Genomic DNA, 115,343 nt, shown 5'->3' with positions numbered 1-115,343 from the left:
CATCATCGCCCCCGATGAGTCCCCACGCGACCGCGGCGCCCGCCGCGACCCGTCCCCGCCCGCGCCGGACGCCCCGGCCCGGCGGCCGGGTGCTCGCGGCCGTGACGGTGCTGACGGCGGCCGTCCTGGCGGCCGGGTGCGGCGTGCGGCTGGAGACCCCGCCCCCCACCGAGCCCTCGCCCGACGCCGTCGAGGTGCTGCGGGCGGGCGCGGTGGACGACGCCCTCGCGGTGGCCGACCTCGTGGCGGACGTCACGCCGAGCGTGACCGATCCGGCCACGCTCGCGGCCCTCGCGGAGGTCGCGGCGTTCGCCGAGCAGCACGCGGACGCCCTCGGCGGCGTCTACGACTCGGGACTGGGCGACCTCGACCTCCCCGGGGACGACCCCGCGGCGAGCGCTCCCGCGGACGATGCTGGCGGCGAGCGGGCCGAGGACGACCCGGCCGGCGTGCAGGCCGAGAGCGGCGCGACGGACGCCCCGGCCGCGGGTGCTCCCACGACCGACGACGTCGTCGTCGCCCTCGTGGAGGCCGCGCAGCGCACGGGCGCCTCGGCCGACGCGTCGACGGACGCCGGGCTCGCCCGGCTCCTCGCGTCCGTCGCCACGTCGGAGCACGTCTCGGCGCGGCGCCTCGCCGCGCTCACCGGGTCGACCGCTGCCGACGGGCTCGTGACGACGGCCGCGCCCGTCGAGGAGGCCCCGGCCGGGGTCGGTGCCGCCGACCTCGCGACGCTCGTCGAGTCCGAGGACGCCGCGGGGTACGCGTTCGAGGTGCGCGCGGCGCAGTCCGAGGGCGACGCGCGCACGGCGGCGGTCGCACGCGCGGCCGAGCACCGGGCGCGCGGCCAGGCGTGGGCCCTCGCGGCCGGGACGGACGGCACCACCCAGGACCCGCGCCGCGTCGCCTACGTGCTGCCGGACGACGCCGACCTCGCCGCCCTGGCGCGCCAGGTCGAGTCCGGCCTCGCGCAGACGTACGCGAGCCTCGTCGCCACCGCCGCGCCCACGTCCCGGGCCGAGCCGACGGCCCTCCTCGTCGACTCCTGGGCGAGCGCCGTCGCGTGGGGCGAGGCGCCCGTCGCCTTCCCCGGCCTCCCGGAGCAGGCCGCGGGCTGAGCGGAGCCTGTCCGCGCCCCACCGTCGGACGGGCACCACCCGGCTGCCGTCCCGGGGCCGGCACGCGACCCGTGCCGGACCGTCGCTCCCCCGGCCGCTCCCCTGGGACGACGGAGGCGCCCCCGGCCCGTGAAACCAGGCCGGGGGCGCCTCCGGCGCTGCGACGTGTCAGCCGAGGAGCTCGGCCACCTGCGCCGTAACGTGCTCGACGGCGTCCGCGACGGGCACCTGCACGGCCTCGCCCACGCGCGGGCGGACCTCGACGACGCCGTCGGCCAGGCCACGGCCCACGACGAGCAGCAGCGGCACGCCGAGGAGCTCGGCGTCCTTGAACTTCACGCCGGGCGAGACCTTGGGGCGGTCGTCGTAGACGACCTCGACGCCCCGGGCGGCGAGCTCGGTCGCGAGGCGCTCGGCCTCGTCGAACACGCTCGCGTCCTTGCCCGTCGCGACGACGTGCACGTGCGCGGGGGCGACGTGCGCCGGCCACGCGAGCCCGGCGTCGTCGTGGTTGGCCTCCGCGAGCGCCGCGAGCACGCGCGTCACGCCGATGCCGTACGACCCCATGGTCACGACGACCTGCTTGCCGTTCTCGTCGAGCACGGTGAGCCCGAGCGCCTGGGCGTACTTGCGGCCGAGCGCGAAGATGTGGCCGATCTCGATGCCGCGCGCGAGCTCGAGGGGGCCGGACCCGTCGGGCGCGAGGTCGCCCGCGCGCACCTCGGCGGCCTCGACCGTGCCGTCGGCGGCGAAGTCCCGCTCGGCGACGAGGTCGAACACGTGCCGCCCCGGCGCGTTCGCGCCCGTGATCCAGCGCGTGCCGGCGACGACGCGCGGGTCGAGCAGGTAGCGCACGGAGTGCCGCTCGGGCACCTCGCCCTCGGCGACGTCCGTCGGCACGTCACGGCGGACGTTCGGGCCGAGCGCCTGCGGGCCGATGTAGCCCTTGACGAGCTCGGGGTGCGCGGCGAAGTCCGCGTCCGTCGCCGGCTCGACCTCGGCCGGCTCGAACGCCGCGCCGACGCGCTTGAGGTCGACCTCGCGGTCGCCGGGCAGCCCGACGACGACGACCTCGCGACGGCCGTCGGGGTGCGTGACGGCGAGCACGACGTTCTTCAGCGTGTCCGCCGCCGTCCACGCGCGGTCGGGGCGCGGGAAGCGGGCGTTGGAGAGGGCGACGAGGGAGTCGATCGTCGGGGTGTCCGGGGTGTCCTCGACGTGCGCCGCGGGTGCGTCGGCGTAGTCGACGTCCGCGGGGACGGGCGTGACGACCGCCTCGACGTTCGCCGCGTACCCGCCGGGCGAGCGCACGAACGTGTCCTCGCCGATCGGCGTGGGGGTGAGGAACTCCTCCGAGCGCGAGCCGCCCATGGCGCCCGACGTCGCGGCGACGATGACGTACTCGAGCCCGAGCCGGTCGAAGATGCGCCGGTACGCCGCACGCTGCGCCTCGTACGAGCGCTCGAGACCCTCGTCCGTGGTGTCGAACGAGTAGGCGTCCTTCATGACGAACTCGCGGCCGCGGATGAGGCCCGCTCGCGGGCGCGCCTCGTCGCGGTACTTGGTCTGGATCTGGTAGATCGTCAGCGGCAGGTCCTTGTACGACGAGTACAGGTCCTTGACGAGGAGCGTGAACATCTCCTCGTGCGTCGGCGCGAGGAGGTAGTCCCCCTCCTTGCGGTCCTTGAGCCGGAAGATGTTCGGCCCGTACTCCGACCAGCGGCCCGTCGCCTCGTACGGCTCCTTGGGCAGCAGCGCCGGGAAGTGCACCTCCTGCGCGCCCGCCGCGGCCATCTCCTCGCGGACCACGTCCTCGACCTTGCGCAGCACGCGCAGCCCGAGCGGGAGCCAGGTGTAGATGCCGGGGGCGGCACGACGGATGTAGCCCGCTCGCACGAGGAGCTTGTGGCTCGCGACCTCGGCGTCGGCCGGGTCCTCGCGCAGCGTCCGGACGAACAGGGTGGACAGGCGCAGGAGGTCGGCGCCCCGGACGCGGGTGGAGGCCGCGGCGGGCGCGCCGGACGTGACGGAAGACATGCGCCCCACCCTACCGGCGGGGAGGATGTCCCCATGCCCGAGCTGCCCGAGGTCGAGGCCCTGGTCCGGTTCCTCGACGACCGCGCGACCGGCCGCACCGTCGTCGCCGCCGACGTCGCGCAGATCGCCGCGCTCAAGACGTTCGACCCGCCCGTCGGCGCGCTCGTCGGGCGCGTCGTGACGGGTGCCCGGCGGCACGGCAAGTGGCTCGACCTGGTCCTCGCGCAGCCCACGGGCGGCCGGCCCGCGCCCGGGCCCGACGACGAGGTCCACCTCGTCTTCCACCTCGCCCGGGCCGGGTGGCTGCGGTGGTCGGAGAAGGCGCCGACGACGCCCGTGCGGCCCCGGCTCGGCGGCAGCGGCGGCGGGAAGGCCGCGGTGCTCGCGCTGCGCGTGCGGTTCGACGACGGCTCGGGGTTCGACCTCACCGAGGCCGGGACGCGCAAGCGGCTCGCGGTGCACGTCGTCCGGCATCCCGAGGAGGTCCGTGCGGTCGAGACGCTCGGGATCGAGCCGTTCGACCCGGGCTTCACCCCCGAGGCCCTCGGTGCGCTCATGGCCGCGCGCAACCAGCAGGTCAAGGGGCTGCTGCGCGACCAGTCGTCGATCGCCGGGATCGGCAACGCCTACTCCGACGACATCCTCCACGCTGCCCGCACGAGCCCGTTCAAGCTCACGCGCTCGTTCACGCCGGACGAGGTCGCCCGGGTGCACGCCGCCGTGGGCGAGGTCCTCGCCGAGGCCGTCGCGGCGTCGTCGGGCAAGCCGGCCGCCGAGCTCAAGGACGCCAAGCGCGCGGGGATGCGCGTGCACGGGCGCACCGGGCTGCCGTGTCCCGTGTGCGGGGACACCGTGCGCGAGGTGAGCTTCGCCGACCGGAGCCTGCAGTACTGCGCGACGTGCCAGACGGGCGGTCAGGTGCTCGCCGACCGCCGCATGTCGCGGCTGCTCAAGTAGGGCCGTGCCCGCGGGTCGTCAGAAGAGGACGGTGGCGTACGTGCCGACCTGCTCGAACCCGACGCGACGGTACGTCGCGAGGGCGCGCGCGTTGTAGTCGTTGACGTACAGCGACACGACCGGCGGGGCGACGCGGCGGGCGGCCTCGGCCGGGGTGCCCTGGCGCGCGAGGCGCACGACGGCGGCCATCCCCGGCGCGGCGAGGCCCCGCCCGCGGTACCGCGGGTCGACCCACACGCCCTGGACCTGCGCGACGAGCGGCGTGACCGCCCCGAGCTCCGCCTTGAAGACGACGTGCGGCGCGCCGTCGCTCGCCGCGAGCCGGACGAACGACCGTCCCGCGAGCACGAGCGACCGCACCCGCTCCTCGTAGGCGCGCCCACCGCCTTCGACCGGCGAGTAACCCACCTCCTCGGTGAACATGCGCACGCAGGCGGGCAGGACGACGGGCACCTCCGCCGGGACGGAGCGGCGCACGCCCGGGTCCGGCTCGACGTCGGGCTCGCGGTCGATCGCGAGCGACGGCTGGTTCGCCCGGATCTCGCGCGGCGACGGCCAGTGGGGCGCGAGCAGCTCCCACAGCGCCAGGACCGCGTCGCGCTCGCCCACGACCGACGACGACCGCCGCCCCGCGTGCCGCGCGAGCACCGCGAACGCCGCGACCGCCTCCCGCGCACGCGACGGGTCGAGCGACACGGGCACCACCGGCACGAGGTTCGCCCCCGCCCAGCACACCGCCTCGAGCGGCCCGACGGCCGGGAACCCCCACGCCTGACCGCCCGCCGCGTGCAGGCTCGCGTGCTGGGCGACCGCGAGCCGCGCCGCCGCGAGCGTCGACGCGACCGGGTCGCCCGCGCAGACCGCGAGCGCCTCCGGGACGTCCGCGTCGACCAGGACGCGCGCCCGGGCGTGCTCACCGTCACCGGCCTCCCCGCGCGACCGCGGCCTCAGGGACGGGACGGACGGACGCCAGCGGGCCACCGGACCGTCAGCCGACCGTGACGACCGGCGGGCCGGCCTGCGCGTCGTTCTCCGGCGTCATGGTCTCCGCGATGCGCAGCGCCTCCTCGATGAGCGTCTCGACGATGAGCGACTCGGGCACCGTCTTGACGACCTCGCCCTTGACGAAGATCTGGCCCTTGCCGTTGCCCGACGCGACGCCGAGGTCCGCCTCGCGCGCCTCGCCCGGACCGTTGACGACGCAGCCCATCACCGCGACGCGCAGCGGCACCTCCATGCCCTCGAGCCCGGCCGTGACCTTCTCCGCGAGCGTGTACACGTCCACCTGGGCGCGACCGCACGAGGGGCAGGACACGATCTCGAGCTTGCGCGGGCGCAGGTTGAGCGCCTGGAGGATCTGGTTGCCGACCTTGACCTCCTCGACCGGAGGCGCCGACAACGAGACGCGGATCGTGTCGCCGATGCCCTTGCTCAGCAGCGCGCCGAACGCCGTGGCCGACTTGATCGTGCCCTGGAACGCCGGGCCGGCCTCGGTCACGCCGAGGTGCAGCGGCCAGTCCCCCGCCTCCGCGAGCAGCTCGTACGCCCGCACCATGACGACGGGGTCGTTGTGCTTCACGGAGATCTTGAAGTCGTGGAAGCCGTGCTCCTCGAACAGCGACGCCTCCCACACGGCCGACTCGACCAGCGCCTCGGGCGTCGCCTTGCCGTACTTGGCGAGCAGGCGCGGGTCCAGCGAGCCCGCGTTGACGCCGATGCGCAGCGACACGCCCGCGCCCGACGCCGCCTTCGCGATCTCCTTGACCTGGTCGTCGAACTTGCGGATGTTCCCCGGGTTCACGCGCACCGCGGCGCAGCCCGCGTCGATCGCGGCGAACACGTACTTGGGCTGGAAGTGGATGTCCGCGATCACGGGGATCTGCGATTTCTTCGCGATCGCCGGCAGCGCGAGCGCGTCGTCCGCGCTCGGCACCGCGACGCGCACGATGTCGCAGCCCGACGCCGTGAGCTCCGCGATCTGCTGGAGCGTCGCGTTGATGTCCGTCGTCGGCGTCGTCGTCATCGACTGGACGCTGATCGGGGCGTCGCCGCCGACGTCCACCTTGCCGACCTTGATCTTGCGGCTCGTGCGTCGCGGCGCGAGGACCGGCGGCGGGGCGGCAGGCATTCCGAGACTGATGGGTACGCTCACGCCCCTAGTATCCCCCGCCCGCCGTCCCACGCCGCACGTCGGACCTGTCCGGGTCGTCACCTTCCCGCTCGGTCCAGCACATCTTCGCGCCCCCTCCACGCAGACCTGCCTGACGGGCGGCGCGGCGGGCTACGTGAGCCGGACGGGGTCGATGATGTCGGCGAGGATGAGGAGGGCGCCGACGCCGACGAGGACGACGAACATGACGTACGCGACGGGCATCATGCGGGCGAGGTCCGCGGGGCCGGGGCGCGGGAGGCCGCGGACCCGTGCGACCGTGCGCTTGGCACCCTCGTAGAGGGCGTTGACGACGTGCCCGCCGTCGAGCGGCAGCAGCGGGATGAGGTTGAAGACGAACAGGGCCACGTTGAGCGCGGCGAGCAGCATGAGCATCGTCACGACGCGGTCGAGGACCGGGCTCTCGGCACCTGCCACGTCGACGGCGACACGGCCGACGCCGACGACGCTCATCACCGAGTCCTGGCCCCGCGGCGCGTCGGTGAACGCGGCCTGGGCGGCCTCGTAGACCTTGACGGGCAGGGTGACGATGATCCCCGCCGTGCCGCTCACCTGCTGCCACGTGGCCTCGGCGGCCACGCCGATCCCCGTGGGCTGCCGCTCCACCGTCGGGGTGAAGCCGACGAAGCCGGCCGGCTCGGTCACCGGGTCGCCGGAGTCGTCCACGACGGGCGTCCCGTCCTCGGCGACGACCTGGCGCTCGACGTCGACCGGCGTGATGGTGAGGTCGACCTGCTCGCCGTCGCGCTCGACGACGACGGGCGTCGCCTGGCCGGCCGAGCCGCGGATCATGCCGGAGAGCTGGTCCCAGGAGGTGACCTCCTCGCCGTCGAACGACACGACCGTGTCGCCCGGCTCCAGCCCCGCGGCGGCCGCGGGCGACGGGTCGGCGGTGGCGGCGCAGTCCTCCTGCTCGGTCGCGACGACCGACGGGACGCACGCGGACACGGAGCCCACCGTCGTCGTGACGGCGGGCAGGCCGATGCCGACGCACACGATCGCCATGAGCACGAACGCGATGAGGAGGTTCATGAAGGGGCCGCCGAGCATGACGACGACCTTCTTGGGCGCGGAGAGGTTGTAGAAGGCCCGGTGCTCCTCGCCGGGACGGATCTCCTCGGTGCTCGCGTCGCGGGCGTCGGCGACGACCTGCGAGAAGAAGCCGCTCCCACGCGGCCGCGCACCGGCGGGCGCGGGCGGGTACATGCCGACGAGGCGGACGTAGCCGCCGAGCGGGATCGCCTTGAACCCGTACTCGGTCTCGCCCTTCGTGCGCGACCACAGGGTCGGGCCGAACCCGACCATGTACTGGCTCACCCGGACGCCGAACTTCTTCGCGGGCACCATGTGCCCGACCTCGTGCAGCGCGATCGAGACGACGATCCCGACCACGATCACGAGGATGCCGATCAGCGTCGCCATCTGTCCCTCTGCTCCTTCTCGGTCCGGGCGCTCGACGCACCCGAGCGGTTGCTCGTCACCGGCGGTCCAGGATCTCGCGCGCGCGGGCGCGCGCCCAGGCCTCGGCCCCTGCCACGTCGTCCAACGTCACGGCGTCCGCGGGGGTTCCGTCGTGCGCCGCGAGCACGCGCTCGACCGTCGCCACGATGTCACCGAAACCTGCGCGTCCGCTGAGGAAGGCCGCGACAGCCTCCTCGTTGGCCGCGTTGTACACGGCCGGGTGGGTCGCGCTCGCCGCGACGGCGGCGCGCGCGAGGCTCACCGCGGGGAACGCGGCGTCGTCGAGCGGCTCGAACGTCCACGACGTCGCGGTCGTCCAGTCGCACGGCGGCGTCACGGGGTCGAGCCGCTCCGGCCACGACAGCCCGAGCGCGATGGGCAGCCGCATGTCCGGGGGCGACGCCTGGGCGATCGTCGAGCCGTCGACGAACTCGACCATCGAGTGCACCACGGACTGCGGGTGCACGACGACCGTGATGTCGTCAGCCGGGACGTCGAACAGCAGGTGCGCCTCGATGAGCTCGAGCCCCTTGTTCATGAGGCTCGCGGAGTTCACCGTGACGACCGGGCCCATCGCCCAGGTGGGGTGCGCGAGCGCCTGCTCGACCGTCGCGGCCTTGACCGCGTCGGCCTCCCAGCCGCGGAAGGGACCGCCCGACGCGGTGAGGATCAGGCGACGCACCTCGGCGCGCGACCCGGAGCGCAGGCACTGCGCGATCGCCGAGTGCTCGGAGTCGACGGGCACGATCTGATCGGGGCGCTGCTGAGCAGCGCGCACGAGCGCACCCCCGGCGACGAGCGACTCCTTGTTCGCGAGCGCGAGCGTGGACCCCGCGCGCAGCGCGGCGAGCGTCGGTCCGAGGCCGACCGAACCCGTGACGCCGTTGAGGACGACGTCGCTCCCCCGGCCGGCGAGCTCGGCCGCGGCGTCGGGGCCCGCGAGCACCTCGGGGACGTCCCCCCGACGAGCGAACGTCCCCGCCAGCGCCTCGCTCAGCGCGGCCGCGCGGGACGCGTCCGCGACGCCGACCGCGCGCACGCGCAGCGCGGCGGCCTGGCGCGCGAGCAGCTCCACGTCGTTGCCGCCCGCCGAGAGCGCGTCGACGCGGAACCGGTCCGGGTGGGCCTGGACGACGTCGATCGCCTGCGTGCCGATCGACCCGGTCGAGCCCAGGATCGTCACGGTGCGGGGGGCAGGAGCGGGTCCGTCGAGCATGGGACCCATCCTCCCAGGCCGCGCGCCGTGCGTGGGCACGGCGTGTCGCCGCCCGGTCAGCGCGGCGCCGTCCACTCGAGCGTGTACCGGAAGAAGAGCCGACGGCGCACGCGCGCCCCGGGCAGGCACGCCCGGGCCCTGCTCGCGATCTCGCCGAACGTGTGCCGCGGGTCGCGGACGGGCATGCCCGGCGCGTCGGGCCCGGCCTCGCCGGGCCGCGCACGTCGCGGGTGCTTGACCATGCCCACGAGCGGGTTGAGGAGCGCGGACGCGACGTCGACCGCGAGGTCGCGCGCCGACCCCACGCGCGCGAGGCCGACGACGAGCAGGCGCCCGCCCGGTGCGAGGAGGCTCCGGGCGTGCCGGAGCGCCGCGTCGAGGTCCAGGTGGTGGAGAACCGCGACCATCGTCACCGCGTCGTAGCCGTCAGGTCGAGGTGCGTTCCGGCCCGCCGGACGACCTGGTCGACCGGACCCCTCGGGCGAGCGGACGTCGTCGGGCGAGCGGACGTCGTCGAACCCGAGCCGCCGCACGGTCACCGCAGGATCCGCGGCGTGGCGCGCGAGCGCCTGGCCGACCATGCCCGAGTCGGTGTCGATCCCGTGCACCTCCGCGACGCGCCCGCGCAGCCTCGTGAGCAGCACGCCGGACCCGCAGCCGACGTCGAGCACGACCTGGGCGCCGCGCGGGACCCGACGCACGACCCAGCCGTGGAGGTGCTCGTTGTGGCTCCACGGGTGCCGGGCGTTGACCGCCTCCAGCCACGACGCCGCACCCCGCACCAGCGGGCTCGACGACGTCCGGGGGTCGAGGCTCACGCGCGTCGTGAAGTCCGGGACGCCGTCACTCGACGCCGAGCAGGACCTCGATGGCACGGGCGAAGAACGCGTCGACCGGGCCCTCCGCGTAGCCGTCGCGCCCGCGCGCGCGGCCGAAGGTCGCGGAGCGGATCTCCGCCGCGGTGATCGGCACCTGACGGTCGAAGTAGGCGACGAGGCGGTCGCACAGGTCGTCCACGTCGTCGACGTCGTACCCGGGCTTGCCGCGCTCCGCCAGCGCGAACTTCTCGCCGTCCGGTCGACCCAGGCGGCCGTAGAGCGACCGGGCGCGCTCCGCGAGCGCGTTCATCCAGGCCTGCTGGCCGTGCGCCGCGACGTACTCCGCGCGCTGGCGCGCGATGAAGGCGCCCTCGAGGCGGTCCAGCGCGGCGTCGACCTCGTGCGTGTCGTACCCACCACGGACCAGGTCGAAGACCGAGGCCTGGATCTCGGTGCTGGTCAGCCGCTCCTGCACCCGGCCCTCGTACACGTCGCGGGCGTGCTCGAAGAAGTCGTCGACCTCCTCGGGGTCGTACCCGTTCCGGGTCTTGCCGACCGTGGTGAACAGCGAACTCACTCGTCCTCCTCTGCAGCGAGCTGCCCGCAGGCACCGTCGATGTCGCTGCCGCGGGTGTCACGGATCGTCGTCGGGATCCCGTGCCCGCGCAATCGTGCCACGAACTCCGCCTCGACGGCAGGGTCGCTGGCCGTCCAGATCGAGCCGGGCGTCGGGTTGAGCGGGATCGGGTTGACGTGCACCCAGCCGCGGCCGCGTGCGTTGAGCTTCTCGCCCAGCAGGTCGGCGCGCCACGCGTGGTCGTTCATGTCCTTGATGAGCGCGTACTCGATGCTCACGCGCCGGCCGGTGACCTCGAAGTAGTGCCGCGCCGCGTCGAGCGTCTCGTCGACGCTCCACCGCGTGTTGATCGGCACGAGCTCGCTGCGCAGGTCGTCGTCGGGGGCGTGCAGCGACAGCGCGAGCGTCACCGGGATCCCCTCGTCGGCGAGCTTGCGCATCGCCGGGACGAGGCCGACCGTCGACACCGTGATGTTGCGGGCCGACATGCCGAGCCCGTCAGGTGCCTGCGCCACGAGCCGGCGGACGGTGCCCATGACCGCCTTGTAGTTGGCCAGCGGCTCCCCCATGCCCATGAACACGAGGTTGTTGAGCCGGGTCGGGCCGCCGGGGATCTCCCCGTCGGCGAGCGACCGGGCCGCGGAGCGGACCTGCTCGACGATCTCCGCGACGGACAGGTTGCGCGTGAGGCCGAGCTGCCCCGTCGCGCAGAACGGGCACGCCATGCCGCAGCCCGCCTGGCTCGACACGCACAGCGTCGAGCGCTGCGGGTACCGCATGAGGACCGACTCGACCTTGGCGCCGTCGAAGAGGTGCCAGAGCGTCTTGACGGTCGTCCCGCCGTCGGCCTCCATCCGGCGCGCCGCGGTGAGCAGCGGCGGGAACAGCGCGTCCGTGAGCACGTCGCGCGTCGCCTTCGGCAGGTCCGTCATCGCCTCGGGGTCGCGCGTGAGGTGCGCGTAGTAGTGCGTCGCGAGCTGCTTGGCCCGGAACGGCTTCTCCCCCAGCTCGACGACGACGTCGCGCACCTCCTCGGGCGCGAGGTCGGCGAAGTGGCGCGGCGGCTTGCCGCGCCGCGGCGCGGTCATGACGAGCGGGAGCGGCTTCGACTCCGCGGAGGGGCGGACGGAACGGACGGTCATGAGGAGGTCCAAGCGTGGGGGGTCGTGCGGACGGTTCGCACCGCGGTGCGAGCGGGCTGTCGGACGGCTGTCAGACGGCCAGCGCGAGGAGCACGTACACGAACGGGGCGGTGAGGAGCATGGAGTCGAGCCGGTCCAGGATGCCTCCGTGACCGGGCAGCAGCGACCCCATGTCCTTCAATTCTAGGTCGCGCTTGATCATCGACTCGGCGAGGTCGCCGATCGTGGCCGTGAGCGGGGCGAGGACGCCCAGCGCGACGCCCACGAGCGGGCTCGCTCCGAGGCCCACCACGGCCCCGACCACGCCGATCGCCGTCGCGAGCACGAACGAGCCCGCGAGCCCCTCCCAGGACTTCTTGGGGCTCACGGAGGGAGCCAGCGGGTGGCGCCCGAACAGGACACCTGCGACGTACCCGCCCACGTCGTTCGCGACGGCGAGCAGGATGAAGATCAGGACCCGGATGCGCCCGTCAGGGGCGGCGAGCATGAGCATGACGAAGCCCGCCATGAACGGCAGGTAGGCCGCCGCGAACGTCGCCGCCGCGGCGTCGCGCACCGCCGCGGTCCCGGACCCGTCGATGACCCGCCACACGACCGCGCCCGCGACCGTGAGCATGAAGGAGACGAGCAGCGCCTCGGGACCCGAGTAGTACGAGGACACGAGGATGCCCACCGTGCCCACGAGGAGCGGGAGGAGCGGGAGGTGCAGCTCGCGGCGCTTGAACGCCTGGGCGAGCTCCCACAGCGCGGCGCCCACCGCGACGGTCGCGAGCAGCACGAAGAACTCGGGCCGGAAGGCGAGGCTCGCCGCGACGAGCGCGAGCAGGCCGAGGCCCACCGCGATCGCCGCGGGGAGGTTGCGGCCCGCCTTGGGGGCGCGCGCCGCAGAGGTGCTGTCGCCGGCGGCCGTCGAGGAGGTGTCGGTCATCGGTGCGTGGCGGAGCTCGCCGGACGAGGTGCTCAGACCTCGAGCAGCTCGCTCTCCTTGCCCGCGAGGAGAGCGTCGACCTGGTCCACGTGCGCCTTGGTGAGGGCCTCGAGCTCCTTCTCGGCGCGCCCGACCTCGTCCTCGCCGGCCTCGCCGTCACGCGCGATGCGGTCCAGCTCCTCCTTGGCACGACGACGCACGTTGCGGATCGAGACGCGCGAGTCCTCGGCCTTCGACTTCGCGAGCTTCACGAAGTCACGGCGGCGCTCCTCCGTGAGGGCGGGCAGCACGACGCGGACGACGTTGCCGTCGTTCGAGGGGTTCACGCCGAGGTCGGAGTCGCGCAGCGACTTCTCGACCGCGGTGATCGAGCTCTTGTCGAACGGGGAGACGAGGATCGTGCGCGCCTCGGTCACCGTGAACGACGCGAGCTGCTGCAGCGGCGTCGGCGCACCGTAGTAGTCGACCGTGATCTTGTTGAACATCGCGGCGTTCGCACGGCCCGTGCGGATCGCGGCGAAGTCCTCCTTGGCCACCTCGACGGCCTTGTCCATCTTCTCCTCGGCCTCGAGGAGGGTCTCGTCGATCACCAGTGCTCCTTCGTCGTTCGTCGGTGGGGTCGTACGTGTCCGGCACGAGCCGTCGTGAACCGCCGGTGTGACGGCGCCGGCGTCAGTCGGTCGTGACCAGTGTGCCAATATTCTCGCCGACCAGGGCACGCGTGACGTTCCCCGGCTCGCTCATGCCGAACACGCGCATCCGCACGTCGTTGTCCCGGCACAGGCTCAGCGCCGTCGCGTCCATGACCCCGAGGTCGTTGACGAGCGCGTCGGTGTACGTGAGGTGGTCGAGCTTCGTCGCCGACGGGTCCTTGCGCGGGTCCGCCGTGTAGACGCCGTCCACGCCGTTCTTGCCCATGAGGACCTCCTGGCAGTGCGTCTCCAGGGCGCGCTGCACGGAGACCGTGTCGGTGGAGAAGTACGGCATGCCCGCGCCGGCGCCGAAGATGACGACGCGGCCCTTCTCGAGATGGCGGATCGCCCGCAGCGGGATGTACGGCTCGGCGACCTGACCCATGGTGATGGCGGTCTGCACGCGCGTCTTCACCCCCGCCTGCTCGAGGAAGTCCTGGAGCGCGAGGCAGTTCATGACGGTCCCGAGCATGCCCATGTAGTCGGCGCGCGCACGGTCGAGCCCGCGCTGCGAGAGCTCGGCGCCGCGGAAGAAGTTCCCCCCGCCGACGACGATGGCGACCTGCACGCCCTGGGCGACCGCGTCCGCGATCTCCTGGGCGACACGCTGGACGACGTCGGGCGCCAGACCGATCTGCCCGCCGCCGAACGTCTCGCCCGACAGCTTGAGGAGCACCCGCCGGTGCTCGGTCCCCTCGCGGGGCGTGGTCTGCTCGCCTGCCGTCACTGTCGACACCTGTCCTTCGTCCTGGCCCGGTGGGGCGGGGTGTTCCTGCTCCGCCGTCGTCCCACCCGATGGTGCGGCACGACGCCGGTCGTCGCGCGCCCGGAGCCGGGTGCGCGGTCGGCCCGGTCCCGTCGCCTCGGGGGCGACGGGACCGGGCCGACGGGGGCGTCAGGCGCCGACGCGGTACCGCACGAACTCGGTGACGGTGCCACCGGCCTCGGAGACGACCTGGCCGACCGTCTTCTTCGGGTCCTTCGCGAGCGGCTGGTCGACGAGGACGACGTCCTTGAAGAAGCCGTTCAGGCGACCCTCGATGATCTTCGGCAGAGCGGCCTCGGGCTTGCCCTCGTTGCGCGAGGTCTCCTCGGCGATGCGGCGCTCGTTCTCGACCGTGTCGGCCGGGACCTCGTCGCGCGACAGGTACGTCGGGGACATCGCGGCGACGTGCTGCGCGACGTCCTTCGCCACGGCCTCGCCCGCGGCGTCCGTGGCGACGACGACGCCGATCGACGGCGGCAGGTCGCGCGCGGTGCGGTGCAGGTACGCGGTGACGCGCTCGCCGGCGACGCGGGTCACGCGGCGCAGGACGATCTTCTCGCCGAGCGTCGCGGCCTGGTTGTCGATGACCTGCTGGACGGTCTCGCCGTCGGCGTCCGCGGCGAGCGCCGCGTCGGCGTCGCGCGCGCCGGCCTCGGCCACTGCCTTGAGGACGCGGTCCGCGAGGGAGATGAACGTGTCGTTCTTCGCGACGAAGTCCGTCTCGGAGTTGAGCTCGATGAGCGTCGCGACCTGGCCACCCTCGGTGTCGCGGATGTCGACGGCGATGAGGCCCTCGGAGGTCGAGCGGCCCTCGCGCTTCGCGACGCCCTTCAGACCCTTGACGCGGATGATCTCGAGCGCCTTCTCCGCGTCGCCGTCCGCCTCGTCCAGAGCCTTCTTGACGTCGAGCATGCCGGCGCCGGTGCGCTCGCGCAGCGCCTTGATGTCAGCGGCGGTGTAGTTCGCCATGGTGGTTCCTCACTCGTGGTTCGTCACGGGTTCTTCGTCACGGGTACGTGCTGGTGGCACCGTGCCGGTGCGCGGTGCGCCGGTGGGACGGGACGGGGTGCGCGGCGGTCGCCCGCCGCGCACCCCGGGACGTCACTTGGTCTCGTCGGCCTCGGCGTCGGCGACCACGGCCTCCGCGTCGGCGACGACGGCGACCTCGGCAGCGGCCTCGGCCACGACCTCGGCGGCGGCGTCGCCCGGCTCCTCGGCGGCGACCTCGGCTGCAGCCTCGGCGACCTCCTCGGCCGCGGCCGCCTCGACGTTCGCCTCGGCGGCGGTCTCGTCAGCCTCGAGCTGCTTCTCGGCACCGGCGAGGAGCTCGCGCTCCCACTCGGCCAGCGGCTCGGCCTCGGCGCCCGCCTCGGCCTCGGCGCCCGAGCGGCCGGAGTGGCGCTGGAGCAGACCCTCGGCGACGGCGTCCGCGATGACCCGCGTGAGCAGCGTCACGGAGCGGATCGCGTCGTCGTTGCCCGGGATCTTGTAGTCCACGACGTCGGGGTCGCAGTTGGTGTCCAGGATCGCGACGATCGGGATGTGGAGCTTGCGCGCCTCGTCGACCGCGAGGTGCTCCTTGTTCGTGTCGACGATCCACACGGCGGAGGGGACCTTCGCCATGTCGCGGATGCCGCCGAGCGTGCGGGCGAGCTTGTCCTTCTCGCGACGCAGGACGAGGAGCTCCTTCTTGGTGAGCGACGAGCCGGCGACGTCGTCGAAGTCGATCTCCTCGAGCTCCTTGAGGCGCTGGAGACGCTTGTGCACCGTGGTGAAGTTGGTGAGCATGCCGCCGAGCCAGCGGTGGTTCACGTAGGGCATCCCGACGCGCGCGGCCTGCTCGGCCACGGGCTCCTGGGCCTGCTTCTTGGTGCCGACGAAGAGGATGGAGCCGCCGTGCGCGACGGTCTCCTTGACGAACTCGTAGGCGCGGTCGATGTACGACAGCGACTGCTGGAGGTCGACGATGTAGATGCCGTTGCGCTCCGTGAAGATGAAACGCTTCATCTTCGGGTTCCAACGGCGGGTCTGGTGCCCGAAGTGGACACCGCTCTCGAGGAGCTGGCGCATGGTCACGACGGCCATGACACGTCCTTTCGCCGTGCGGCCCGGGATCCACCCGGTGCGCGCACGCTTCTGGCGGCCCCTCCCGTGGGACGGACCGCGGTGCGGTTGTCGGTGACGACCCTGGTGGTCGCACCCCTGGCGTCACCCGTGCCGACGCCTGCGACGCACCGTTCGAGCAGTGCGAGCAGGACCGACGTCGGACGCGGCCCCGCCCGTCCGGCGGAGCCGGGAAGATGGGCGAGGACGTGACGCGCGAAGTCGACCGGCTCCGTCCTCGGCCGAGATGAGCACCTCGGGCCGGGCACGGCGAACGCGCCGGTCGCAGCGGCAAGTCTACCCGACGGCAGGGCCGACCACAGCCGCCGGTCCCCGGTGCGGCCGAGACCCGTCGTCCACAGGCCACCGACTCCCGCCGCCCGGCCGCGGACCGCGTCGGGCACCCTGGCGCGATGGCTCTCGACCGTACTCCTGTGACCGCCCGGCGCCGTGCGGTCGCCCTCGCGCTGTCCGCGCTCCTGCTCGTCCTGGCCCCGGCGGCGACTGCCGCGCCGGGCGGGCGCCTGGTCGCCGCCTCGGCCGCGTCCCCCGGCTGGGTTCCGCCGCTCGACCGCGCGCCCGACGCGCTCGGCGTGCTCGCGCCGTTCGACCCGCCGCTGCACGACTGGCTGCCCGGCCACCGGGGCGTCGACCTCGCCGCGGGCACCGGGGAGAACGTCCTGGCCCCGGCACCGGGGGTCGTCACGTTCGCCGGACCCGTCGCGGGCCGCGACGTGGTGGTCGTCACGCACGACGACGGCCTGCGCACGTCGCTCGAGCCGGTCACCGCCGTGGCGCCGCGGGGGACGCGCGTCGCCGCGGGGAGCGTCGTCGGGACCGTGCAAGGACCCGCGGACGGCGGGGCGGTCGCGGGCCACTGCGCGGGCACCTGCGTGCACTGGGGCGAGCGGCGGGGCGAGCGGTACGTCGACCCGCTCGCGCTGCTCGGCGAGCGACCGCCGATCGTGCTCCTCCCGCTCGGGGAGCCGTGACCGGAGGACCCGCGCCCGGAGCCTCAGGCCCGCGGGAAGGCCTGCTCGAACGAGCTGCGCAGCCGCTCGGCCGTCACGTGGGTGTAGCGCTGCGTCGTCGCGAGCGAGGAGTGCCCCAGGATCTCCTGCACACTGCGCAGGTCGGAGCCGCCGGCGAGGAGGTGCGTCGCGGCGCTGTGCCGCAGGTCGTGCGGGGCGACGTCGTCGACCCCGGCCGCGAGCGCGAGCCGGTGCACGACGTCGCGCACCTGCCGCTGCCCCCACCGACCGCCCCGGTCCCCGACGAGGAGCGCCGCGCCCGACCGCTCCGTCACGAGCGCCGGCCGCCCCGAGTCCAGCCAGCGCGTCACTGCTCGTGCCGCCGGGACGCCGAACGGCACGACGCGCTCCTTGTCCCCCTTGCCGAGCACCCGGACGACCCGCTGCGACAGGTCGACGTCGTCCACGTCGATCCCCGCGAGCTCGCCCACGCGGATCCCGGCCCCGTACAGCAGCTCGGCGGCGGCCCACTCGCGCAACCGGGCAGGGTCGCCCGCGGCCGCCGCCTCCCGCGCGGCGTCGAGCAACCTGCCCGCCGCGTCGGCCGTGAGCACGGTCGGCAGGGTGCGCGGGACGCGCGGGCTCGCGAGCCGGGCCGCCGGGTCCGCAACCACGCGCCCGGTCCGCCGCGCCCAGTCGAAGAACGCCCGCGCGGCCGCACCCCGGCGCGCGAGCGTCGCCCGGGCGAGCCCGCGCTCGGACTGCTCGGTCAGCCACGCGCGCAGGGCCGCGAGGTCGACGTCCTCCGGCGACGACGCCCCGTTCCGCACGGCGTGGCCCAGGAGCGACTCGACGTCGCCCGTGTACGCGCGCACCGTGTGGGCGGACGAGCCCTGAGCGACCTCGAGATACGTCCCGAAGTCCGCGAGCGCCGCGTCGAGCGCGGGCGGCAGGGCGTCGGCCTGGCGCTCGTCGGGTGCGTCGGCGTCGTCGGGACGGGTCGAGCGGGTCACTCCCCCAGTCTCGCGCGCGGCACCGCACGGCCGCGGGAGGCGCTCCGCGTCTCTGCCCGGAGGCCGGGGCGACCCGTCCTCCGCGCCGACTCGCCGCCACCCCTGCTCCACGCGCCGCGCCGGCTCCTCGCGCGCTCCTCCGGGCTCCCTCCCCGGCGGGTCCTCGTCGTCTCCGCCCGGCGGGCCTCCTCACCCCGCGCGCACGCGCCGCCAGCCGCCCGGCACCCGCTCGGCCAGGCCCCGGATCTCGAGCCGACCGAGGGCACCGACGGCCTCCGGGACCGCGAGCCCCGCCGACCGGGCGACCGCGTCCGTCGGGGCACCCGACCGCAGCGGTAGCGCGTCCCACGCCCGGGTCTCGACGGCGTCGAGACCGTCGTACACGGCGTCGCGAGGCGCCCTGCGCGTCCCCGCGGCCGGGGCCGCCGGTGCCGCGTCCCGCGCCAGCGCTCCGGCCAGCTCCGCCACCTCGTCGGCGTCGGTCACGCACACGGCGGCGCCGTCGCGCAGGAGCCGGTGACAGCCGGTCGACGCCATCGACGTCACGGGTCCGGGGACGGCGCCGACCGGTCGCGAGAGCTCGGCGGCGCGGACCGCCGTGCTCAGCGACCCGGAGCGCCAGGCCGCCTCCACGACCACGGTCGCGCCCGCGAACGCCGCGATGAGCCGGTTGCGCAGCAGGAACCGGACCCGGCTGGGCACGGAGCCCGGCGGCACCTCCGACACCACCGCGCCCCCGGTTCCCACGACGGCCCGGAGGAGCTCCGTGTTGCCGACCGGGTAGAGCCGGTCCACCCCGCCCGCGAGGAACGCGACGGTCGGACCGCCCGAGACGAGCGCCGCACGGTGCGCCGCGGCGTCGATGCCGTACGCGCCGCCCGAGACGACCGTGAACCCGCGCGTCACGAGTCCCGACGCGATCTCGCCCGTCACGTGGCGCCCGTAGTCCGTGCAGGCGCGCGCCCCCACCACCGCGACGGACCGCGCGGCCAGCGCCGCCAGACTGTCCGACCCGCGGACCCACAGCGCGAGCGGACGGACCGCCCCGAGGTCGTCGAGGGCCGTCGGCCACCCCGGGTCGCCCGGGACGACGAGGGAGCCGTCGAGGCGGTCCAGCACGTGGAGCTCGCGGCGCGGGTCGAGCCCGTCGAGCCGCGGCGCCCACCGCGCGACAGCGCGCAGGAGCCGCGCGACGGGCCCGCTCCGCGGGTCGCGACCGCGCGCGCACGGATCGTCGGTCGGCGCCCCGGCGCCAGCCCCGGCGACCCCGAGCAGCCCGTTCAGCCTCTCCCGGTCTTCGCCGTCTCCCGCCGCGAGCCCGACGAGCTCGCGGCGGGCCCCGGCCGGGTCGTTCACCGCCTCGACGAGCCAGGCGAGCGCGGCCGAGGCCCCGAGCTGCTCGACGAGCGCGACCGCGACCTCGTCCCCCGGCTCGGCCAGACGCGACCACGCCGCCCGGGCGAGCCGGTCGTCAGTGACGTCGAACACCGGGCGCACGGGCGTCGACGGGCCCGCCCGGCGCTCAGCCACGGTAGCCCCGCGTCCGGAGCGCGAGCCCCGCGCCGACGTCGGCGCGCGTGGGTGCGGCGTGCCCGGCGAGGTCGGCGACCGTCCAGGCGAGGCGCAGCACGCGGTCCGCGCCGCGCAGGCTCAGCGTGCCGCGGTCGAGCGCGGTGTCGACGTCGTTCAGCAGGCCCGGGTCGGGCCCCAGCCGGTCGCGCAACCAGGTACCGGGCACCTCGGCGTTCGTCCGCCATGGCGTCCCCGCCAGGCGCGCGGACGCCGTCTCCCGGGCGGCGGCCACCCGTCGGGCGACCGCCGCGCTCGACTCCGGCCGCACGGTGCCCGCGCGCTCGACCCGGGTGACGGGGCGGACCTCGACCTGGACGTCGACCCGGTCCAGGAGCGGCCCGGACAGCCGGCCGAAGTAGCGACGCTGCGCGACGGGCGAGCACGTGCACTCGAGCCCCTTGCCGACGCCCTTGCCGCACGGGCACGGGTTCGCCGCGAGGACGAGCTGGAAGCGCGCGGGATAGCGTGCGGTCCCGCCGGCTCGGTGGATCACGAGCTCACCGTGCTCGAGCGGCTGGCGCAGGGTCTGCAGCACGCGCGCCCCGAACTCGGGGGCCTCGTCCAGGAAGAGGACCCCGCGATGGGCGCGCGACGCGGCACCCGGCCGCGGCAGGCCGCTGCCGCCCCCGACGATCGCCGCCGGCGTCGCCGTGTGGTGGGGATCCTCGTACGGCGGACGACGCACGAGCCCGGCTCCCGGGTCGAACACCCCGGCCACCGAGTGGACCGCCGTCACCTCGACGGCCTCGCCCTCGGTGAGGTCGGGCAGGATCCCGGGCAGGCGGGAGGCGAGCATCGTCTTGCCCGCTCCCGGCGCGCCGACGAGCAGCAGGTGATGCCCTCCCGCGGCAGCGACCTCGAGCGCGTGCCGGGCCTCCTCCTGCCCGACGACGTCGGCGAGGTCGCCCGGCCGCGGACGCTCTGCGGCGGCCCGGGGCACCACGACCGGCGACACGTCACCGCCCCCGTCGTCGAGCGACGCCCCGTGGAGCCGCGCGACGTCGGCGAGCGTCGTCGCCCCCACGACGCGCGCGCCGGGGACCAGGCGGGCCTCGTCGGCGTCGGCCGCGGGCACGACGACGTCGAGGAACCCGGCGGCGACGGCCGCGGCCACCGCGGGCAGGACGCCGCGCACGGGCTGGAGGCGGCCGTCGAGGCCGAGCTCGCCGAGGTGCACCACGTCCTCCACGGCGCGCACGGGGACGACCTGGGCGCCGGCGAGGAGCGCGACCGCGATCGCGAGGTCGAAGCCCGTGCCGGACTTGGGGAGCGCCGCCGGCGAGAGGTTGATCGTGACCTTGCGCTGGGGCCACGGGATGCCCGACGAGGTGACGGCCGCGCGCACGCGGTCCCGCGACTCGCTGAGCGCCGCGTCAGGGAGCCCGACGAGCACGAAGCCGGGCACCGAGGCCGCGAGGTGCGCCTGCACCTCGACGACGTGGCCCGACAGCCCGACGAGCGCGACGGCCCGGGTCGTCCCGAGGCCCATCAGGCGCTCACCCCGACGAGGTGCTCCACCTGCGCCGCGCCCGCACGGGCCACGAGCACCGCGACGACGTCGATGCGGACCGACCGCGCGCGCACGTCGTGCGTCGCGAGCCACTCCCCCGTGAGCCGGCGCAGACGGCCGAGCTTGGCGGGCGTCACGGCCTGGGCGGGGTGCCCGAAGCCGGTGCCGCGCCGCGTCTTCACCTCGACGGCGACCAGCACGTCGCCGTCCATGGCGACGACGTCGAGCTCGCCGCGCGTCCCGCGCCAGTTGCGGTCGAGCAGGGTCCAGCCCGCCTCGACCAGGTGGGCCGCGGCCACCCTCTCCCCGTACCGCCCGACGGCGTCCTTCGCTCCCATGGGATCACCTCCGCCGCCCACCGTGGGCGATGGGGGCGACGCGGCGCCAAGCGGCCCGCGCCGATCTGTGGAAGGGACCCTCAGATACGGGGCCTGTGGACGGCCAGGACCGTGGTCAGAGCTGGAGCTCCGCCTTCGCGAGCTCCTCGACGTTGACGTCCTTGAAGGTCACCACGCGGACCGACTTCACGAACCGCGCCGACCGGTACACGTCCCACACCCACGCGTCGGCGAGCCGCAGCTCGAAGTACACCTCGCCCGCGGCGGAACGCACCTGGAGGTCCACCTGGTTCGCCAGGTAGAAGCGACGTTCGGTCTCCACCACGTACGAGAACAGGCCCACCACGTCGCGGTACTCGCGGTACAGCGCGAGCTCCATCTCGGTCTCGTAGTTCTCGAGGTCTTCGGCGCTCACGCCACCATCATGGACCATCGAGCGCTCCGCGCCCGCCTCAGCTCGTGGGCAGGCCCGCGTCGGGGTCGAGCTCGAGGACGTCCACGGGCGCCCCGTACGCCGGGGCGTCGAGGCCCTCGTCGCCCCGCTCGGGCAGCCGCCAGGACCGGCGGTGCTGCGGCGTCGGGCCGTGCTCGCGCAGAGCCTCGACGTGCGCCGCCGCGCCGTAGCCCTTGTTCTGGTCCCACCCGAAGCCGGGGTACTGCCGCGCGAGGCTGGTCATGAGGCCGTCGCGCTCGGTCTTGGCGAGGACGCTCGCCGCGGCGACCGAGGCGCACTGGAGGTCGGCCTTGACCAGCGTGCGCACGCGCGGGTCGACGAGCTGCTCGTCGTCGTGCGGGTCGAGGTCGAACGCCTCGAAGAGGTCGACCGCGGAAGGGCGGCTGAGCCAGTCGTGCTTGCCGTCCAGGAGGACGGCGTCGACGTCGCCGACCGTGCGGCGCACCTGGGCGAGCGCCCGGCGGCCCGCGAGGCGCAGCGCACCGACGATCCCGTGCGCGTCGATCTCGGCAGGACCGGCGTGGCCCACGGCCCAGGCGACGCACCACGAGCGTGCGGGCGCCACGAGGGCCTCGCGGGCGGCCGCGGTGAGGAGCTTGGAGTCGGTGAGCCCGGGCGGGCACGGCTTCGTCGCGAGGTCGACGACGACGACGCCCACGGAGACCGGACCCGCGAGCGCGCCACGACCGACCTCGTCCATGCCGGCGACGAGCCGCGCGCCGTCGCGCAGCATCGCGCGCTCCTGGCGCAGGTCCGGACGGCGGCGCGCAGGAGCACGGCGCACGCGCGCAGGTGTCGTGTCCACCGGGGCGACTGGCGCATCGGCAGGCGCCGGGACGGCGGGAGGGGCGACCGCGTCGAGCGTCACGGCTCCACCGCGGGGACGTCGGCGAACACGTCGCCGGGGTTGCGCAGCAGACCGAGGTGGGAGAGCGGCCAGACCTTGACGAACGCCGTGCCCACGACGTTGCCCATCGGCACGAACCCGCCGCCGGGCTTGCCCGTGTTGTAGCGCGAGTCCGCCGAGTTCTGCCGGTTGTCGCCCATGACGAACAGCATGTCGGCGGGGACGGTCCGGTCGAACGGGTCCTGGCTGGGGATCGAGCCGGGCTTGATGTACGTCTCGTCGATCGACACCCCGTTGACGCTCACCCGACCCTCCGCGTCGCAGCACACCACGTGGTCGCCCGGCGTGCCGATCACCCGCTTGATGAGGTGCTCGCCGGTGTCCTGCGGCAGCAGACCGATGAACGTCAGCGCCGCACGCACCGCCTCCGACACCGGGCTCTCGGCCTGCGGCACGGGTGGCGGCAGCCACCCGCCCGGGTCCTTGAACACCACGATGTCGCCCCGGTGCACGTCGAACGCCCCGGGCACGAGCCGGGACACCATCACGCGGTCACCCTCGACCAGCGTGTTCTCCATCGACGCGCTCGGGATGAAGAACGCCTGCACCAGGAACGTCTTGATGAGCAGCGAGAGCACCAGCGCGCTGACCACGATGATCGCCGTCTCGCGCAGCAGCGACGACTTCCGCACCGGGCGCTCCCCGGACCCGCGGCCCGACCGGTGCGCACCCGGCTCCGCGAGGTGCTCCCCGTGCTGCGGGGTCTCCTCGTCGTCGCGAGGACCGAGCGCCGCGCGCTCGGTGCCGGCGTCGGGCTGCGGGCCGCGGGGCGGGGCGCTGTCGGTCACGCGTTCACAATGCCACCTTCTGCCGTCTTCCGAGAAACGGACCGGCCCTCGGACCGCGTGTCCTGGGGGACGACGACGGCGGCCGTCCCCCGGGGGGACGACCGCCGTCGTTCGAGCGGAGCGGCAGGAGCTGCCGACAGCCGATCAGCGAGCGGGCGCGGTGTCGCGCTTCTCCTTGATCTTCGCCTTCTTGCCGCGCAGCGCGCGCAGGTAGTACAGCTTGGCGCGACGCACGTCACCGCGCGTCACGACCTCGACCGACTCGATGGACGGCGAGTGCACGGGGAACGTGCGCTCGACACCCACGCCGAAGCTGATCTTGCGGACCGTGAACGTCTCACGGATCCCGCTGCCCTGACGGGCGATGACGACGCCCTGGAACGCCTGGACGCGGGAGCGGGTGCCCTCGACGACCTTGACGTTGACCTTGAGCGTGTCGCCGGGACGGAAGTCCGGGACGTCGCTGCGCAGCGATGCTGCGTCGACGCTGTCCAGCGTGTGCATGGTGCTTCTCCTCGTCCGCCACAGGTCGGACGCGTGCTCGTGGCCCGGGCGCGCCGGGCCGTCGTCGTCTGTCGGTGGGGTGTGCCGTGCTGCGCGCGGGCGGTCGACCACCTCGCGGTCGTCGACGCGTCGTGCCAGTCCGCCCGAAGATCCGGGCGCGGGCTCCCCTGTGGCAGAGGTTCCGGGGCGGCACACACCGATCGACCATTCTGCCACACCCCGAGGGTCGAGCGGCAGCCGGCCCGTGGCGGACCTGGCCCACGCGGCGGCGGTGGAGTCAGGTGGAGTCAGGACGCGTCGCGTCCGGAGAGGACGAGGCGGCCGTCGGCGACGGCCCACCCCGCCTCGGCGAGGACCTCCAGGTCGTGCCGGTCGAGCGTGTCGACGTCGAGCGCGTGCACCATGTCCGGGCGCCGTGCGGCGGTCCGGCGCAGGGCCTGGTCGCGACGCCAGCGGTGGATCCGCGCGTGGTGGCCCGAGAGCAGCACCTCCGGCACCTCGAGGTCGTCCCAGGCCGGCGGCTTCGTGTACACGGGGTACTCGAGCAGGCCCGCGGCGCCGTGCGACTCCTCGACCAGCGACTCGGGGTTGCCGACGACCCCCGGCAGCAGCCTCCCGACGGCCTCGACCATGACGAGCGCCGCGACCTCTCCCCCGTTGAGGACGTAGTCGCCGATCGACAGCTCGCTGACCCGCATCCCGGCCGCCCGGTAGTGCTCGGCGACGCGCGCGTCGATCCCCTCGTAGCGTCCGCAGGCGACGACGAGGTGCTCCTCGGTCGCGAGCGCCTCCGCCGTGCGCTGCGTGAAGGTCTCGCCCGACGGCGTCGGCACGACCAGGTGCACCGCGCTCGCCCCGGCCCCGTCCGCCGTCCCGGTCGAGAGGCCCGCCACGTCGTCGATCGCGCGGCCCCACACGTCGGGACGCATGACCATGCCTGCCCCGCCGCCGAAGGGCGTGTCGTCCACGGTGCGGTGCCGGTCCGTCGTCCAGTCCCGCAGGTCGTGGACGCGCAGGTCGAGGATCCCCGCGGCGCGCGCCTTGCCGACGAGCGACAGGTCGAGTGCGGCGAGGTAGTCGGGGAAGATCGTGACGACGTCGATACGCACGGTCAGGCCTCGCCGTCGCGCTGGTCGTCCTGCCCGCGCGCGACAGAGCCGGCCGCGTCGCCGCCGTCCGGGGTCGCCACCTCGAGCCGGTCCGCGTCCGACGCGAGCAGCCCGCCCGGCGGGTCGAGCACGACCCGCCCACCGGCCACGTCGACGACCGGGACGATCTGCCGGACGAACGGGACGAGCGTGCGGGCGCCGCCCGTCTCGCGCAGGACGAGGACGTCGTGCGCGGGCAGGTGCTCGAGTCCGTCGATGCGCCCGAGCACGCGGCCGTCCTCGTCCTCCGCGCGGAGGCCTGCGAGCTCGTGCGGGTACCAGGCGTCCTCCTCGTCGGACGCGTCGACCTCGACCACGAGCTCGACGCCGCGCAGGGCCTCCGCGGCAGTGCGGTCGCGAACGCCCTCGAACCCGACGAGCCAGCGCCCCTGGTGCACGCGCACGGTCCCCACGGTCAGCGGGCCGGCGGTCGCGGGGCGCGTCTCCAGGCGCGCGCCCACCCCGAGGCGCTCCTCGGGCTCGTCGGTGCGCAGGTCGAGCGCGACCTCGCCACGCAGTCCGTGCGCCTTGCCGACGCGCGCGACGGTCAGCTCCATGGTCGTCACTCCTCTGGTGATCCTGGTCCGGGCGGCGCCGGGTGGGCGTCCGATCGGTCTGTGGGTACAGGAAGGCCCGGCCTGCCGGTCGGCGGGCCGGGCCATGCCCGTGGCCCCTCGCGGGGCACGATGGTGCGGGCCTCAGCGGCGGTCGACGTCCACGACGTCGACGCGGACCGGCCCGTCGGTCGCGAGCGCGCCGATCACCGTGCGCAGGGCACGAGCGGTGCGCCCGCCACGACCGATCACGCGACCGAGGTCGTCCGGGTGCACCCGGACCTCGAGCAGGTCACCGCGACGCAGCGTCTTCGCGCTCACCCGGACGTCGTCCGGGTTGTCCACGATGCCGCGCACGAGGTGCTCGAGCGCGTCGGCGATCATCAGGCCTGCTCGTCGGCAGCGGCCTCGTCGGCCGCGTCGGCGGGCTCCTCGGCCGGAGCCTCGGTCTTCTTCTCCGCGGCCTTGGCCTTGACCTTCTCGGCGTCGGCGGCGGCAGCCTCGATCGCGGCGGTCGGGTCGACCTTCTCGCCCTTGACCTTGAGCGTGCCCTCGGCGCCGGGGAGGCCCTTGAACTTCTGCCAGTCGCCCGTGATCTTGAGGAGCGCGAGCACCTGCTCGGACGGCTGCGCGCCGACACCGAGCCAGTACTGGGCGCGGTCCGAGGTGATCTCGATGAACGAGGGCTCCTCGGTCGGGTGGTACTTGCCGATCTCCTCGATCACGCGACCGTCACGCTTGGTGCGCGAGTCCGCGACGACGACACGGTAGTACGGCGCACGGATCTTGCCGAGACGCTTCAGACGAATCTTGACGGCCACAGTGGTGGTCTCTCCTGGTTCTGGTTCGGGCGAACCCGGACCCGCCCCGTGGGGACAGGACGAGGAAGGGGTTCAGGACACGGCACGCGCCGGAGAGAGGGGCCGGGGCACGCCGAGTACCGGGACATTGTGCCAGACCGGACCCGCCGGGACCAACCCGCGCGCGACCGTTCAGCCGGCGTGCGGGGCGACGATCTCGCCGCGGAGCACCACCGCGGTCGGGGCGCGCAGGACTCCGACGTCCTGGCGCGGGTCCTGCGGGTACACGACGAAGTCCGCGGACGCGCCCTCGACGAGGGACGTGTACCCGAGGTACTCCCGGCCCTGCCAGCTCGCCGCCGCGACCACCGCCGCGTCGGGGATGCCGGCGGCCACGAGCTCGGCGCACTCGTCCGCGAGGCGGCCGTGCCCGATCGTCCCGCCCGCGTCCGTCCCGACGAGGATCTGGATGCCCGCCTCGTACAGCGCCCGCGCCTGCTCGTACCGGCGCTCGTGGAGCCGTCGCATGCGCGCTGCGAAGACCGGGTACTTCCCGTCGGCCTGCCGGGCGATGGCCTCGAACTGACCGACCTGCAGCAGGGTCGGCGTGACGGCGACCCCGCGCTCGGAGATCTCGTACATGAGGTCCGGGTCGATCCCCGTGCCGTGCTCGATCCCGTCCACGCCCGCGGCGAGCAGGGACGGGATCACCTCCTCGGAGAAGGCGTGCACGGTGACGCGCGCGGCCTCGGCGTGCGCCGCGGCGACGGCCTCGGCGAGCACCTCGTCGGGCCACAGCGGTCGCAGGTCGCCGTCGGCCCCGAGGTCGCGGTCGATCCAGTCGCCCACGATCTTCACCCAGCCGTCGCCCTGGCGCGCCTCGCGCCGCACGGCCTCGGGGAGCTGTGCGACGTCGTCGAGCTCGAGCCCGTAGCTGCGCAGGTAGCGCTTGGGGCGCGCGAGGTGGTGACCGGCCCGCACGAGGCGCGGCAGGTCGCGCCGGCCGTGCACCCACCGCGTGTCGAGCGGCGAGCCGGCGTCGCGCACGAGGAGGACGCCGCTGTCGCGGTCCGAGACGGCCTGGTCCTGCGCCGTCGCCGCGTCGACCGCGCCCTGAGCCCCCAGGCCGACGTGGCAGTGCACGTCGACGAGGCCGGGCAGGACCCAGCCCTCCAGCTCGACCATGTTGGTGCCCTGGGCGGACGGTCGCGTGAGGCTGATCCGCCCGTCCTTGACCCACAGGTCGCCCACCTCGCGGTCGTCGCCGACGATGACGTGGCCGCGGACGTGCAGCGTGGGGCCTTCCAGCGCGGACATGCGGCTCCTGGGTGAGGACGGTCAGGACGGACGGCCCGGTTCGCGGGCACGGGGAGGCACCGGGCGGGTGCCACGGACATAACCTAGCGCTCGGGCGACCGCGGGACGCACCCGAGGCGCGCCCGGGTGGCGCCCCGGGTGCTCAGCGAGGTGTCGCGCCCGGGCGGCAGGCGGTCAGCGACCCAGCAGCTTCTCGAACCCGGGCGGGAGCTGGAGGTCGTCCGGAGCGGGCTGGGCGGGCTCGTCGGTCCGGCCCATGCCGAACGCCGAGCCTGCGGGTGCCGACGGGCCCGTGACCTCGCCTGCCGCGCGGGCCGCGGCGGCGCGCTCCTGCTCCGCGCGCTTGGCCGGGTTGCCGGAACGGCCCTTGACCTTGCGCTGCGGCGCCTGGCGGCCCCGCGCCTTCTTGCCACCCATGCCCGGCAGGTTGCCCATGCCCGGCATGCCCGGCATCCCGCCACCGCGGCTCATCTGCCGCATCATCTTCTGCGCTCCGGCGAACCGCTCGAGGAGCTGGTTGACGTCGCTCGTCGTCACGCCGGAGCCGCGCGCGATGCGGGCGCGGCGCGAGCCGTTGATGATCTTCGGGTTGTCGCGCTCCGCGGGGGTCATCGAGCGGATGATCGCCTCGATGCGGTCGACCTCGCGCTCGTCGAAGTTGTCGAGCGCCTCACGCATCTGGCCCATGCCCGGGAGCATCCCGAGCATCTTCTTCATCGAGCCCATGTTCTTCATCTGCTGCATCTGCACCAGGAAGTCCGCGAGCGTGAAGTCCTGCCCCGAGGCGACCTTCTCCGCCATCTTCGCGGCCTGCTCGGCGTCGAACGCCTTCTCGGCCTGCTCGATGAGCGTGAGGACGTCGCCCATGTCGAGGATGCGTGACGCCATCCGGTCCGGGTGGAACGCCTCGAAGTCGGTGAGCTTCTCGCCCGTGGAGGCGAAGAGGATCGGGCGCCCCGTGACGCCGCGCACCGACAGCGCGGCACCACCGCGCGCGTCGCCGTCGAGCTTCGTGAGCACGACGCCCGTGAAGTCGACGCCCTCCTCGAACGCCTTCGCGGTCGCGACGGCGTCCTGGCCGATCATCGCGTCGATGACGAAGAGGACCTCGTCCGGCTGGACGGCGTCGCGGATGTCCGAGGCCTGCTGCATGAGCACCGCGTCGAGACCGAGGCGGCCGGCGGTGTCGACGATGACGACGTCGTGCTGGCGCTGGCGGGCGGTCTCGACGCCGTCGCGCGCGACGGCGACGGGGTCGCCGATGACGTCGTCGACCTCGACCCCGCTCTGGTTGCCCGGGTGCGGGGCGAACACCGGGACCCCGGCGCGCTCGCCGACCACGCTGAGTTGGGTGACGGCGTTCGGACGCTGGAGGTCCGCGGCGACGAGGAGCGGCGTGTGCCCCTGCTCGCGCAGGTGCAGCGCCAGCTTTCCGGCCAGCGTCGTCTTGCCCGCGCCCTGGAGGCCCGCGAGCATGATGACCGTCGGCGGCGTCTTGGAGAACCGCAGCCCCCGGCTCTCGCCGCCGAGGATGCCGACGAGCTCCTCGTTGACGATCTTCACGACCTGCTGCGCCGGGTTGAGCGCGCCCGACACCTCGGACGAGAGCGCCCGCTCGCGCACGGTCGCGCTGAACTCGCGCACGACGGGCACCGCCACGTCGGCGTCGAGCAGCGCGCGCCGGATCTCCCGGATCGTCGCGTCGATGTCCGCCTCGGACAGCCGGCCCTTGGAACGCAGGTTCTTGAAGGTCGATGTCAGTCGGTCCGACAGCGTGTTGAACACCGCGTCATCCTCACCAGTCGTCGGAAGTCTCGTCCGCGGCGGCGCTCCCACCTGCCGTCGCCCGAGACCGGGCGCGGGCTGGAAGAGGACGGGCCGTCCGCGAGGGACCAGCCTACCCGGCGGCGTCCGGGTCTCCCGGCACGTCCTTCCGCACAGCGCCCAGCGCGCGCAGCGTCTCCCCCACGAGGTCGTCGACGAGCCGCGCCCGCCACGCGGTCCACGCGCTCGGCCCGAGGGACGACGCGTCCGCCTCCGTGAGCGCGCGCAGCACCCCGAGGAGGTCCGCCCGGTGGTCGACGGCGTCCGCGAGCTCGGCGACCGTCGCCGGGTCGTCCGGGTCCGCGCTCACCGCGAGCCGGGACAGCGTCAGGTGGTGCCGCACGAGGCGCTCCACGTCGGCCACGACCTCGGGCTCGAAGCCCATGCGGCCGAGGATCGCGGGCACCAGGCGCGCTCCCTCGACGGAGTGGTCCTCCGCGCCCGCCCGCTTGCCGATGTCGTGCAGCACCGCGGACAGCAGGAGCAGGTCCGGTCGCTCGACGTCCTTGCGGTCCCGGGCCGCCCTGGCCACGACCTCCACGAGGTGCCGGTCGACGGTGTGCCGGTGCACGGCGGCGCGCTGCGGGCGGTTCCGCACGCCCGCCCACTCGGGGATCCACGTGGTCACCACGCCGGCGAGGTCGAGCGCCTCCCACACGGCGACCTGAGCCTGCCCCGAGCCCAGCAGCGAGAGGAACGCCGCCCGCGCGGCGCGCGGCCACGGCTCGGGCAGGGGCGGGCACTGGGCGAGACTGGCGACGGACACGGGCGAGAGGGTGAGTCCGGTCCGCGCGGCGGTGGCGGCGGCGCGCAGCGACAGGAGCGGGTCGGACGCGGGGTGGGCGTCCACCGCGAGCACGAGCTCGCCGTCGTGCTCGACGAGCCCGTCACCGACGGAGCGCAGCCGAGGTGCCGCGCGGCGGCCCCGGACCAGGACGGGACGGCGGGCGATCGACGGCCGCTGGAGCGCCTGGCGCGCACGACGGACCGTGGTGTCGAGCGCGTAGGAGACCTCGCGCCCCGCTGCGGCGAGGCTCGCGAGCAACTCGTCGGGGTCGTCGAACCCGGACAGCGCGGCGACCTCGTCGAGGTCGGCGAGCAGGAGCCGGCTCGTGTGCCGGCCGGTGACGACCTGCAGGGTGTCGCGCACGTCCAGCAGGTGCGCGTGCGCCCGGTCGACCGACCCGTGCGGGCGGTCGGTGAGCCACGTCGCCGCGAGCGCCGAGAGCACGACTGCGTCCCGGATGCCGCCGCGCGACTCCTTGAGGTCGGGCTCGATGAGGTACGCGAGCTCGCCGGACCGCTCCGCGCGCTCGCGCGTCGAGGAGAGCAGGTCGGGCAGGCGGCGGCGCGACGCGGACCGCCAGTCGGTGAGGACCGCGGACGACGCCCGGTGCACGACTACCGCGTCGCCGGCCACCGCGCGCACGTCGAGCCAGCCCACGGCCGCAGGGACGTCCTTGGAGGCCACCTGGCGGCACTGGGAGAGCGAGCGCACCGAGTGGTCGAGGTCGACCCCGGCGTCCCAGAGCGGGTACCACAGGCGCTCGGCGACGCGCGCGACGTCGTCGGCCCCGTGGCTGCGGCCGTCGTGGACGAGGACGAGGTCGAGGTCGCTCGCGGGCCCCATGTCGCCCCGGCCAAGGCTGCCCACGGCGGCGAGCGCGATGCCGTCGGGCGCGACCCCGTCCGTCGCCTCGCGCCACAGGCCCTGCAGCGACGACGTCACGAGGTCGACGACGGCGGCCCGGCGCGCGACGCCGCTGCGGCCGGGTCCGCTCCTGGACCGCGCGACGTCGAGCATCCGCGCGCGGAGGTCCCGCACCCCCTCGGGGTGCGGGACCTCCGCGCTCTGCTCGCCCGGCTGCTGCTCGAGGCGCCCCGCCGATCCCCCCGCGACCCCGCCCGTGGTCGGGGTGTCGGCGTGGTCGGTCATCCGATGGTCCGTCGCCTCACAGGGCGCCGGGGCCGTGCTCGCCCGTGCGCACGCGGGCGACGTCGTCCACCGGGACCGTCCAGACCTTGCCGTCGCCGATCTTGCCGGTCTGCGCCGCCTTGACGATCACCTCGGTGACCACGGTCGCGTCGGCGTCGTCGACGAGGACCTCGACGCGGACCTTGGGCACCAGGTCGACCGTGTACTCCGCACCGCGGTAGACCTCGGTGTGGCCCTTCTGGCGCCCGTAGCCGCTGGCCTCGCTGACCGTCATGCCCCGCACGCCCGCGGCCTCGAGCGCCGACTTCACGTCGTCGAGCCGGTGCGGCTGGATGATTCCCGTGACGAGCTTCATGCCCGCACCTCCTTGATGACGCTGCCCTGCTGGATGGACTCGTACGCCGTCTCGCCGTGGACCGCGAGGTCGATGCCGCCGACCTCGGCGTCCTCGCTGACCCGCCAGCCCATCGTCGCCTTGAGGATCAGGCCGATGACCAGCGTGGTGGCCGCCGAGAACACGATGGCGACGAGGGCGATGAGGATCTGCACGACGAGCTGCTGCGCGCCGCCGCCGAAGAACAGGCCCGTGTCGGTGGCGAGGAAGCCGATCGCGACGGTACCCCAGAGGCCGGAGACCAGGTGGACGCCGACGACGTCGAGCGAGTCGTCGTAGCCGAAGCGGTACTTGAGGCCGACCGCGAGCGCGGAGAGCGCACCGGCGACGAGGCCCAGGACGATCGACGTCACCGGGTTGAGCGCGCCCGCGGCCGGGGTGATCGCGACGAGACCCGCCACGACGCCGGACGCCGCACCGAGCGACGTCGCGTGGCCGTCGCGGATCTTCTCCGTGAGGAGCCAGCCGATGATGCCCGCCGCGGTGGCGCTCGTCGTGTTGACCCAGGCGAGCCCGGCGGTCTCGTTGGCCCCGAAGGCCGAGCCCGCGTTGAAGCCGAACCAGCCGAACCACAGGAGGGCCGCACCGAGCATGACGAACGGCAGGTTGTGCGGGCGCATCGGCTCCTTGCCGAAGCCCTTGCGCTTGCCGATGAGGATCGCGAGCACGAGGGCCGCGACACCGGCGTTGATGTGGACGACCGTGCCGCCCGCGAAGTCGATCGGCGCGACCGTGGCGGCGCCGTCGGTCACCCCGAAGATGCGTGCCGCGAGGCCGTTCTCGTTGCTCGAGAGGAAGCCGCCGCCCCAGACCATGTGGGCGAGCGGGAAGTACGTCACGGTGACCCAGATCGCCGTGAAGGTGAGCCAGGTGCCGAACTTGACGCGGTCGGCCAGCGCACCCGAGATGAGCGCGACCGTGATGATCGCGAACGTCACCTGGAACGCGATGTCCACCACGTTCGGGTAGTTGCCGAGCGTGCTCGCCACGGCGCTGCCGTCGGCGTCCGTGATCGCCCCCGAGAGGCCAAACTGCGCGAACGGGCTGGCGACGAGGCCACCCGTCCCGGCCTCGCCGTAGGACATCGACCAGCCCCACAGCACGTAGACGACGCCCACGACGGCCATCGCGCCGAACGACATCATCATCATGTTCAGCACGGACTTGGCGCGGACCATGCCGCCATAGAAGAACGCCAGTCCGGGCGTCATCAGGAGCACGAGGGATGCTGAGGTCAGCATCCACGCGGTTGCCCCGGTGTCCCACTCCATCGGATCATCTCCCCTCGCCAGCCGGGCGGCCGGTCGGGGACTACGGTGGTGGGAGCGGGTTTCCCCCGCGGTGTCGCCGTGTTACGCGGGTGTGACAAGCGTTCCTCGGACGTAAACGTTCCGTTTCACCCGGGTGGAGGCGCCGCGCGGCGTCCGGATCGCGACACGCTCGTGATCGCACCGTGACACGACCGTGACCCGCCGCGGGGCATCCGGTCAGTCGCCGAGGAGGCCGTCCACGAACTGCTCCGGGTCGAACGGGGCCAGGTCGTCGGGGCCCTCCCCCAGCCCGACGAGCTTCACGGGGACGCCCAGCTCGCGCTGCACCGCGACGACGATTCCTCCGCGTGCCGTCCCGTCGAGCTTCGTCAGGACGATGCCCGTCACGCCGGCGACCTCGCCGAACACGCGCGCCTGGTTGAGCCCGTTCTGGCCCGTCGTGGCGTCGAGCACGAGGAGCACCTCCGACAGCGGCGCCTCCTTGGTGATGACGCGCCGGATCTTGCCCAGCTCGTCCATGAGGCCCTGCTTGTTCTGGAGCCGCCCGGCAGTGTCGACGAGCACGACGTCGACGCCCTCGCTGCGACCGCGGCGCACGGCGTCGAACGCGACGGCGGCGGGGTCCGCGCCGTCGCGGTCGGACCGCACGGTCGGGACCCCCACGCGCGAGCCCCAGGTCTCGAGCTGGTCCGCCGCCGCGGCGCGGAACGTGTCCGCCGCGCCGAGCACCACGCTGCGGTCCTCCGCGACCAGCACGCGCGCGAGCTTGCCCACCGTCGTCGTCTTGCCGGTGCCGTTCACGCCGACGACGAGCACCACCGCCGGGACCGGGCTCCCGTCCTCGCCGGCACGGGGAGACGTCGCGAGCGACCGGTCGAGCGACGGGTCCACGAGCGCGACGAGCTCCGTGCGGAGCAGGTCGCGCACGCTCGCGGCGTCCCGGACGCCGAGGACGCGGACCTTCGTGCGCAGCGCGTCGATGAGCTCGCCGGCCGGCCCGGCGCCCACGTCTGCCAGCAGGAGCGTCTCCTCGAGCTCGTCCCAGTCGTCCTCCGTGAGGTGGTCGCGCGAGAGCACGGAGAGGAGCCGGGCACCGAGCGGCGAGCCGGAGCGCGCGAGCCGCTCGCGGAGCCGGACGAGGCGACCGCCGACAGGCTCGGGACGCTCGACCGTCGGTGCGGGCGCGAGGGTCTCCTCCGCCGCGGGCGGGGCCCCGGCCACCGCGGCACCCGGAGAGCCCGACGCCGGCTCGCGGGTCGCGGGGGGTGCGGTCGGTGCGGCGGGAGGAGGCTCGACGACGTCGCGACGGCGTCGGCGGACCGACACGGTCCCGAAGGTGACGAGGCCGACGACGAGCAGGACGCCGAGGGCGATCCAGAGCGGGAGGAGGTCGTTCACCCCGGAAGTCTCTCAGACGCGGGCGAGGGCCACGCGGTGGTCACGTGGCGGTCCCACGACGAGTCGCACCCGGCATCGCACCCGGCATCGCGCTGGTCACGCCGGGTCACGCCTGGGGAGGACGCTCGCCCGTGTGCAGCGGCCGCACGCGCTCGCGTGCGCGGTGCAGCACGTCGGTCAGCTCCTCGGCGTCGACGTACGCGCGCGACGTCACCTCGGTCGCGGTGAAGAAGTCGTCGATGCTCGTGTCGACCGGACGGGGCATGCGCACGGTCCCGACGTGGTGCGCGTCGAGGTTCCCGCGCCGTCGTCGCCGACGCAGCCCCGAACGGAAGTCGCGCCAGAAGCCGCGCATGCCCTGCTCACCGGGCCGGTCACCCTGCGCAGAGGACTGGGCCTCCGAGCGCGCGACGACGCTCGCGAACAGGAACACGACGGCGGCGACGCCGAGCGTGAGCCCCAGCCACACGAACATCCAGACCATGAGGTCCAGTATCCGGGTCGACGCACGCCGCGCGACCTCTGCCACGCCGGGCCGTCCGATCGGCACCACATCTTCACAAGGCCCGGAATTCCAACGATTCTGCAGCGTCCGCCCAGGTCCCGGGCGTGCCCTGCCCCGGCGTGAGGCCCCTCACACCGAGACGTCCTCGCGGGCTTCGTCCATCCGCTGGCTGATGACCGTCGTCACGCCGTCGCCGCGCATCGTCACGCCGTAGAGCGCGTCGGCGATCTCCATCGTGCGCTTCTGGTGGGTGATGACGATGAGCTGCGAGTCCTCCTGGAGCTCGCGGAAGATCTCGAGGAGTCGGCCCAGGTTGACGTCGTCCAGGGCGGCCTCGACCTCGTCCATGACGTAGAACGGCGACGGCCGGGCCTTGAAGATCGCCACGAGCAGCGCGACCGCCGTGAGGGAGCGCTCGCCGCCGGACAGCAGCGAGAGCCGCTTGACCTTCTTGCCCGCCGGTCGGGCCTCGACCTCGATCCCGGTCGTGAGCATGTCGTCGGGGTCCGTCAGCACGAGCCGTCCCTCGCCGCCCGGGAACATGCGCGCGAAGACCCGCTCGAACTGCTCGGCGGTGTCACGGTAGGCGTCCGTGAACACCCGCTCGACCCGCTCGTCGATCTCCTTGACGATCTCCAGGAGGTCGGTGCGCGACTTCTTGAGGTCGGCGAGCTGGTCCGCGAGGAACTTGTGCCGCTCCTCGAGCGCCGCGAACTCCTCGAGCGCGAGCGGGTTCACCTTGCCCAGCCGGCCCAGATCCCGCTCGGCGGCGCGCAGCCGCTTCTCCTGGGTCGCGCGGTCGTAGGGCACGGTGCGCGGCTCGTCGTCGTCGGACGGGACCGGGACGTCGCGGTGCGGCCCGAGCTCCTCGACGAGGACGGCCGGGTCGAGGCCGAGCTCGTCGACGCTGCGCGCCTGGAGCTGCTCGATGCGCAGCTGCTGCTGCGCGCGCGCCACCTCGTCCCGGTGCGCGACGTCGGTCAGCTCGCGCAGGCGTGCCGCGAGGTCGTCGACCTCGCGGCGGGCCCCCGTCACGGCAACGTCGCGCTCGGCGCGCGCCGCCTCGGCGGCCTCACGCTCGGCACCCGCACGGGCGAGGGACCGGTCGACGGCGCCCAGGGCCCGGGCCGCCCCGTCGCGCACGGCCGACGCGCGCTCGGACTGACGCAGCCGGGCGGCCTCGCGCCGGGCGGCCCGCTCGCGCGCCTCGCGCTCCGCCGCCGCGGCGCGCGCGAGCGACTGCGCCCGGCCCGCCACGGCACGCGCGCGCTCCTCGCTCGTGCGCAGGGCCAGGCGCGCCTCGGTCTCCGTGGTCCGGGCGGCCGACGCGAGCGCGAGGAGACGGTCGCGCTCCGCGATCGCCTCGGCGACGGCCTCCTCGGACTGCTCCGGCGCCGCCTCCGCGACGTCGAGCCGCTCCACGAGGCCGGCGAGCGCCTCGCGCGCGTCGTCGAGCCCCTGCGACGCGCGCTCGAGCGAGGCACGCACCCGCTCCGCCTCGGCGGCGGCCGAGCGCGCCGTCGCACCGAGATGGCCGAGCTGCTCCGCGACCGCCGCGAGCTGGGCGTCCGACTGGTTGAGCCGGTCGAGGGTGTCGTCGTAGCGGGCGCGCGCCTCCTGCGCGGCGTCGCGCGCGCCCACGAGGGCGAACCGCGCGCGCTCGCCGCGGGCCGCCGCGTCGTCGTGCGCGGAGCGCGCCTCGTCGAGCGCGGACTGCAGGTGCAGCACGCTCGGCGCCGAAGCCGACCCGCCCCACCCGCGCGTCGCCGCCAGGAGGTCGCCGCCGCGCGTCACGACCGCGACGCCGGGGTGACGCGCCACGAGCGCGCGCGCCTGCGCGAGGTCCTCGACGACCGCGACGTCCGCGAGCAGGGCGCGCACGGCGTGGCCGACGCCCCCGCCCGCCGTCACGACGTCGACGGCCCAGCGCGCGCCGTCGGGCAGGGCGACCGCGTCGCGCCCCTCCCCGTGCGCCGCGTCGACCGCGACGACGAGCCCCGCCCGCCCGGCGTCCTCGGCGCGCAGGTAGCGCAACGCGTCGACGGCGGCGTCGACCGACTCGACGGCGACGGCGTCCGCCGCGGGGCCGAGCGCCGCCGCCACGGCGTCCTCGTACCCGGCCTCGACGCCGAGCAGCGCCGCGAGCGAGCCCACGACCCCGACGCCGTCGGCAGCGAGCAGCGCACCGGCGCCGTCCTTGCGGTCCAGGCTCAGCTCGAGCGCCTCGATCCGCGCGCTCCACGTGGCGCGCTCCTGGTCCGCGGCGGAGGCCGCGTCCTCCAGCCCGCGCACGGCGGTCGTCGTCCGCTCGACCTCGTCGGCGGCGGCCTCGTGCTCCGCGTCGAGACCCTCCTCGCCCTCCTCGGCGCCGACCACCTGGGTCTCCAGCACCGCGAAGTCCGTGCGTGCCTGGGTGCCCCGGTGCTCGGCCTCCGCCAGCGACTCGCGGAGCCGCCCGATCTCCGCCTCCGCGGCCTCGACCCGGGTGCGCTGCGCGGCGACCTGGCCCGCGAGGCGCGCGAGGCCCTCCCGGCGGTCGGCGGCACCGCGGAGCAGGGTCGCGACCGCGCGCTCGGCCTCGCCCGCCGACCGCTCACCGTCCTCGCGGTCCGCGACGGCCGCCGCGAGCGCGTCCCGTGCGCGCGCGACCTCGGCCTCGAGCTCGGCCTCGGCCGCGCGCACGCGCTCCGCCTGGGCCTCGAGCTCGTCGGGGTCCTGGCCCCGCTGGGCAGGCTCCGGGCGACCGAGCAGACGGACACGCTCCTCCGCGAGCGTCTGCGTGCCGCGCAGGCGCTCGCGCAGGGACGAGAGCCGGAACCACACGTCGGTCGCCGCGCCGAGCGCGGGCGAAGCCGCGGCCGCCTCGCGCTCGAGCCGGCCGAGCCCGTCGCGGGCCGTGGCGAGCGCCCGCTCGACCTCCGCCTGCTGCGTCCGCAGCGCCGCCTCGTCCGCGATCTCCTGCTCCAGGGTCGCGGTGAGCTGCGCGAGGTCGTCCGCGAGCAGACGGGCCTTGGCGTCGCGCAGGTCCGCCTGGATCGTCGCGGCCTTGCGGGCGATCTCGGCCTGGCGTCCCAGCGGGCCGAGCTGGCGGCGGATCTCCGTCGTGAGGTCGGCGAGGCGGGTGAGGTTGGCCTGCATCGCGTCGAGCTTGCGGAGCGCCTTCTCCTTGCGCTTGCGGTGCTTGAGGACGCCCGCGGCCTCCTCGATGAAGCCACGGCGGTCCTCGGGCGTCGCGCGCAGGACCGCGTCGAGCTGACCCTGCCCGACGATCACGTGCATCTCCCGACCGAGGCCGGAGTCGGAGAGGAGGTCCTGGATGTCGAGCAGGCGGCACGCGGAGCCGTTGATCGCGTACTCGGAGCCGCCGCTGCGGAACAGCGTGCGAGAGATCGTCACCTCGGTGTAGTCGATCGGCAGCGCGCCGTCGGTGTTGTCGATCGTCAGGGAGACCTCGGCGCGCCCGAGCGGCGGACGCCCGGACGTCCCGGCGAAGATGACGTCCTCCATCTTGCCGCCGCGCAGCGTCTTGGCGCCCTGCTCCCCCATGACCCACGCGAGCGCGTCGACGACGTTGGACTTGCCCGAGCCGTTCGGCCCGACGACGCACGTGACCCCGGGCTCGAAGCTCAGCGTCGTCGCGGACGCGAACGACTTGAAGCCGCGCAGCGTCAGGGTCTTGAGGTGCACGGACCCGAGCCTAGTGGCGGCCGCTGACGAACCGGCGGATCTGCGCCCCGCGCGGCCGGACGCCGTCGGCGGGGGTGCTGGGACGCGAGACGCGGTGCTGCGTGGCGGTGCGTCAGCCGAGCTCGGGGAACCAGAGCGCGATCTCGCGCGCGGCGGACTCGGGCGAGTCGGAGCCGTGGACGAGGTTCTGCTGGACCTTGAGGCCCCAGTCGCGACCGAGGTCGCCGCGGATGGTCCCCGGCAGCGCCTCGGTCGGGTTCGTCGCGCCCGCGAGCGAGCGGAAGCCGGGGATGACGCCCTGGCCCTCGGCGACGACCGCGAGCACCTTGCCCGACAGCATGAAGTCGACGAGCGGCTGGTAGAAGGGCTTGCCCTCGTGCTCGGCGTAGTGGGCCGCGAGCAGCTCGGGCGTCGCGTCGAGCAGGCGCACGCCGGCCAGCGTGTAGCCCTTGGCCTCGACGCGGCGCAGGACCTCGCCGGACAGGCCGCGGCGGACGCCGTCGGGCTTGACGAGGATGAGGGTGCGCTCGATGGTCTCGGTCAGTGCGGGTGCGACGTCGGTCATGGTCGCCGAGCCTACCGGCCGCACCGGCGTGCCGGACGCCGTGACCACGGGCCCGGAGGCCGCCCCGCCTCAGTCGGCGTTGGGCGCGGTCTCGGGGTGCTCGGCGTCGTACGCCGCGCGCTCACGGTCGATGCGCCCGCCGAGCCGGATCGAGACGACCCACAGCACGACGAAGAGGCCACCGACGACGAACATCATCGGCACGACGAGCCCGAACGCCAGCACCGGCACCTGGACGACCGACCCGGCGACGTAGCCACCCGGCGTGCCGACCATGCGGGACAGGACGACGAGCACGACGGCGAGGACGCCGCCTACGAGCCAGATCGACGTCGCGCTCGGCAGCTCGAGCGGCCCGCGCGAGTAGGGCACGTCCCGCAGGCCGTAGGCGACGAGCGTGGCGAACACCACGAGGAAGGCCTCGAGCAGCAGCGTGGTCGACGCGAACTGGGCCTTCGCGGGCTTCTTCGGCTTGATGCGGTCGCCCGGCGACGGGCGCACCGGGCCCGCCGCGCGACCGTAGCGGGACGGCTGCGCGGCGGGCTGCGACGGCGAGGTGCTCACCCGGTCAGGATACCGGCGCGGCGCCGCGGTCCCGGTCCTCCGGGTGGTCACGGCCCGCTCCGGGAGCGCCCGCGGTCACGACGGCCGCGTCGGCGGGAGCCTCTGCACCCGCATCCGGCGCAGGGGCGTCCTCGACGAGGTCGCCGTGGTCCGCGACGGCCTCGCCGCGCGCGACCATCCCCGCGACGTCGGAGAGCTTGACCTCGCGCAGGAACAAGGCGAGGACGAACCCGACGAGCACGAGCGGGACGAGGTACCAGAAGGCCGGGGCGAGCGCGTCGGTGAACGCGTCGACGACGCCGGTGTGGATCGGCTCGGGGAGCTGCTGCACCATCTCGGGCGTGAGCGACGACCCCTCGGCCCCGGCGGGCGCGGAGCCGGCGGGCAGCCCCGCGAAGACGCCCTCGAGGTTGTCGGCGAGGCGCGACGTGAAGATGGTGCTGAACAGCGCCGTGCCGACGGCCGCGCCGATCTCGCGGAAGAAGTTGTTCGCGCTCGTCGCCGTCCCGATCTCGTGCGGGTCGACCGAGTTCTGCACCGCGAGGACGATCGTCTGCATGACGAGGCCCATGCCGGCGCCCATGACGAAGATCATCGCGCCGAAGAGCCACATCGACATGTCGCCCGTGATGCGCGTGAGCCACATCATGCCGGCCGCGGTGATCGCGAGGCCCAGCACCGGGTAGATCTTGTAGCGGCCGGTCTTCGTGATCGCGATACCCGACCCGATGGCCGTGATCATGACGCCGACCATCATCGGCAGCATGAGGAACCCGGACTCGGTGACCCCCGCGCCGGTGGACATCTGGAGGAACGTCGGCAGGAAGGCGAGCGCCGAGAACATGCCCATGCCGAGCACGAGGCCGATGAGGGTCGCGATCGTGAACGTCCGGTTCTTGAACAGGTGCAGCGGGAGCAGCGGCTCCTCGGCACGGTTCTCCACCACGACGAACGCGGCGACCGAGACGACCACGGCGGCCACGAGGCCCAGGAGCCACGGGTCCGACCAGTCGTAGCCGCGCGAGCTGGTCAGCGACTCCCAGCTCGTGACGAGCACGATGCCGGAGGTCGCCACGACGAGGAAGAAGATGCCGGCGACGTCGATCTTGCGGCCGGAGCGGTGCGACGGGAGCTTGAGCGCGACCCACGCGACGACGAACGCCGCGACGCCGATCGGGACGTTGATCCAGAACGCCCAGCGCCAGCCCGGGCCCTCCGTGAACCAGCCGCCGAGGAGCGGGCCGATCACGGCCGCGATGCCGAACAGGGCGCCCATGGGCCCCATGTACTTGCCGCGGTCCTTGGCGGGCACGATGTCGGCGATGATCGCCTGCGACAGGATCATCAGGCCGCCGCCGCCGAGGCCCTGCACGCCGCGCCAGGCGACGAGCTCGGGGAACGTCTGCGCGAAGCCCGCGCCCGCCGACGCGATCGTGAAGAGCCCGATCGCGACGAGGAACGGCCACCGACGACCCCAGAGGTCGCCGAACTTGCCGTAGAGGGGCATGACGATCGCGATCGCCAGGATGTAGGCCGTGATGACCCAGCCCTGGTGCTCGACGCCGTGGAGCTCGCCGACGATCGTCGGCATCGCGGTGCCGACGATCGACTGGTCGAGCGAGGACAGGAACATCGACGCCATGAGCGCGCCGAAGATCACCCACACGGTGCGCGGGGTGAGCACGATGAGCGGCTTGCCGCCGTCGACGGGCGGTGCAGCGGTGGAGGAGGCCATGAGGATCCGGTTCGGTCAGGACGGGCGGGCGCGCGCCGACGGGCGCGGCCCGTCGTCGGGTGGTGGGGAGGAGCTGGTAGCGATGAGGACGCCGTGGCGTCGCTGCCCGCGCGGGCCGGAGGGGGCCCGCTAGCGGGCCGCGGGATCGGGAGCGCGCGAGTCCTGGAGCAGAGCCCGGAGCTGCCCGACGACGGTCGGCAGGTGGTCCACCGGCTCGCCCTCGCGGTCGTGCTGCTGCCACTCGAGCGTGCTCGCGCGCAGCAGGCTCATGACCACGAGGGCCAGGAGCTCGGGGTCGGGGACGAAGGGCCGCACGGCGCGGCGTGCGAGGAACATGTCGACGAGCTCGGCGCGGTGTCCCTCGACCCAGGCGACGTGCCGCGTGACGAGGTGCGGCTCCCGCTGGACGAGCTCGAGCGTGCGGGCCATGCGCTCGGGCGTGACGATCTGCTGCGCGAGCACGTCGGCCACGACGACCTCGAGGTCGTCGAGCAGCGCCCCCGTGGGACCGCCCCCGACGAAGGTCGCCACGATCTCGGGTCGCACGGCGAGATCCTCGAGGCCGAGCACGGCGTCGTCCTTCGACGGGAAGTAGTTGAAGAACGTGCGCGGCGAGACCCCGACCTCGGCGCAGATGTCCTCGACGGTCACCGCGTCGAGGCCGCGCTCCAGCACGAGCGTCTGCGCCGCCTCGACGAGCGCCTCGCGCCGGGCGCGCTTCTTGCGCTCCCGCAGACCTCCGGGAGACGGCGCCAGGCATGCCGCGGCCCGCTCGGCCAACGAAGGGCGAGCGGGCACGTCAGGGAGAGTCGTCGGCACGAGGACCATTCTTGCATCCTGTGCAATTTTGCATCAACTGCAATCCAGCGTGACCGTCGTCACACGAGCATCGGGTCAGACCTCGCCGAACCCGCCCTCCACGGCCTCCACGACGGCGGCCACCGCGTCGGCGGCCTGGGGACCCTCCCCCGTCACCGTGAGCTCCTGGCCGCCGGTCGCGCCGAGCTTCATGAGCTCGAGCACGCTCGCCCCGTTGACGCCGTCGATCGCGACGCTCGCGTCGAAGCCCGCGACGAGTCGGGCCAGCACCGCCGCCGGGCGCGCGTGCAGGCCGAGCGGGTTGCGCAAGGCGACGACGGCGCGCGCCGCGCCGTCGGTGGGGGGCGCCGCCTCGGCGGCCGGTCCCCTGTTCTCAGGGGCGCCGGCCGCGACGGCGAACGTCCCGCCCGCGTGCTCGGCGGACGCGAGCACCTCGGCGACGTCCCCGCCGCCGTGAGCGGTCACGGCCGCCGCGACGGCACCCTCGACGAACGGGGCGTCCGCGAGCCGGACCCTCCCGTCGAACCCGTCCTCCATGTCCAGGACCGACTCGACCGTCATGACGGCCGAGCCGAGGTCGGCGAGCACGACCGCGCCGTCCGCGACGCCGAGCGCCTCCTCGAGCGCCGAGGACACGCGGTCGTAGCTGGTGCCGAGCCCGCCGTCGTCCGTCCCTCCGGCCGCGAGCAGCAGCACGCCGGGAGCCATCTGCGCGGACAGCTCGACCGCACCCTCCGCGAGCCGCTGCGAGTGCGAGACGAGGACCAGCGCGACGCGCGCCCGCGCCCCGACCGCGCCGCTCACGCGGTCGCCGCGTCGCGCGCGGCCTCGAGCAGGATCGCGGTCGAGGTCGCGCCCGGGTCCTGGTGGCCGGCGCTGCGCTCCCCGAGGTAGCTCGCCCGCCCCTTGGTGGCGACGAGGGGGATCGTCGCCTCGGCGCCCGCGCGCGCCGCCGCGGCGGCCGCGGCGAGGACGTCGGCGGTCGACGCGCCACCGTCGGCGGCGCCTTCGGCCGCGTCCACGGCGGGCTGCCAGGCGTCCACCATCGTCTTCTCGCCCGGCTGGGCCTTGCCACGGGCGGTGATGCCCTCGAGCGCGCCCTCGAGGAGCGCGACGACGCCGTGCGCGTCGAGCTGAGCGAGCCCGGTCACCTTCGCGGCCCGGAGGTACGCCGTCCCGTAGAGCGGGCCCGAGGCGCCGCCGACCGACGACATGAGCGTCGTGGCCACCAGCTTGAGCACGTCGCCGATCTGGCCCGGCGGCTGGTCCCCGGTGGCCGCCCCGTCGAGCTTCGCGACCACCGCACGGAACCCCCGGTCGAGGTTCTCGCCGTGGTCGCCGTCACCGATCTGGCGGTCCAGCTCGGTCAGCTCGTCCCGTGCCGCCGCGATGCGCTCCGCGCTCAGCCGCGTCCACCGGTCCGCCCAGGCCACGTCCAGCGTCATGCCCCACCTCTCCTCGCCGTCGAGCCGACGGTCCGCCGGCTCTCGGAGACTGCACGAAAGGGCACCCGCTCACCAGCGCAGCGCAGCCGTGTGGACGGGAGCGTCCCACAGGGCGGTGAGCTCGTCGTCCAGGCGCAGCACGGTGACCGACGCACCCTGCATCTCCAGCGACGTGACGTAGTTGCCGACGAGCGAGCGCGTCACCCGTACGCCGCGCCCCTCGAGCAGCCTCCTCGCCTGACGATAGACGACGTACAGCTCGGACAGCGGCGTACCGCCCATTCCGTTAACGAACAGCAACACGTCCTCGCCCTCGGACAGGCCCAGGTCGTCCGCGACGGGGTCCACGAGCCGCTGCGTGATCTCGTCCGCCGGCGCCATCGGGATGCGGTGCCGTCCCGGCTCGCCGTGGATCCCGATCCCGATCTCGACCTCGTCGTCGCCGAGGTCGAAGCTCGGCTTGCCGACGTGCGGGACCGTGCAGGCGGTGAGCGCGACACCCATCGAGCGCACGTTCGCGACGACGCGGCCCGCGATCTCCGTCACCGCCCCCAGGTCGTCGCCGCGCTCGGCCGCGGCGCCCGCGATCTTCTCGACCGCGACCGTGCCCGCCACACCGCGGCGACCAGCGGTGTAGAGCGAGTCCTCGACGGCGACGTCGTCGTTGACGAGGATGCTCGTCACCTGCGTGCCCTCGGCCTCGACCAGCTCGACCGCGGTCTCGAAGTTCAGCACGTCGCCCGTGTAGTTCTTGACGATGGCGAGGACGCCCGCGCCCGAGTCGGCACCGAGGATCGCCGGGACGATCTGGTCCGGCGTCGGCGAGGTGAACACCGCGCCGGGGACCGCGGCGTCGAGCATGCCGGCCCCGACGAAGCCCGCGTGCAGCGGCTCGTGGCCCGACCCGCCGCCCGAGACCAGGCCGACCTTCCCGGGAACCGCGCCCCCGGCTCGCGAGACGTACGGCGGCGCGACGTGCACCTCCACGAGATCCGCGTGCGCCTGGCCGAATCCCTCCAGGGACTCCGACACCGCGTCCTGGGGATCGTTGAGCAGCTTCTTCACCGGTCATCCCTCCATCGGTCCGTGCGCCCGGTGCTCCGGACGCTGACGACCCCCGCCCGGCGTGCCCGTCGCCGTCGTCGCCTCCATCAAACACCCGGGTGCACGGGACCGCGCGCGGTCCCCGAGCGCGGCGCTCCGCCGTGGCGGAGCGCCGCGCGCCCGGCGGAGGACTCAGCCGCGGCCGAGGAGGATCCTGGCGTCGGCGACCGTCACGACGGAGCCCGTGACGAGCACGCCCGAACCCGTCCCGACACCCACCGCGTCGTCTCGCTCCGCGAGGTCGACGGCCATCTGGAGCGCCTCGTCGAGCCGCTCGGTGCTGTGCACGCGGTCCTCGCCGAACACGTCCGCGGCGAGCTCGGCGAGGTCGGTCGGGTCGGCCGAGCGCTCCGAACTGTTGCGCGTCACGACCACCTCGGACAGCACCGGCTCGAGCGCCGCCAGCAGCGGCTCGGCGTCCTTGTCCGCCATGATCGCGACCACCCCGACGAGGTGGCGCAGGTCGAACGCCTCCCCCAGCGCGACCGCGAGCGCCTCCGCCCCCGCCGCGTTGTGGGCGGCGTCGACGAGGACGGTCGGGCTCGACCGCACGACCTCGAGCCGCCCGGGCGACGTGACGTCGGCGAACACGGCCTCGACGACCTGCCCGTCGAGCGCACGCCCACCGAGGAACGCCTCCACCGCCGCGAGCGCGAGGAGCGCGTTGTGCGCCTGGTGCTCGCCGTGCAGCGGGAGGAACACCTCGGTGTACAGCGCGGCGGGCGTGCGCAGGTCGAGGAGCTGCCCCCCGACCGCGACCTGCCGTGCCGCCACGTCGAGGTCGACGCCCTCGCGCAGGAGACGCGCACCGACGCGCTCGGCGCGGGCCCGCAGCACCTCCTCGACCTCCGGGCGCTGCGCCGCGGAGACGACGGTCGCGCCGTCCTTGACGATGCCCGACTTGACCGTCGCGATCTCCTCGAGCGTGCTGCCGAGCCACCGCTCGTGGTCGAGCGCGACGGGCGTCACGACGGCGACCTCCGCGTCGACCACGTTGGTCGAGTCCCACTCCCCGCCCATGCCGACCTCGACGATCGCGACGTCGACGGGCGTGTCGGCGAACGCGGCGAAGGCGACGCCCGTGAGCACCTCGAAGAAGCTGAGCTGCGACTGCCCAGCCTCGGCGAGCTCGGCGTCGACGACCTGGACGTACGGGTACACGTCGTCCCAGACCTCGACGAACCGCCGCGGCGAGAGCGGCTCGCCGTCGACGACGATGCGCTCGGTGACGCTGGTCAGGTGCGGGCTCGTGAACATCCCGGTGCGCAGGCCGTGCTCGCGCACCAGGCGCTCGGCGACGCGCGCGGTGCTCGTCTTGCCGTTGGTGCCGGTGAGGTGGATCGTCCGGAAGGAGTGCTGCGGGTCGCCGAGGAGCTCGAAGAGACGCCGCACCCGGTCGATCGTCGGGTCGAAGTCGTGCTCGGGAGCACGCGCCACGATGTGCTGGTAGACGCGCTCGAGGTCTGCCTGCGCGGCGGCGTCCTCCGCCGCCGCACGGGCGTCCTTCGCGCTCTGCCTGCGTGCCGCGCCGGAGTCCTTGCGCGCGGCGCTCACAGGTTCGCCTCCTCGACGGGGCCGGCGTCCGGGACGGTGCCGTCGGCCTTCTCGACGCGCACGGAGCGCACGTCGGTCGGCGACGTCTCGACGACGACCTCGACCGCGAGCGTCTCGCGCGCGACGAGGTCGCGGTGCTCGTCGACCGCGACGAGCCACTGGCCCGGCACGTCGAGCGACAGGCGGATGCGGTCCGCCACGTCGAGGCCGGCGGCCTTGCGGGCGTCCTGCACGTCGCGGATCACGTCGCGCGCGTAGCCCTCGGCAAGCAGCGCGTCGTCGAGCACGAGGTCGAGGACCGCGAACCCGCCGCCCGCGAGCACCGCGGCGGCGACGCTCGGCGCCTCCCCCTCGGCGACCCCGCGGTCTGCCACCACCGTCGTCAGCTCGTACTCCGCGGGCAGGAGCGCCACGTCGCCGTCGTCCGTCGTCACGACGACGTCGCCGGCGTCGTCCACGCGCCACGCCCCGGCCTTCGACGCCTTGATGACGGCCTGGACGCCGCGACCCAGGCGCGGGCCCGCTGCGCGGGCGTTCACGGCGAGGCGCTGGGTGATGCCGAACCGCTCGGCGGCGTCGGAGTCGGTCGACTCGAGGTCGACCGCCTTGACGTTGAGCTCGCGCGCGAGCAGGTCGGTGTACGGGGCGAGCGCCTCGGGGTCGTCCACGACGACGGTGAGGCGCGCGAGCGGCTGGCGCACGCGGAGCTGGTTCGCCTTGCGCAGGCCGAGCGCGGCCGACGCGACGGCGCGGACCTCGTCCATCGCGGCGACGAGCGCGGGGTCGGCGACGAGGGACGCGTCCGGGACGTGGCGCACGGCCACGGCGGACGAGCCGTCCTCGCCGACCTCCTCGGTGGACGCGGGCCAGTCGGTGAGGTGCACCGAGCGTCCACCCGTCAGGCCGCGCCACACCTCCTCCGCGAGCAGCGGTGCGAGCGGCGCCATGACGCGCGTGAGCGTCTCGAGCGCGGTGTACAGCGTGTCGAACGCGTCGGCGTCCTCCGCCCAGAACCGGTCGCGCTGGGTGCGCACGTACCAGTTCGTCAGGACGTCGAGGTGCTCGCGCACGGTCTCGCACGCGCCGGCGATGTCGTACGCGTCGAGCTGCTCCGTGACGCGCACGACGAGGTCGTGGGTCCGCGCGAGCAGGTAGCGGTCGAGCGCCGGGAGCCCGGCCACGCGCTCGGGCGCGACGCGCTGCGCGACGTACCCCGCCGGCTCGCCGGGCTCGCCCGCCCGCGCCTGCGCCTTCGAGGAGTTCGCGTACAGGGTGAAGAAGTAGTACGTGCTCCACAGCGGCAGGAGCACCTGGCGCACCGCGTCGCGGATCCCGTCCTCGGTGACGACGAGGTTGCCGCCGCGCAGGATGGGCGAGCTCATGAGGAACCAGCGCATCGCGTCGGAGCCGTCGCGGTCGAAGACCTCGTTGACGTCCGGGTAGTTGCGCAGCGACTTGCTCATCTTGCGGCCGTCGGAGCCCAGCACGATGCCGTGCGAGACGGCCGAGCGGAACGCGGGGCGGTCGAACAGCGCGGTGGCGAGCACGTGCAGCGTGTAGAACCAACCGCGCGTCTGGCCGATGTACTCGACGATGAAGTCGCCGGGGTTGTGGTGCTCGAACCAGTCCGTGTTCTCGAACGGGTAGTGCACCTGCGCGTAGGGCATGGACCCCGAGTCGAACCAGACGTCCATGACGTCCTCGACGCGGCGCATGGTCGAGCGGCCCGTCGGGTCGTCGGGGTTCGGCCGCGTGAGGCGGTCGACGAACGGGCGGTGCAGGTCCGGCTCGCCCTTCTCGTTGCGCGGGAGCGTGCCGAAGTCGCGCTCGAGCTCGGCGAACGAGCCGTAGACGTCGACGCGCGGGTGCTTCGGGTCGTCCGAGCGCCACACCGGCACGGGGCTGCCCCAGAACCGGTTGCGCGTGATCGACCAGTCGCGCGCGTTCTCGAGCCACTTGCCGAACTGGCCGTGCTGGATGTGCTCCGGCGTCCAGGAGATCTGCTCGTTGAGCTCGACCATGCGGTCCTTGAACGTCGACACCGCGACGAACCACGACGACACGCCCATGTAGATGAGCGGCTGCCGGCAGCGCCAGCAGTGCGGGTAGGAGTGCGCGTACGACTCGCGGCGGAGCAGCACCGTGCCAGGGCTCGTCGCGCCGAGCGCGAGGTCCGGGGTCTGCTCGCCCGCGGCGACCGCGGCGTCGTGGCGCGTGCGGCCCTTGAGGTGGTCGATGATGAGCGCGTTCGCGTCGAAGACCTGGAGGCTCTCGTAGTCGACGACGGGGAAGACGAACTTGCCGTCGGACGCGACCGGCAGCACGGGCTCGACGCCCTCGCGGTCGGAGACGACCTTGTCCTCCTCGCCGAACGCGCCGGCGTTGTGCACGAGCCCGGTGCCGTCCGTCGTCGTGACGAAGTCCGCCTCGACCACGCGGTGCGCGCCGGGGTGACCGGCGAAGTAGGAGAACGGCGGCGTGTAGGACCGCCCGACGAGGTCGGCGCCCGTGAGCCGCTCGACGACCTGCGTCGTCACGTCCTCGACGCCCTCGTCGGCGAGCTCGCGCGCGTACGCCCCGAGGCGCTCGGCCGCGATCACGTACCGCTCCGTGACGCCCGTGAAGGACGACTCGACGACGACGTACTCGACGTCGGGGCCGACCATGACGAAGAGGTTGGACGGCAGCGTCCAGGGCGTCGTCGTCCAGATGAGCGCGAGCTCGCCCGTCTCGAGCCGGAAGCCGACCGTGACCGCCGGGTCCTGGCGGACCTGGTACACGTCCTCGTCCATGCGCAGCTCGTGGTTGGACAGCGGCGTCTGGTCGTTCCAGCAGTAGGGCAGCACGCGGAAGCCCTCGTACACGAGGCCCTTGTCGTACAGCTGCTTGAACGCCCACAGGACCGACTCCATGAACGTCGGGTCGAGCGTCTTGTAGTCGTGCTCGAAGTCGACCCAGCGCGCCTGGCGGGTCACGTAGTCCTGCCACTCGCTCGTGTACTTCAGCACCGACGCGCGGCACGCGTCGTTGAACCGCTCGATCCCCAGCTCGAGGATCTCCTCCTTGGTCTTGATCCCGAGCTGGTCCATCGCCTCGAGCTCGGCGGGCAGCCCGTGCGTGTCCCAGCCGAAGCGCCGCTCGACGTGCTTGCCGCGCATCGTCTGGTAGCGCGGCACGACGTCCTTCGCGTAGCCCGTGAGCAGGTGCCCGTAGTGGGGCAGGCCGTTGGCGAAGGGCGGGCCGTCGTAGAAGACGAACTCGTTGCTGCCGTTCTCCCCGGCGGGGTTGCGCTCGACGGAGGCGCGGAACGTGTCGTCCGCGTCCCAGTAGGCGAGCACCTCTCGCTCGATGGCGGGCAGGTCCGGGGAGGCGGGGACGCCGAACGCGGCTCCGGGGTGCGAGTCGGCGGCAGAGGCGGCGGACGAGGGTGCGCGGTGCAGCGGGTAGGCCATGGTCTCGAGGACTCCGGTGGGTAGCGGCCGGCGGGTTCGTCCGCCGTGGTGGTACGGGTCGGTCGTGCTCTCCTGCGAGGACGACTCCCCCACCCAGGGGCGGGCTCGCCGCGGTACCACCTCGCTTGCCGGCGTCGTCTCCCGGTGCCCGACGTCGTCGGGCCCGGCGGGCGGTCGCCGACCGCTCGTCGCAGGCTGTGACGGGCCCACCCGTCCGGTTCTAGTGGGGACCTGGCCGCAGGGCCGTCAGGCCTGCCCGACGGCGCGGGTCCCGTTCTTCCGGAGGCTCGCCGGTGATGGCCGGGTCGACGCCTGTGCGTCCATGGTAGCCGCCGCGCGGCGGCGTGCGCTGTAGGCGTCGATGTCCCGGGCGACGAGCCACTCGAGCGTGAGCGGCGGCTCGCCCGGCACGACGGCGGCCGGGAGACCTGCCGAGCGCGTCGCCGCCGGAGTCGTCCCGGCGTCCGCGACCGGGTTCGTCGCGGTCGGGCGGTAGCGGGGGAAGTGCGGGGGAACGTACATGGTGGTCTCGCGTCCTGTGCTCGGCGGGCGTCCGGAGGTGCAGACCCGGGCGTCGCGCGGGACTCATCGATGAGCCCGTGGCACGAGACCGGCGACCGTCACGCCCCCTCACGGAGAGAGAGGGGCGGGAGGCTGCTCACGGACACCAGGTCGAGGCTGCGCAGGGCGCCGCGAGCCCTCAACAACAGGTGGCGGAGGGGACCTGCGGGCGCGCGACGACGAGCGTGCTGCTCGTGGGGCGCGGGGAGGTCACGCGGACATGGTGCCAGGGCGGACCCGGGCGGACAACCCGGGGTCCACGGGCCGGACGCCGGTCCCGTCAGTCCACGCGCACGGTGACCTCGTGCCACCCCGACGCGCCGTCGGGTGCGGGCGGGGCGACGTCGGCGGTCTGCGTGCGGCCGTCGGCGTCGGTCGCGCGGACCGTCAGGCGGTGCTCGCCCGGCGTCGCGTCCCAGGTGTACGACCACTGCCGCCACGTGTCGGGGCCTACCGTCTCGGCGAGCGTCGCGGGGCGCCACGTGCCGTCGTCGACCCGGACCTCCACTCCCGCGACCCCCGTGTGCTGCGCCCACGCGACGCCCGCGACGGTCACCGTGCCCGCGGTGACGGGCGCTCCCGCGCGCGGCGTGTCGACGCGCGACGCGAGCTTGATCGGGCCGCGCTCGGACCAGCCGCGCGTGGACCAGTACGCGACGTCGTCGGCGAAGGTCGTGACCTTGAGCTCGGTGACCCATTTGGTCGCGGACACGTAGCCGTAGAGCCCCGGCACGACGAGCCGGGCGGGGAACCCGTGCTCCGCGGGCAGCGGCTCGCCGTTCATGCCGACCGCGAGCAGGCACGCCCGGTCGGGGTCGGTGAGCACGTCGAGCGGCGTGCTCGCCGTCCAGCCGTCGGCGCTCGTGGACAGGACCATGTCGGCGTCGTCGCGGACCCCGGCGCGCGCGAGCAGCTCGCGCACGGGGTAGCCGAGCCACCGCGCGTTGCCCACGAGGTCGCCGCCGACCTCGTTCGACACGCACGTGAGCGTCACGTGGTGCTCGGTGAGCGGGAGCGCGAGCAGCTCGTCGAGCGTGAGCTCGAACGGCTCGTCGACGAGACCGGTCACCCGCAGCGTCCACGAGGCGGGGTCGACCTGCGGCACGCGCAGCGCGGTGTCGATCCGGTAGAAGTCGCCGTTCGGCGTCACGTACGGCGCGAGGCCCGGGACCCCCAGGTCCGCCTCGGCGGGGACGGCCGGCGCGGGCGTCGCCGGTGCCGGCAGCCGCAGCGCCTCGCGCGCGGCCGTGACGGCACGCGACCCGGCGGAGACCGCTCGCGACGTCGCGAGCGCGACGACGCCCGCCGCCGCGGCGAGGCCGGTGACGAGGAGGAAGCGCCGCCGGTCCATCGACGCCCGTGCGGAGCCGGTGCCCGCCACGCGCGCGTCGAGGTCCGCACCGACGACCGTCGCCTCCGCGGGCCCGCGCAGCGGGGCGAGCGACGCGCGCAGCAGCAGGATCGCGACGCCCACCCCGACGAGCGAGGGCAGCGCCCACGCGACGCTCGCGCCCGGCCGGGCCGCGGCCACGACGGCTCCGACGGCGCCCACGACGCCCAGCAGCAGGGACCCCCACGGCGGACGGCGCAGCTCGAGCCAGCCCGCGAGCGCCGCGCCCGCCGCGAGCACCACGGCCATGCCGCCGAGCAGCACCGCCTTGTCGGCGGTCCCGAACGTCGCGACCGCCCACTCCTTGACCGGCCCGGGGACGGCGTCGACCACCCCGGCCCCAGCGGCGAACAGCGGGCTGGATCCCGGCCCCACGAGCGCCGCGACGAGCTCGGCGACCGCGAACCCGACGCCCGCGCAGACCACGCCGGCGAGCGCCGAGAGCGCGGGGGCACGACGGGAGGAGGCGCTCATGCCCCCAGCCTGGCACGTGCTGCCGCGCGGCGGCGCCCTACGGCCGCGGCACGCGCGCGAGGTCCGACTGACCGATCCACGCGGGCAGCTCGCGCCGAGCCTCGGCGGGCCCGACGAGCACGACGTCGCCGGTGCGCAGCGCTCCCGCCCACGACGTGTCGCCCCGCCACACGCGGGTCAGGGCGCGCAGCCCGGACCGGACCACGACCGCCGGCTCGAGACCGGGGTCGACGTCGCACAGGTCGACGTCGCCCGCCCGCACGACGAGCCACCACCGCGACACCCGGCGATCGACGTCGTCCAGCCGGAACTCGACCGTGGTCGTCTCGCGCGGCCAGACGTCCGTCGGCACGGTGCGACGTACGTCCCAGAAGAGCAGGTGCGGGTCCAGGTCCTCGTCGCCCAGGTCGGCGACCCAGCGGGCTCCCCATGCGCCGAGCGACTCGACCACGGGACGGAGCTCCTCGCCCGCCGCCGTCAGCCGGTAGGTCGGCCGCCCGCCGACCTCGTCGCGCCGCACGACGCCGGCACGCTCGAGCGTGCGCAGCCGCTTCGCGAGCAGCGCGGGCGACATCCGAGGGTTCCCCCGCCGCAGCTCGTTGAAGTGCGTGCTGCCCACGAGCAGCTCGCGGACGACGAGCAGGGTCCAGCGCTCGTCGAGTACGTCCATGGCTTTCGCCACCGGGCAGAACTGGCCGTAGCCCGCCATCGCCGCCTCCTCGATCGTTCCTCCAGGAGACACCCGCGGGACCGTCCGCCGCCAGGTGTTCGCGCCTCCCGAGCACTACAGATCCGGTACTGGATGCCTCCAGGAGGGAGCGCGATCCTGAGGGGACGTGACCCACCGCACGCCCGCGACCGCGGGCTGGACAGCAGGAGAAGCACATGACGGACACCGTGGTCCTGTCGGACCTCAAGGCCAAGCACCGCGCGGTGTGGGCGTCCGGGGACTACCCCGCCGTCGCCGAGCTGGTGCACGAGCTCGGCGAGACCCTCGTCGACGCGGCCGGCGTGCGCCCCGGTCAGCGCGTGCTCGACGTCGCCGCGGGCACCGGGAACGCGGCGATCGCGGCCGCGCTGGCGGGCGCCGACGTCGTCGCGTCGGACCTCACGCCGGAGCTGCTCGACGTCGGCCGGCGCGCCGCCGAGGAGCGCGGGGCGCGGCTCGTGTGGGAGCAGGCCGACGCGGAGGCGCTGCCGTACGCGGACGCGTCGTTCGACGTCGTGCTGTCGTGCATCGGCGCGATGTTCGCGCCGCAGCACCAGGCCGCCGCGGACCAGCTGGTGCGCGTGCTCCGCCCCGGCGGGACGCTCGCCCTCGCGAGCTGGACGCCCGGTGGGTTCATCGGGCAGCTCTTCGCGACGATGAAGCCGTACGCGCCCGCGCCGCCGCCCGGCGCGCAGCCCCCGCCCCTGTGGGGCGACGAGGAGCACGTGCGGGCCCTGCTCGGGGACCGCGTGCACGACGTGCGCACCCGGACGCGGTCGCTCCCGGTGACGCTCTTCCCCGACGGCGAGGCCTTCCGTTCCTTCTTCGCCGAGCGGTACGGCCCGACGATCGCGGTGCGCCGGAGCCTCGCCGACGACCCCGAGCGGCTGGAGCGGCTCGACCAGGCGCTGCGCGACCTCGCCGACCACCGGCTCGAGGAGGGCGCGATGGGCTGGGACTACCTGCTCCTCACGGCGACGCGCTCCTGAGGCGTCGTCCCGGCGTCAGGCGTCCCGGTGCTCGTCGGTAGGTGCCGGGACGCCCTTCGGGACGAGCGGTGCGCGCCACAGGGAGTATGTGGACGCCTGCGCGACGGGGCGCAGCACCAGCGAGTCGATGTTGACGTGGTGCGGGCGCGTGACGGCGAAGGTCACGACGTCCGCGACGTCGTCCGCGGTGAGCGGGTCGACGACGCCGGCGTAGACCGCGTCGGCCCCGGCCTGGTCCCCGTGGTAGCGGTTGAGGGAGAACTCCGGCGTGTGCACGAGGCCGGGGGCGATCTCGATGACGCGGACCGGCTCGCCGACGAGCTCCAGGCGGAGCGTCCTGGCGACCCCGAGCAGCGCGTGCTTGGACGCGACGTAGCCGGACCCGCCGACGTACGTGTCGTGCCCCGCGGTGGAGGTCATGAGCACGACGTCGCCCCGGCGCGACGCGCGCAGGAGGGGCAGGAACGCCTTCGTCACGCGCACGGTGCCGAGCACGTTCGTCTCGTACATCGCGCGCCACTCGTCGATCTTCGCCTCGTCGACGTGGTCGACGCCGAGCCCGAACCCGGCGACGTTGAGCAGCGCGTGCACCGGCCCGCGGGCGCCCGCCTCCGCGACGAGGCGCGCGACGTCCTCGTCCGACGTGACGTCCCCGACCACCGGGTGGGCGCCCGTGCGCTCCGCGACCTCGGCGAGCCGGTCCGCGCGCCGCGCGAACGCGACGACGTCCCAGCCGCGGGCACGCAGGAACCGGACGCACGCCTCGCCGATGCCCGACGACGCGCCGGTCACCACCGCGCGCAGCGGTGCGGTCGAGGGGCTCTGGGCTGGTGGGTTCGATGGCTCCGTCACGACGGACACTCTGCCACGCCGGCTCACGGGAAGGACTAGGCTGACGGAGGATCACGGGCCCGCACTGGCCCGTCGGGGCGGCACCGGATCTGGGCCGCGGGTCCGCGCGACGCGAGATGACGCGTCGGTCCCGGCCGGCGCTCGCCGGTCGGCATCGAGAACGTACCGCCGCAGCGGCGTGCCCGTCGAGGGTTCGCCGCGCCGCGCCCGACCCCGGAGACCTCGCCCGTGCCTTCCTCTCGCAGCGTCCCCCGCACCCTGCCCCGCGATGCCGCACGCCGCACCGCCCTCGTGCTCCCGACCGCCGCGCTCGCCCTCGCGCTCGCCGCCTGCTCGTCGGGCACGGCGCCCGGGAGCGACCCGACCGCAGGTGCCGACGCCCCACCGTCGGGCGCCGCCCCGGTGAGGACGAGCTACCCGCTCACGCTCGACGACTGCGGGTTCGACGTGACGTTCGACGCCGCGCCGGAGCGTGTGGTCACGATCAAGTCGAGCACCACGGAGATGCTGCTCGCGCTGGGTCTCGGCGACCGCATCGTCGCGAGCGCGTTCGCCGACGGGCCGGTCCCCGAGTCCCTGGCCGACGCCGCGGCGGACGTCCCCGCGGTCGCGGAGCCGCTGTCGGACCAGGTTCCCGGCGCCGAGGCGGTGCTCGAGACCGAGCCCGACCTCGTCTACGCGGGCTGGGAGTCCAACCTGACGGCCGAGGGCGCGGGCGACCGCGAGACCCTCGCGCGGCTCGGCGTCGCGACGTACGTCTCCCCCGCCGCGTGCAAGGCGCCGGAGTACATGCCGGACCCGCTGACGTTCGACGACGTGTTCGCCGAGATCACCGAGGTCGGCACGATCTTCGACGCGCAGGACGCCGCCGCCGACCTCGTCGCCGAGCAGCGCGCGACGCTCGACGGCGTCGCCCGGGACGAGCGCGGGCTCACGGCGCTGTGGTACTCGTCCGGGGACGACATCCCCTACGTCGGCGCGGGCATCGGTGCGCCGCAGATGATCATGGACGCCGTCGGGCTGGAGAACGTCGCGGGCGACGTGCACGACACCTGGACCGCGTTCGCGTGGGAGGAGGCGGTCGCCGCCGACCCCGACGTCCTCGTCCTCGTCGACGCCGCGTGGAACACGGCCGAGGCCAAGATCGAGCGGCTCGAGTCCAACCCGGCGACGGCCGAGATGACCGCCGTGCGCGAGGGCCGGTACCTGACGATCCCGTTCCCGGCGACCGAGGCCGGCGTGCGCAACGTCGACGCCGTCGTGGACCTCGCGGCGCAGCTGGAGGCGCTCGACCTGTGACGACGCTGCGCACCCGGCCCGCTCCCGCTCCCCCCGCCCGACCGGACGGCCGGGCGGGGGCCCGCGCGCGCCGTGGCGCGGGCTGGTGGGTGCCGGCCGGCGTCGGCGCCCTCGTCGTGACGGTCCTCGTGACGGTGACGATCGGGCCGGCGGACCTCGCGGTCGGGGACGTGTGGCGCTCGGTCGCGACGCACCTCGGGCTCGGCGGGCTGCTCGGCCTCGAGCCGCTCGGCGCGCTGCAGGACGGCATGGTGTGGCAGCTCCGCCTCCCCCGGGTGCTCACCGCCGCGGCCGTGGGCGCAGGTCTGGCCGTGTGCGGCGTGGTCATGCAGTCGCTCACGCGCAACCCCCTCGCAGATCCGTACCTCCTCGGGCTGTCGTCGGGCGCGTCGCTCGGCGCGGTGCTCGTGCTGGTCGCCGGGTGGACCGTGCTCCTGCCGGTCGCCGCGTTCGGGGGCGCCGTGCTGGCGCTCGTCGCGGCGCTCGGGCTCGCGGGCGCGCTCGGCGCGCTCACGCCCACGCGGACCGTGCTCGCGGGCCTCGCGGTGAGCCAGCTCGCCGCCGCCGCGACCAGCTTCGTCATCTTCTGGTCCGCGACCGGCGACTCCTACCGCGAGATCCTCTCGTGGCTCATGGGGTCCGTCGCGGGAGCGACGTGGACGTCCGTCGCGGTCGCTGGCGGCGCGACCCTCGTGCTCGGGACGCTGCTCGCCTCGACCGGCTCCCTGCTGGACGCCTTCACGTTCGGCGACACCGCGGCGTCCACGCTCGGGGTCGACGTCGCGCGCGTGCGCTGGACGCTGCTCGTGGGCGTCGCGCTGCTCACGGGGGCGCTCGTCTCGCAGTCCGGGTCGATCGGGTTCGTCGGGCTGATCCTGCCGCACGCGGTCCGGCTCCTCACAGGCGCGCGGCACCGGCTCCTGCTGCCGCTGTCCGCACTGTTCGGCGCGACGTTCCTCGTCTGGGCGGACACGCTCGCACGCACCGTGTTCGCGCCGCGCGAGCTGCCCGTGGGGATCGTCACCGCCGCGATCGGCGCCCCGGTGTTCGCGCTGCTGCTGTGGCGCGGGAGGAAGGCCGCATGAGCGAGACGACGCGCACGACGGCTCAGGAGGCGCCCGCGGTCGGCGAGGACGACGTACGGGACCGTCTCGACGACGCCGCCTCGCGCGCCTCGGATCCGCGGAGCCCCGGCGGGCTGGACGCCGCGCGCGTGTCGTGGTCGGTCGACGGCCGCCTGATCCTCGACGGGGTCGACTGCACGGCCCCGACCGGCGCGGTGAGCGGGCTGCTCGGGCCCAACGGGTCCGGCAAGTCGACGCTCCTGCGCGTGCTCGCCGGGGTGCGCGCCCCCGGGCCCGACGACGCCGCGCACGTGCGCTTCGGCGGCGCGGACCTTCTCGCGATGCCGCGGCGGAGGCGCGCGCGCGTGCTCGCGCTCGTCGAGCAGGACGCGACGACCGACCTCCCGCTCTCCGTGCTCGACGCCGTCCTGCTGGGTCGCATCCCGCACCGCTCGCTCCTCGCGGGCGACTCCGCGCACGACCGGGAGGTCGCGTCCGCGGCGCTCGCCCGCGCGGGCGTGGCCGCGTTCGCCGAGCGGGAGGTCGCGACGCTCTCCGGCGGCGAGCGCCAGCGCGTGCACCTGGCGCGCGCGCTCGCGCAGGAGCCCGCGCTGCTCCTGCTCGACGAGCCGACCAACCACCTCGACATCGCCGCGCAGCTCGACACGATGCGCGTCCTGCGCGACCTCGCCGACGACGGCGTGACCGTCCTCGCCGCGCTCCACGACCTCAACCTCGCGGCCCAGACGTGCGACCACGTCGTCGTGCTCGCGGACGGCCGGGTCGTCGCCGCGGGCGACGTGCGCGAGGTCCTGGTCCCCGAGGTGCTGGACCCGGTCTACGGCGTGCGGTGCGAGGTGCTGACGCACCCGCGCACGGGCCGGCCGGTGCTGACCTTCGCACCGCAGGCCTGAGCGCGTACTCTCTGCGCGTGTGCCTCTCCCCGGTCCCCCGCGCCTCGCGGACGCTCGTCGCGGCCGCGCTGGTCGCGACGTGCGTCGTGTCCGTCTCCGGCTGCGCGGTGCTCGACGGGCGCTCCCCGTTCGACACCTCGAACGTCTCGTACGCGGACGTCGAACGGGCGCTGCCCGCGGTCCAGGACGCGCTGGACGAGGCCGACCTCCCCGTCGAGGCGAGCCTCTACACCGGCTCGAGAAACTGCGAGGGTGCGTGCGACCTGGGCGTCGGGGTGAGCCTGCTCCCGGCCGAGGACGCGGAGCGCCCCGACCTGCACCCGGACGCGCTGGCCGCGGTGCTCGTGGTCGTGCTGCCCGAGGTGTCGGGCATGCCGGTCTACGTCAGGACCGGGGTCTCCGAGGACGGCGAAGGCCTCGACCTCGAACCCGCGACGCGGGCCCTCGGGCTGGACGAGTCACCCTTCATGCTCTCGCTCGGCGAGCTGCGCATCCCGAAGGACGAGCTCGGCACCGCCCTCGACCAGGCCACCGCCCGCCTCGAGCGCTGAGCGGTGCTCGCTCAGTAGCCGCGGAGGCGCTCCAGCCGGACGCGCACGGTGACGGAGTAGTCCCCGTGGAAGCCGTCGGGTGTCATGCCGAGGCCGCGGATCCCCTCGTCGTACTTCGCGTCGTACGCGACGCGCTCGTCGGGCGTGAGACCACCGTCGTCGATCACGGCCGTGCCCGTGAGGACGACGACGTCGTCCCCCGACCGGGTGCTGTTGAGGTGCACGGCGACGCGGTGGTTCCCGCGGACGTTGCGGAGCTTCGCGGTGCGCGGCTGGGACTTCACCACGACCTCGTCCGCGCCGTCCCACAGGAACCACACGGGGGTCGGCTGGGGGGCGTCGTGCGGGTCGACGGTCACGAACCACAGGACCAGCTCGTCGGTGAGACGGGTCGCGGCGCGCGAGCCCAGGTCGGACGTGGTGTCGATCGCGGTCACGGTCACGCCTCGTTCGGCGTGCTGGTCGCGGCCAGGCGCGGCAGCTCGATCGCCGGGCAGCGGTCCATGACCATGTCGAGCCCGGCCTCACGGACGCGGCGAGCGGCGTCCTCGTCGATCACGTCGAGCTGGAACCAGACGGCCTGCGCGCCCGTCGCGACGGCCTGGTCGGCGACGTCGCCCGCGAGCTCGGAACGCACGAACACGTCGACGACGTCGACGGGGAACGGGACGTCCGCGAGCGTCGCGTAGCCCTGCTCGCCGTGCACGGTCTCCGCGGACGGGTGGACGGGGACGATGCGCTTGCCGTGCTGCTGGAGCACGCGCGCCACGCCGTACGCGGCACGCGACGTGTTGTTCGACAGGCCGACGACGGCCCAGGTCTCGGTGCCCTCGAGCACCCGACGGATGGTCTCCTGCTCGTCGGCCGGCACGGCCGCTGCGACGTCGCTCATGTCGTGCCCAACCGGGCCCCCGCCGCAGCTATTCCGCGACGGGGGCCCGGCGCCAGGGGCAGGTCAGACGAGCGCGAGCGCGAGGAGCGCGGTGGCCGCCGCGCCGGCGACCGTCCGCACGTGGTTCCACGCGAGCCAGCGCGGGAGGAACGCACCCCACGCGGCGGCGAGGTCCTCGGGCCGGGCCGCCGCCGCGTCGAGGCGCTCGTTGAGGGGAACGTTGCCCACGGCCGTGACGCCGAGGATCCCGACGACGGAGACCAGCGCGCCCGCGAGCGCCCACCCCGCGCCGGACGCCCCGCCGACCAGGCCGACGACGGCCGCCGCCGCGGGCACGAGCACGCTCGCCGCGAGCAGGAGCATGAGCGGGGGTCGCAGCGCGTCCCGGTTGATCGCGACCATGGCCGCGGCGCCGTCGGCGGCAGGGAGGCGGCGCAGGCCGCCCAGCACGAACGTGGAGAAGGCGAAGAGCACCCCACCCGCGAGCCCCGTCGCGACCGCGCTCGCGACCACGAGCGCGGTGAAGACGCTCACGACGACTGCCCGGCCGTCGACGGGACCGTCGCCGACCAGGTCTTCGCCTCGCGCACCGCGAACTCGCGGAAGTCGCGCGGCTCACGGCCCAGCGCCTGCCGGACGCCGTCGGCGACCGGGGTCCCGCGCCCGTCGAGCACCTCGGTGAAGAGGTAGCGCATGAGTCCCACGACGTCGTCGGGCAGCCCGATCGCCCGCAGCCCCGCGACGAACTCGTCCATGGTGATCGGCGCGAACCGCACGTCGTGGCCGCTCGCGGCCGCGATCTGAGCCACGGCCTCGGCGAACGTGATCGCGCGCGGACCGGTGAGCTCGTAGACCCGGCCGGCGTGCGCGTCGTCGACGAGCGCCGCGACCGCGACGTCCGCGACGTCCTCGAGGTCGACGAACGGCTCGGCGACCCGGTCCACCGGCAGTGCGAGGACGCCGTCGAGCACCGGCTCGAGCAGGAAGCTCTCGCTGAAGCTCTGGTCGAAGAACGCGCACCGGACCACGGTGCGGCCGGGGAACGCGTCGGCGACGAGCACCTCCGCGCGCTGCGCCTCGACCTCGCCGCGGCCCGAGAGCAGGACGAGCCGACGCACGCCCGCCTCCCGGGCGAGCGCCGCGAACCGGGCGACGGTCTCCGGGGAGCCCGGGACCGCGAGGTCGGGCACGTACACCACGTACACCGCCTCGGCCCCGGCGACGGCAGGGCCCCACGTGGTCTCGTCCTCCCAGTCGAAGCGGACGGCCCCGGAGCGGGACGCGCGCCGCACAGGGAGCCCGAGGGCGTCCAGGCGGTCGGCGACCCGGCGGCCGGTCTTGCCCGTCGCGCCGAGGACGAGGACCGGGCCGGAGGCCGGGGCAGCGGTCGGGGCGTCGGTCGAGGCGTCGGTCGAGGCGGGGAACGCGGCATCTGCCGGGCGCGGTGTCGTGGCGCTCATGGCGTCTCTCCTGTCGAGGGTTGGTGCGGGGACGAATGCCAGTCAACCGGGCATCAGCGAGACGCGACATGGCTCCGGCGCTCGTCTCCATACGTGATCGTCTCGCGGTCCTTCGACGCCTCGGTCTCTGGCCCCGGCTCCGGCTCCGGGACGGTGCGTACCCTGACCGGATGGACGTCGTCGCCGGGCTGCTCGACGGGCCGCGCGCCCGCGGCGCCTTCCTCCTGCGCAGCCACCTCCGCGCCCCCTGGGGCATGCGCATCGAGGACGAGGCGCCGCTGACGATCGTGCCCGTGCTGCGCGGGTCGGGCTGGGTCGGGCCGGCCGTGGGCGACGACGGGACGGACCCGGGCGTGCAGGTCGGGGCGGGGGACGTCGTGCTGCTGCGCGGTCCTGCCCACTACGTCGTGGCGGACGCGCCGACGACCGCGCCCCAGGTGGTCGTCGGACCGGAGTCCGACATGTGCCGCGCGGTCGACGGCGGGCCCTCCCCCATGACGGTGCTCGGCGTGCGCTCGTGGGGCAACGACCCCGGCGGCGAGACCGTCATCATCACGGGCACCTACCCGCTCGACGGCGAGGTGGGCCGTCGGGTGCTGCGCGTGCTGCCGCAGCGGGTGGTGCTGCGCAGCCGCGACGTCGACGGCACGCTCGTCGAGATGCTCGCGCGCGAGGTCGTGCAGGACCTGCCCGGGCAGGAGGCGGTGCTCGACCGCCTGCTCGACCTGCTCCTCATCTCCTGCCTGCGCACCTGGCTCTCGCGCGACGACGCGCCGGGCTGGTACAGCGCCGACGCGGACCCGGTGGTCGGCGCGGCGCTCCGCCTCATCCACCACGACCCGGCCCGCGCCTGGACCGTCGACTCGCTCGCACGGCAGGTCGGGCTCTCGCGTGCGGCCTTCTCGCGGCGCTTCACCGCGCTCGTCGGCGAGCCGCCCATGGGCTATCTCACGGGCTGGCGCCTCGATCTCGCCGCGGACCTGCTGCTCGAGCCCGACGCCACGCTGACGTCCGTCGCACGCGCCGTGGGGTACGCGTCTCCGTTCGCGCTGAGCGCCGCCTTCAAGCGCGTGCGCGGGGTGAGCCCCGCCGCGCACCGGGCGCGCGCGGGCGCCGCCTGAGGCGGACGACGCCGGACCCGGGCAGGATGGTCGCCATGCCGATCCCGCACTGGGTGACCCGGAGCAACAAGCGTTTCCTGAACCCCGTGATGCTGCGCGTCGCGACGGGGGTCGGGCCGATGGCGGTCGTGCGCCACGTCGGCCGACGCAGCGGCCGCGTCTACCGCACTCCCGTCTTCGCGTTCGCGTACCGCGACTCGCCGGCCGACCCGGTCCGCGTCGTCCTCGCCCTCACGTACGGGCCGGACGTCGACTGGGTGCGCAACGTCGACGCCGCGGGCGAGTTCGTGCTGGAGCGCCGGGGCGAGGAGTTCCGCGTCGTCGACGTGCGACGCGTCGAGGGCGAGGACGGCCTGCGGCTCGTGCCCGGCTGGACGAGCGCCGTCCTGCGCCGCACGGGAGTGGACCGGTTCCGGACCGGGAGACTCCTGCGGGCGCCCGTCGCGACGTCCGCGTAGCGCCGCGCCCGTGCCGCGGCGTCCGGCCGACGGTCGTGCGCCTCGAGACGGCGGACGCCCGGCCGAGAGTCCGACCGGGCGTCCGCGCACGCAAGCTGCTCAGCACGCGCCGAGGTCGGTCCACGGGCCCCAGGTCGCGGCGCCCGGCTTCTCTCCGAGCGTCCACCACGTGGCCTTCCACGTGTGGCCCTCGAAGGACGCCGTCGCCCCGCCCACGTACACCTGCGACGCGCTCCACGGCGCCGCCGTGCAGGTCGGGTCCGTCGGGTCGGTCGGGTCCGTCGGGTCCGTCGGATCGGTCGGGTCCGTCGGGTCCGTCGCGCCGGAGGTGAACGCGGCGAACTTCTTCGAGAACTCGAACTTCTGCTGGGCCAGGCCGGAGCAGTCGTCCTGCGTCGTCTGCGCACCCGCACAGCCGCCGGTGTCGCGGTGCAGCGCCCAGAACGACAGGTAGGCGACGCCCTTCTGCTGTGCGAAGGCGAGCACCGAGTCGGCGTTCGCGAGGGAGAACGTCTCCCCGACGCCCCAGTCGGAGACGCCGATCATCTCCGTGATGCCGACCATCCCCCAGAGCTGCGCGTCGGTCTTCGACGGGTAGATCGTCCTGAGGAAGCTCACCAGGCCGGTCGTCGCGGTGACGGTGTCCTGCGCCATGTTCGCGCGGTCGCCCTCCCAGTAGTCGAACGTCATGACGTTGACGACCGAGACCTCGACGCCGTTCGTCACGGCGTTGCGCAGCAGGTTAGGTTCTTGCCCGCCGCGGCCAGGCCCTGCGTCGTGGTGGGCAGCGTGTACTGGACCTCGAACGTCCGACCGTTGGCCTTGGCCCAGTCCTGCACGATCTTCAGCGCCTTGTTGCGACGGTCCACCCCGGCGCTGCTGTTGATCGAGTCCGCCTCGATGTCGAAGTCGATGCGCTCGACGTCGTACGTCGTGATGAGCTTCTCGATCTGCGCCGCGATCGTGTTCACGTCCGTGCACGAGTCCGCCAGCTCCGTGAGCTGTCCGTCCTCGGTCGCGTCGTCGGCCGTCCAGCCGCCGAGGGACGGGATGACGTTGCCGCCGCGCGCCTGGATCGCGTCGACCTGGGCGCCGAAGCTCGACTGCGCGATCGGCAGCGACGTGTCGCCGTTCCAGTAGAGCGTGCACGACCCCTGTCGCTCGGTCTGGGCGAACGCCAGCGTGACGTGGTCGGCGCCCGCCTGCTGGGACACGGCACTGATGTCGTCGCCCAGCCACATCTCGTAGTACGGCGAGAAGACGTGGTCGGGGACGGGCGTCGCGGCGGACGCCGGTTGCGCGACGAGGCCGACGGCCGCGCCGACGGCGAGCGCCGTCGTAGTCGCGAGCGTGAGCAGCTTCCTTCGGAACATGGGAACCTCCGGTCCAGGCCGGCGTCGTCCGTGGCGCCGGGTGCGGGAGACGTCGGCGCACCGGGCGACCGACGGATCGACGCTACGGCGTCCGCGACCTGGGCCCATCGGTGCGATCGCGTATCTTTCGCGATCTACGCGTCCGTAGCACCCCGTATACGGATGCCCCGGGCGACGACTCCGTGCGCGGCTCCGCGGAGCCCGCGACCGGACGCGAGCGCCGCCGTCCTGCCATGATGGACGGCATGACCGACCAGCTCTGGATCACCGGCGACCCCGACGCGGACGCGCTCCTCAGCGACGACGCGTTCGCCCTCCTCGTCGGCATGCTCCTCGACCAGCAGTACCCGATGGAGCACGCGTTCGCGGGACCGCGCAAGATCCGTGACCGCCTGGGCTCCATCGACCCGCGCGCCGTGGCGGAGGCGGACCCCAACGCGTTCGTCACGCTCGCCACGACGCCGCCGGCCATCCACCGCTACGGACGCTCGATGGCAGCCCGGGTGCAGGACCTGGCGCGCGTCGTCGTCGACGAGTACGACGGCGACGCGACCCGGATCTGGACCGCGCCCGGCGCCGGTGACGACGGCACGGCGGCGCCCACCGGCGCGGAGGTCCTCGCCCGGCTGCGCGCGCTGCCCGGGTACGGCGACCAGAAGGCCAGGATCTTCCTCGCGCTCCTCGGCAAGCAGCGCGACGTGCAGCCCGCGGGGTGGCGCGAGGCGGCGGGGCACTACGGGGACGAGGGGTCGCGTCGGTCCATCGCCGACGTCACGAGCCCGGAGTCGCTCGCGGAGGTCCGCACGTTCAAGAAGGCGCAGAAGGCCGCGGCGAAGGCCGCGAAGTCCTGACCGCGCGGGCACGGCGTCGGCCGCAGCTCGACGGACGCGGGGGTGCGCGACGGCGCCCGGCCGCTATCGTCGGCGCGTGACCACGACGACGTCGCGCGCCTCGGCGCTGCCTCCCTCCACCCGCACGCTCCTGGCGCTCGCCGCAGGCGTGGTGGTGCTCGCGGGGGTCCACACGGCCCGGGAGGTGCTCGCGCCGATCCTCCTCGCGGCGGTGATCGTCATCATCTGCCACCCCGTGCGGTTCCCGCTCGAGCGCCGGGGCTGGCCCCGGTGGGCCGCGACGACGGCGGTCGTGGTGGTCGCCTACCTCATCCTCGCCGTGCTCGTCGCGATGCTCGTGTTCGCGGGCTTCCGGTTCGCCGACCTGGTGCGCGAGTACCTGCCGGCGCTGGTGCGCTCGGTCGAGGACGTCGTCGACCAGCTCTCCGCCGTCGGGATCGACACGGACGTCGCGGAGGCGGCGACGTCCTGGCTGGAGCCCGCCCGGGTCCTCAGCCTCGCCGGGAACGTCTCGGGCATGGCGCTCGGCATCGCGACGGCCTTCTTCTTCGTGCTCGCCTACGCGATCTTCATGGCGGCCGACGCCGCGCGGTACTCGACCGCGACCACGGTCTTCGGCACCGAGCGTGCCGCGACGATCGACCGCGCGTCCCGGTTCAGCGGCGGCGTGCGGCGCTACTTCGTCGTCAACGCGTCGTTCGGCGCCGTCGTGGCGGTCGTCGACGGCGTCGCGCTCTGGCTGCTCTCCGTCCCGGCTCCGACGGTGTGGGCGATCCTCGCGTTCGTCACCAACTTCATCCCCAACATCGGCTTCGTGCTCGGCCTCGTCCCGCCCGCGATCATGGCGTTCGTCGTCGGCGGGTGGCAGCTCGCGCTCGCCGTCGTCGCGGTCTACTGCGTCGTGAACGTCGTGCTCCAGGTGCTCGTCCAGCCCAAGTTCGTGGCCGACGCCGTGAACCTCAGCCTGACCCTCAGCTTCGTCTCCGTCGTGTTCTGGACGTTCGTCATCGGGCCGCTCGGGGCGATCCTCGCGATCCCGCTCACGCTGCTCGTGCGCGCGCTCGTGCTGGAGCCCGACCCCGGCTCGGGCTGGCTGCGCTGGCTCTCGGGTGACGACGTGCCCCGGGACGGCGGGACGGCGAGCCCTGCACCCGGCGCGGTGGAGGGCGACGAGGTCGCCTCCCGCCGGGATGCCGGCCCCGGACCGGAGTCCGAGCGTGACCCTCAGGTCCAGCCCGAGAGTTCGCCGACGGAGGGCGCCCCCGCCCCGGAGACGGCGTAGCCGCGCACCGGTGTTGCGACCGCGTCGGTGGTCCTTAGGCTGGCAGACGGCGGGTGTCCGCCCGTCACCGGCACGGGGAGGAACCATGGCGCACGGAGACATCACGCACATCGACATCCCGGTGAGCGACAGCGGCCGGGCCACGCAGTTCTACGGCGAGCTCTTCGGCTGGCAGATCGCGGAGATCCCGGGCTTCGAGGGCTACCCCATGTGGCGCGCCCCGAACCAGATCAGCGGCGGCGGGCTCGCGCCGCGGTCGGAGGGGTTCACGACCCCCCGCAGCTACGTCGAGGTCGACTCGATCGAGGACACGCTCGCGAAGGTCCGCGAGCTCGGGGGCAGCGTGATCCTGGAGAAGTCCGAGATCAGCCCGACGTCCTGGTGGGCGGCGTTCGAGGACGCCGACGGGAACCAGATCGGCCTCTACGAGGGCACGACGGACGCGGGCTGACCGCGCCGGCGTGCTCGCCCGGGCGGTCGTCGCGGTCAGAGCGACAGCACACGACCGTCCGGGTCGCCGGGCCGGCGTGGCCGGAGCGTCGCCGGAGGCGGCCACGGGAGGTCGTAGCGCTCGACGGGGACGTCGATCGCGCCGAAGTCGTCGGTCTGCACGACCACGCCGTCCGGGGTGACCTCGACCAGCCGGACGCGCAGCGGCGGCGCGTCCTCCTGCTCGAGCATCCACACCTCGGCCAGCCACGCGAGGCTGAGCCCGTCGAGAGCTTCCTCGGCCTCGAGCCAGTCCACCGGGCCGGTCAGCTCGCGCCCGAGGAGCGAGACGGCGACCCAGGCGTCGCCGTCGGGACGGATCCAGCCGACGTGCTCACGGTCGTCGGGGCGGCGGTGCGGGATCCACTCGGCGGGCAGCATCCCGGCAGGCTAGCCGCCGGTCGACCCGCGAGCCAGGAGATTGCCGCCCGTCCCGCGCGGGTCAGCCGGCGGGGAGGGGCTCGTTCCCCGACCCCTCGCGGAAGCCCTCGCCGAACCCGTCCCGGTACCCGCGGTCGTAGGCCTCGGCGCTCCCCTCCCGGAAGAGGTCGTCGGCGGAGGGTCGGACGAGCGTGCGCGCCCCCGGGCCGTCGTCGTCGCCCACGTACCGGCCCAGCCCCCGCACGACGGCGACCGGCCGGCCCGCGGCCTTGCCGCGCACGAGCTCGCTCGCGGAGGCCACCTCGTCGGCGACGGCCGTGACCGTGACGGAGAGGGGGCGGCCGTGCGCGTCCACGCCGCCGCGCAGGTCCTCGGCCACGACGATCCCCGCCGCACCGATGGCGACGTCGACCAGCCCGTCGCGCCACGCACGGCCGGCGGTGTCCGTGACGACGACGCCGAGGCGGGCGAGACCGAACCGGGCCCGCAGCGCGTTCCGCAGCGCCCGGGCCGAGGCGTCCGGGTCGAGCGGGAGGAGCAGCACCGTCCCCTCGGGCGTGTTGGAGGCGTCGACCCCTGCGGCGGCCATGACGAGGCCCAGGTGGTTCTCGACGATGCGCAGCGGGGGCTGTCCCGGGCGCTCGCGCGTCGCGACGACGCGCACCGTCTCGTCCGTGATCGCCTGCTCGCGGTCGGCGGCGGCGACGACGCGGCCCTCCGCCTTGGACACGACCTTGCTCGTCACCACGACGACGTCGCCCTCCACGAGCGCGTCGCCCGCCGCCGCCGCGGCGAGCAGGTCGCCGACGAGCGCGGCGAGGTCGTCGCCCGGACGCACCTCGCCGAGGCCCGACGGCGCCCACGCGGACAGGCGCGCCTCGCCGCCCTCGCGCGCGACGTCGTCGGGCACGAGGGGACCTGCGCCGGGCGTCATCGCGCCAGCTTCGGCAGGACCTCGCGACCGAAGACCTCGATCCACTCACGCTGGTTGCGGCCCACGTTGTGGAGGTAGATCCGGTCGAAGCCGAGGTCCACGAACTTCTGGATGTACGCGCGGTGCGCGTCGGGGTCGGCCGAGATCACCATCCGGCCCTCGAAGTCCTCGGGGCGCACGAGCTTGGCCATCTGCTCGAAGTCGTGCGGCGAGCGGATGTCGGCCTTGGGGAACTTCATGCCGCCGTTGGGCCACTCGGTCATCGCGTTCGCGAGCGCCTCCTCGTCCGTCGCCGCCCAGGACAGGTGGAGCTGCAGCACCTTCGGCATCGCCTGCGGGTCGCGGCCGGACTCGCGGACGCCGTCGTCGAACTTGCCGAACAGCATCGAGATCTTCTCCAGCGGCGCGCCGACGGTGATGAGGCCGTCGGCGTGCCGCCCGGCGCGCCTGGCCGTCACGGGTCCCGCCGTCGCGACGAGGATCTCGGGCGCGGCCTCGGGCATGGTCCACAGGCGCGTGGACTCCATCTTGTAGAACTGCCCGGAGTGCTTGACGTCCTTGTTGTCGAGCCCGGACTGGAACAGCTTCTTGATGACGTCGATCGCCTCGAACATGCGGTTGATGCGCTCGGGCGCCTCGGGCCAGTAGCCCGCGACGACGTGCTCGTTGAGCGCCTCGCCCGAGCCCAGGCCGAGCCAGTGCCGCCCGGGGTACATCGCGGCGAGCGTCGCCGAGGCCTGCGCGACCATCGCGGGGTGCCAGCGGAACGTCGGCGCGGTGACGCCCGGCCCGAGGTCGCCCGTCGTGCGCTCGCCGAGCGCGGTGAGCACGTTCCACACGAAGGACGACTCGCCCTGCGCCGGGACCCACGGCTGGAAGTGGTCGGCCGCCATGGTGCCGGAGAAGCCGTGCGCCTCCGCGTAGGCCGAGAGCGCGACGGCCTCGGTCGGGTGGAACTGCTCGAGCATGGCGGCATAGCCGATCGTCAGACCCATGCTCCGACCCTAGTACGCGCCGGGCGAGGACTCGCCCGAGCGGGCCGGGGCCGCCTGCGGCGGCGGTCCCGGCCGTGCGCCTCAGACGTAGACGGGGGTCAGGGCCGCGTACTCCTCGACGGAGCCGTTGCGCAGGCAGACCTCGATGATCTGCCGCCCCAGCGGGTCGAGGTCGTCGGTGAGGAACTGCCGCAGCTCGCTGGCGAAGAAGTCGGTGATGATCCGCGCCCCGGCGTCGTAGGCTTCCAGCCCGACCTGGGACTGGAGCTCGGGCCGCAGGAACGTGGGTCGCACGAGCTGGCCGTCGATCTTCATCTCCGTGAGCGTGTACCCGAACAGCGGGCAGCGGGCCGGGGTGAGCTCCTCGGGGCGCAGGCGCCCGCCGCCGCGCCGCGCGAGGTACTCGCGCGTGAGCCACTCGGCGGCGAAGTCGACCTTGTACGCGCCGATGTGCTGGTTCGGCGTCAGGACGTACCGGGTCCGGTCCGTCTCCACGAGCTGGCGCAGCAGGAGGTTCGCGGCCGCGACCTTCGTCCCGGTCGCGAACGGCCAGTACGACCCGACGCCCTCCGCGACCATCCCGCCGTGGGCCAGGGCCTCCGTCGCCGACCGCGACTCGCCGATCGACGGGTTCTTGTCCCCGCGCGGCGCGACGAGCCGCCAGATCCACGCGAGCGAGGCGGGGACGACGTGGGTCATGCCCATGATCCCGTAGGTCGGGTGGTCCCGGGTGCAGGCCGGCATGCGGGCGCCGAAGGTCCGGACGTCGACCTCCGCCGGACCTTCGACGTCGGTCAGCAGGTGGCGGGGCACGACGACCCGCGGGTTGGGGCACCGCCGGCCGTCGGAGTCGAGGGAGTGCTCCCACGGCAGCACCGTGGCGTCGGGGACGCCGTCGATGTTGAAGAAGACGAGGGGGACGTCGGGGTGGATGCACGCGCGCTCCAGGTGCGCGTCCTGCCCGTAGCCGGTCAGGTTGTCGACGCGCACGAACCACCCCTCTTCCGCGTCCGTGACGACGAGGCGGCCGTCACCCGTCTGGAGCGCGGCGTGGCACAGGGTCATGTCGTCGGTGACGGGGTCGAGCGCGCTCGTCTCCCCCAGCGTGATGACGTAGGGCTCGTCGGTCACGACGTTCGTGCCGAGCAGGATCCGCCCGTCCTCCTGGCGCCGGATCTCCTGGCACATCTCGGACTTGCCGCCGCCCGACGCCCCCTCGTGCATGACGACGGTCTCGTTCTCGTACGGCGTGGTGACGCGGACCGACGAGGCGTGGGCCGTGACCCACCCCTCGCGCTCGCCGACGTCGAGCAGGACGGAGAACACCCCCTTCTTCGCGCTCGGACCGGGGTAGAGGTTGTAGGCGAAGACCTCGTGCAGCGTCTCGGAGCGGTCGTGCACGACGACCTGGCGCCCGTCGAAGCGCGTGTGGCGGAACGGCGGGGCGACGTAGAGGATCGAGCGCGGCTCGAACGGCCCGAGCTCGTCGAACGTGGTCCACCCCTGCAGGTCGACGAGGGCGAGGGCGAAGAACGCCGCGTTGACCGGGCAGACGGCGAGCGACGGGTAGCCGTGGGTCCGCCCGCCCGCACGGAACGGCACGACCACCAGCTCCTGGGTCGCGAGCCACGCGAGGGTCTCGTCCTTCACGGCGCCGAACCCGGTCCCGAAGACGTCGCGGTAGCGCGGCTTGTCGGTGGGCAGGTCGTCGGCGATGCGCATGCAGTCCGGGTCGCGCCGGCGCATGTAGTCCTCGGGGTAGTTCACGGCGATGCCGTTCCGGCACCGCACCACCTCGGCCTCGGGAACGAGCGTGCCGTCGGCGTCGTACTCGACGACGAACCGCGGACCGCCGTCGGGCCCCAGCGCGAGGCGGTACAGCTCGTCGCGCGAGGACGGGACGACGAGGTCCGGGCACGCCGCGAGCGCCGCCGCGAGCGCGGGCGGGAGGACGACGCCGGGCGGCAGCGCCCCGGTCGTGCGCGCGCTGTCGGTGGTCGTGAGGGTCATGGCTGCTCCCAGGTGGTCGGCGCGAGGATCAGATCGAGGTGCGCCCACGAGCACCCGTACCTTTGCGTGCAGGTTACGAGTCGATGACCAATCTTCCCCAGGGACTTTGGACCCGTGATGACGCGGGCCCGTCACGGACACGTCCGCTCGCCACCCGGCACGACGGCCGGACCGTCCCCACCAGACGACCGTTAGCCTCTCGTGGTGAGCACCACTCCCGCGGGTCCCGCGACCCTCGACACGCGAGCCCTCGTCGAGCCCCTCGACCGTGGTGCGGCACGCGCGCACCACCGCTCCCTGCGGCAGCACGCCAGGGACGCACGGACGCGTCCCTCGACGTCGGTCGCCCTCCAGGTGCTCGGTCTCGTGCTGCGCGTCGTGCTCGTCGCGTTCCTGGTGGCCGTCGCCGCGCTGTGCGTCACCGTGGTCTACGGCTTCCTCGCCTTCGGTCTGACGGCCCTCGGCGCCGGGCGCCCGCTCGTCGTCCTGGTGCTGGCGGCCGTCACGACCCTCGTCGCCCTGCTCGTCGTGCGCGGGGCTCGCCGTTCGTCGCAGGACGGTCGGGAGCTGGCGTACCGGCTGAGCCGGTTCGCCGCGGCGAACGGGTTCGACGTCGCACCGCGGGTCGACGAGCCCGACCTGCCCAGCGGGGCGTTCCACCTGGGCATCCTTCGTGTCGCCCGGAACGTGGTCCGCACCGGCGGTCGCCGCCCCGTCGAGGTCGCCACCTACACCTACAGCGCCGGCTACCGCAACGGCGAGCCCTTCGCGTTCACGTACGCCATGGTCGCCCTCGACCGCGCCCTGCCGCGCGTCGTCGTGGAGACGATGCCCGCCCGGGGGATGCGGGGCGCCCGGGCTCCGCGGGGCGTCGAGCGCGTGTGGGAGCTGCCGGTCGACGGCCCGTTCGGCGACCGCCACCAGGCTTACGGACCCGTACGGTCCCCGACCGGCACGGCGCGCGCCGTCTTCTCCCCGGAGATCGTCGAGACGCTCGTCCGCGGTCCCCTCCCGCTCGCGGCCGAGGTGTCCGGGGACCGGCTCTTCCTGTTCAGCGAGCGCGCGCTCGACCTGCTCGACCCCGCGGTCTGGGAACGCCTCCTGGGGACGGCCACCGACCTGGCCGCGCGGCTGTCCCGCACGGACGGGCCCGGCGGTCCGGGGGCCGCGCCCGGCACCCGGTGACGACGGCGGCCGGGACGCGAGACGCCGTCGGGAGCGGCCCCGAGATCTGGGAGAATGGGCGACCATGAGCGACTTCCCGACGAACGCGCCGACGGGCGCGGCCGATGCCACTGCAGCAACGACCTCCTCCGCCGGCCGCGTAGCCGGCGACGTCGTCCGCGCGGTGGTCGCGGGAGTACCCGACCGGGTGAGCCTCGACGGGCTCGAGGAGACGTACGACGCCCGCTGGGCCGAGCAGGGGACGTACGCGTTCGACCGCTCGAAGACCCGCGAGCAGGTCTTCTCCATCGACACCCCGCCACCGACGGTCTCCGGCTCCCTCCACGTGGGGCACGTGTTCTCCTACACGCACACCGACGTCGTCGCGCGGTTCCAGCGCATGCGCGGCCTCGAGGTGTTCTACCCGATGGGCTGGGACGACAACGGCCTGCCCACCGAGCGCCGCGTGCAGAACTACTACGGCGTGCGCTGCGACCCCACCCTCCCCTACGTCGAGGGCTTCGAGCCCCCGCACGAGGGCGGCGAGGGCAAGTCGGTCAAGGCCGCGGACCAGGTGCCGGTGAGCCGCCGCAACTTCATCGAGCTGTGCGAGCGCCTGACCGCCGAGGACGAGAAGCAGTTCGAGGCGCTGTGGCGCCGGCTCGGGCTCTCGGTCGACTGGGCGCAGCACTACCAGACCATCGACGCGCGGTCGCGCACGGCCGCGCAGCGCGCGTTCCTGCGCAACCTCGGCCGCGGCGAGGCCTACCAGGCCGAGGCGCCGGGGCTGTGGGACGTGACGTTCCAGACGGCGGTCGCGCAGGCCGAGCTCGAGGCGCGCGACTACCCCGGGCACTTCCACAAGGTCGCGTTCCACCGTGTCGCGCCGGGCACGCCCGACGACGGCGCACCCGTCTTCATCGAGACGACGCGCCCTGAGCTGCTCGCCGCGTGCGTCGCGCTCGTCGCGCACCCGGACGACGAGCGCTACCAGCACCTGTTCGGCACGACGGTGCGCTCGCCGCTGTTCGACGTCGAGCTGCCCGTCCTCGCCCACCCCGCCGCGGAGCGCGACAAGGGCGCGGGCATCGCGATGTGCTGCACGTTCGGCGACCTCACCGACGTGCAGTGGTGGCGCGAGCTGCAGCTCCCGACGCGCTCGATCATCACGCGCGACGGGCGCATCGTGCGCGAGACGCCGGACTGGATCACGTCGCACTCCGGGCAGGGCGTGTTCGCCGAGCTCGAGGGCAAGACGACGTTCTCCGCGCGCCAGGTCGTCGTCGACGCCCTGCGGGACGCGGGCGACCTCGACGGCGAGCCGGTCGCCACGCAGCGCAAGGCGAACTTCTTCGAGAAGGGCGACAAGCCGCTCGAGATCGTCACCTCGCGCCAGTGGTACATCCGGAACGGCGGCCGCGACTGGGTCGCCGCGGACGGCACGCGCCGCGACCTGCGCGCCGAGCTGCTCGGCCGGGGCAAGGAGCTCGCGTTCCACCCCGACTTCATGCGCGTGCGCTACGAGAACTGGGTCGGCGGCCTCAACGGCGACTGGCTCGTCTCGCGCCAGCGCTTCTTCGGCGTGGCGATCCCGCTCTGGTACCCGGTGCTGGAGTCGGGCGAGATCGACCACGACCACCCGCTCGTCCCGTCGGAGGCCGTCCTTCCGGTCGACCCGTCGTCCGACGTGCCCGCCGGGTACTCCGAGGACCAGCGCGGCGTGCCGGGCGGGTTCGTCGGCGAGAACGACATCATGGACACGTGGGCGACGTCGTCGCTGACGCCGCAGATCGCGGGCGGCTGGGAGGTCGACCCCGACCTGTTCGAGCGGGTGTTCCCCATGGACCTGCGCCCGCAGGGCCAGGACATCATCCGGACCTGGCTCTTCTCGACCGTCGTGCGCTCGCACCTCGAGTTCGGCTCGCTGCCGTGGAAGAACGCGGCGATCTCCGGCTGGATCCTCGACCCCGACCGCAAGAAGATGTCGAAGTCCAAGGGCAACGTCGTCACGCCCATGGGCCTGCTCGAGGAGCACGGCTCCGACGCCGTCCGGTACTGGGCCGCCTCGGCCCGCCTGGGCACCGACGCGGCGTTCGAGGTCGGCCAGATGAAGATCGGCCGCCGCCTCGCGATCAAGATCCTCAACGCGTCGAAGTTCGCGCTGTCGTTCGGGGTCGACGCCGAGACCGGGACGGGCGAGATCGTCCTCGACCCCGCGCTCGTCACCGAGACGCTCGACCGCGCGATGCTCGCGGGCCTCGCGTCCGTCGTCGAGAAGGCGACCGAGGCGTTCGAGGCGTACGACCACACGCGCGCCCTCGAGACCACGGAGACGTTCTTCTGGACGTTCTGCGACGACTACCTCGAGCTCGTCAAGGACCGCGCGTACGGCGCCGGGGCCGCAGCGTCCGACGTCTCGGCCGAGACCCGGTCCGCGCGCGTCGCGCTCGCGATCGCGCTCGACACGCTGCTGCGCCTCTTCGCGCCGTTCGTGCCGTTCGCGACCGAGGAGGTCTGGTCGTGGTGGCGCGCGTCGGAGGGCTCGATCCACCGCGCGCCGTGGCCGACCTCCGACGTCGCGCGCACGGCCGCCGGCGACGCCGACCCTGCCGTGCTCACGGCCGCGGGCCACGCGCTCGCCGCGCTGCGCAAGATCAAGTCCGAGGCGAAGGTCTCCATGCGCACGCCGATCCTCGCCGCGCAGGTCGCCGTCCCGACGGTGTCCCTCGCGGGCGTCGAGGCGTCGGTCGTCGACGTCCGCAACGGCGGGCGCGTCACCGGCACGCTCGACCTCGTCGCGACGACGGAGGGCCAGGGCGACCCGGCCGTCCAGGGCGGGATCGTCGTCGTCTCCTCCGAGCTCGGCGAGCCCGAGGCCCGCAAGAAGGCCTGACCCCCACCCGTCGTGGGCATGGAATGGGCCCGGTTCTGCGGTCAGAACCGGGCCCATTCCATGCCCACAGCCGCCGACGGGTCAGATGATCTCGCCGCGCAGCCGCGCGTCGTCGCCGGACATCGTCGCCGCGACCTCGCGCGGCGTGCCCTCGTCGGCCCAGCGCAGGGTCGCCCCCACACCCTCGATGAGCTCGACGCTCCCCTCGGGCGCGAACGTCAGCCCGGCGTCCTGGCCGATCGCGGCGCGCACGAGCGCGACCGTCGCGGGGAGCTTCTCCAGACCCTCCGTGACACCGAGGTCCTGGATCTCCTCGCGCGACGCCGCGATGTGCATCGGGCTCGGCCCGATCCAGAGCGTGCGGCCGTCGAGCGCGGCGTCCTGCCCGTACTCGTCCGCCAGGACGAGCTCCTTCACCTGGCCGCGCGCGAGGACCGCGACGACGTCCTCGACGGAGGTCACGGCGCCCGACTCGCGGCCCTGCTCCTGGCGGAACTCTGCGAGGACCTTCTCGCGCCGCCGCTCGCGGAAGCTGTCGAGCGCGTCGGCGACGTTCGACTCGAACGCCGCCTCGTTGATGCCCGGGCCTCGGCCGCCGCCCGGGACCTCGACGACGCGCTCCGCCGTCGCACGGCCCAGCGCCCCGCGCACGAGGGGCACCGCGCGCACGTCCCCGGTGAGGAGGACGAGCTCGGGGTGGTACTCCGCCGCCTGGCGCTCGAGCTCGGCCGCCACCGCCTCCGCGTTGCGCTCCCACGAGTCCTCCGCGCGCGACTCGATGCGCTTGTGGGACAGGCCGCCGGTCCGGACCTTGTTGATCACGTCGTGGCCGCCCTCGACCGACTCCGGCTCCGCGTACGGCAGGTGTCCCCCCGCGACGGACCACGTGAGGTCCGCGCCCTGGCGGTCGACGACGACGCGCACGTAGTCGACGGACTCGTCCGCCGCGCGCGCCGCCTGGAGCAGCGCGGGGACGGGCCCCCACGAGCCCTTCGTGAGCGCCGGCGGGTCCTTGACGACGCGGTCGACGAGGACGCCCGTGTCGTCCGCGATCAGCACGCGCCCGTGGGTGCCGCCGACCCGCGTCGGCCGCAGCACCACCTCCTCGAGGTCGTCGAGGACGGCGTCGGGCGCGCCTTCCTGGCGCAACGTGCGCCGCACGCCCTTCCAGCGGTTCTCGACCTCGCGGTCCCCGGCCTCGTTGGCCCGCGTCGCGTCGATGTACACCGTCGCGAAGGGGCCCGGGTGGCCGAGGAGGGGCTTGAGCCAATCGATCTTCATGCGAACACCTCTAGCGTCCGTCGGCGTGGCGGGCGGGCCGCCCGGCGTGCAGGTCCTGCCGACGCCGGGGCCCACCCTGGGACCCCTCCAGGGTCGGTCAGATCGACCACCGTCGCCACCGCGCGTCGGGGTGGGCCCCGGCGGACGCCGACGGTCAGGACGCCGTCAGGAGTAGGTGTCGAGGACAGGTGCGCCCTCGCCCGAGGCGTGCTCCGCCGCGATCCGCTCGTGGTGGCGGATGACCTCGCGGACGATGAACTCACGGAACTGCTCCGCGAACTCCGGGTCGAGGCCCGCGGCGTCGGCGATCCCCGTGAGTCGCGCGATCTGCTGCCGGTCCCGGTCCGGGTCGGCCGGAGGCAGCCCGCCCTGTGCCTTGAGCTCCCCGACGCGGCGCGTGAACTTGAAGCGCTCCGCGAGCAGGTGCATGAGCGCGGCGTCGATGTTGTCGATGCTCGCGCGCAGCGTGAGGATCTCGGCGGGGACGGCGGGCGGGCCGGGCTGGTTCGTCACCCACCGATCCTAGGCGCGCCCGGCGACCGCCGAGGAACGCGATACTCGGAGTACGGAGTAAAGTGTCACGCCGTCCCTACCTGCCGTCCCACTCAGCGGAGAGTCCCATGACGGAACACGCGTCGCCGAGCCTCGTCGAGGTCTCCCCCACGGCGACCATCAGCACCCTCCTCACCGACCGCGTCGCCCGTGGTCCCCACGCGACGCTCGTCGAGCGCCGGACCACCGCGGACGGCCCCTGGGAGCCCGTCACCGCGCAGGAGTTCGAGGCGGACGTCGTCGCCGTCGCGCGCGGGCTCGTGGCCCGGGGCATCGAGCCCGGCGACCACGTCGCGATCATGTCCCGCACGCGCTACGAGTGGACGCTCCTCGACTTCGCCACGTGGGCCGTCGGCGCCGTCCCCGTGCCCGTCTACGAGACGTCGTCGGCCGAGCAGGTGCACTGGATCTGCTCCGACGCCGCGGTCCGCCTCGCCGTCGTGGAGACCGCGTCCCACGCCGCCGAGATCGCGACCGTCCGCGACCGCCTCCCGGACCTGGAGGACGTGCTCGTCGTCGAGGACGGCGCCGTGGACGCCCTGCGCGCCGCGGGCGCCGACGTCCCCGCCGCGGAGATCGACCGCCGTCGCGCCGCCCAGCGGGTCGACGACCTCGCGACGGTCATCTACACCTCCGGCTCGACCGGGCGGCCCAAGGGCGTCGAGCTCACGCACCGGAACTTCGTCCACCTCGCGCTGAACGGCCGCGCAGGGCTCGCCGAGATCCTCGACTCCGACGGCGCCCGCACCCTCCTCTTCCTGCCGCTCGCCCACGTCTTCGCGCGCTTCATCCAGGTCGTCGTCGTCGCGTCGAACGCCGTGCTGGCGCACTCGTGGGACACGAAGAACCTCGTCGCCGACCTCGGGACGTTCCACCCCACGTTCCTGCTGGCCGTGCCGCGCGTCTTCGAGAAGGTCTACAACACGGCCGAGCAGAAGACCGGGACGGGCGCCAAGCGCAAGATCTTCCACTGGGCCGCGAAGGTCGCCATCACCTGGTCGCGCGCGCTCGACACCGCCGGCGGACCGTCGTTCGGGCTGCGCGTCCAGCACGCCGTCGCCGACCGGCTCGTCTACTCGACCCTGCGGGCGGCGATGGGCGGGCAGCTCACGTACTCGATCTCCGGCGGCGCGCCCCTCGGCGAGCGGCTCGGCCACTTCTACCGCGGCGTCGGGCTGCGCATCCTCGAGGGCTACGGCCTCACCGAGACGACCGCCCCCACGGCCGTGAACCTGCCCGGCCTCACCAAGATCGGCACCGTCGGGCCCGCGTTCCCCGGCACCTCGCTGCGCATCGACGACGACGGCGAGCTGCTCGTCAAGGGCGACCACGTGTTCCGCGGCTACCGCAACCAGCCCGACCTCACCGCCGAGGCGCTCCAGGACGGCTGGTTCCGCACCGGCGACCTCGGTGCGTTCGACGACGACGGGTACCTGCGGATCACCGGCCGCAAGAAGGAGATCATCGTCACCGCCGGCGGCAAGAACGTCGCCCCCGCCGTGCTCGAGGACCGCCTGCGCGCCCACCCGCTCGTGAGCCAGGTCGTCGTCGTGGGCGACCAGCGCCCCTTCATCGGCGCCCTCGTCACGCTCGACGCCGAGATGCTGCCCGGCTGGCTCTCGACCCACGGCCTGCCGGCCATGGACGTCGACACCGCCGCGCAGGACCCCGACGTCCTCGCCGCTCTCGACCGCGCCGTCGCGCACGCCAACGAGGCCGTCTCCCGCGCCGAGTCGATCCGCAAGATCACGGTGCTGACCACGGACTTCACCGAGCAGAACGGCTACCTCACCCCGTCCCTCAAGGTGAAGCGCGGGCTCGTCATCAAGGACTTCGCCGACACGATCGACACCCTCTACGGCTCCAAGGTCGGCGCCGACGCCTGACCCGAGGCAGAGCCCGCTCCGCCGAGGGAGAACCCTGGTCCGCCCAGGTAGAGCCCTGGTCCGCCGAGGTAGGGGCGTGGTCGGCTAGTCCGACAGCGGTCTGGTCACCTTGGGTGGCGGGGTGGGTGGTGGTGCCGCGTCTACCATCCGCCGCTCGTTCCTCGCGGCTCCCGCCAGGCCCGCCACGACGCGGCACCACCACCCACCCCGCCGGCGTCATCTCGCCCTGGTCGTCGCGCACCCCGGGCGACCGCCCGCGGTGTCGGTCCAGCCGGGGGTCGCCGCCGGCGCCTCCTGGGCGACCGGACCGTCGGCCGTCGGCCGTCGGCCGTCGGCGACGCTGCAGCGCAGGGCGAGCGGACGTCGTCGGACCAGGCCTCTGCCTCGGCAGGCCACGGGTCTACCTCGGCGGACCACGGGTCTACCTCGGCGAGTTGGCCCGGGCGAGCCCGAGCCGCGGTGCGGCGACGGCCGAGCGGTGGGGGTGGGCTCGGATGCGAAAGGGCGTCAAAGCGGCGCTCCTAGAACCCACACCCGACAGACCACGGTGACGGCGCGGCAGCCCCGAGCACCGAGCCCACCCCCACCGCGGACCCGACCACGCGGGCCCCCGAAACCCGACCACGCCTCTACCTCAGCGGACCAGGGCTCTACCTCGGCAGGTCGCAGGTCAGGCGGACTTCTCCCGCGGGGTCCGCGACCGTGCAGCAGTCGTGCGCGGCACGATCGTGGGGTTCACGTTGTCCAGCACGACCTCACGCGTGATCACGACCCGCTCCACGTCATCACGAGACGGCACGTCGAACATCACCTGCTGCAACACCTCCTCCATGATCGCCCGCAACCCCCGCGCCCCCGTCCCGCGCAACAACGCCTGCTCCGCGACCGCCTCCACCGCACCGGAGGTGAACTCCAGCTCCACCCCGTCGATCGCGAACATCCGCTGATACTGCTTCACCAACGCATTCCGCGGCTGCGTCAGAATCCGCACCAACGCCTCCGCATCCAACGCCGACACCGACGCGATCACCGGAAGACGCCCGATGAACTCCGGGATCAACCCGAACCGGTGCAGATCCTCCGGACGCACCTGCGCGAACAGATCCTCCCCCGCACCCGTCTCGATCGGCGCACCAAACCCCACACCCCGCTTACGCGCCCGCGCCGCCACGATGTCATCCAACCCCGCAAACGCCCCCGCCACGATGAACAACACGTTCGACGTGTCCACCTGGATAAACTCCTGATGCGGATGCTTCCGACCACCCTGCGGCGGCACCGACGCAGACGTCCCCTCGATGATCTTCAACAACGCCTGCTGCACACCCTCACCCGACACATCACGCGTGATCGACGGGTTCTCCGCCTTCCGAGCCACCTTGTCGATCTCATCGATATAGATGATGCCCGTCTCAGCCTTCTTCACGTCGAAGTCCGCCGCCTGCACCAGCTTCAACAAGATGTTCTCCACGTCCTCACCGACATACCCCGCCTCGGTGAGCGCCGTCGCATCCGCGATCGCAAAAGGCACGTTCAACATCCGCGCCAACGTCTGCGCCAGATACGTCTTACCCGTCCCCGTCGGACCGATCAACAAGATGTTCGACTTCGCCAGCTCCACGTAGTCCGGGTCGTCGGGGCTCGACGGCTTGGACTGCTCGCCCGCCTGGACGCGCTTGTAGTGGTTGTAGACGGCGACGGCCAGGGCCCGCTTGGCGGCGTCCTGGCCGATGACGTACTGCTCGAGGAACTCGAAGATCTCCTTGGGCTTGGGCAGCTCCGTGAGGCCGAGCTCGGTCGCCTCGGCGAGCTCCTCCTCGATGATCTCGTTGCACAGGTCGATGCACTCGTCGCAGATGTACACACCGGGGCCCGCGATGAGCTTCTTGACCTGCTTCTGCGACTTGCCGCAGAACGAGCACTTCAGCAGGTCGGCGCCGTCTGAGATACGAGCCACTACGCGTCTCCTTGTCCCGGTGCCGAGGCCTCCTGCCGTCGGGGTCGACGGCGCGGGGCCCGGGCACGGCCGAGCGAGTCCTGCTCCCCATTCCACACCACGGGGCCCCCGTTGTCAGGTGGGCTCCCCGGACGGGGCGCAACGTGTCGCGCCGCCGCCCCCCGGCGGGGGACGGCGGCGCGGCGTGAGGTCATGCGGGTCGGGCGGTCGGATCAGGGCTTGTTGATCGCGACGGCCTTGCGGCTCTCGAGGACCTGGTCCACGAGGCCGTACTCCTTCGCCTGCGCGGCGGTGAGGATCTTGTCGCGCTCGATGTCCTGGCGGACCTGCTCGACCGACTTGCCCGAGTGCAGGGCCAGCGTGTCCTCGAGCCACTCGCGCATGCGGATGAGCTCGTTCGCGTGGATCTCGATGTCCGACGCCTGGGCGTAGCCGCCGCCCTCCATCGCGGGCTGGTGGATGAGCACGCGGGCGTTCGGCAGGGCGAGGCGCTTGCCCGGCTGGCCGGCGGCGAGCAGGACCGCGGCGGCGGACGCCGCCTGGCCCAGGCAGACCGTCTGGATCTGGGGCTTGATGTACTGCATCGTGTCGTAGAGCGCGGTCATCGCGGTGAACGACCCGCCCGGCGAGTTGATGTAGAGGATGACGTCGCGGTCGGGGTCCTGGCTCTCGAGCACGAGGAGCTGGGCCATGACGTCGTCGGCGGACGCGTCGTCGACCTGGACGCCCAGGAAGATGATGCGGTCCTCGAACAGCTTGGTGTAGGGGTCCTGCCGCTTGAAGCCGTACGCGGTGCGCTCCTCGAACTGCGGGAGCACGTAGCGGGCCGACGGCGCGCCGCCCGGCAGCGCGATGCCGCCGGGGCGCGCGCCCGCGCCGGCGAGGCGCTGCGCGGTGGACAGGTACTGGGACTCGGCGCTGAAGCTCACGGGTTCTCCTCGGTGAAGTCTGGTGTCCGGTGCGGGGGTCAGGAACCCGTGGTGCCGCCGCCGCCGGTCACGGACGACGCGTTGGTGACGACGTGGTCGATGAAGCCGTACTCCAGCGCCTCCTCGGCCGTGAACCAGCTGTCGCGGTCGTTGTCCTTGAGGATCTGCTCGAGGGGCTTGCCGGTCTGCTCGGCCGTCAGCTCGGAGAGCACCTGCTTCATGTGCATGATGAGCTGCGCGTTGATGCGCACGTCGGTGGCCGTGCCGCCGATGCCGCCGGAGGGCTGGTGCATCATGACGCGCGCGTGCGGCGTCGCGTACCGCTTGCCCTTGGTGCCGGACGAGAGCAGGAACTGCCCCATCGAGGCGGCCATGCCCATCGCGATGGTCGCGACGTCAGGCTGGATGTACTGCATGGTGTCGTAGATCGCCATGCCGGCCGTGATCGACCCGCCGGGCGAGTTGATGTACAGCCAGATGTCCTTCTCCGGGTCCTCCGCGGCGAGCAGCATCATCTGGGCGCAGATGGCGTTCGCGTTCTCGTCGCGCACCTCCGAGCCGAGCCAGATGATGCGCTCCTTGAGGAGCCGGTTGTAGATGGAGTCGTTGAGTCCGAAGCCCGGACCCTCCGCGCGGTTGACCGGGGCCGTCGCGTCGGACGGCAGGTACAGCTCGTTCACTTCCATCTCCTTCGTCGCTCCCGCGGGTCGCCCCCGCCTGCGCTGCCCTGGCCGGTACCGGGAAGGTGTCCCGGTCCAGCCGTGCTGCAGTGACCCTAACGCGGTCCGTGCCCGGCGTTCGTCCCGATAGCGCGCGTTTTCGCTGACGGCGCACCAGGCGGCCGGTGCACGCCGGCACGGCACGGGCACGACGACGGCCCGCCCCCTCGCGCGGAGGGTGCGGGCCGTCGTGGGACCTGCTCCGGCCGACCGGCCGGCGGCGTGTCAGGCCTTCGTCGAGTCCTTCTCGTCGTCCTCGACCGGCGCCTCGGCCGCGGCGGCGGCGGAGTCGTCGACGAGCGCCTCCTCGACGGGCTCGGCCGCGACGTCCGCGACCGACTCGTCCGCGGCGGCGTCCTCGTCGTCCGAGCCGATGAACTCGGTGAGGTCGACGACGTTGCCGGCGGAGTCCTTGACCTCGATCTGGCGCAGCGCGACGGCGAGCGACTTCGAGCGCGCGACCTCGCCGACCATCGCGGGGATCTGCCCGCCCTGGTCGAGCGACTGGATGAACTGGTTCGGGTCCATCCCGTACTGGCGCGACGCGCTCACGAGGTACTCGAGGAGCTCGTTCTGCGCGACCTTGATCTCGAGCTGCTCGGCGAGGGTGTCGAGCAGGATCTGGTTGCGGATGGCGTCGGTCGCCTCGACGGCGACCTCGGCGCGGTGCGTCTCGTCCTCCAGGCGGCCCTCGGACTCGAGGTGGCGGTGCACCTCGGCCTCGACGACGCCCGACGGCACCGGGATCTCGACGGCGTCGTTGAGCGCCTTGAGGAGCTCGTCGCGCGCGGCGACGGCCTGGTTCGAGGTCTTGATGCTCGCGACCTGCTCGCGCAGGTCGGCGGTGAGCTCCTCGAGCGTGTCGAACTCGGACGCGAGCTGGGCGAAGTCGTCGTCCGCCTCAGGCAGGTCGCGCTGCTTGACGGAGGTCGCCGTGACGGTGACGGACGCCTCCTTGCCCTCGTGCTCGCCGCCGGCCAGCGGGGCGTTGAACGTCGTCGTCTCGTCGGCCGAGAGGCCGGTCAGCGCCTCGTCGAGGCCCTCGAGCATGTTGCCCGAGCCGATCTGGTAGCTGACGCCGGAGACGGAGTCGACCTCGTCGCCGTCGATCTCGGCCGTGAGGTCGAGCACGACGAAGTCGCCCTCGGCCGCGGGGCGGTCGACGCCGACGAGGGTGCCGAAGCGCTCGCGCAGCGCGTCGAGGCGCTCGGTGACGTCCTCGTCCGTGACCTCGGCGGGCTCGACCGTGATGGCGAGCGAGTCGAGGGAGGGCAGCGTGATCTCGGGGCGGACCTCGACCTCGGCGGTGAAGACCAGCTGGCCCTCGCCGGCCTTGGCCGGGATCTCGGTGACCTCGACCTCGGGCTGGCCGAGCGGACGCAGGCTCTCCTCGCTCGCGGCCTGGCGGTAGAAGCCGGAGAGGCCGTCGTTCACGGCGTGCTCGATGACGGCGCCCCAGCCGACGCGCTGGTCGATCACGCGCGGCGGGACCTTGCCCTTGCGGAAGCCGGGGATGTTCACCTGCTCCGCGATGTGCTGGTAGGCGTGCTCGATGCTCGGCTTGAGCTCGTCGTACTCCACCTCGACGGTCAGCTTGACCTTGGTGGGGTCCAGGGTCTCGACGGCGCTCTTCACTTCGATGATCTCCAACTGATCGGGGTGGGCCGGCGTCCGGCCAGGGACGGCTCCGCACGCAGGCGTACGGGCAACCGTTCCATCGTACGCGAGCGGTCAAGCGTCGCGGTCAGGCGGACGTGCGCGCGCCCGGGCGCCGGACGACGAGCAGGACCGCCACGCCGACGACGGCGGTCGCGACGACGGTCTGCCACCGCAGCCCCACGACGCCCAGGACGTCGAGCAGCACGGCCATGACCATCTGGCCGCCGACGACCGTCAGCGTGAGGACGAACGTGCCGAGGTGGCGCACCGCGAACGCGGCGGCCACCGTGATGAGCGTCCCCAGCGGGCCGCCCAGGTAGAGCCACCACTGCCCGGGCAGCGTGACGCCGTCGAGCCCGCCGAGGGGCGCGGCCAGCGCGCAGACGACGGAGATGCCCACGAGCCCGCCCGAGACCGAGGTGAGCGTCGCGACGACCGGGTCGCCCGTGAGCTGCGTGACCCGGCCGTTCCCGGCCTGCTGCCCGCAGAGGACGGCGCCGCCGACGAACAGCGCGACCCCGGCGACGACGGCGCCCCACCCCGCGTCGGTCGTCGCGCCGCCGAGCACCGCGACACCCAGGCCGACGAGCGCCGCGAGACCCGCGGCGGCGCGGCGGGGCGTGAGCCGCAGCGGCGCGGGGAGGCCGACACCCCGCGCGTCGAGGGCGAGACCGGCGACCGTCTGGCCCGCGACCGAGCAGACCGACGCGACCGCGACGCCGACGAGCGGGATCCCGGCGGCCATGGCGACGACGATCGGGACGCTGCACAGCCCGACCGCGAACCACCACCAGGACGCGGAGGTGCGCAGGACGTGGAGCGTGGAGCGGACCCGGCGGCGGGCGACCACGACGAGCACGGTCGCGAGGAGGGTCCCGACGTAGGAGAGCCATGCCGCGACCACGGGCCCGGTCCCGGCGGCGGCGAGGTCGCCGTTGAGACGACCCTGGAGCGACAGCACCGCGCCGCTGCCCGCGGCGACCAGCGCCGCGAGGGTGACGCGGGTCGCGGGTCCGGCCGCGGGCGTGGACAAGGTCACGGGCACCTCTCGAGGACGAGGCCGTCGACGCGGCCCGGACGTCGTCGACGCCCCACGACGCCCCCGGAGGGGCGCCGCGCGAAGGTCGGGGTGACAGGATTTGAACCTGCGACCTTCCGCTCCCAAAGCGGACGCGCTACCAACCTGCGCCACACCCCGTCGCCCGCCGCGGCGGCGGGCCAGGGCAAGTGTACTGGCGGGAGCGGGTCGCTCTCGTCGGCGCGCGACCGCTGCCGCAGGTGGGCGGCGCGTCCACGCCACCGACGTTTGCTAAGGTTGCGGCCGCAGGTCGGCGCCGCGCCGGTCCTCGCTCCTCCTGCCGAGGAGCCCGGGCCCCGGTTCCACGGCCCGCGCGGGCGTAGCTCAATGGTAGAGCCCCAGTCTTCCAAACTGGCTACGCGGGTTCGATTCCCGTCGCCCGCTCCCACACGCTCCGGCTCCGTCCCGGCCGTGGATCCCGAACGTCACGAGGGGCGCCCGCCAGGCCGGCAGGGCGCCCCTCGTCGTCTCGCCCGCACACCGGCGGTCCACCGACCGGACGACCGTCTCGTGGACGGCGTTGCAGGGTCCGGACGCGGACCGATAGCCTCGGGGTCACACGCGCCGCGCGCACGCCCCGGACCGTCGGGCACACGCGGCGCGACCGACCAGGAGGAGCGAGGAATGACCGCGACGATCGCGCGTCCCGCACCGCTGCACCGCGCCGTGTCGCGCGTCTCCTGTTGTCGCTGTCTCGGCTGTCGCTGACGACCCGCCGCCGACCCCGCGCGCACCGCCGCGCCGCACCAGGCCGCCCCGTCCGCCCGAGCCCGCACCCGCCGTCGTGCCCGCGCGCCCGCAGCGTCCCCGCGAGACGCTGAGCACCGTGGCCGCGGACCGCGACGGCCCTCGTCCCCTGATCGGTACCCCCACCCCGGCTCACCCCGAGCCGTCGACAGAAGAGGAAGACATGGCACGCATCTACGACGACGCCACGAAGCTCATCGGCAACACCCCCCTCGTGCGCCTGAACCGGCTCACCGAGGGCCTCGAGGCCACGGTCGTCGCGAAGCTCGAGTTCTACAACCCGGCGAACTCGGTGAAGGACCGCATCGGCGTGTCGATCATCGACGCCGCCGAGGCGTCGGGCGAGCTCCAGCCGGGCGGCACGATCGTCGAGGGCACGTCGGGCAACACCGGCATCGCGCTGGCGTGGGTCGGCGCGGCCCGCGGCTACAACGTCGTGCTCGCGATGCCGGAGACCATGTCCAAGGAGCGCCGCGCGCTGCTGCGCGCGTACGGCGCCGAGCTCGTCCTCACCCCCGGCTCCGAGGGCATGAAGGGCGCCGTCGCAGCCGCCGAGCGGATCGCCGCGGAGCGCCCGGGCGCCATCCTCGCGCGCCAGTTCGCCAACCCGGCGAACGTGGACGTCCACCGCCGCACGACGGCCGAGGAGATCTGGGCGGACACGGACGGCGAGGTCGACATCGTCGTGTCCGGTATCGGCACGGGCGGCACGATCTCCGGCGTCGGGCAGGTGCTCAAGGAGCGCAAGCCCGAGGTGCGGATCGTCGCGGTCGAGCCGGCCGAGTCCCCCATCCTCAACGGCGGCCAGCCCGGCCCGCACAAGATCCAGGGTCTGGGCGCGAACTTCGTGCCCGACATCCTGGACCGCGAGGTCTACGACGAGGTCATCGACATCGACGCCGAGACCGCGGTCGCGACGGCCCGGGCCGCGGCGAAGGAGGAGGGCCTCCTCGTGGGCATCTCCTCGGGTGCCGCCATCGAGGCCGCGATCCAGCTCGCGAAGCGCCCCGAGAACAAGGGCAAGCTCATCGTCACGGTCGTGCCGGACTTCGGCGAGCGCTACCTCTCGACGATCCTGTACTCCGACCTGCTGGACTGACGTGACCGACCCACGACCCCACCACCGGACGGTCGGCTACCGGCTGCGCCGGTTCGTGCGCGTGCTCGACGAGGACCTCGAGGCGGCCCGACGGCGGGACCCCGCCGCGCGCAGCCGTCTCGAGGTCGCGCTGGCGTACCCGGGCGTGCACGCCGTGTGGGCCTACCGGCTCGCGCACCGCATGTGGCGCGAGCCCCTGCTGCGCCTCCCGGCGCGGCTCGTGTCGCAGGTGGCGCGGGCCCTGACCGGCGTGGAGATCCACCCGGGAGCGCGCATCGGCCGGCGCCTGTTCATCGACCACGGCATGGGGGTCGTCGTGGGCGAGACGGCGGTCGTCGGCGACGACGTCGTGCTCTTCCACACGTCGACGCTCGGCGGGCGGTCGATGAAGCGCGGCAAGCGGCACCCGACGCTCGGGGACCGCGTCGTCGTCGGGGCGGGGGCGAAGATCCTCGGGCCGGTCTGGATCGGCGACGACGTGCAGGTGGGGGCCAACGCCGTCGTCGTGAAGGACGTGCCCGCCGGGGCGGTCGCGGTCGGTGTCCCGGCCACGATCCGCATGCCCGCCGCCGCGCCCGCGGCGCGGGACGTCGTCGAGGACCCGTCGCTCCTCATCGAGTACGTCATCTGATCGCACGGACGAGGGGCCGCCGTCGAGCATGACGGCGGCCCCTCGTCCTCGCTGTTTGTTCTAGTTTCGCTAGAACAACTAGACTGGGGTCGTGATGTTCCGCATCGACCCGCAGGCCGACGAGCCGCTGTTCGCGCAGCTCGTCGCCCAGGTGCGCCTCGGCGTCGTCCAGGGGCGGCTCGCGCCGGGCGAGCGGCTCCCCGCGGCCCGCGAGCTCGCCGAGGCGCTGGACGTCAACGTGCACACCGTGCTGCGCGCCTACCAGGAGCTGCGCGACGAGGGCCTCGTCGACCTCCGCCGCGGGCGCGGCGCCGTCGTCACGGCGCCGCCCGCCGTCGACCTCACGTCGCTGCGGGCCGCGGTGGACCGCGTCGCGGCCGAGGCACGCGCCCTCGCCCTGCCGCCCGAGACCGTCCTGACCCTCGTGAAGGAGGCCCTCCGATGACCCGAGCCGCCCCGCGCCGCTCCCCCGGACGACCGACCGAGGACGGTCGCCCCCGACCCGGTGACCACCGCACCCTCGCGCTCCTCGTCGGCGTCGCGGGTGCGGTCGTCACCGTGGTCGCGGCGCTCGTCGCGCTGACCTGGTCCGCGGACCTCCCCGACCCCGTGGCGATCCACTGGGGCACGGGCGGCGCCGACGGCTTCGCGTCGCTCGGTGCGGCGGTGGCGGGAAGCACGGCCCTGGGCCTCCTCACCTCCGCGGGGTTCGCCGCGATGACGGCGTTCCTGGGGCGCTCGGCCGCGAACCGGCGGGTCGCCGCGGCGGTCGCCGTCGGCCTCCCGGTCATGCTCGCCGTCCTCACCCTCGGGTCGCTCTGGATCCAGCGTGGCCTCGCCGACGCCCACGACGTCGGCGGCGTGAGCGCCGTCACCGCCGTCGCGCTGGGCGCCGGGCTCCTCGTGGGCGTCGCGGTCGGGGTGCTGATCCCGGGCGACCGCCCGGACCCGACCGACGCCGGGGTCCCCGACGACGCGCCCCGGGTCACGCTCCGACCGGGCGAGCGGGCGGCCTGGGTCGGGCGCGTGAGCGGCGGGCCGACGGTGCTCGTCGCGATGGGCGCGATCGTCCTCACCACGGTCCTGGCGCTCGTCCTGCGCGAGTGGGCGCTCCTCCTCGTGCCGGTGGTCCTGGGGCTGCTGCTCGCCGCGATGATGTCGTGGGTCGTCCGCGTCGACGAGGGCGGGCTCTCGGTCCGGTCGACGCTCGGGTTCCCCCGCACGCGCGTCCCGGTGGACGAGGTCGTGCGGGCCGACGTCACCGAGGTCTCGCCGCTGCGCGACTTCGGCGGCTGGGGCTGGCGCGCCGGCCGGGAAGGCGCCGTCGGCATCGTCGTGCGGGCCGGCGAGTCGCTGCGCGTCGAGCGCACCGGCGGTCGCGCGCTCGTCGTCACGGTCGACGACGCCGGGACCGCGGCGGCGCTCCTCAACACCCTCGCCGACCGAGCACGCCGCTGACCCTCGGCGTCGACGTGTCGCGCCGTGGCATCGACGCCCCGTCCGGTCCCGAGTCCGGCGCGGCGGCTCCCGGGCGCACCCGCGACCGGCGGCGGATCGGCTAGTCTGGAGCCGGGCGGTACCCGAGACTCCGCGTACCGGATACCCCCTGCCCGGCGCGCGACCGGGTACCGCCCGCACCCGTCCCCGCGCACGACGCCCCGGCACGACGCCGGCGCCCGGTGCGCGGGCGCACCCGTACGACGACCCTCGACGAGGAGGAGCCCGCATGCGTCTCGGCATCCACACCGGCTACTGGTCGGCCGGTCCCCCGGCCGGCATCCAGGACGCGATCGTGGCGGCGGACCGCCTCGGCGTCGACTCCGTGTGGACCGCGGAGGCCTACGGCTCCGACGCCTTCACGCCGCTCGCGTGGTGGGGCTCGCGCACGACCCGGATCCGGCTCGGGACCGCCGTCGCGCAGCTCTCCGCCCGCACCCCGACCGCGACGGCGATGGCCGCGCTGACGATGGACCACCTCTCGGGCGGCCGGTTCGTCCTCGGGCTCGGCGTCTCGGGACCGCAGGTCGTCGAGGGCTGGTACGGGCAGCCGTACGCCCGCCCGCTCGCCCGCACGCGCGAGTACGTCCAGGTCGTGCGCGACGTGCTGCGCCGGGAGACGCCCGTGACGTCGTCCGGCCCGCACTACCCGCTTCCCCTGCCCGAGGGCACGGGGACGGGGCTCGGCAAGCCGTTGCGCGCGACCGTGCACCCGCTGCGCGCGGACCTGCCGATCCACCTGGCGGCCGAAGGACCCAAGAACGTCGCGCTCGCGGCCGAGATCGCCGACGGGTGGCTCCCGCTCTTCTACTCGCCCCGCATGGACGCGACGTTCCGCGAGCTCCTCGCCGACGGCTTCGCGCGCCGCTCTCCCGAGCGTTCCCCCGAGGCCGCGTTCGAGGTGAGCGCGACGGTGCCCGTCGTCGTGCGGGAGCACGTCGAGCAGGCGGCGGACCAGGTGCGCCCGTTCCTCGCGCTGTACGTGGGCGGCATGGGCGCCAAGGGCGCGAACTTCCACCGCGACGCGCTCGACCGGCTCGGGTACGCCGAGGCGTGCGACGAGATCCAGGCGCACTACCTCGCCGGGCGCAAGGACCTCGCGGCCGCCGCCGTCCCGACGGCGATGGTCGAGGACGTCGCGCTCGTCGGCCCGCCGGAGAAGATCGCCCGCGACCTCGCCGCATGGCGCGAGACCGCGGTCACCACGCTCCTCGTCCAGGGCGACGCGACGGCCGTCCAGACGCTCGCCCCGCTCCTCGCGCCCCCGCGCTGAGTGCGGGGTCTTCGTCGTCCCGCAGCCGCTCGGACGACAGACACCCCGCACTCAGCGGTCGGGGGTGTCGCTCTCGGGGAACCAGACGGCGCGGCGCAGGTCGACACGGCGGCCGTCGCGCGACAGCGGGCACCCCTCGGCGCGCAGCTCGGTGAGCGCCGCGTCGAGGTGGTGCGCGGGCGGAGAGCCGGCCGCGTTGACGACGCGCCACCACGGGACCGGCGCGCCGTCGTCGTCCACGCCGGACGACCCCGCGAGCACCTGGCCGACCTGGCGCGGGCCACCCCGGTGCAGCGACTCGGCGACGACCTCCGCGACGAGCCCGTAGGTCATGGCGCGCGCGGCCGGGATCTGCCGGACGAGCGCGAGCACGGAGGTCGCGTACTCCGCCGCGAGCGCCGTGCGGTCGGTCCCCGCCGTCGCGCCGTCGGCGGCGGCGCCCGTCGTGCGGCCGTGCGTGCGTCCTGCCTCGAGCCCTGCCATGGGTCCCGACCCTAGCCGCCGCATTTGTCCTGGCGCGACGCGTGCCGAGCCAGGAGGATCGAGGCCATGAGCGACCACCGCCCCGCGCGCCTCCCCGACGGCTACGAGCTCGTCCCTCTCTCCGCGTCCGACCTCCGCGACGTGCTGGAGCTGGACACCACGACGTTCCCGTCCCCGGTCGAGGTCGACGAGCTCGTCGACCTCCCCTTCCCGCTCACGTGGGACCGCGCCCTCGGCGTCACCCAGGAGCACGAGGACGACGACGCGCCGCCCGTCGACGGAGCGCGGCCGGTGCGCCGCGACCTCGTCGCGATGCACGCGTCGTACCCGTTCTCGCGGTTCCCCGTCCCGGGGTCGACGGCACCGGTCGCGGGTCTCACGTGGGTCGGGGTGCACCCCGGGCACCGGCGCCGCGGGATCCTCAGCGCGATGATCGACACGCACCTCGCACGGTGCCGCGAGCGCGGCGAGCCGCTCTCGGCGCTCTTCGCGGCGGAGGCGGCGATCTACGGGCGCTTCGGCTACGGCAAGGCCGCGGACGACGTCCGTCTCACCGTCCCGCGCGGGGTCGCGCTGCGCGACGTCCCCGGCGCCGACCGCCACACCGTGCGCATCGAGCGCGCCGACCGGGCGCGGCACGGAGAGCTCGTCGCGACGCTCCACGAGCTCGCCGGCACGGACCCGACGGGCCAGGGCGCGGGGATCAACCGCCCGGGCTGGGCGACGCGCGAGACGCCCGAGCTCCAGGCCACGTTCTGGGACGACGCGAAGGTGTGGCGCAAGGACCGCGAGCCCACGCGCATCGCGATCGTCGAGCTCGACGGCGAGCCGCGCGGGTACGCGCGGTTCCACCGCAAGCTGTCCTGGGAGGCCACCGGCCCGCGCGGCCCGGTGAGCACGGGAGAGGTCGTCGCGCTGGACGCCGCGGCCGCGCGCGCGCTGTGGGGGGTGCTCACCGACCTCGACCTCACGCACGAGGTGACGCCCTTCATGCTGCCGGTCGACGACGTCGTCACGAGCCTCCTCGTGGACCCGCGCTCGGCGTCGCCGCGCCTCGCGGACAACCTCTGGGTGCGCCTCGTGGACGTGCCGGCCGCGCTCGCCGCGCGCCGCTACGCGGCGGACCTGGACGTCGTCGTGCACGTGACGGACGCGCGCCTCCCGGACAACGCGGGCCGCTGGCGGCTGCGCGCCCCGGCGTTCGGCGACGCCGTCGCCGAACGCACCGATGACGCCGCGGACCTGTCGCTGGACGTGCGCGAGCTCGGCGCCGCCTACCTCGGCGGGACGCCGCTCGCGGCCCTCGGCGCGGCGGGTCTCGTCACCGAGCACTCCCCTGGCGCCCTCGCCCTCGCGGGCGCGGCGTTCGGCTGGCCCGTCGCCCCGGTGTGCAGCTGGGTCTTCTGAGGCTCACGCCTGGCAGACGCCGCACCAGTAGAGGTTGCGGCCGGCGAGCTCCTTGAGCAGCACGGGCGTGCCGCACACGCGGCACGGGAGACCGTCGCGGTGGTAGACGTAGAACGCCTCGTCCGCCGGGACCGCGTCGGGCGCGTCGTCGGTGTTCTGCCGCACGCGGCGGCGCCCGGGCGGCCCGTCGGCGCCGTCCGGTGGGCCGTCGCCGGTGCCCGGCTCGGTGCCGGAGCCGTCGCGGTCCTCCGGCCGGGTCGTGACGATGGCGCCCGTCCGGGTGCCCTCGCGCATGAGCACGACGAGGTCGTCCCACAGCGCGCGCAGGTGCTCGCCGGGCACGTCGCGACCAGGCCGCATCGGGTCGAGCCGCGCGCGGAACAGCGACTCCGCGCGGTAGATGTTGCCCACGCCGGCAACGACGTCCTGGTTCATGAGCAGCAGCCCGACGGGGCTGCGCGAGCGCCGCACGGCGGTCACGAACTCCTCGCGCGGGTCGCCCTCGGCGGGTGCGGCGTCGCGGATCGGGTCGGGACCGAGCCGGTCCTCGACGGCCCGCTTCTCCTCGCCCGTGACGACCTCGCACGCCGTCGGCCCGGTGAGGTCCGCGACCGCGTGCGTCCCGACGAGCCGCACGCGTACCGCCCCGCGCGGCGGCGGGGGCGACCACGCGTCGTCGGACCCGGCCGCGGGAGCCCCGCCCGGGCCCGCCGGGACGGTCTCGCGCTCGCCGATGCGCCGCCGAGGGGCCCCGATCGCGTGCACGACGGCCGTGCTGCCGTCGCCCGCGAACGTCCACGCCCCGTACAGGCCGAGGTGGACGCGGAGCCAGCGCACGTCGTCGGGCCGCTCGGTCGTCCCGGCCGCGAGGCGCGCCGGGTCGCCGAATCCGAGGAAGAGCTGCTTGCCCCACGCCTCGCTCGCGACGAGCACGTGCCCGTCGAGCACGGCGGCGCCCGCGGCGAAACGACCCTGCGGGCTGCTCACCGCGAGCGTCTCGCCCGTGAAGAGCTCGCCGAAGGCTCGCGCGAGCCGGTGGACGGTGTGACCCTCCGGCACGTCAGGCGGAGGCGCCGCGCGTCGTCTCGTACGCCGCGAGCTGGTCGATCCGGCGCTGGTGGCGCGGGTCACCGCTGAACGGCTCGGCGAGGAACGCGTCGACGAGCTCGACGGCCTCGTCGACCGAGTGCTGGCGTGCGCCCACCGCGACGACGTTCGCGTCGTTGTGCTGGCGGCCGAGGCGCGCGGTCTCGAGGTTCCACGCGAGCGCGGCCCGCACCCCGACGACCTTGTTCGCGGCGATCTGCTCGCCGTTGCCCGACCCTCCGATGACCACGCCGAGCGAGCCCGGCTCGGCCGCGACGGCCTCGCCCGCGGCGAAGCAGAAGGACGGGTAGTCGTCCTGCGCGTCGTACGTGTGGGCCCCGTGGTCGACGACGTCGTGCCCCGCGGCCTCGAGGTGCTCGACGAGATGGGTCTTGAGCTCGTAGCCCGCGTGGTCCGCGGCGATGTGAACGCGCATGCGCCCATCATGCCCCAGCGGGACACCTGGGCGTCGGGGGGAGGCCGTAGCCTGAGACGCATGACACAGACCTCCCCGACGTCCACGTCCGCGTCCTCGTCCGGCACCACCGGCACCGTCGGCACCGAGCGCTCCGGCATCGACCTCGGCGCGCTGGACCCCGTCGTCCGGCCGCAGGACGACCTGTACCGCCACGTCAACGGGCGCTGGCTCGCGACGCACGAGATCCCCGCCGACCGCGCCATGGACGGCGCGTTCCGCGCGCTGCACGACCAGGCCGAGGTCCACGTGCGCGAGATCATCACGGACCTCGGCGCGCAGGTGGCCTCGGGTGCCACGGACGTCGGTGCGGACGCCGCGAAGGTCGGCGCGCTCTACGCGAGCTTCATGGACACCGACCGGATCGAGGCCCTCGGCACGGCCCCGCTGCAGGCGGACCTCGCGCTCGTCGCGTCCGCGACGACCCAGGCGGAGCTCACCGGCGTGCTCGGTGCGCTGCAGCGCACCGGTGGCGCGGGCGCCGTCGGCTTCTGGGTCGACAACGACGCCAAGGACCCCGAGCGCTACGTCGCCTACCTCTACCAGTCCGGGCTCGGGCTCCCCGACGAGGCGTACTACCGCGAGGACCAGTACGCCCCGGTGCGCGAGAAGTACGTGCCGCACGTCGCGCGCATGCTCGCCCTCGCGGGCGTCACCGCCGAGACCTGGGGCGCGACCCCCGAGGACGCGGCCGAGCGGGTCCTCGCGCTCGAGACGAGGCTCGCCGCGAAGCACTGGGACGTCGTCCGCGACCGCGACGCCGACCTCACCTACAACCCGCGCACGCTCGCCGCGCTCGTCGACGAGGCCCCCGGCTTCGACTGGCGTGCCTGGGTCCTCGCCCTCGGCGCGCCGGAGGGCTCGCTGGACGACGTCGTCGTGCGCGAGCCCGACTTCGCGTCCGGGTTCGCCGCACTCTGGGCGAGCGAGCCGCTCGAGGACTGGAAGCTGTGGATGGTGTACCACCTGGTCACCGCCCGCGCGCCGTACCTCGCGGACGAGCTCGTCGAGGCGAACTTCGACTTCTACGGCCGCACGCTGTCGGGCGCGCAGGAGGTGCGCGAGCGCTGGAAGCGCGGCGTCTCCGTCGTCGAGGGCGCGCTCGGCGAGGCCGTGGGCGCGCAGTACGTCGCCCGGCACTTCCCGCCCGCGCACAAGGCGCGCATGGAGGAGCTCGTCGCCTACCTCGTCGCCGCCTACCGCGAGTCGATCACCACGCTCGACTGGATGACGGCGGAGACCCAGGAGAAGGCGCTCGCCAAGCTCGAGGCCTTCACGCCCAAGATCGGCTACCCGGTGCGGTGGCGCGACTACTCGGCGCTCGTCGTCGAGGCCGACGACCTCGTCGGCAACGTCCGCCGGGCCCACGCGTTCGAGCAGGACCGCGAGCTCGGCAAGATCGGCCGGCCGCTGGACCGCGACGAGTGGTTCATGACCCCGCAGACCGTCAACGCCTACTACAACCCGGGCATGAACGAGATCGTCTTCCCCGCGGCGATCCTCCAGCCCCCGTTCTTCGACCCCGAGGCCGAGGACGCGGTGAACTACGGCGGCATCGGCGCGGTGATCGGGCACGAGATCGGCCACGGGTTCGACGACCAGGGCTCCAAGTACGACGGCGCCGGCCGTCTCGAGGACTGGTGGACGACGACGGACCGCGAGGAGTTCGAGAAGCGCACCAAGGCCCTCATCGCCCAGTACGACGCGTTCCGCCCCGCCCAGCTCGGCGAGGACGGGCCGCACGTCAACGGTGCGCTGACGATCGGTGAGAACATCGGCGACCTCGGCGGGCTGTCGATCGCGCTCAAGGCCTACCGGATCGCGCTCGGTCGCCCGCTCGCCGAGGCTCCGGTCGTCGACGGGCTCACGGGGATCGAGCGCGTGTTCCTCGGCTGGGCGCAGGTCTGGCAGTCCAAGGGCCGCGACGAGGAGGTCGTGCGGCGGATCGCGACCGACCCGCACTCCCCCAACGAGTTCCGCTGCAACGGCGTGGTCCGCAACGTCGACGAGTTCTACGCGGCCTACGACGTGCAGCCGGGCGACGCGCTGTACCTCGCGCCCGAGGAGCGCGTGCGCATCTGGTGACGCGAGCGCGCGAAGGGCCCGCGGCGGTTCGCCCGCCGCGGGCCCTTCGTGCGCGCCGGGTCGACCCCGGTGCCGTGCTCAGCGGTGCTCGGGACCTCTCAGAGCGTCCGGATGCCGGCGCGGGCGATCGTGAAGCCCTTGCCCGTCGCGTCGTCGCGGCACGTCATGCCCGTCTCGGCGCTGTCGCACGTGAACGGACCGACCGTCTTGGACGTGCCGTAGTCCAGGATCGCGGTGTCGCCAGGCGCGGGCTGCGGCTGCTCGGCCGCCGGGACGCACGGCTGCTCGACGCTGCCGTCGGCGCCGAGGACCACCTTGTACCCGACGGTGCCGTCGCAGCCGTCCACCGGGACCGGCTGGGTCCCGAGCTGGGCGATCACGCACGTCGCGCTGACGTCGGTCACCTCGCACGTGATGTTGCGTGACTCCGACGCGAACGTCTCGGACACGGTGGGCTCGGCCGCGGGCGTCTCCTCCGTACCCTCCGTGGCGGTCGCGGACGGCGGCGTGGTCGCGCCGCCTGCGGGATCGTCGTCGCCGCCCCCGAGCAGCGAGATCGCGAAGACGATCGCCCCGATGACGAGCAGCGCGTCGACCACGATGAACGCGATCCACCCGGGGCTCAGCCGGTCAGACCTGCCGCCACCGCCACCGTTGCTCCCGCCGCGTCCGGCCGGCGGTCGGGGCGTCGCGCCCGAGCCGCCCGCACCGGCCCCGGCGCGGGGCGCGGCCGCGGTCGGCGCGACCGCGGCCGGCGGGTGGTAGGCCGGCTGGGGCTGCTGGGGAGCGGCCGAGGCGTAGCCCGCCTGCGCCCCGGGGTCGTACGCCGGAGCGACCGACGCCGCGTACGCACCCGCCGGCGCGTAGCCGGTCGCCGCCGCGTCCCCCGGCGCGTAGGCCGGTCGGCTCGCGGCCGTCCCCACGGGAGCGGCGACGCCGAACCCGTTCTGCTCGGTCGCGTAGCGCACCCGCTGCGGGGGCACCGGTGCGGGTACCGCGGGCTGGGCCGCGGTCGGGAGCTCCGTGATCGGTGTGACGTGCTGGACGGTCGTCGGCTGGAACGACGACGCGACGACGGTCGGCTGCCCGTCCGCCGGCGTGGACCGGGGCGCCTGGGCGGTCGGCCCGCTCGTGGGCGCGAAGGACGGCGGCGCGGCCGTCACGGCACCCGGTACCGGTCCGGCGAACGCCTGGGTCGGCTGCGCGTCGTCCCGACGGACCACGGGCCCCGGCACGCCGCCAGGGGGCGGCGGCGGTGGTGGCACGGGTGCGTTCGGGGACATGCGGCTCCTCGCGGGCTCCTCGTCGGACTCACCCGGCACGACCGGGCGGCGGGCGCTCCTGACACCGCCCGCAACCTGACGAAGCATGGCACGAGGCACCCGTGCGGGTCGAACCCCGCCGACGGTCGGACCGTCCCGTCGGCGGGGTCCCGGGCGGACGGCGTCAGTCGAAGACCGGCCCCTGGGTCCGCGTGCGCTTGATCTCGAAGAAGCCGGGCGTGCTCGCGACGAGCACGCACCCGTCCCAGAGCCGACCTGCGGCTTCGCCCTTCGGCGCCGGCGTCACGACGGGGCCGAAGAACGCGGTGCCGCCGAACGCGACGACCGGCGTGCCGACGTCCTCGCCGACGCGCCCGATCCCCTCGGCGTGCGAGGCCCGGAGCTGCTCGTCGTACGCGTCGGACCCCGCGGCGTCGGCCAGCGACGCGGGCAGCCCGACCTCGGCCAGCGCCTCGGCCACGACGGCGTCGTAGTCCGTGCGTCCGCCCGGGTGCAGGCGCGTCCCGATCGCGTCGTAGAGCGGCTTCACGACCCCCTCGCCGTGCTCGACGCGCGCGGCGGTCACCACGCGCACCGGGCCCCACGCCTTCTCCATGAGCTCGCGGTACTCCTCCGGCAGGTCCCGGCCCTCGTTGAGCACCGCCAGGCTCATGACGTGCCAGCGGACCGTGACGTCGCGCACCTGCTCGACCTCCCCCATCCAGCGGCTAGTCATCCACGCCCACGGGCACACGGGGTCGAACCAGAAGTCGGCGACGCGCACGTCGTCGTCGGTCGCGGTGTTCTCGGTCGTCGCGGTGAGGGTCACGGACGTCTCTCCTTCGTGTGGGCGGCGCCCGGTGGACCCGGGTCGCCGGAGGGGCGGGGCGGCGTGCGCGGACGGCCGACGCCGTCGCCCACCCAGTCTCGACACCGGGCGCCCGCAGCGTATTCCCGGGAGGTAATCCCGGGGGCGGGCGCGGGTACCCGTGGGATGATCGTCCGTGGCCCACAGGCCGCCGTCGAGGCCGCCCGGCCCGACCCGAGACCGAGGAGATGCAGTGCCCGGAGAGAACCTCACCCGCGCCGAGGCGAGCGAGCGCGCGGCGACCGTCGACGTCCAGTCCTACGAGGTCGAGCTCGACCTCACGACGGGGGCGACGACGTTCGCGTCGACAACCGTGGTGCGGTTCACCGCGACCGAGGGGGCGAGCACCTTCGTCGACCTCGTCGCCCCGACCGTGCGCGAGGTCGTGCTCAACGGCCGCGCGCTCGACCCCGCGGAGGTCTTCGCGGACTCGCGCATCGCGCTCGACGGCCTGGCGGCCGACAACGAGCTGCGCGTCGTCGCCGACTGCGCGTACACGAACACCGGCGAGGGCCTGCACCGGTTCGTCGACCCCGTCGACGGCGAGGTCTACCTCTACACGCAGTTCGAGGTCCCCGACTCGCGGCGCGTGTTCGCCGTGTTCGAGCAGCCCGACCTCAAGGCGACGTTCGCGTTCACGGTGACGGCCCCCGCGGCGTGGCAGGTCGTGAGCAACCAGCCGACGCCCGCGCCCGAGGCGCTCGGCACCAAGCCCGACCCGACCGGCACCGGCGCGGGCGACGTCGAGGTCGCGCGCTGGGCGTTCGAGCCGACGCCGCGCATCTCGTCGTACATCACCGCGCTCGTCGCGGGGCCCTACGTCGTCGAGCGGAGCGAGCTCACGTCGTCCGACGGCCGCACCATCCCGCTCGGGGTCTTCTGCCGCGCCTCGCTCGCGGACCACATGGACGCCGACTACGTCTTCGACAAGACGCGCGAGGGCTTCGCGTTCTTCGAGTCCGCGTTCGAGCACCCGTACCCGTTCGACAAGTACGACCAGCTCTTCGTGCCCGAGTACAACATGGGCGCGATGGAGAACGCCGGGTGCGTCACGTTCACCGAGACGTACGTGTTCCGGTCCAAGGTCACCGACGCCGTCAAGGAGCGCCGCGTCGTGACGATCCTCCACGAGCTCGCGCACATGTGGTTCGGCGACCTCGTCACCATGAAGTGGTGGAACGACCTGTGGCTCAACGAGTCTTTCGCGGAGTACGCGTCGACGCTCGCGACCGCCGAGGCGACGGAGTGGCGCGAGGCGTGGACGACGTTCGCCGCGATGGAGAAGTCGTGGGCGTACCGCCAGGACCAGCTCCCCTCGACGCACCCGATCGTCGCGACGATCAACGACCTCGAGGACGTCTTCGTCAACTTCGACGGCATCACCTACGCCAAGGGCGCGTCGGTGCTCAAGCAGCTCGTCGCGTGGGTCGGCAAGGAGCAGTTCCTCGCGGGCGTCGCCGCGTACTTCCGCAAGCACGCGTGGGGCAACACCGAGCTGCGGGACCTGCTCGTCGAGCTCGAGGCCACGAGCGGCCGCGACCTCTCCCAGTGGTCGGCCCTGTGGCTCGAGACGGCCGGCGTGAACACGCTGCGCCCCGAGTTCGAGCTCGACGCGCACGGCCGCTTCACGACGTTCGCGGTGCTGCAGTCCGCCGCGCCCGACTACCCGACGCTGCGTCCGCACCGCCTCGGCATCGGCCTCTACGACCTCGTCGACGGCGTCCTCACGCGCGTCCACCGTGTCGAGGTCGACGTCGACGGCGCCCGCACCGAGATCCCCGAGCTCCTCGGGCTCGACCGTCCGCAGCTCGTGCTCCTCAACGACGACGACCTCGCCTACGCGAAGATCCGCCTCGACGACGCGTCTCTCCAGGTCGCCACCGAGCACCTCGCCGACCTGGCCGACCCGCTCGCACGCTCGCTCGTCTGGGGCTCCGCGTGGGACGCGACGCGCGACGGCGAGACGGCGGCGGGCGCCTACGTCCGCCTCGTGCTCGGCAACATCGCCCACGAGACCGAGTCGACGACGATCCGCACGACGCTCAACCAGCTCGCGCTCGCCGCGAAGACGTATGTCGCGCCGGAGCGCCGCGCCGCCACGCTCGCGCACGCCGGCGACGTCCTCTGGTCGCTCGCGCAGGACGCCGCCCCCGGCTCCGACCTGCAGTTCCAGCTCGTGAAGTTCTTCGCCCACCTCGCGTCGACGACCGAGCACGGGACCGCGCTGCGCGCCCTCCTCGACGGCACGCAGACCCTCGACGGGCTCGAGATCGACACCGACCTGCGCTGGGAGATCCTCGAAGGCCTCGTGCTCCTCGGGCTCGCGGACGACGCCGAGATCGACGCGACCCTCGCCGCCGACTCGACGGCGACCGGCCAGCAGTCCGCCGCGCGCGCCCGCGCGACCGTCCCGACCGCCGAGGCGAAGCGCGCGGCGTTCGACCGGCTCGTCGGCTCCGACGACGCGCCCAACGCGATCGTGCGCGCCACGACGCTCGGGTTCCAGCACGTCAACGACCCGGCGGCGCTCGCACCTCTCGTCGGTCCGTACTTCGACGCGCTGCTGCCGCTCTGGGAGGAGCGGTCCTACCACATCGCCGAGGCGCTGGTCACGGGCCTGTACCCCGCACCGCTCGCCACCGCCGAGCTGCGTGACGCCACGCGGGCCTGGCTCGACGCGAACCCGGACGCCGCCCCCGCGCTGCGCCGCCTCGTCGTCGAGAACCTCGCCGGCGTCGAGCGCGCCCTCACCGCCCAGGCCGCCGACGCCTGACCCACCCCGACGCTCCGGGCCGCTCCCACGAGGGAGCGGCCCGGAGCGTGGGACCGGTCTCGAACCCGCCAGCGCGCTACCTCGGCGGGTCAGAGGGCGTCGTTCATGGCCTTCGCGAGGGAGCGCAGGCGGGCGGAGTCGAAGAGGTCCTCCAGCAGGACGACGTTGCCCGACGAGTCGCCGAGCGGCACCTTCCAGTTGGGGTACTCCTGGTCCGTGCCGGGCTGGTTCTGCGAGCGGCGCTCCCCCACGGCGTCGGCGAGCGAGACGCCGAGCAGGACGGCGGGCGTGCTGCGGACGAGGCGGTGCAGGGCCTCGACGAGCTCGCGCTCGGACGGGTCGTCGCCGACGAGCCCGCGCTCGCGCAGGAACGCGACCATGGCGTCGCGCTCGGCACGGGCCGCGCGGCGCACGTCGGCGACGTCCTCGGTGAGGACGCCGAGACGGTCGCGCAGCTCGACGTGCTCACCCGCGAGGTACCCGGCGGACGGCGGCAGGTCGTGGGTCGTGACGGTGGCGAGCGCGAGACGACGGTAGTCCTCGGGCGGCAGCGGCGCGCCGTCGGACGTCTTCTCGAACCAGAGCACCGAGGTGCCGAGCACGCCGCGGTCGGCGAGGTAGTCGCGGACCCACGGCTCGAAGACGCCGAGGTCCTCGCCGATGACGATCGCCCCCGCGCGCTGCGCCTCGAGGCAGAGGATGCCGATCAGGGCCTCGTGGTCGTAGCGGACGTAGGCACCGGCGTCGGCACGCGCCCCGCCGGGGATCCACCACAGGCGGAAGAGCCCGATGACGTGGTCGATGCGGATCGCGCCCGCGTGCCGCAGGACGGTGCGCAGCATGTCGCGGTAGGGCGCGTACCCGGCGCGCGCGAGAGCGCGCGGGTGCCACGGCGGCTGGGACCAGTTCTGCCCCTGCTGGTTGTACATGTCCGGGGGCGCGCCGACGGAGACCCCGGTGGCGAGGACGCCGCGGTGCGCCCACACGTCGGCGCCCTCGGGGTGCACCCCGACGGCGAGGTCGTGCATGATCCCGACGGACATGCCCGCCTCGCGCGCGGTGCGCTGGGCGGCGCGGAGCTGCTCGTCGGCGACCCACTGGAGCCAGCAGTAGAACTCGACCCGGTCGGCGAGCTGGTCGCGCAGGGCCGCGACGGTCGGCCCGTGCGGGTCGTACGCGCCGGGGGGCCAGTCGCGGTCGCCGTAGTGGTCGGCGAGCGCGCACCACGTCGCGAAGTCCTCGAGGCCCCGGCCCTGCTCGGCGCGGAACGCGTCGAGCGACGCCTGGCGCGCGGTCGACCGGGGCGCGGCGAAGACGACCTCGAGCGCCGCCTTCTTGGCGTCCCAGGCGGCGTCCCGGTCGATCGGACCGGGGTCGGTGTCGAGGTCGCGCACCGGGTCGAACGCCCACTCGACGAGCGAGCGGTCCGCGGCCGACAGGTAGCCGGTCTCGCGGATGTCCTCGACCCGGACGTAGATCGGGTTGACGAAGCGCCGGCTCGTCGGCAGGTAGGGCGACGGCGTCATCGGCGTGCGCGGCTCGGCGGCGTGCAGCGGGTTGACGAGCACGAAGTCGGCCCCGGCCTCGCGCGCGGACAGCCAGGCGAGGTCGGCGAGGTCGGAGAGGTCGCCGACACCCCACGAGGCGCGCGAGCGCACCGAGTAGAGCTGGGCCATGAAGCCCCAGGCGCGGCGCTCGACGACCGCGGCGGGGAGCTCGAGGCGCTGCGGCGTCACGACGAGCGTCGCGCGGGCCTGCGTCCCGTCGCTCTCGGCGTGCAGGTCGTGCCACCCCAGGGGCAGGTCGGCGGGCACCTCGAACGTCGCGCGACCCACGCGCCGGCCGTCGACCGTCCGCGGCTCGACGAACACGTCGAGCTGGCCCAGGTCGCGGCGCTCCCGCGCGGCCCGTGCCGCGTGCTGCCCGGTCGCCTGGCCACCGTGCCGCGACGGCTCGGCCTCGAGCTCGACCCACACCTCGACGGCGGACCCGTCGGCGACGTGCACGGGGAGCGGGACGGCGTCGCCCTGCCGCACGACCACGGTCGGCGGCAGCATCTGGCGCCACGCGTCGTCGCGCGAGTGCTCGAGGCTCACCGCCACCTTCTCGGGCGACGAGGCCGGGACGCCGAGGGCCTCGAGCACGGCGACGAGCGTCGACGCGCGGACCTGGCGGCGCGACCCGTCGAAGTCCCAGAAGTCGGACGCGACACCGTGGGCGTCGGCCAGCTGCACCAACGGCTCGGGCAGGTCCGTCTGCGGGGGTTCGCTCACGCCTGCATCCTGCCAGAACGCGGGCCCGCGAGCAGCGCGTTCGCCCGGCGCGCCCAGGGACCGCCCACCTGGCCCGGGTACCCTGCGCTCATGTCCCACCCCCTTCTCGCCCCCGTCCTGCGCGTGCCCGCGGAGGTCCCGGAAGAGGTCCGCAACGGCTTCGACCCGAGCAACCCCGACGACTGGTTCGAGTGGTTCGTCGGGGTCCCGCTGCGCGTGCTCCTCATCATCGGCATCGGCGCGATCGTGCTCGCCCTCGTGCGCCGGTTGATCCGCAAGGTCACGGAGCACATCGCCGAGGGGACGCCGACCCTGCGGAGCAAGCGCCTCCAGGGGATCGGGTCGTCGGAGGTCGGCTCCGTCCTGCTGCGGGCCAACCCGCTCGCGAGCGCCCGGCGGGCGCAGCGCGCGCGCACCGTCGGGTCCGTGCTGCGCTCGACCGCCAACATCGTCGTCGGCGCGACGATCGTGCTCATGGTCCTCACCGAGCTCGGTGTGAACATCGCGCCGTTCCTCGCGTCGGCGGGCATCGCGGGCGTCGCGCTCGGCTTCGGTGCGCAGAGCCTGGTCAAGGACTTCCTGTCCGGGACGTTCATGCTGCTCGAGGACCAGTACGGCGTGGGCGACACCGTGGACTTCGGCGAGGTCACGGGCACCGTCGAGGAGGTCGCGCTGCGGGTCACCAAGGTCCGCGACGGCAACGGGACCCTGTGGTTCGTGCGCAACGGGGAGATCCTGCGCACGGGCAACAAGACCCAGGAGTGGGGCCGCGCCGTGGTCGACGTGCGCGTGGCGTACTGGGCGGACGTGGAGGCGGTCCGCGCGGCGCTGCTCGCCGCGGCCGAGGACGTCGGCGCCGACCCCGTGCTCGGGACGTACTTCCTGGAGCCCCCCGAGGTCACGGGCATCGAGTCGATGACGGCCGAGGCGCTGCAGCTCAAGGTGCAGGTCAAGACGCAGGCCGCGATGCAGTGGGAGGTGGCGCGCGCGCTGCGCGCCCGCGTCCGGCAGGGGCTGTCCGACGCGCGGATCCCGCTGGCGGGGGCGCAGCAGGTGGTCGTCCTCGACCACTCGCCGTCGGTGCCCGACGACCGGCCCGACGACGGTCCGGACGACGGTCCGCGCGCCGCGGCGCGGGACGAGCAGGCGGCGCGCGACCGGCGCGGTGCCGCGGCGGCCGCCGCGGTGCAGGACCGGACCGGCGGTCCGGCGGGCCCCTCGGCCTGAGCCGGGTGGCGCCGTCGGGCACGTGCGTCGCCGGCGGCACCGGCCCTCCGGACCGGAGGGCCGGGCGGGGTCAGCGCAGTCCGTCGAGCTCCGCGGCGAGGTTGTCGGCCTCCGGGCCGACGATGACCTGGACGACGCGGCCGGAGCGCACGACGCCGAACGCGCCGGTCGCCTTGAGGCGCGCCTCGTCGACGAGCTGCGGGTCGGTCACCTCGACGCGCAGGCGCGTGATGCACGGCTCCAGGTCGACGACGTTGCCCTGGCCCCCGAGGGCCTCGAGGATCTGCTGTGCCTTCTGGTCCGAGGGGGTGCTCATCGAAAGTGTCTCCTGAGGCGAGTCGCGGGTGGGATCCGCGCGGGGGATCCGGGGTGTCGGGGTGCCGTGCACCTGGCAACAGCCTAGTCTCCTGGCGAGGTTGTCACCGGATCGACGCAGGAGCGCAACGGCACCGCAACAACGCTGTGCCGCACGCGAGTCCCCTCGTCGGGCGGCGACGGGCACGCGTGCGCACCGGCCCGGGCACCCGGGTCGCACGCCCGAGTCGGACAGGAGCGAGGTCGTGACGGGCGGAACCCAGGACGAGGCACGGCAGGTCATCACGGGAATCGGTGTGTGCCCCGGCACGGTGGTCGGGCCGGTGGTGCTCATGCCGGAGCCGATCGCGGAGCCGGCACCCGGGCTGCGGATGGGCCCGCGCGAGGACCACGAGGCGCAGGCGCGTCGCGTCGACGCCGCGGCCGCGCAGGTCGCCGCCGACCTCCAGCGCGCCGCGGACGCCGCCGACGGCGAGACGCGCGACGTGCTCGAGGCGACCGCCGCGATGGCCGGCGACCCCACCCTGGCGGCCGACGCGCGGCGCCGCGTCCTCGACGAGCACCTGGTGCCCGAGCGCGCGGTCTGGGAGGCGGCGGAGGAGGTCGTGCGGCAGTTCACCGAGCTCGGCGGGTACTTCGCCGAGCGCGCCCGCGACGTCGCCGACGTGCGCGACCGGCTCGTCGCCGCGCTCACGGACCGCCCCGCGCCCGGGGTCCCGGAGCACGCGGAGCCGTTCGTGCTCGTCGCGCCCGACCTCGCGCCGTCGGCCACCGCTGCCCTCGACCCGGCGCGCGTGCTCGCGATCGTCACCGACGGCGCCGGCCCGACGTCGCACACCGCCATCGTCGCCAACGCCAAGGGCATCCCGGCCGTGGTCGCCGCGACGGGAGCGAGCGCGGCGCTCGCGCCGGAGGACGTCGTCCTCGTCGACGGCGCCGCCGGGACCGTGGTCGTGCACCCGTCCGAGGAGCAGGTCGCCGCAGCGCGGGCGCGCTCGCTGCAGGTACGCACGTTCGACGGCACCGGCCGCACGCGCGACGGGCACCGCGTCCAGCTCCTCGCGAACGTCGGCGACCCCGCGGGCGCGGCGCCGGCCGCCGCGGCCGGCGCCGAGGGCGTCGGGCTGTTCCGCTCGGAGTTCTGCTTCCTCGACCGCGAGCAGCCGCCGACGGTCGAGGAGCAGGTCACCGCCTACCGCACGGTGTTCCGCGAGTTCGGCGGGCGCAAGGTCGTCATCCGCACGCTCGACTCCGGCGCGGACAAGCCGCTCCACTTCCTCACGGTCGACGACGAGGAGAACCCCGCGCTGGGCGTGCGCGGGCTGCGCACCGCCGCGCGGTGGCCCGAGCTGCTCGAGCAGCAGCTCGACGCGATCGCGCAGGCCGCCGCCGCGGAGGAGGCCGAGGTCTGGGTCATGGCGCCCATGGTGTCGACCGTCGGCGAGACGGAGTGGTTCGTCGAGCGCTGCCGTGCCCACGGGCTCGACGTCGCGGGCGTCATGGTCGAGGTCCCGAGCGCCGCGCTGCTCGCCGGGCCGATCCTCGCGCGCGCGTCGTTCGCGTCGATCGGCACGAACGACCTCACGCAGTACACGATGGCGGCCGACCGTCTTCTCGGGTCGCTCGCCGAGCTGAGCGACCCGTGGCAGCCCGCGGTGCTGCGGCTCGTCGAGGCCACGTGCGCGGGCGGCGCGCAGCAGGGTCGGCCCGTGGGCGTGTGCGGCGAGGCGGCCTCGCAGCCGGTGCTGGCCGTCGTGCTCGTGGGGCTCGGGGTGTCGTCGCTCTCCATGACGGCCCGGGCGATCCCCGACGTCGCCGCGCTCCTGCGCGAGGTCGACGTCGACGAGTGCCGGCGGCTCGCGCGGCTCGCCGTCGAGGCCGAGAGCGCGGCCGAGGCTCGCGCCGTCGTCCGCGAGAACCTGCCGGTGCTCACCGAGCTCGGTCTCTGACGCGCGCCGGCGCGCGCTGTGACGTGCGTCCGGGTCGCCGCGCGCGGCCCGGACGACGGCGACGCCGGTGCGATGATGGGCCGGTGACGACCGAGCCCAGCCCCCGCACGACGCTGCCCGTCGCCGGCCTGTCGAACGGCCCGACGACCGGCCCGACGACCGACGCCGCGCCGGTGCGCCCGAGCCGCACGTTCTACGACGAGGTCGGCGGCCACGAGACGTTCGTGCGCCTCGTCGACGCGTTCTACGAGGGCGTCGCCGACGACCCGGTCATGCGCCCGATGTACCCCGAGGAGGACCTGGGCCCCGCGCGCTGGCGCCTGACGGCGTTCCTCGAGCAGTACTGGGGTGGCCCGACGACGTACAGCGAGCAGCGCGGGCACCCGCGCCTGCGGATGCGGCACGCCCCGTTCAAGGTCAACCCCGAGGCGCGGGACCGCTGGCTCGCCCACATGCGCGCCGCCGTCGACACCCTCGACCTCGCACCGATCCACGAGGCGACGCTGTGGGACTATCTGGAGCGCGCGGCGCACTCGCTCCTCAACACCTTCGAGGACTGACCGACCCGCCGCCCGAGCGAAGGAGCCCCACCCGTGACCCCCGAGCCCACGCCGCCGCCCTCCTCGGCCTCCCCCGGCCCGACGTCGGACGCCGCCCCGCGCGAGCAGGTCCCCAACCCGCTGAACCACCTCCTCGACGTCCTGCGCCTCGAGCGGGTCGGTGACGGTGACGGGTCCGCCGCCGACCCCGAGCACTTCCGCGGCGAGAGCGTCCACCAGCCGACGGGCCGGGTCTACGGGGGCCAGGTGCTCGCGCAGGCCGTGCTCGCCGCCGGGCGCACCGTGCCCGAGGGCCGTCTCCCCCACTCGCTGCACGGGTACTTCCTGCGGCCCGGCGGCCTCGACGTGCCGATCGACTTCGCGGTCGAGCGGCTGCGCGACGGGCGCTCGTTCAGCGCGCGCCGGACGCACGCGATCCAGCACGGCAAGCCGATCCTGTCGATGATCTCCTCGTTCCAGGAGGACCAGGGCGGCATCGAGCACTCGTCGCCCATGCCCGACGCCCCGCCGCCGGAGGACGTGCGGTCCGCCCTCGACGTGCTCGGCGGCATCGACCACCCGATCGCACGCTTCTGGTCGCACCACTCGGCGTTCGAGCTGCGGCACGTCGGCGGCTCGCTCTACCTCGGTCCCGACCACGAGCCCACGGACCACCAGATGGTGTGGATGCGGGCGCGGGGCGACGTCGGCGACGACCAGCTGCTGCACCGTGCGCTCATGGCCTACGCGTGCGACCAGGTGATGCTCGAGCCGATCCTCCGCGAGTCGGGCACGAGCTGGGTCACGCCCGGCATCTCGATCGCGAGCCTCGACCACGCCATGTGGTGGCACCGCGACGCGCGGGTCGACGACTGGCTGCTCTACGTGCAGTCGGCGTCGAGCGCCCAGGGCGGCCGCGGGCTCGGGGCGGCACGCGTGTTCGCGCAGGACGGGACGCTCGTCGCGTCCATCGCGCAGGAGGGCATGGTCCGCCTCCCGGCGCTGTGAGCGCCGGGAGGCGGACCGTCTTCAGCGGGATGTCAGCCGGGGGTCAGCCGCACGCGACCGCCGGTGACGACGGCGGCGCGCCCGTCCCGATGAACCCGAACGACGTCGTCCCGCCGGCGGCGAGCGTGCCGTTCCAGCCGACGTTCGTCGCGGTCAGGACGCTCCCGCTCACGCTGGTCGTCGCGTTCCACGCCTGCGACAGGCCACCCGGCGCGAGGTCGAGCGTCACGGTCCAGCCCGAGACGCCGGAGGCGCCGGCCGTGACCGTGACCTCGCCCTGGTACCCGCCCTGCCACGACCCGGCCGTCCGGTAGGTCGCGGTGCAGGCCCCCGGCTCCGGGCCGCCGTCGTCCGCGAGCGTCGTGGCCTGCGCCCCCAGGGACACCGGCGAGAGGTTGCCCGCCGCGTCGCGCGCCCGCACCGTGTACCGGTAGGTCGTCTCGGGCGTGAGGTCCTCGTCCGTGAAGGTCGTGCGCGGCGTGGAGCCCACCACCTCCCCGTCGCGCAGCACGTCGTACGCGACCACGCGGACGTCGTCCGTCGACGCCGTCCACGCGAGCGACGCGGTCGTGGCCGTCGTCCCCGTCACGGCGAGGTCGGCCGGCGTCGTGGGCGCCTCGGTGTCCGGCTCCGTCGGGACGTCCTCGCCGAACAGGCGGTCGTAGTCGGCGAGCGCCGTCGCGACCGCGGTCTGGGCCCAGAACCGGTGGTACGTGAACTCCGGGGCCGGCCCGCCGTCGAGGTGCGCCTCGACCTTCGACCACTGCGGGTCGTCGAGGTAGAACGACCGCAGGTCGAGGAACGACGCGCCCGGCTCGATCACGTCGCCGTTCGGCATGGTCCCCGTCCACCCGGCCGGTACGTACGTCCCGTCGCCCGTGGTCGACGTCAGGACGTCGTCGAAGCGCGCGTAGTCCGCCCGCGTCTCGGTCGTCGCGACGCCGACCGGGTCGCTGTTCTGCTCCCAGATCGCGTCGAGCAGCTCGCGCGCGACCTGCTGCGCCGCGTCGTGCTGCGGGCCCTCGCCGCCGGCCGCGTAGTACATGAGCGAGCGCGCGAGCGCGCCGGCGACGCCGACGTCCTGGCCGTAGCCCGTCACCTCGACGCTCAGGCCCGCGTTGTCGCCCGGGTTCTCGGGGTCCCAGTCGTCGGGCTGGCCCGACCACGCGAGGTTGGACGGGATCTGCCAGGAGTCGTCCGTGACCGTGACGTGGTCCATCACCCACGGCACCCACCTGTCGAGGATCGCCTCGGCGCGCTCGTCGCCCGTCTCCTCGTAGAGCTGCGCGATGCGCTCGACCCCCCAGCCCTGCATGCCCATCCACGAGTTGGACGGCGGGTCGTGGTAGACGGGCGCCTCGGTGTACGCCATGCCGTAGAACGTCGCGACGTCGTCGGGGCGGTCGGCGTAGTGGCCGTCCCACGAGTTCGTGCTGCCGCCCGCGATCCCGCCCTCGGGCGACTGGAGCCACTGGAAGAGCTCGATCTGCCGGTCGAGGCTCGTGCCCCAGTCGTCGCTCGCCGTCGGCGACGCGGGCTGGAGCGCCGGGTCGTTCGCGAGCGCCCAGGCCGCCATCGGGTTCTGGTACCCGAAGTGCGCGTGGCTCGACCCGATGCGCCAGGCCCACGGGCCGGACGTGTCGAGCGCCCCGCCCCACGCGTAGTACCAGGACAGCAGGTAGTGCGCGCTGCTCCGGCCCGACCCCGCGGCGCACGACGTGGACTCGCAGCCCGGCGTCTTGAAGTACTTGTCGAACAGCGCGTAGCGCAGGTAGTCGCCCATCTTCGAGGCCTTGCCGACCGTGTCGGCGACGGCCTCGGGCTGGCCCTGCTCGGTCGCGAACTTGTTCGCCCAGTAGGCCGCCTCGACCGCGCGCGCGTCGGCGTCGGGCGCGTTGGTGTACTTCCACTGCTTCGCGTAGGACGCGTCGCCCGTGAAGAGGTCGAGGTAGCCGTTCTCGCCGCCGTAGCTGAAGTCGTCGATCGACGGCTGGGGCACCGTCTCCCAGACGGACTCCTGCGGGCCGCGCTGGAACGTGTTGATGTACGACGTGCCCTCGTGGTCCGGCCCGAGCAGCGTCGAGGAGCCCGGTGCGGCACCGAAGCCGTACACGTTGTCGACGTCCGCGAGCCAGTGCATTCCGTAGACCTCGGGCGTGCCGTAGGTCGACCGCAGCTCGGCCGCGATCGGGTCGGTGCCGACGGACACCGACGTGTCGAGCTGCGACGGGTACTGGCTCGGGTGGTTGAACTCCGGCGCGTACGTCGCGGGCTTGGCCGGGTCGTACGCCCCGTTGGTGGGCTGGTTCTCCGTGGTGGGGATCATGTACGCCTCGAGCGTGTCCCACGCGTGGTTGAACGGCTCCCAGTCACCGGTCACCTGACCGTACGACGTCTCGAGCCACAGCCAGAAGGAGTACGCCTCCGACGTCGTCTCGTGCCCGTAGTCCGGCGCCTCCACCATGAGCGTCTCGACCGCGTGGTACGGGATGCCCTGGGGCGAGAAGTAGCCGTTCGCGGGGTCGTGGACCTTCGCGTACAGCTCGAGGAACCGCTGCGTGTACTCGCCGTCGACGAGCGCCACGGCCGTGCCCGCCGTCGACGTGGACCGTGGTGCCGCAGGGTCGGCGCTCGCCGGCGGGACCGCGGCGAGGGCCGCGAGCACGACGCCCGCGGCGAGCGCGGCGGCCGTCGTACGCCGCCCCCGCGCGGCTCGCGCGTGCGGGGCGGTGGGTGGTGGCGCTGCGCGCCGGGACGTGCGTGGCATCGTGCTCCCTCTCGTCGTCGAGCCCCGCGGCGGCGGTCACGAGGACGCCGTCGTCGGCGTCCCCACCCCCGCGGGTCGATCGACTCTCGGCGGGGACGCCGGGCTCTCACAACGCGCGAAACGTTTCGGACGGCGCCGACCACGGCACGACCGTGCCGAGCGCGCGCGCCCGCCGACGCGCGAGCGCCACCCCGGCGCGGCGCAGGACCTCGAGCGCGTCCGGCGCCCCCGTGACGTCCCCCAGGTGCTCGACGACGGCGGACCCGCACGCCCCCGCCGCACGCACCGCCGCGTGGCGGGCGGCGTCGTCGGACACACCGTCGAGGAGCACGACGAGGTCGGTCGGCGCCAGCGCGCACAGCGAGCCCGCGGCGCCCAGCGCGCCGGCGAGCCGGTGCAGCGCGGGGACCGTCGGCGGCGCGTCGAGCCCGACGGCGAGCACGTGCGCGCCGTATCCCGGGACCCGCCCACCGCGACCGATCGCCTGCTCGAGCCGGTCGACGAACAGCGAGCGGTGCAGCACGCCCGAGTCGGGGTCGACGAGCGCCCGCCCGCGCAGCTCGCTGCGGTACCGCTCGACGTCGGACAGGACGGCGAGCGCGCCGACCATGCGGGCCGGGCGCCCGCCGGCGTCGAGCACGGTCACGGCACGGCAGCGGACCCGCACGTGCTCGCCGTCGGCGCACCGCAGCCGGTGCTCGACGTCGAGCGGCTCCGTCGTGCCCGCGAGCTGCGCGGCGACCGCGGCGTGGACGGTCTGCAGGTCCTCCGGGTGCACCCGGCCGAGCCACTCCTCGGGGTCGTCCCGGAGGTCGGCCACGTCGCAGCCCACGATGCGGGCCCACGCCGGCGACCAGCGCACGGTCCCCGTCTCGACGTCCCAGTCCCACGTCCCGTCGTGGGACGCGATGGACACGAGCGCGGCGCGCTCGGCCCCCGCCTCGACCTCGAGCGCCAGCGCGCGCACGCGCTCGGCCGAGTCGGCGAGCGCGTGCTGCTGCTCCTGCAGCGAGGTGACCAGGGCCTCCCGGTCCAGCGCGACCGCGAGCATGGCCGCCCAGTGGTTGTACCGCTCGCGGGTGCTCGTCGTGCGCGTGTCCACGAGGCCGCCCACCACGAGGAACCCCCAGTCGGACCGACCGAACGCGACCGGCGCGACGACCGTGAGCGACCGCGGGTCGAGGAGCTCGCGGGGAGGGAACTGCGCCGTCGCGAGGACCGACCCCGCGAGCCGTTCGACGGCCGTCCCACCGCCGCGGACGCCGACGACCCGCAGCACGCGGCGGCCGAAGCCGTCGTCGGCGTCCTCCCACAGCGCGAGCGCCGCCGTCCCGCCGACGCCGCGCGGCAGCCAGTCGAGGCGACGCAGCCCCTCCCCGTCGCCGCGCAGCAGGCCGAGGTCGACCTCGTAGAGGTCCACCAGGTCCTGCTCGAGCCGCCCCGTGCGCGCGACCGCGCCATGCGCGCACCCCCGGGCGACGGCGACGACCACCTCGGCCGCGGTCGCCCGGACGGCGTCGGCCCGCGTGACCGCGGAGCTCGCCGGGGGGTCCCGGTGGGTGCTGCGCGACAGCACGGTCCGACCGAGCTGGGACGCACGCACCACCGGGCGGCGCCGTCGCACCTCCCGGACGAGCGCGGCGACCTCGGCCTCGAGCGCGGGCACGATCTGCTCGAGCGCCTCCTGCGACGGGCGCAGCGCCGCGGTCCGGTCCGCGAGCGAGCGCAGCGCCGCCGCCGGGGGCACCACGCCCGACTCCGCGGCACCCCGGAGCAGGTGCCGCAGCACCAGGAGCCACGCGTCGACCGGAGCCGGGCGCTGGCCGCCGTCCGACGCGCGCCGGCGCTGGACGCCGCGCACGTCGGACCGCTCCAGGACGGAGGCGAAGACCACCCGGGCGACCTCGTCGAGGGGCCGGTCCGGGTCCGCGGGCGCCGACACGGCCGCCACCCGGGCGGCCGGTCCGCCGATGAGCTCGCCCTGCGTGCCCTCCAGGCACCCGCACGACTCGCGCCGGATGAGGGCCGCGCGACCCAGCCGGTGCTCCCGGCCGACGTTCTCCCCGCGTGCCCGCGCGACGAGCAGCTCGGCGACCCGCTCGCCGACCTGGTCGTGCAGCGGGTCGACGGTCGAGAGCCGGGGCCGCGCCCGCGCCCCCGAGTCGGCGTGGTCGAACCCGACCACGGCCTGCTCCGCGGGCAGCTCGAACCCGCTGGCCTGCAGGCCCCGCATGAAGCCGATGGCGTTGCGGTCGGTCGCGGCGAGCGTCGCCGTCGTCGGCAGGCCGCGGGACGCGAGCCGACGCGCGGCGGCCTCGGCGCTCGCCTCCTGGTTGTCGCGCGTGCGGTAGACCCACGAGGGAGAGAAGGCGAGGTCGTGCGCGGCCAGCGCCGCACGGTACGCGTCGTACCTCTCGAGCGTGTCGCGCTGCTCGGTGTTGCCGACGAACCCGATGCGGTCGTGACCGTGCTCCACGAGATGGTCGACGGCGGCGCGGACGCCACCCGCGTTGTCCGGGGACACCGCGGGCGCGCGCAGCCCGTCCGCGCGCACCCCCAGGAGCACGAGCGGGACGCCTGACGCGTCGAGCTCGCGCAGCTCGGCGTCGGCGAGCGCCGTCGTCATCACGACGAACCCGTCGAACGACGAGCGCCCCAGCAGGGGCCGCCGGCCCGGCGGTCCCGGGAACTCGTCGCGGTCGAGGTCCGCCGGGTAGGTCTGGAGGGCGACCACCCGGTGCCCGTGCGCCCGCAGGACCCGGGCGATCCCCGCCAGGGACCGCCCGAAGTAGAACCCTCCGACCACGGGGCACAGCACACCGAACGTCAGGTGCTCCCCCGCCTGTCTCGGGCGCCTCGTCGCGTCCGTCGACATCCTCGTCACCGTCCCCGTCACGTCATCGTCACCGAGTCCTGGTAGGCATCATGCACCCAAACCGGGCACAGTGTGGGAGCGTGACCACCAACTCGTCCCCGGGACCGGCCTCGCACGGCGCCGTCGGTCCGAGCGCACGGCGCATCACGATCACCGACGTCGCCCGTGCGGCGGGGGTGTCGATCGCCGTCGTCTCCTACGCCCTCAACGGCCGGCCGGGGGTGTCCGAGCGCACCCGCCGGCACGTCCTGCGCACCGCGGCCGACCTCGGCTGGCGGCCGAGCGCGGCCGCCCGCTCGCTGCGCTCCAGCGCCCGCAGCGTGGCGCTCCAGGTCGTCCACGCCGCCGAGGGGGCCGCCGGACCGAACCGCGCCCTGGCGCTCGCGGCGGGCATGCGTGCCGTCCTCACGGAGCACGACCTCGCCCTCGGCCTCGAGGTCACCGACGACCGCGACGAGGGCGCCCGGGAGCTCGAGGCAGGCTGGTCCGAGCGGCGGCACGCGGCGTACGTCGTGGTCGACGCCCACGCGCGCGACCCCCGGATCCGGGCAGCACGCGAGGCCGTGATCCCGCTCGTCGAGGTCACGCCCGGCCCGTCCGACCCTGCCACGCCCGGCGTGCGGACCTGGTTCGCGGGCGACGCGGACGCCCGCGCGGCCCGCTACCTCGTCGAGCTCGGCCACCGCCGGATCGCCGTCCTCGTCTCGGACGCGCAGGACGAGCTCGCGCGCACCCTGGTCGCGGCGGCGCGCGACGCGGGCGGCCCGGAGACCCGGGTCGACGTCGTCGAGTGCCGCACGTGGGAGGAGACGCGCTCGCGCGCGGCGCGGCTGGTCGCGCACGACTCGCGTCCCACCGCCGTGCTCACCGACACGGACGTCGCTGCGCTCGCCGTGCTCGAGGCCGGGCGGGGCCAGGGGCTCGAGGTGCCGTGGGACCTGTCGGTGCTGTCCGGCGAGGACTCCGCGACGTGCCGGCTCGTCGCGCCCGCGCTCACCGCCGTGCACCGGCCGTTCCAGCGGCTCGGAGCGCACGTCGCGGACGTCGTCGTCGCACGGCTGGGCCTCGGGCGCCCGGTCGCGCGCCCCGACGCCGACCCCGCCACGACCCGCCCGGCGGTCGATCGCGAGCGCCCGGCCGCGCGCCTCCTCCTGCGGGGGACGACCGCGCCACCGCGCGGCGCCTAAACGTTTCAGGCGGTAGCCGACGACGGCCCGGGTTCGTCACGTTGTCCCCGCCGGGCAGAGCCGCCCGGTGCGCGGACCCGTCCGCGCTCCCGGACCCTTGGAGGACCACGTGCCATCCCGATCCAGTCGACCGCGCAGGGGCGCGGCCGTCGTCGCGTCGCTCGCGCTGCTCGCCGCCCCGCTGGTCGCGGCCGCCGCGCCGGCGAGCGCCGCCGAACCTCGCGTGAGCAACCCGT

General features: G+C 74.4%; 102 protein-coding genes and 2 tRNA genes (1 of these 104 running past the window's edge). 31 read left to right on the top strand and 73 right to left on the bottom strand.

The genetic code is table 11. The annotated features are described in order from the left end of the window. Positions 1–14 precede the first annotated feature (14 nt). Positions 15–1,118 carry a DUF4439 domain-containing protein gene (locus JOE63_RS10110; RefSeq protein WP_204541095.1) on the top strand — a complete coding sequence of 368 codons (1,104 nt, stop codon included), beginning with the start codon at positions 15–17 and terminating at the stop codon, positions 1,116–1,118. 168 nt (positions 1,119–1,286) lie between these two features. Here the strand turns inward: JOE63_RS10110 and JOE63_RS10105 are convergent, their stop codons facing one another. After that, positions 1,287–3,155, bottom strand: a complete 1,869-nt coding sequence (locus tag JOE63_RS10105; protein WP_204541092.1) for a proline--tRNA ligase — start codon at positions 3,153–3,155, stop codon at positions 1,287–1,289. A 33-nt stretch (positions 3,156–3,188) separates the two neighbouring features. On the opposite strand from JOE63_RS10105, the gene JOE63_RS10100 reads away from it, so the two are divergent. Continuing rightward, positions 3,189–4,112: an Fpg/Nei family DNA glycosylase gene (locus JOE63_RS10100; protein WP_204541089.1), complete on the top strand. Its 924-nt coding sequence runs from the start codon at positions 3,189–3,191 to the stop codon at positions 4,110–4,112. Positions 4,113–4,130: 18 nt separating this feature from the next. On the opposite strand, the gene JOE63_RS10095 is transcribed toward JOE63_RS10100, so the two are convergent. From JOE63_RS10095 to rpsB, 12 genes are all read right to left on the bottom strand, one after another. Continuing rightward, entirely contained in the window at positions 4,131–5,093 is a 963-nt protein-coding gene (locus JOE63_RS10095) for a GNAT family N-acetyltransferase (protein WP_204541085.1), read from the bottom strand. A 7-nt stretch (positions 5,094–5,100) separates the two neighbouring features. Continuing rightward, the gene (gene ispG / locus JOE63_RS10090) at positions 5,101–6,240 is read right to left on the bottom strand and encodes a flavodoxin-dependent (E)-4-hydroxy-3-methylbut-2-enyl-diphosphate synthase (protein WP_204543614.1); all 1,140 of its coding nucleotides are present in this window, start codon (positions 6,238–6,240) and stop codon (positions 5,101–5,103) included. 153 nt (positions 6,241–6,393) lie between these two features. Then, positions 6,394–7,704 (bottom strand): M50 family metallopeptidase, encoded by a 1,311-nt coding sequence (locus tag JOE63_RS10085; protein ID WP_204541082.1) that lies wholly within the window; start codon positions 7,702–7,704, stop codon positions 6,394–6,396. 55 nt (positions 7,705–7,759) lie between these two features. Beyond that, entirely contained in the window at positions 7,760–8,959 is a 1,200-nt protein-coding gene (gene dxr, locus JOE63_RS10080) for a 1-deoxy-D-xylulose-5-phosphate reductoisomerase (protein WP_204541079.1), read from the bottom strand. A 56-nt stretch (positions 8,960–9,015) separates the two neighbouring features. Beyond that, positions 9,016–9,777, bottom strand: coding sequence for a class I SAM-dependent methyltransferase (locus tag JOE63_RS10075; protein ID WP_204541076.1), 762 nt, complete (start codon positions 9,775–9,777; stop codon positions 9,016–9,018). Positions 9,778–9,802: 25 nt separating this feature from the next. Beyond that, complete coding sequence (locus tag JOE63_RS10070) at positions 9,803–10,354, bottom strand: DivIVA domain-containing protein (RefSeq protein ID WP_087471740.1); 552 nt, start codon at positions 10,352–10,354, stop codon at positions 9,803–9,805. Further along, positions 10,351–11,442 (bottom strand): 23S rRNA (adenine(2503)-C(2))-methyltransferase RlmN, encoded by a 1,092-nt coding sequence (rlmN, locus tag JOE63_RS10065; protein WP_374059066.1) that lies wholly within the window; start codon positions 11,440–11,442, stop codon positions 10,351–10,353. Before rlmN ends, JOE63_RS10070 begins: the two co-directional genes overlap by 4 nt. A gap of 124 nt (positions 11,443–11,566) precedes the next feature. Beyond that, positions 11,567–12,424, bottom strand: coding sequence for a phosphatidate cytidylyltransferase (locus JOE63_RS10060; protein ID WP_087471739.1), 858 nt, complete (start codon positions 12,422–12,424; stop codon positions 11,567–11,569). Between the two features lie 32 nt (positions 12,425–12,456). Beyond that, positions 12,457–13,014, bottom strand: coding sequence for a ribosome recycling factor (gene frr / locus JOE63_RS10055; protein WP_087471738.1), 558 nt, complete (start codon positions 13,012–13,014; stop codon positions 12,457–12,459). An 82-nt stretch (positions 13,015–13,096) separates the two neighbouring features. Beyond that, positions 13,097–13,852, bottom strand: a complete 756-nt coding sequence (pyrH, locus tag JOE63_RS10050; protein ID WP_087471737.1) for a UMP kinase — start codon at positions 13,850–13,852, stop codon at positions 13,097–13,099. A 159-nt stretch (positions 13,853–14,011) separates the two neighbouring features. Next, complete coding sequence (gene tsf, locus JOE63_RS10045) at positions 14,012–14,851, bottom strand: translation elongation factor Ts (protein ID WP_087471736.1); 840 nt, start codon at positions 14,849–14,851, stop codon at positions 14,012–14,014. Positions 14,852–14,983: 132 nt separating this feature from the next. Beyond that, complete coding sequence (rpsB, locus tag JOE63_RS10040) at positions 14,984–15,967, bottom strand: 30S ribosomal protein S2 (RefSeq protein WP_087471735.1); 984 nt, start codon at positions 15,965–15,967, stop codon at positions 14,984–14,986. A gap of 431 nt (positions 15,968–16,398) precedes the next feature. Here rpsB and JOE63_RS10035 point away from each other — a divergent pair, with 431 nt between their 5' ends. Then, positions 16,399–16,977, top strand: a complete 579-nt coding sequence (locus JOE63_RS10035) for a M23 family metallopeptidase (protein ID WP_204541071.1) — start codon at positions 16,399–16,401, stop codon at positions 16,975–16,977. Between the two features lie 23 nt (positions 16,978–17,000). Here JOE63_RS10035 and JOE63_RS10030 read toward each other — a convergent pair whose 3' ends face one another. The 32 genes from JOE63_RS10030 to JOE63_RS09875 form a co-directional block, all read right to left on the bottom strand. Then, on the bottom strand, positions 17,001–17,969 hold the full coding sequence (locus JOE63_RS10030; RefSeq protein WP_374059019.1) for a tyrosine recombinase XerC: 969 nt from the start codon (positions 17,967–17,969) through the stop codon (positions 17,001–17,003). A gap of 189 nt (positions 17,970–18,158) precedes the next feature. Beyond that, positions 18,159–19,499, bottom strand: a complete 1,341-nt coding sequence (gene dprA, locus JOE63_RS10025) for a DNA-processing protein DprA (RefSeq protein ID WP_307840023.1) — start codon at positions 19,497–19,499, stop codon at positions 18,159–18,161. Then, positions 19,492–21,030 (bottom strand): YifB family Mg chelatase-like AAA ATPase, encoded by a 1,539-nt coding sequence (locus JOE63_RS10020; RefSeq protein WP_087471733.1) that lies wholly within the window; start codon positions 21,028–21,030, stop codon positions 19,492–19,494. The genes dprA and JOE63_RS10020 overlap by 8 nt, the downstream gene beginning before the upstream one ends. Then, on the bottom strand, positions 21,030–21,389 hold the full coding sequence (locus tag JOE63_RS10015) for a YraN family protein (RefSeq protein WP_087471732.1): 360 nt from the start codon (positions 21,387–21,389) through the stop codon (positions 21,030–21,032). Before JOE63_RS10015 ends, JOE63_RS10020 begins: the two co-directional genes overlap by 1 nt. Before the next feature lie 115 nt (positions 21,390–21,504). Continuing rightward, positions 21,505–21,804 carry a DUF2469 domain-containing protein gene (locus JOE63_RS10010; RefSeq protein WP_024840525.1) on the bottom strand — a complete coding sequence of 100 codons (300 nt, stop codon included), beginning with the start codon at positions 21,802–21,804 and terminating at the stop codon, positions 21,505–21,507. A gap of 37 nt (positions 21,805–21,841) precedes the next feature. After that, entirely contained in the window at positions 21,842–22,648 is an 807-nt protein-coding gene (locus JOE63_RS10005) for a ribonuclease HII (RefSeq protein ID WP_374059018.1), read from the bottom strand. A gap of 59 nt (positions 22,649–22,707) precedes the next feature. Beyond that, the gene (lepB, locus tag JOE63_RS10000) at positions 22,708–23,538 is read right to left on the bottom strand and encodes a signal peptidase I (protein ID WP_244286117.1); all 831 of its coding nucleotides are present in this window, start codon (positions 23,536–23,538) and stop codon (positions 22,708–22,710) included. Positions 23,539–23,682: 144 nt separating this feature from the next. After that, a complete protein-coding gene (gene rplS, locus JOE63_RS09995) occupies positions 23,683–24,042 on the bottom strand; it encodes a 50S ribosomal protein L19 (RefSeq protein ID WP_087472897.1) in 360 nt (119 codons plus the stop codon). 287 nt (positions 24,043–24,329) lie between these two features. Beyond that, positions 24,330–25,151, bottom strand: coding sequence for a tRNA (guanosine(37)-N1)-methyltransferase TrmD (trmD, locus tag JOE63_RS09990; RefSeq protein ID WP_204541068.1), 822 nt, complete (start codon positions 25,149–25,151; stop codon positions 24,330–24,332). A gap of 2 nt (positions 25,152–25,153) precedes the next feature. Next, complete coding sequence (gene rimM, locus JOE63_RS09985) at positions 25,154–25,747, bottom strand: ribosome maturation factor RimM (RefSeq protein WP_204541065.1); 594 nt, start codon at positions 25,745–25,747, stop codon at positions 25,154–25,156. 141 nt (positions 25,748–25,888) lie between these two features. Beyond that, entirely contained in the window at positions 25,889–26,128 is a 240-nt protein-coding gene (locus tag JOE63_RS09980; RefSeq protein ID WP_087471729.1) for an RNA-binding protein, read from the bottom strand. Continuing rightward, positions 26,128–26,565 (bottom strand): 30S ribosomal protein S16, encoded by a 438-nt coding sequence (rpsP, locus tag JOE63_RS09975; protein WP_087471728.1) that lies wholly within the window; start codon positions 26,563–26,565, stop codon positions 26,128–26,130. The genes JOE63_RS09980 and rpsP overlap by 1 nt, the downstream gene beginning before the upstream one ends. Before the next feature lie 171 nt (positions 26,566–26,736). Beyond that, positions 26,737–27,861: an amidohydrolase family protein gene (locus JOE63_RS09970; protein ID WP_204541062.1), complete on the bottom strand. Its 1,125-nt coding sequence runs from the start codon at positions 27,859–27,861 to the stop codon at positions 26,737–26,739. Positions 27,862–28,035: 174 nt separating this feature from the next. Then, entirely contained in the window at positions 28,036–29,646 is a 1,611-nt protein-coding gene (gene ffh / locus JOE63_RS09965; RefSeq protein WP_087471726.1) for a signal recognition particle protein, read from the bottom strand. Between the two features lie 112 nt (positions 29,647–29,758). Beyond that, complete coding sequence (locus tag JOE63_RS09960) at positions 29,759–31,621, bottom strand: [protein-PII] uridylyltransferase (protein WP_204541059.1); 1,863 nt, start codon at positions 31,619–31,621, stop codon at positions 29,759–29,761. A gap of 16 nt (positions 31,622–31,637) precedes the next feature. Then, complete coding sequence (locus tag JOE63_RS09955) at positions 31,638–31,976, bottom strand: P-II family nitrogen regulator (RefSeq protein ID WP_087471724.1); 339 nt, start codon at positions 31,974–31,976, stop codon at positions 31,638–31,640. Then, entirely contained in the window at positions 31,973–33,286 is a 1,314-nt protein-coding gene (locus JOE63_RS09950) for an ammonium transporter (RefSeq protein WP_087471723.1), read from the bottom strand. Before JOE63_RS09950 ends, JOE63_RS09955 begins: the two co-directional genes overlap by 4 nt. A gap of 216 nt (positions 33,287–33,502) precedes the next feature. Next, positions 33,503–34,684 carry a signal recognition particle-docking protein FtsY gene (gene ftsY, locus JOE63_RS09945; RefSeq protein WP_204541056.1) on the bottom strand — a complete coding sequence of 394 codons (1,182 nt, stop codon included), beginning with the start codon at positions 34,682–34,684 and terminating at the stop codon, positions 33,503–33,505. Between the two features lie 106 nt (positions 34,685–34,790). Beyond that, positions 34,791–35,168, bottom strand: a complete 378-nt coding sequence (locus tag JOE63_RS09940; RefSeq protein ID WP_087471721.1) for a hypothetical protein — start codon at positions 35,166–35,168, stop codon at positions 34,791–34,793. A 150-nt stretch (positions 35,169–35,318) separates the two neighbouring features. After that, entirely contained in the window at positions 35,319–38,876 is a 3,558-nt protein-coding gene (gene smc, locus JOE63_RS09935) for a chromosome segregation protein SMC (protein ID WP_204541053.1), read from the bottom strand. A 112-nt stretch (positions 38,877–38,988) separates the two neighbouring features. After that, the gene (ndk, locus tag JOE63_RS09930) at positions 38,989–39,441 is read right to left on the bottom strand and encodes a nucleoside-diphosphate kinase (protein WP_087471720.1); all 453 of its coding nucleotides are present in this window, start codon (positions 39,439–39,441) and stop codon (positions 38,989–38,991) included. A 69-nt stretch (positions 39,442–39,510) separates the two neighbouring features. Next, positions 39,511–40,005 carry a DUF4233 domain-containing protein gene (locus JOE63_RS09925; protein WP_307840022.1) on the bottom strand — a complete coding sequence of 165 codons (495 nt, stop codon included), beginning with the start codon at positions 40,003–40,005 and terminating at the stop codon, positions 39,511–39,513. A gap of 4 nt (positions 40,006–40,009) precedes the next feature. Continuing rightward, positions 40,010–41,740 (bottom strand): MDR family MFS transporter, encoded by a 1,731-nt coding sequence (locus tag JOE63_RS09920; RefSeq protein WP_087471719.1) that lies wholly within the window; start codon positions 41,738–41,740, stop codon positions 40,010–40,012. A 129-nt stretch (positions 41,741–41,869) separates the two neighbouring features. Further along, a complete protein-coding gene (locus tag JOE63_RS09915) occupies positions 41,870–42,538 on the bottom strand; it encodes a TetR/AcrR family transcriptional regulator (protein ID WP_244286115.1) in 669 nt (222 codons plus the stop codon). A 96-nt stretch (positions 42,539–42,634) separates the two neighbouring features. Then, positions 42,635–43,363 (bottom strand): dihydroxyacetone kinase phosphoryl donor subunit DhaM, encoded by a 729-nt coding sequence (gene dhaM / locus JOE63_RS09910; RefSeq protein ID WP_307840021.1) that lies wholly within the window; start codon positions 43,361–43,363, stop codon positions 42,635–42,637. Further along, positions 43,360–44,004 carry a dihydroxyacetone kinase subunit DhaL gene (gene dhaL / locus JOE63_RS09905; RefSeq protein WP_087471717.1) on the bottom strand — a complete coding sequence of 215 codons (645 nt, stop codon included), beginning with the start codon at positions 44,002–44,004 and terminating at the stop codon, positions 43,360–43,362. The genes dhaM and dhaL overlap by 4 nt, the downstream gene beginning before the upstream one ends. Before the next feature lie 69 nt (positions 44,005–44,073). Beyond that, positions 44,074–45,069: a dihydroxyacetone kinase subunit DhaK gene (gene dhaK, locus JOE63_RS09900; protein ID WP_087471716.1), complete on the bottom strand. Its 996-nt coding sequence runs from the start codon at positions 45,067–45,069 to the stop codon at positions 44,074–44,076. Positions 45,070–45,240: 171 nt separating this feature from the next. Further along, positions 45,241–46,662 (bottom strand): bifunctional folylpolyglutamate synthase/dihydrofolate synthase, encoded by a 1,422-nt coding sequence (locus JOE63_RS09895; RefSeq protein WP_204541050.1) that lies wholly within the window; start codon positions 46,660–46,662, stop codon positions 45,241–45,243. Then, the gene (gene ileS, locus JOE63_RS09890; protein ID WP_204541047.1) at positions 46,659–50,114 is read right to left on the bottom strand and encodes an isoleucine--tRNA ligase; all 3,456 of its coding nucleotides are present in this window, start codon (positions 50,112–50,114) and stop codon (positions 46,659–46,661) included. The genes JOE63_RS09895 and ileS overlap by 4 nt, the downstream gene beginning before the upstream one ends. 246 nt (positions 50,115–50,360) lie before the next feature. After that, complete coding sequence (locus JOE63_RS09885; RefSeq protein ID WP_204541044.1) at positions 50,361–50,636, bottom strand: hypothetical protein; 276 nt, start codon at positions 50,634–50,636, stop codon at positions 50,361–50,363. Between the two features lie 319 nt (positions 50,637–50,955). Further along, positions 50,956–52,539, bottom strand: coding sequence for a molybdopterin-dependent oxidoreductase (locus tag JOE63_RS09880; protein WP_204541041.1), 1,584 nt, complete (start codon positions 52,537–52,539; stop codon positions 50,956–50,958). A 37-nt stretch (positions 52,540–52,576) separates the two neighbouring features. Next, positions 52,577–53,281 (bottom strand): winged helix-turn-helix transcriptional regulator, encoded by a 705-nt coding sequence (locus JOE63_RS09875; protein WP_204541038.1) that lies wholly within the window; start codon positions 53,279–53,281, stop codon positions 52,577–52,579. 143 nt (positions 53,282–53,424) lie between these two features. On the opposite strand from JOE63_RS09875, the gene JOE63_RS09870 reads away from it, so the two are divergent. Continuing rightward, positions 53,425–54,237 carry a class I SAM-dependent methyltransferase gene (locus JOE63_RS09870; RefSeq protein WP_204541035.1) on the top strand — a complete coding sequence of 271 codons (813 nt, stop codon included), beginning with the start codon at positions 53,425–53,427 and terminating at the stop codon, positions 54,235–54,237. Positions 54,238–54,252: 15 nt separating this feature from the next. Here the strand turns inward: JOE63_RS09870 and JOE63_RS09865 are convergent, their stop codons facing one another. Beyond that, entirely contained in the window at positions 54,253–55,089 is an 837-nt protein-coding gene (locus JOE63_RS09865; RefSeq protein ID WP_244286113.1) for an SDR family oxidoreductase, read from the bottom strand. Positions 55,090–55,317: 228 nt separating this feature from the next. Between JOE63_RS09865 and JOE63_RS09860 the strand changes: the two genes are divergently transcribed. From JOE63_RS09860 to JOE63_RS09845, 4 genes are read left to right on the top strand one after another with little or no spacing between them, the layout of a single operon-like run. Continuing rightward, the gene (locus JOE63_RS09860; protein WP_307840020.1) at positions 55,318–56,388 is read left to right on the top strand and encodes a putative F420-0 ABC transporter substrate-binding protein; all 1,071 of its coding nucleotides are present in this window, start codon (positions 55,318–55,320) and stop codon (positions 56,386–56,388) included. Continuing rightward, a complete protein-coding gene (locus JOE63_RS09855) occupies positions 56,385–57,473 on the top strand; it encodes a putative F420-0 ABC transporter permease subunit (RefSeq protein ID WP_374059017.1) in 1,089 nt (362 codons plus the stop codon). The genes JOE63_RS09860 and JOE63_RS09855 overlap by 4 nt, the downstream gene beginning before the upstream one ends. Then, positions 57,470–58,366, top strand: coding sequence for a putative F420-0 ABC transporter ATP-binding protein (locus JOE63_RS09850; protein WP_204541032.1), 897 nt, complete (start codon positions 57,470–57,472; stop codon positions 58,364–58,366). Before JOE63_RS09855 ends, JOE63_RS09850 begins: the two co-directional genes overlap by 4 nt. Positions 58,367–58,383: 17 nt before the next feature. Further along, complete coding sequence (locus tag JOE63_RS09845) at positions 58,384–58,917, top strand: hypothetical protein (protein ID WP_204541029.1); 534 nt, start codon at positions 58,384–58,386, stop codon at positions 58,915–58,917. 11 nt (positions 58,918–58,928) lie between these two features. Here the strand turns inward: JOE63_RS09845 and JOE63_RS09840 are convergent, their stop codons facing one another. The 4 genes from JOE63_RS09840 to JOE63_RS09825 form a co-directional block, all read right to left on the bottom strand. Beyond that, complete coding sequence (locus JOE63_RS09840; RefSeq protein WP_087472892.1) at positions 58,929–59,354, bottom strand: TIGR03667 family PPOX class F420-dependent oxidoreductase; 426 nt, start codon at positions 59,352–59,354, stop codon at positions 58,929–58,931. A gap of 2 nt (positions 59,355–59,356) precedes the next feature. Further along, positions 59,357–59,809, bottom strand: a complete 453-nt coding sequence (locus JOE63_RS09835) for a CoA-binding protein (RefSeq protein ID WP_087471706.1) — start codon at positions 59,807–59,809, stop codon at positions 59,357–59,359. 63 nt (positions 59,810–59,872) lie between these two features. After that, positions 59,873–60,343, bottom strand: a complete 471-nt coding sequence (locus JOE63_RS09830) for an anthrone oxygenase family protein (protein WP_204541026.1) — start codon at positions 60,341–60,343, stop codon at positions 59,873–59,875. Further along, positions 60,340–61,269, bottom strand: coding sequence for an NAD(P)H-binding protein (locus JOE63_RS09825; RefSeq protein ID WP_204541023.1), 930 nt, complete (start codon positions 61,267–61,269; stop codon positions 60,340–60,342). The genes JOE63_RS09830 and JOE63_RS09825 overlap by 4 nt, the downstream gene beginning before the upstream one ends. 170 nt (positions 61,270–61,439) lie before the next feature. Here JOE63_RS09825 and JOE63_RS09820 point away from each other — a divergent pair, with 170 nt between their 5' ends. Both JOE63_RS09820 and JOE63_RS09815 read left to right on the top strand, forming a co-directional pair. After that, positions 61,440–62,390, top strand: coding sequence for an AraC family transcriptional regulator (locus JOE63_RS09820; protein WP_087471703.1), 951 nt, complete (start codon positions 61,440–61,442; stop codon positions 62,388–62,390). Positions 62,391–62,425: 35 nt separating this feature from the next. Next, positions 62,426–62,848, top strand: coding sequence for a nitroreductase family deazaflavin-dependent oxidoreductase (locus JOE63_RS09815; RefSeq protein ID WP_204541019.1), 423 nt, complete (start codon positions 62,426–62,428; stop codon positions 62,846–62,848). Positions 62,849–62,947: 99 nt separating this feature from the next. Here JOE63_RS09815 and JOE63_RS09810 read toward each other — a convergent pair whose 3' ends face one another. Together JOE63_RS09810 and JOE63_RS09805 are read right to left on the bottom strand one after the other, a co-directional pair. Next, entirely contained in the window at positions 62,948–63,574 is a 627-nt protein-coding gene (locus tag JOE63_RS09810; protein WP_204541016.1) for a hypothetical protein, read from the bottom strand. Then, positions 63,571–64,221, bottom strand: coding sequence for a glycosyl hydrolase family 18 protein (locus tag JOE63_RS09805; protein WP_204541013.1), 651 nt, complete (start codon positions 64,219–64,221; stop codon positions 63,571–63,573). Before JOE63_RS09805 ends, JOE63_RS09810 begins: the two co-directional genes overlap by 4 nt. 245 nt (positions 64,222–64,466) lie before the next feature. Between JOE63_RS09805 and JOE63_RS09800 the strand changes: the two genes are divergently transcribed. The 3 genes from JOE63_RS09800 to JOE63_RS09790 all read left to right on the top strand — a co-directional run bounded on the left by JOE63_RS09800 (position 64,467) and on the right by JOE63_RS09790 (position 66,805). Continuing rightward, complete coding sequence (locus JOE63_RS09800; RefSeq protein WP_204541009.1) at positions 64,467–65,072, top strand: HhH-GPD-type base excision DNA repair protein; 606 nt, start codon at positions 64,467–64,469, stop codon at positions 65,070–65,072. A gap of 76 nt (positions 65,073–65,148) precedes the next feature. Beyond that, positions 65,149–66,354 carry an AI-2E family transporter gene (locus JOE63_RS09795; protein ID WP_204541006.1) on the top strand — a complete coding sequence of 402 codons (1,206 nt, stop codon included), beginning with the start codon at positions 65,149–65,151 and terminating at the stop codon, positions 66,352–66,354. Between the two features lie 85 nt (positions 66,355–66,439). Next, positions 66,440–66,805 (top strand): VOC family protein, encoded by a 366-nt coding sequence (locus JOE63_RS09790; protein WP_204541003.1) that lies wholly within the window; start codon positions 66,440–66,442, stop codon positions 66,803–66,805. Between the two features lie 35 nt (positions 66,806–66,840). Here the strand turns inward: JOE63_RS09790 and JOE63_RS09785 are convergent, their stop codons facing one another. The 4 genes from JOE63_RS09785 to JOE63_RS09770 form a co-directional block, all read right to left on the bottom strand. Continuing rightward, entirely contained in the window at positions 66,841–67,224 is a 384-nt protein-coding gene (locus JOE63_RS09785; RefSeq protein ID WP_087471699.1) for a hypothetical protein, read from the bottom strand. Between the two features lie 61 nt (positions 67,225–67,285). After that, positions 67,286–68,158 (bottom strand): coenzyme F420-0:L-glutamate ligase, encoded by an 873-nt coding sequence (gene cofE, locus JOE63_RS09780; protein ID WP_204541001.1) that lies wholly within the window; start codon positions 68,156–68,158, stop codon positions 67,286–67,288. After that, positions 68,155–69,153 (bottom strand): TIGR03557 family F420-dependent LLM class oxidoreductase, encoded by a 999-nt coding sequence (locus JOE63_RS09775; RefSeq protein ID WP_204540998.1) that lies wholly within the window; start codon positions 69,151–69,153, stop codon positions 68,155–68,157. Before JOE63_RS09775 ends, cofE begins: the two co-directional genes overlap by 4 nt. A gap of 81 nt (positions 69,154–69,234) precedes the next feature. Then, entirely contained in the window at positions 69,235–71,163 is a 1,929-nt protein-coding gene (locus JOE63_RS09770; RefSeq protein WP_204540995.1) for a DUF4914 family protein, read from the bottom strand. A gap of 204 nt (positions 71,164–71,367) precedes the next feature. Here JOE63_RS09770 and JOE63_RS09765 point away from each other — a divergent pair, with 204 nt between their 5' ends. Together JOE63_RS09765 and valS are read left to right on the top strand one after the other, a co-directional pair. Then, positions 71,368–72,348: a hypothetical protein gene (locus tag JOE63_RS09765; RefSeq protein ID WP_204540992.1), complete on the top strand. Its 981-nt coding sequence runs from the start codon at positions 71,368–71,370 to the stop codon at positions 72,346–72,348. A 64-nt stretch (positions 72,349–72,412) separates the two neighbouring features. Further along, entirely contained in the window at positions 72,413–75,220 is a 2,808-nt protein-coding gene (gene valS / locus JOE63_RS09760; protein ID WP_204540989.1) for a valine--tRNA ligase, read from the top strand. Positions 75,221–75,301: 81 nt separating this feature from the next. Here valS and JOE63_RS09755 read toward each other — a convergent pair whose 3' ends face one another. Further along, the gene (locus JOE63_RS09755; protein WP_087471693.1) at positions 75,302–76,501 is read right to left on the bottom strand and encodes a baeRF2 domain-containing protein; all 1,200 of its coding nucleotides are present in this window, start codon (positions 76,499–76,501) and stop codon (positions 75,302–75,304) included. A 165-nt stretch (positions 76,502–76,666) separates the two neighbouring features. Continuing rightward, positions 76,667–77,014 (bottom strand): chorismate mutase, encoded by a 348-nt coding sequence (locus JOE63_RS09750; protein ID WP_087471692.1) that lies wholly within the window; start codon positions 77,012–77,014, stop codon positions 76,667–76,669. A 107-nt stretch (positions 77,015–77,121) separates the two neighbouring features. On the opposite strand from JOE63_RS09750, the gene JOE63_RS09745 reads away from it, so the two are divergent. Further along, positions 77,122–78,939, top strand: a complete 1,818-nt coding sequence (locus JOE63_RS09745; RefSeq protein ID WP_204540986.1) for an AMP-dependent synthetase/ligase — start codon at positions 77,122–77,124, stop codon at positions 78,937–78,939. 670 nt (positions 78,940–79,609) lie between these two features. Here the strand turns inward: JOE63_RS09745 and clpX are convergent. The 6 genes from clpX to JOE63_RS09715 form a co-directional block, all read right to left on the bottom strand. Further along, a complete protein-coding gene (clpX, locus tag JOE63_RS09740; RefSeq protein WP_087471690.1) occupies positions 79,610–80,896 on the bottom strand; it encodes an ATP-dependent Clp protease ATP-binding subunit ClpX in 1,287 nt (428 codons plus the stop codon). Between the two features lie 212 nt (positions 80,897–81,108). After that, positions 81,109–81,825 (bottom strand): ATP-dependent Clp protease proteolytic subunit, encoded by a 717-nt coding sequence (locus JOE63_RS09735; RefSeq protein WP_087471689.1) that lies wholly within the window; start codon positions 81,823–81,825, stop codon positions 81,109–81,111. Positions 81,826–81,863: 38 nt separating this feature from the next. Further along, positions 81,864–82,511, bottom strand: coding sequence for an ATP-dependent Clp protease proteolytic subunit (locus JOE63_RS09730; RefSeq protein WP_087471688.1), 648 nt, complete (start codon positions 82,509–82,511; stop codon positions 81,864–81,866). Between the two features lie 258 nt (positions 82,512–82,769). Beyond that, positions 82,770–84,179, bottom strand: coding sequence for a trigger factor (gene tig / locus JOE63_RS09725; protein ID WP_087471687.1), 1,410 nt, complete (start codon positions 84,177–84,179; stop codon positions 82,770–82,772). Between the two features lie 109 nt (positions 84,180–84,288). After that, on the bottom strand, positions 84,289–85,242 hold the full coding sequence (locus JOE63_RS09720; protein ID WP_204540982.1) for a DMT family transporter: 954 nt from the start codon (positions 85,240–85,242) through the stop codon (positions 84,289–84,291). 85 nt (positions 85,243–85,327) lie between these two features. After that, positions 85,328–85,401, bottom strand: a tRNA-Pro gene (locus JOE63_RS09715). A gap of 193 nt (positions 85,402–85,594) precedes the next feature. Between JOE63_RS09715 and JOE63_RS09710 the strand changes: the two genes are divergently transcribed. The 6 genes from JOE63_RS09710 (at position 85,595) to JOE63_RS09685 (ending at position 90,528) form a co-directional block, all read left to right on the top strand. Then, positions 85,595–85,665, top strand: a tRNA-Gly gene (locus JOE63_RS09710). Positions 85,666–86,191: 526 nt separating this feature from the next. After that, positions 86,192–87,127: a cysteine synthase A gene (gene cysK / locus JOE63_RS09705; RefSeq protein ID WP_087471685.1), complete on the top strand. Its 936-nt coding sequence runs from the start codon at positions 86,192–86,194 to the stop codon at positions 87,125–87,127. 1 nt (position 87,128) lies between these two features. Further along, complete coding sequence (gene epsC, locus JOE63_RS09700) at positions 87,129–87,758, top strand: serine O-acetyltransferase EpsC (RefSeq protein WP_307840018.1); 630 nt, start codon at positions 87,129–87,131, stop codon at positions 87,756–87,758. Positions 87,759–87,849: 91 nt separating this feature from the next. After that, the gene (locus tag JOE63_RS09695) at positions 87,850–88,203 is read left to right on the top strand and encodes a GntR family transcriptional regulator (protein WP_204540979.1); all 354 of its coding nucleotides are present in this window, start codon (positions 87,850–87,852) and stop codon (positions 88,201–88,203) included. Next, positions 88,200–89,216 (top strand): DUF1648 domain-containing protein, encoded by a 1,017-nt coding sequence (locus JOE63_RS09690; protein ID WP_204540976.1) that lies wholly within the window; start codon positions 88,200–88,202, stop codon positions 89,214–89,216. The genes JOE63_RS09695 and JOE63_RS09690 overlap by 4 nt, the downstream gene beginning before the upstream one ends. Positions 89,217–89,484: 268 nt before the next feature. Next, the gene (locus JOE63_RS09685; protein ID WP_204540973.1) at positions 89,485–90,528 is read left to right on the top strand and encodes an LLM class F420-dependent oxidoreductase; all 1,044 of its coding nucleotides are present in this window, start codon (positions 89,485–89,487) and stop codon (positions 90,526–90,528) included. Positions 90,529–90,579: 51 nt separating this feature from the next. On the opposite strand, the gene JOE63_RS09680 is transcribed toward JOE63_RS09685, so the two are convergent. Continuing rightward, positions 90,580–91,011 carry an MGMT family protein gene (locus JOE63_RS09680; protein ID WP_087471681.1) on the bottom strand — a complete coding sequence of 144 codons (432 nt, stop codon included), beginning with the start codon at positions 91,009–91,011 and terminating at the stop codon, positions 90,580–90,582. Between the two features lie 66 nt (positions 91,012–91,077). Here JOE63_RS09680 and JOE63_RS09675 point away from each other — a divergent pair, with 66 nt between their 5' ends. After that, positions 91,078–92,418, top strand: coding sequence for a GNAT family N-acetyltransferase (locus JOE63_RS09675; protein ID WP_204540970.1), 1,341 nt, complete (start codon positions 91,078–91,080; stop codon positions 92,416–92,418). A 3-nt stretch (positions 92,419–92,421) separates the two neighbouring features. Here the strand turns inward: JOE63_RS09675 and JOE63_RS09670 are convergent, their stop codons facing one another. Further along, a complete protein-coding gene (locus tag JOE63_RS09670; RefSeq protein WP_204540967.1) occupies positions 92,422–93,477 on the bottom strand; it encodes an Fpg/Nei family DNA glycosylase in 1,056 nt (351 codons plus the stop codon). Position 93,478: 1 nt separating this feature from the next. Then, positions 93,479–93,940 carry a ribose-5-phosphate isomerase gene (locus JOE63_RS09665; protein WP_087471678.1) on the bottom strand — a complete coding sequence of 154 codons (462 nt, stop codon included), beginning with the start codon at positions 93,938–93,940 and terminating at the stop codon, positions 93,479–93,481. A gap of 60 nt (positions 93,941–94,000) precedes the next feature. Here JOE63_RS09665 and JOE63_RS09660 point away from each other — a divergent pair, with 60 nt between their 5' ends. Next, a complete protein-coding gene (locus JOE63_RS09660) occupies positions 94,001–96,064 on the top strand; it encodes a M13 family metallopeptidase (protein WP_204540964.1) in 2,064 nt (687 codons plus the stop codon). Between the two features lie 98 nt (positions 96,065–96,162). Here JOE63_RS09660 and JOE63_RS09655 read toward each other — a convergent pair whose 3' ends face one another. Continuing rightward, positions 96,163–97,347, bottom strand: a complete 1,185-nt coding sequence (locus JOE63_RS09655; RefSeq protein ID WP_157759613.1) for a hypothetical protein — start codon at positions 97,345–97,347, stop codon at positions 96,163–96,165. Between the two features lie 163 nt (positions 97,348–97,510). Further along, positions 97,511–98,155 carry a mycothiol-dependent nitroreductase Rv2466c family protein gene (locus tag JOE63_RS09650; RefSeq protein ID WP_374059016.1) on the bottom strand — a complete coding sequence of 215 codons (645 nt, stop codon included), beginning with the start codon at positions 98,153–98,155 and terminating at the stop codon, positions 97,511–97,513. 232 nt (positions 98,156–98,387) lie between these two features. Between JOE63_RS09650 and pepN the strand changes: the two genes are divergently transcribed. Beyond that, positions 98,388–100,967: an aminopeptidase N gene (gene pepN, locus JOE63_RS09645; RefSeq protein ID WP_204540961.1), complete on the top strand. Its 2,580-nt coding sequence runs from the start codon at positions 98,388–98,390 to the stop codon at positions 100,965–100,967. Between the two features lie 89 nt (positions 100,968–101,056). On the opposite strand, the gene malQ is transcribed toward pepN, so the two are convergent. After that, on the bottom strand, positions 101,057–103,240 hold the full coding sequence (gene malQ / locus JOE63_RS09640) for a 4-alpha-glucanotransferase (protein WP_087471673.1): 2,184 nt from the start codon (positions 103,238–103,240) through the stop codon (positions 101,057–101,059). 90 nt (positions 103,241–103,330) lie between these two features. On the opposite strand from malQ, the gene JOE63_RS09635 reads away from it, so the two are divergent. Beyond that, entirely contained in the window at positions 103,331–104,467 is a 1,137-nt protein-coding gene (locus tag JOE63_RS09635; RefSeq protein WP_087472888.1) for a mechanosensitive ion channel family protein, read from the top strand. Between the two features lie 70 nt (positions 104,468–104,537). On the opposite strand, the gene JOE63_RS21420 is transcribed toward JOE63_RS09635, so the two are convergent. Further along, positions 104,538–105,065, bottom strand: a complete 528-nt coding sequence (locus tag JOE63_RS21420) for a PTS glucose/sucrose transporter subunit IIB (protein WP_275582774.1) — start codon at positions 105,063–105,065, stop codon at positions 104,538–104,540. On the opposite strand from JOE63_RS21420, the gene ptsP reads away from it, so the two are divergent. The 3 genes from ptsP to JOE63_RS09615 all read left to right on the top strand — a co-directional run bounded on the left by ptsP (position 105,028) and on the right by JOE63_RS09615 (position 108,278). Continuing rightward, complete coding sequence (gene ptsP, locus JOE63_RS09625; protein ID WP_204540958.1) at positions 105,028–106,731, top strand: phosphoenolpyruvate--protein phosphotransferase; 1,704 nt, start codon at positions 105,028–105,030, stop codon at positions 106,729–106,731. The genes JOE63_RS21420 and ptsP overlap by 38 nt on opposite strands. A 173-nt stretch (positions 106,732–106,904) precedes the next feature. Next, positions 106,905–107,291 (top strand): globin, encoded by a 387-nt coding sequence (locus tag JOE63_RS09620; protein ID WP_087472887.1) that lies wholly within the window; start codon positions 106,905–106,907, stop codon positions 107,289–107,291. A 141-nt stretch (positions 107,292–107,432) separates the two neighbouring features. Then, a complete protein-coding gene (locus JOE63_RS09615; protein ID WP_239577611.1) occupies positions 107,433–108,278 on the top strand; it encodes an acyl-CoA thioesterase in 846 nt (281 codons plus the stop codon). A gap of 43 nt (positions 108,279–108,321) precedes the next feature. Here the strand turns inward: JOE63_RS09615 and JOE63_RS09610 are convergent, their stop codons facing one another. Both JOE63_RS09610 and JOE63_RS09605 read right to left on the bottom strand, forming a co-directional pair. Continuing rightward, positions 108,322–111,045, bottom strand: coding sequence for a glycoside hydrolase family 48 protein (locus tag JOE63_RS09610; protein WP_087471670.1), 2,724 nt, complete (start codon positions 111,043–111,045; stop codon positions 108,322–108,324). Between the two features lie 106 nt (positions 111,046–111,151). Then, positions 111,152–113,851, bottom strand: a complete 2,700-nt coding sequence (locus JOE63_RS09605; protein ID WP_204540955.1) for a substrate-binding domain-containing protein — start codon at positions 113,849–113,851, stop codon at positions 111,152–111,154. A gap of 149 nt (positions 113,852–114,000) precedes the next feature. Here JOE63_RS09605 and JOE63_RS09600 point away from each other — a divergent pair, with 149 nt between their 5' ends. Both JOE63_RS09600 and JOE63_RS09595 read left to right on the top strand, forming a co-directional pair. Next, positions 114,001–115,107 carry a LacI family DNA-binding transcriptional regulator gene (locus tag JOE63_RS09600; RefSeq protein ID WP_167551052.1) on the top strand — a complete coding sequence of 369 codons (1,107 nt, stop codon included), beginning with the start codon at positions 114,001–114,003 and terminating at the stop codon, positions 115,105–115,107. A gap of 109 nt (positions 115,108–115,216) precedes the next feature. Continuing rightward, positions 115,217–115,343, top strand: partial view of a glycoside hydrolase family 6 protein gene (locus JOE63_RS09595; RefSeq protein WP_204540952.1) — the 5' end (the start) only. Its footprint extends 2,177 nt past the window's final position; only the first 127 of its 2,304 coding nucleotides appear in the window; the start codon lies at positions 115,217–115,219; its stop codon lies off the right edge, out of view.

Origin of the sequence: Cellulosimicrobium cellulans (genome assembly GCF_016907755.1) — a bacterium.
GTDB classification, from domain to species: domain Bacteria; phylum Actinomycetota; class Actinomycetes; order Actinomycetales; family Cellulomonadaceae; genus Cellulosimicrobium; species Cellulosimicrobium cellulans_D.
The sequence above is the reverse complement of the archived record's forward strand: the minus strand, read 5'-3'. Positions and strand labels throughout refer to the sequence as shown.

Coding starts and splice junctions, on each gene's coding strand:
- JOE63_RS09680 (WP_087471681.1), bottom strand. CDS start 91,011: ATGGCAGGGCTCGAGGCAGGACGCACGCACGGCCGCACGACGGGCGCC.
- JOE63_RS10100 (WP_204541089.1), top strand. CDS start 3,189: ATGCCCGAGCTGCCCGAGGTCGAGGCCCTGGTCCGGTTCCTCGACGAC.
- JOE63_RS10035 (WP_204541071.1), top strand. CDS start 16,399: ATGGCTCTCGACCGTACTCCTGTGACCGCCCGGCGCCGTGCGGTCGCC.
- JOE63_RS09660 (WP_204540964.1), top strand. CDS start 94,001: ATGACACAGACCTCCCCGACGTCCACGTCCGCGTCCTCGTCCGGCACC.
- rpsB (WP_087471735.1), bottom strand. CDS start 15,967: ATGGCCGTCGTGACCATGCGCCAGCTCCTCGAGAGCGGTGTCCACTTC.
- JOE63_RS09805 (WP_204541013.1), bottom strand. CDS start 64,221: ATGTTCCGAAGGAAGCTGCTCACGCTCGCGACTACGACGGCGCTCGCC.
- ispG (WP_204543614.1), bottom strand. CDS start 6,240: ATGCCTGCCGCCCCGCCGCCGGTCCTCGCGCCGCGACGCACGAGCCGC.
- JOE63_RS09610 (WP_087471670.1), bottom strand. CDS start 111,045: ATGCCACGCACGTCCCGGCGCGCAGCGCCACCACCCACCGCCCCGCAC.
- JOE63_RS10020 (WP_087471733.1), bottom strand. CDS start 21,030: ATGGGCCTCGGGACGACCCGGGCCGTCGCGCTCGTCGGGCTGTCGGGC.
- JOE63_RS09920 (WP_087471719.1), bottom strand. CDS start 41,740: ATGGCCTCCTCCACCGCTGCACCGCCCGTCGACGGCGGCAAGCCGCTC.
- JOE63_RS09885 (WP_204541044.1), bottom strand. CDS start 50,636: ATGTACGTTCCCCCGCACTTCCCCCGCTACCGCCCGACCGCGACGAAC.
- JOE63_RS09960 (WP_204541059.1), bottom strand. CDS start 31,621: ATGACCGACCACGCCGACACCCCGACCACGGGCGGGGTCGCGGGGGGA.
- JOE63_RS10085 (WP_204541082.1), bottom strand. CDS start 7,704: ATGGCGACGCTGATCGGCATCCTCGTGATCGTGGTCGGGATCGTCGTC.
- JOE63_RS09970 (WP_204541062.1), bottom strand. CDS start 27,861: ATGTCCGCGCTGGAAGGCCCCACGCTGCACGTCCGCGGCCACGTCATC.
- cofE (WP_204541001.1), bottom strand. CDS start 68,158: ATGACGCCCGGCGCAGGTCCCCTCGTGCCCGACGACGTCGCGCGCGAG.
- JOE63_RS09980 (WP_087471729.1), bottom strand. CDS start 26,128: ATGATCGCCGACGCGCTCGAGCACCTCGTGCGCGGCATCGTGGACAAC.
- JOE63_RS09770 (WP_204540995.1), bottom strand. CDS start 71,163: ATGACCCTCACGACCACCGACAGCGCGCGCACGACCGGGGCGCTGCCG.
- JOE63_RS09950 (WP_087471723.1), bottom strand. CDS start 33,286: ATGGAGTGGGACACCGGGGCAACCGCGTGGATGCTGACCTCAGCATCC.
- ndk (WP_087471720.1), bottom strand. CDS start 39,441: ATGACCGACGTCGCACCCGCACTGACCGAGACCATCGAGCGCACCCTC.
- cysK (WP_087471685.1), top strand. CDS start 86,192: ATGGCACGCATCTACGACGACGCCACGAAGCTCATCGGCAACACCCCC.
- JOE63_RS09790 (WP_204541003.1), top strand. CDS start 66,440: ATGGCGCACGGAGACATCACGCACATCGACATCCCGGTGAGCGACAGC.
- JOE63_RS09800 (WP_204541009.1), top strand. CDS start 64,467: ATGACCGACCAGCTCTGGATCACCGGCGACCCCGACGCGGACGCGCTC.
- JOE63_RS09785 (WP_087471699.1), bottom strand. CDS start 67,224: ATGCTGCCCGCCGAGTGGATCCCGCACCGCCGCCCCGACGACCGTGAG.
- JOE63_RS09850 (WP_204541032.1), top strand. CDS start 57,470: ATGAGCGAGACGACGCGCACGACGGCTCAGGAGGCGCCCGCGGTCGGC.
- tsf (WP_087471736.1), bottom strand. CDS start 14,851: ATGGCGAACTACACCGCCGCTGACATCAAGGCGCTGCGCGAGCGCACC.
- JOE63_RS09870 (WP_204541035.1), top strand. CDS start 53,425: ATGACGGACACCGTGGTCCTGTCGGACCTCAAGGCCAAGCACCGCGCG.
- JOE63_RS09820 (WP_087471703.1), top strand. CDS start 61,440: ATGGACGTCGTCGCCGGGCTGCTCGACGGGCCGCGCGCCCGCGGCGCC.
- JOE63_RS09835 (WP_087471706.1), bottom strand. CDS start 59,809: ATGAGCGACGTCGCAGCGGCCGTGCCGGCCGACGAGCAGGAGACCATC.
- JOE63_RS09825 (WP_204541023.1), bottom strand. CDS start 61,269: ATGAGCGCCACGACACCGCGCCCGGCAGATGCCGCGTTCCCCGCCTCG.
- JOE63_RS10105 (WP_204541092.1), bottom strand. CDS start 3,155: ATGTCTTCCGTCACGTCCGGCGCGCCCGCCGCGGCCTCCACCCGCGTC.
- JOE63_RS09665 (WP_087471678.1), bottom strand. CDS start 93,940: ATGCGCGTTCACATCGCCGCGGACCACGCGGGCTACGAGCTCAAGACC.
- JOE63_RS10110 (WP_204541095.1), top strand. CDS start 15: ATGAGTCCCCACGCGACCGCGGCGCCCGCCGCGACCCGTCCCCGCCCG.
- JOE63_RS09730 (WP_087471688.1), bottom strand. CDS start 82,511: ATGGAAGTGAACGAGCTGTACCTGCCGTCCGACGCGACGGCCCCGGTC.
- JOE63_RS21420 (WP_275582774.1), bottom strand. CDS start 105,065: ATGACCTGCCGTGCCTCGTCCTGGGTTCCGCCCGTCACGACCTCGCTC.
- ileS (WP_204541047.1), bottom strand. CDS start 50,114: ATGGCCTACCCGCTGCACCGCGCACCCTCGTCCGCCGCCTCTGCCGCC.
- JOE63_RS09690 (WP_204540976.1), top strand. CDS start 88,200: ATGACCCGAGCCGCCCCGCGCCGCTCCCCCGGACGACCGACCGAGGAC.
- JOE63_RS09655 (WP_157759613.1), bottom strand. CDS start 97,347: ATGTCCCCGAACGCACCCGTGCCACCACCGCCGCCGCCCCCTGGCGGC.
- JOE63_RS09745 (WP_204540986.1), top strand. CDS start 77,122: ATGACGGAACACGCGTCGCCGAGCCTCGTCGAGGTCTCCCCCACGGCG.
- dxr (WP_204541079.1), bottom strand. CDS start 8,959: ATGCTCGACGGACCCGCTCCTGCCCCCCGCACCGTGACGATCCTGGGC.
- JOE63_RS09940 (WP_087471721.1), bottom strand. CDS start 35,168: ATGGTCTGGATGTTCGTGTGGCTGGGGCTCACGCTCGGCGTCGCCGCC.
- JOE63_RS09880 (WP_204541041.1), bottom strand. CDS start 52,539: ATGAGCGCCTCCTCCCGTCGTGCCCCCGCGCTCTCGGCGCTCGCCGGC.
- dhaL (WP_087471717.1), bottom strand. CDS start 44,004: ATGACGCTGGACGTGGCCTGGGCGGACCGGTGGACGCGGCTGAGCGCG.
- JOE63_RS09815 (WP_204541019.1), top strand. CDS start 62,426: ATGCCGATCCCGCACTGGGTGACCCGGAGCAACAAGCGTTTCCTGAAC.
- JOE63_RS09755 (WP_087471693.1), bottom strand. CDS start 76,501: ATGAAGATCGATTGGCTCAAGCCCCTCCTCGGCCACCCGGGCCCCTTC.
- valS (WP_204540989.1), top strand. CDS start 72,413: ATGAGCGACTTCCCGACGAACGCGCCGACGGGCGCGGCCGATGCCACT.
- JOE63_RS09955 (WP_087471724.1), bottom strand. CDS start 31,976: ATGAAGCTCGTCACGGGAATCATCCAGCCGCACCGGCTCGACGACGTG.
- JOE63_RS09775 (WP_204540998.1), bottom strand. CDS start 69,153: ATGGGTCTGACGATCGGCTATGCCGCCATGCTCGAGCAGTTCCACCCG.
- JOE63_RS09675 (WP_204540970.1), top strand. CDS start 91,078: ATGAGCGACCACCGCCCCGCGCGCCTCCCCGACGGCTACGAGCTCGTC.
- JOE63_RS10060 (WP_087471739.1), bottom strand. CDS start 12,424: ATGACCGACACCTCCTCGACGGCCGCCGGCGACAGCACCTCTGCGGCG.
- JOE63_RS10015 (WP_087471732.1), bottom strand. CDS start 21,389: ATGGGAGCGAAGGACGCCGTCGGGCGGTACGGGGAGAGGGTGGCCGCG.
- rlmN (WP_374059066.1), bottom strand. CDS start 11,442: ATGACCGCGCCGCGGCGCGGCAAGCCGCCGCGCCACTTCGCCGACCTC.
- rplS (WP_087472897.1), bottom strand. CDS start 24,042: ATGCACACGCTGGACAGCGTCGACGCAGCATCGCTGCGCAGCGACGTC.
- JOE63_RS09685 (WP_204540973.1), top strand. CDS start 89,485: ATGCGTCTCGGCATCCACACCGGCTACTGGTCGGCCGGTCCCCCGGCC.
- JOE63_RS09635 (WP_087472888.1), top strand. CDS start 103,331: ATGTCCCACCCCCTTCTCGCCCCCGTCCTGCGCGTGCCCGCGGAGGTC.
- rimM (WP_204541065.1), bottom strand. CDS start 25,747: ATGGAGCTGACCGTCGCGCGCGTCGGCAAGGCGCACGGACTGCGTGGC.